The organism is Aeromonas sp. 3P, from assembly GCF_051919745.1.
Lineage (GTDB): Bacteria > Pseudomonadota > Gammaproteobacteria > Enterobacterales > Aeromonadaceae > Aeromonas > Aeromonas veronii.
The window spans coordinates 3,245,891-3,357,500 of sequence record NZ_JBQBED010000001.1; the positions used below are offsets into that span (position 1 = coordinate 3,245,891).

General features: G+C 57.7%; 91 protein-coding genes, 4 tRNA genes and 9 pseudogenes (2 of these 104 cut by a window edge). 43 read left to right on the forward strand and 61 right to left on the reverse strand.

Features of this window, described 5'->3' with window-relative positions; all coding sequences use genetic code 11:
• The 3 genes from ACTG19_RS15035 to ACTG19_RS15045 all read right to left on the reverse strand — a co-directional run.
• Nucleotides 1–149 carry the 5' portion of a pilin gene (locus ACTG19_RS15035; RefSeq protein WP_439989221.1) on the reverse strand. 274 nt of this gene lie to the left of the window's left edge, so 149 of the gene's 423 nt are visible here — the first part of the coding sequence; it begins with the start codon at nucleotides 147–149; its stop codon lies beyond the left edge, outside the window.
• Nucleotides 150–464: 315 nt separating this feature from the next.
• Nucleotides 465–1,328 (reverse strand): carboxylating nicotinate-nucleotide diphosphorylase, encoded by an 864-nt coding sequence (gene nadC / locus ACTG19_RS15040; protein WP_439989223.1) that lies wholly within the window; start codon nucleotides 1,326–1,328, stop codon nucleotides 465–467.
• Nucleotides 1,329–1,331: 3 nt separating this feature from the next.
• Entirely contained in the window at nucleotides 1,332–1,802 is a 471-nt protein-coding gene (locus ACTG19_RS15045) for a retropepsin-like aspartic protease family protein (protein ID WP_040068932.1), read from the reverse strand.
• 130 nt (nucleotides 1,803–1,932) lie between these two features.
• Here ACTG19_RS15045 and ampD point away from each other — a divergent pair, with 130 nt between their 5' ends.
• The 6 genes and pseudogenes from ampD to ACTG19_RS15075 all read left to right on the forward strand — a co-directional run bounded on the left by ampD (nucleotide 1,933) and on the right by ACTG19_RS15075 (nucleotide 10,962).
• On the forward strand, nucleotides 1,933–2,508 hold the full coding sequence (gene ampD, locus ACTG19_RS15050) for a 1,6-anhydro-N-acetylmuramyl-L-alanine amidase AmpD (protein ID WP_439989224.1): 576 nt from the start codon (nucleotides 1,933–1,935) through the stop codon (nucleotides 2,506–2,508).
• A 278-nt stretch (nucleotides 2,509–2,786) separates the two neighbouring features.
• The gene (pdhR, locus tag ACTG19_RS15055) at nucleotides 2,787–3,551 is read left to right on the forward strand and encodes a pyruvate dehydrogenase complex transcriptional repressor PdhR (protein WP_005336127.1); all 765 of its coding nucleotides are present in this window, start codon (nucleotides 2,787–2,789) and stop codon (nucleotides 3,549–3,551) included.
• 79 nt (nucleotides 3,552–3,630) lie between these two features.
• Nucleotides 3,631–6,290: pseudogene (gene aceE / locus ACTG19_RS15060) on the forward strand (pyruvate dehydrogenase (acetyl-transferring), homodimeric type).
• Nucleotides 6,291–6,409: 119 nt separating this feature from the next.
• Nucleotides 6,410–8,299, forward strand: coding sequence for a pyruvate dehydrogenase complex dihydrolipoyllysine-residue acetyltransferase (aceF, locus tag ACTG19_RS15065; RefSeq protein WP_005355085.1), 1,890 nt, complete (start codon nucleotides 6,410–6,412; stop codon nucleotides 8,297–8,299).
• A gap of 148 nt (nucleotides 8,300–8,447) precedes the next feature.
• Nucleotides 8,448–9,875: a dihydrolipoyl dehydrogenase gene (gene lpdA / locus ACTG19_RS15070; protein WP_005341659.1), complete on the forward strand. Its 1,428-nt coding sequence runs from the start codon at nucleotides 8,448–8,450 to the stop codon at nucleotides 9,873–9,875.
• 124 nt (nucleotides 9,876–9,999) lie between these two features.
• Entirely contained in the window at nucleotides 10,000–10,962 is a 963-nt protein-coding gene (locus ACTG19_RS15075) for a sensor domain-containing diguanylate cyclase (RefSeq protein ID WP_252656284.1), read from the forward strand.
• An 84-nt stretch (nucleotides 10,963–11,046) separates the two neighbouring features.
• Here the strand turns inward: ACTG19_RS15075 and ACTG19_RS15080 are convergent, their stop codons facing one another.
• Entirely contained in the window at nucleotides 11,047–12,957 is a 1,911-nt protein-coding gene (locus tag ACTG19_RS15080) for a methyl-accepting chemotaxis protein (protein WP_252656283.1), read from the reverse strand.
• Between the two features lie 234 nt (nucleotides 12,958–13,191).
• On the opposite strand from ACTG19_RS15080, the gene ACTG19_RS15085 reads away from it, so the two are divergent.
• From ACTG19_RS15085 to ACTG19_RS15105, 5 genes and pseudogenes are all read left to right on the forward strand, one after another.
• Nucleotides 13,192–15,453 carry a patatin-like phospholipase family protein gene (locus ACTG19_RS15085; protein WP_252656282.1) on the forward strand — a complete coding sequence of 754 codons (2,262 nt, stop codon included), beginning with the start codon at nucleotides 13,192–13,194 and terminating at the stop codon, nucleotides 15,451–15,453.
• Between the two features lie 229 nt (nucleotides 15,454–15,682).
• A complete protein-coding gene (gene acnB, locus ACTG19_RS15090) occupies nucleotides 15,683–18,280 on the forward strand; it encodes a bifunctional aconitate hydratase 2/2-methylisocitrate dehydratase (protein WP_439989225.1) in 2,598 nt (865 codons plus the stop codon).
• Between the two features lie 293 nt (nucleotides 18,281–18,573).
• Nucleotides 18,574–20,160 (forward strand): EAL domain-containing protein, encoded by a 1,587-nt coding sequence (locus ACTG19_RS15095; protein WP_439989226.1) that lies wholly within the window; start codon nucleotides 18,574–18,576, stop codon nucleotides 20,158–20,160.
• Between the two features lie 162 nt (nucleotides 20,161–20,322).
• Nucleotides 20,323–21,716 (forward strand): annotated as a pseudogene (locus ACTG19_RS15100) (D-arabinono-1,4-lactone oxidase).
• A 9-nt stretch (nucleotides 21,717–21,725) separates the two neighbouring features.
• Nucleotides 21,726–22,851 (forward strand): annotated as a pseudogene (locus ACTG19_RS15105) (CobW family GTP-binding protein).
• Here the strand turns inward: ACTG19_RS15105 and ACTG19_RS15110 are convergent.
• Complete coding sequence (locus ACTG19_RS15110; protein WP_439989227.1) at nucleotides 22,836–25,943, reverse strand: efflux RND transporter permease subunit; 3,108 nt, start codon at nucleotides 25,941–25,943, stop codon at nucleotides 22,836–22,838. The pseudogene ACTG19_RS15105 and the gene ACTG19_RS15110 overlap by 16 nt on opposite strands.
• Entirely contained in the window at nucleotides 25,940–27,040 is a 1,101-nt protein-coding gene (locus ACTG19_RS15115; RefSeq protein WP_113740284.1) for an efflux RND transporter periplasmic adaptor subunit, read from the reverse strand. Before ACTG19_RS15115 ends, ACTG19_RS15110 begins: the two co-directional genes overlap by 4 nt.
• Before the next feature lie 90 nt (nucleotides 27,041–27,130).
• Here ACTG19_RS15115 and ACTG19_RS15120 point away from each other — a divergent pair, with 90 nt between their 5' ends.
• Both ACTG19_RS15120 and mdtD read left to right on the forward strand, forming a co-directional pair.
• Entirely contained in the window at nucleotides 27,131–27,739 is a 609-nt protein-coding gene (locus ACTG19_RS15120) for a TetR/AcrR family transcriptional regulator (protein WP_005355070.1), read from the forward strand.
• An 11-nt stretch (nucleotides 27,740–27,750) separates the two neighbouring features.
• A complete protein-coding gene (gene mdtD / locus ACTG19_RS15125; protein ID WP_113740285.1) occupies nucleotides 27,751–29,154 on the forward strand; it encodes a multidrug transporter subunit MdtD in 1,404 nt (467 codons plus the stop codon).
• Here the strand turns inward: mdtD and ACTG19_RS15130 are convergent.
• The 3 genes from ACTG19_RS15130 to folB form a co-directional block, all read right to left on the reverse strand.
• Nucleotides 29,126–29,614, reverse strand: coding sequence for a YbaK/EbsC family protein (locus ACTG19_RS15130; RefSeq protein WP_113740286.1), 489 nt, complete (start codon nucleotides 29,612–29,614; stop codon nucleotides 29,126–29,128). The genes mdtD and ACTG19_RS15130 overlap by 29 nt on opposite strands.
• 126 nt (nucleotides 29,615–29,740) lie before the next feature.
• Entirely contained in the window at nucleotides 29,741–30,250 is a 510-nt protein-coding gene (gene folK / locus ACTG19_RS15135; RefSeq protein ID WP_107684303.1) for a 2-amino-4-hydroxy-6-hydroxymethyldihydropteridine diphosphokinase, read from the reverse strand.
• Nucleotides 30,250–30,621, reverse strand: coding sequence for a dihydroneopterin aldolase (gene folB, locus ACTG19_RS15140; protein WP_005355064.1), 372 nt, complete (start codon nucleotides 30,619–30,621; stop codon nucleotides 30,250–30,252). The genes folK and folB overlap by 1 nt, the downstream gene beginning before the upstream one ends.
• Before the next feature lie 157 nt (nucleotides 30,622–30,778).
• Between folB and plsY the strand changes: the two genes are divergently transcribed.
• From plsY to ACTG19_RS15170, 6 genes are all read left to right on the forward strand, one after another.
• On the forward strand, nucleotides 30,779–31,441 hold the full coding sequence (gene plsY, locus ACTG19_RS15145; protein WP_031227839.1) for a glycerol-3-phosphate 1-O-acyltransferase PlsY: 663 nt from the start codon (nucleotides 30,779–30,781) through the stop codon (nucleotides 31,439–31,441).
• A 47-nt stretch (nucleotides 31,442–31,488) separates the two neighbouring features.
• Nucleotides 31,489–31,564 (forward strand) — tRNA-Phe (locus ACTG19_RS15150).
• 52 nt (nucleotides 31,565–31,616) lie between these two features.
• Nucleotides 31,617–31,692 (forward strand) — tRNA-Thr (locus ACTG19_RS15155).
• 3 nt (nucleotides 31,693–31,695) lie between these two features.
• Nucleotides 31,696–31,771, forward strand: a tRNA-Phe gene (locus ACTG19_RS15160).
• Between the two features lie 8 nt (nucleotides 31,772–31,779).
• Nucleotides 31,780–31,855, forward strand: a tRNA-Asn gene (locus ACTG19_RS15165).
• A 105-nt stretch (nucleotides 31,856–31,960) separates the two neighbouring features.
• On the forward strand, nucleotides 31,961–33,133 hold the full coding sequence (locus tag ACTG19_RS15170; protein ID WP_113740569.1) for a CD0519/CD1768 family membrane protein: 1,173 nt from the start codon (nucleotides 31,961–31,963) through the stop codon (nucleotides 33,131–33,133).
• 76 nt (nucleotides 33,134–33,209) lie between these two features.
• Here the strand turns inward: ACTG19_RS15170 and ACTG19_RS15175 are convergent, their stop codons facing one another.
• Nucleotides 33,210–33,902, reverse strand: coding sequence for a B3/B4 domain-containing protein (locus ACTG19_RS15175; protein ID WP_107684302.1), 693 nt, complete (start codon nucleotides 33,900–33,902; stop codon nucleotides 33,210–33,212).
• Between the two features lie 445 nt (nucleotides 33,903–34,347).
• Between ACTG19_RS15175 and ACTG19_RS15180 the strand changes: the two genes are divergently transcribed.
• Complete coding sequence (locus ACTG19_RS15180) at nucleotides 34,348–34,803, forward strand: hypothetical protein (protein WP_113740570.1); 456 nt, start codon at nucleotides 34,348–34,350, stop codon at nucleotides 34,801–34,803.
• 74 nt (nucleotides 34,804–34,877) lie between these two features.
• On the opposite strand, the gene argH is transcribed toward ACTG19_RS15180, so the two are convergent.
• The 5 genes from argH to argC form a co-directional block, all read right to left on the reverse strand.
• Nucleotides 34,878–36,263 carry an argininosuccinate lyase gene (gene argH / locus ACTG19_RS15185; protein WP_113740571.1) on the reverse strand — a complete coding sequence of 462 codons (1,386 nt, stop codon included), beginning with the start codon at nucleotides 36,261–36,263 and terminating at the stop codon, nucleotides 34,878–34,880.
• Between the two features lie 210 nt (nucleotides 36,264–36,473).
• Nucleotides 36,474–37,709 (reverse strand): argininosuccinate synthase, encoded by a 1,236-nt coding sequence (locus ACTG19_RS15190; protein WP_033115910.1) that lies wholly within the window; start codon nucleotides 37,707–37,709, stop codon nucleotides 36,474–36,476.
• Nucleotides 37,710–37,777: 68 nt separating this feature from the next.
• The gene (locus ACTG19_RS15195; RefSeq protein WP_162628465.1) at nucleotides 37,778–38,689 is read right to left on the reverse strand and encodes an ornithine carbamoyltransferase; all 912 of its coding nucleotides are present in this window, start codon (nucleotides 38,687–38,689) and stop codon (nucleotides 37,778–37,780) included.
• A gap of 25 nt (nucleotides 38,690–38,714) precedes the next feature.
• Nucleotides 38,715–39,494 carry an acetylglutamate kinase gene (gene argB / locus ACTG19_RS15200; protein ID WP_101348150.1) on the reverse strand — a complete coding sequence of 260 codons (780 nt, stop codon included), beginning with the start codon at nucleotides 39,492–39,494 and terminating at the stop codon, nucleotides 38,715–38,717.
• A 22-nt stretch (nucleotides 39,495–39,516) separates the two neighbouring features.
• Entirely contained in the window at nucleotides 39,517–40,524 is a 1,008-nt protein-coding gene (argC, locus tag ACTG19_RS15205) for an N-acetyl-gamma-glutamyl-phosphate reductase (protein WP_113740573.1), read from the reverse strand.
• Between the two features lie 271 nt (nucleotides 40,525–40,795).
• Here argC and argE point away from each other — a divergent pair, with 271 nt between their 5' ends.
• Together argE and ppc are read left to right on the forward strand one after the other, a co-directional pair.
• Nucleotides 40,796–41,941 carry an acetylornithine deacetylase gene (argE, locus tag ACTG19_RS15210; protein ID WP_113740574.1) on the forward strand — a complete coding sequence of 382 codons (1,146 nt, stop codon included), beginning with the start codon at nucleotides 40,796–40,798 and terminating at the stop codon, nucleotides 41,939–41,941.
• Between the two features lie 230 nt (nucleotides 41,942–42,171).
• Nucleotides 42,172–44,805 carry a phosphoenolpyruvate carboxylase gene (ppc, locus tag ACTG19_RS15215; protein WP_439989228.1) on the forward strand — a complete coding sequence of 878 codons (2,634 nt, stop codon included), beginning with the start codon at nucleotides 42,172–42,174 and terminating at the stop codon, nucleotides 44,803–44,805.
• A 105-nt stretch (nucleotides 44,806–44,910) separates the two neighbouring features.
• Here ppc and ACTG19_RS15220 read toward each other — a convergent pair whose 3' ends face one another.
• Entirely contained in the window at nucleotides 44,911–45,546 is a 636-nt protein-coding gene (locus ACTG19_RS15220; RefSeq protein ID WP_439974703.1) for a Vat family streptogramin A O-acetyltransferase, read from the reverse strand.
• Nucleotides 45,547–45,569: 23 nt separating this feature from the next.
• Entirely contained in the window at nucleotides 45,570–45,887 is a 318-nt protein-coding gene (locus ACTG19_RS15225; protein WP_005355042.1) for a DUF6968 family protein, read from the reverse strand.
• Between the two features lie 348 nt (nucleotides 45,888–46,235).
• On the opposite strand from ACTG19_RS15225, the pseudogene ACTG19_RS15230 reads away from it, so the two are divergent.
• Nucleotides 46,236–47,125, forward strand: a pseudogene (locus tag ACTG19_RS15230) (diguanylate cyclase).
• A gap of 469 nt (nucleotides 47,126–47,594) precedes the next feature.
• Nucleotides 47,595–48,869 (forward strand): amino acid permease, encoded by a 1,275-nt coding sequence (locus ACTG19_RS15235; RefSeq protein WP_439989229.1) that lies wholly within the window; start codon nucleotides 47,595–47,597, stop codon nucleotides 48,867–48,869.
• A 66-nt stretch (nucleotides 48,870–48,935) separates the two neighbouring features.
• On the opposite strand, the gene ACTG19_RS15240 is transcribed toward ACTG19_RS15235, so the two are convergent.
• Nucleotides 48,936–49,574, reverse strand: coding sequence for an exopolysaccharide biosynthesis protein (locus ACTG19_RS15240; RefSeq protein ID WP_439974704.1), 639 nt, complete (start codon nucleotides 49,572–49,574; stop codon nucleotides 48,936–48,938).
• 251 nt (nucleotides 49,575–49,825) lie between these two features.
• Here ACTG19_RS15240 and ACTG19_RS15245 point away from each other — a divergent pair, with 251 nt between their 5' ends.
• Complete coding sequence (locus tag ACTG19_RS15245) at nucleotides 49,826–50,446, forward strand: outer membrane beta-barrel protein (RefSeq protein ID WP_157162428.1); 621 nt, start codon at nucleotides 49,826–49,828, stop codon at nucleotides 50,444–50,446.
• Between the two features lie 90 nt (nucleotides 50,447–50,536).
• Here the strand turns inward: ACTG19_RS15245 and ACTG19_RS15250 are convergent, their stop codons facing one another.
• Nucleotides 50,537–51,460, reverse strand: a complete 924-nt coding sequence (locus ACTG19_RS15250) for a GGDEF domain-containing protein (RefSeq protein ID WP_113740580.1) — start codon at nucleotides 51,458–51,460, stop codon at nucleotides 50,537–50,539.
• A 505-nt stretch (nucleotides 51,461–51,965) separates the two neighbouring features.
• Between ACTG19_RS15250 and amt the strand changes: the two genes are divergently transcribed.
• A complete protein-coding gene (amt, locus tag ACTG19_RS15255) occupies nucleotides 51,966–53,393 on the forward strand; it encodes an ammonium transporter (protein WP_113740581.1) in 1,428 nt (475 codons plus the stop codon).
• An 82-nt stretch (nucleotides 53,394–53,475) separates the two neighbouring features.
• Here amt and ACTG19_RS15260 read toward each other — a convergent pair whose 3' ends face one another.
• The 9 genes from ACTG19_RS15260 to ACTG19_RS15300 form a co-directional block, all read right to left on the reverse strand.
• Nucleotides 53,476–53,943 carry a glycine zipper 2TM domain-containing protein gene (locus ACTG19_RS15260; protein ID WP_005340126.1) on the reverse strand — a complete coding sequence of 156 codons (468 nt, stop codon included), beginning with the start codon at nucleotides 53,941–53,943 and terminating at the stop codon, nucleotides 53,476–53,478.
• Nucleotides 53,944–54,040: 97 nt separating this feature from the next.
• Nucleotides 54,041–54,538 carry a GNAT family N-acetyltransferase gene (locus ACTG19_RS15265; protein WP_005340127.1) on the reverse strand — a complete coding sequence of 166 codons (498 nt, stop codon included), beginning with the start codon at nucleotides 54,536–54,538 and terminating at the stop codon, nucleotides 54,041–54,043.
• A gap of 112 nt (nucleotides 54,539–54,650) precedes the next feature.
• Nucleotides 54,651–55,055 carry a nitrous oxide-stimulated promoter family protein gene (locus tag ACTG19_RS15270; RefSeq protein ID WP_005356534.1) on the reverse strand — a complete coding sequence of 135 codons (405 nt, stop codon included), beginning with the start codon at nucleotides 55,053–55,055 and terminating at the stop codon, nucleotides 54,651–54,653.
• A gap of 86 nt (nucleotides 55,056–55,141) precedes the next feature.
• Nucleotides 55,142–56,944, reverse strand: a complete 1,803-nt coding sequence (locus tag ACTG19_RS15275; protein ID WP_100652597.1) for an aminopeptidase P family protein — start codon at nucleotides 56,942–56,944, stop codon at nucleotides 55,142–55,144.
• Nucleotides 56,945–56,977: 33 nt separating this feature from the next.
• Nucleotides 56,978–57,643: a GntR family transcriptional regulator gene (locus ACTG19_RS15280; protein WP_005340138.1), complete on the reverse strand. Its 666-nt coding sequence runs from the start codon at nucleotides 57,641–57,643 to the stop codon at nucleotides 56,978–56,980.
• Nucleotides 57,644–57,836: 193 nt separating this feature from the next.
• Nucleotides 57,837–59,462: a phosphoenolpyruvate carboxykinase (ATP) gene (gene pckA / locus ACTG19_RS15285; protein ID WP_005340139.1), complete on the reverse strand. Its 1,626-nt coding sequence runs from the start codon at nucleotides 59,460–59,462 to the stop codon at nucleotides 57,837–57,839.
• A 149-nt stretch (nucleotides 59,463–59,611) separates the two neighbouring features.
• Nucleotides 59,612–60,496 carry an Hsp33 family molecular chaperone HslO gene (gene hslO / locus ACTG19_RS15290; protein ID WP_005340140.1) on the reverse strand — a complete coding sequence of 295 codons (885 nt, stop codon included), beginning with the start codon at nucleotides 60,494–60,496 and terminating at the stop codon, nucleotides 59,612–59,614.
• 77 nt (nucleotides 60,497–60,573) lie between these two features.
• Nucleotides 60,574–60,972 (reverse strand): ribosome-associated heat shock protein Hsp15, encoded by a 399-nt coding sequence (gene hslR / locus ACTG19_RS15295; RefSeq protein WP_005340141.1) that lies wholly within the window; start codon nucleotides 60,970–60,972, stop codon nucleotides 60,574–60,576.
• 256 nt (nucleotides 60,973–61,228) lie between these two features.
• Complete coding sequence (locus ACTG19_RS15300) at nucleotides 61,229–61,609, reverse strand: hypothetical protein (protein WP_005340143.1); 381 nt, start codon at nucleotides 61,607–61,609, stop codon at nucleotides 61,229–61,231.
• 185 nt (nucleotides 61,610–61,794) lie between these two features.
• Between ACTG19_RS15300 and ACTG19_RS15305 the strand changes: the two genes are divergently transcribed.
• Together ACTG19_RS15305 and ydiK are read left to right on the forward strand one after the other, a co-directional pair.
• Complete coding sequence (locus ACTG19_RS15305) at nucleotides 61,795–63,183, forward strand: phosphatase PAP2 family protein (RefSeq protein ID WP_439989230.1); 1,389 nt, start codon at nucleotides 61,795–61,797, stop codon at nucleotides 63,181–63,183.
• Nucleotides 63,180–64,263: pseudogene (ydiK, locus tag ACTG19_RS15310) on the forward strand (AI-2E family transporter YdiK). Before ACTG19_RS15305 ends, ydiK begins: the two are co-directional and overlap by 4 nt.
• Nucleotides 64,264–64,727: 464 nt before the next feature.
• Here the strand turns inward: ydiK and ACTG19_RS15315 are convergent.
• The 4 genes from ACTG19_RS15315 to ACTG19_RS15330 all read right to left on the reverse strand — a co-directional run bounded on the left by ACTG19_RS15315 (nucleotide 64,728) and on the right by ACTG19_RS15330 (nucleotide 67,611).
• Nucleotides 64,728–65,825, reverse strand: coding sequence for an ISAs1 family transposase (locus ACTG19_RS15315; RefSeq protein WP_439988606.1), 1,098 nt, complete (start codon nucleotides 65,823–65,825; stop codon nucleotides 64,728–64,730).
• Between the two features lie 54 nt (nucleotides 65,826–65,879).
• Nucleotides 65,880–66,368, reverse strand: a complete 489-nt coding sequence (locus ACTG19_RS15320; RefSeq protein ID WP_439989231.1) for a hypothetical protein — start codon at nucleotides 66,366–66,368, stop codon at nucleotides 65,880–65,882.
• Entirely contained in the window at nucleotides 66,369–66,776 is a 408-nt protein-coding gene (locus tag ACTG19_RS15325; RefSeq protein ID WP_064339296.1) for a nucleotidyltransferase domain-containing protein, read from the reverse strand.
• 151 nt (nucleotides 66,777–66,927) lie between these two features.
• Nucleotides 66,928–67,611 (reverse strand): hypothetical protein, encoded by a 684-nt coding sequence (locus ACTG19_RS15330; protein WP_064339297.1) that lies wholly within the window; start codon nucleotides 67,609–67,611, stop codon nucleotides 66,928–66,930.
• A gap of 472 nt (nucleotides 67,612–68,083) precedes the next feature.
• Here ACTG19_RS15330 and dhaR point away from each other — a divergent pair, with 472 nt between their 5' ends.
• Nucleotides 68,084–69,985, forward strand: coding sequence for a dihydroxyacetone kinase operon transcriptional regulator DhaR (gene dhaR / locus ACTG19_RS15335; protein ID WP_113740597.1), 1,902 nt, complete (start codon nucleotides 68,084–68,086; stop codon nucleotides 69,983–69,985).
• Nucleotides 69,986–70,075: 90 nt separating this feature from the next.
• Here dhaR and ACTG19_RS15340 read toward each other — a convergent pair whose 3' ends face one another.
• From ACTG19_RS15340 to ACTG19_RS15375, 8 genes are all read right to left on the reverse strand, one after another.
• On the reverse strand, nucleotides 70,076–71,158 hold the full coding sequence (locus tag ACTG19_RS15340; RefSeq protein ID WP_439989232.1) for a glycerol dehydrogenase: 1,083 nt from the start codon (nucleotides 71,156–71,158) through the stop codon (nucleotides 70,076–70,078).
• Nucleotides 71,159–71,314: 156 nt separating this feature from the next.
• Nucleotides 71,315–72,031: a dihydroxyacetone kinase phosphoryl donor subunit DhaM gene (gene dhaM, locus ACTG19_RS15345; RefSeq protein ID WP_439989233.1), complete on the reverse strand. Its 717-nt coding sequence runs from the start codon at nucleotides 72,029–72,031 to the stop codon at nucleotides 71,315–71,317.
• A gap of 1 nt (nucleotide 72,032) precedes the next feature.
• Nucleotides 72,033–72,662, reverse strand: coding sequence for a dihydroxyacetone kinase subunit DhaL (gene dhaL, locus ACTG19_RS15350; protein WP_021231630.1), 630 nt, complete (start codon nucleotides 72,660–72,662; stop codon nucleotides 72,033–72,035).
• A gap of 9 nt (nucleotides 72,663–72,671) precedes the next feature.
• The gene (gene dhaK, locus ACTG19_RS15355) at nucleotides 72,672–73,742 is read right to left on the reverse strand and encodes a dihydroxyacetone kinase subunit DhaK (RefSeq protein ID WP_274161744.1); all 1,071 of its coding nucleotides are present in this window, start codon (nucleotides 73,740–73,742) and stop codon (nucleotides 72,672–72,674) included.
• A 238-nt stretch (nucleotides 73,743–73,980) separates the two neighbouring features.
• Nucleotides 73,981–75,339: an NCS2 family permease gene (locus ACTG19_RS15360; RefSeq protein ID WP_005355011.1), complete on the reverse strand. Its 1,359-nt coding sequence runs from the start codon at nucleotides 75,337–75,339 to the stop codon at nucleotides 73,981–73,983.
• Nucleotides 75,340–75,643: 304 nt separating this feature from the next.
• Nucleotides 75,644–75,856 (reverse strand): transcription antiterminator/RNA stability regulator CspE, encoded by a 213-nt coding sequence (cspE, locus tag ACTG19_RS15365; RefSeq protein WP_005316548.1) that lies wholly within the window; start codon nucleotides 75,854–75,856, stop codon nucleotides 75,644–75,646.
• A 595-nt stretch (nucleotides 75,857–76,451) separates the two neighbouring features.
• Nucleotides 76,452–76,736 carry a DUF3811 domain-containing protein gene (yjbD, locus tag ACTG19_RS15370; RefSeq protein WP_005340165.1) on the reverse strand — a complete coding sequence of 95 codons (285 nt, stop codon included), beginning with the start codon at nucleotides 76,734–76,736 and terminating at the stop codon, nucleotides 76,452–76,454.
• A gap of 146 nt (nucleotides 76,737–76,882) precedes the next feature.
• Entirely contained in the window at nucleotides 76,883–77,785 is a 903-nt protein-coding gene (locus ACTG19_RS15375; protein WP_043822581.1) for a cation diffusion facilitator family transporter, read from the reverse strand.
• Nucleotides 77,786–78,249: 464 nt separating this feature from the next.
• Between ACTG19_RS15375 and ACTG19_RS15380 the strand changes: the two genes are divergently transcribed.
• Nucleotides 78,250–78,372: a hypothetical protein gene (locus ACTG19_RS15380; RefSeq protein ID WP_005306071.1), complete on the forward strand. Its 123-nt coding sequence runs from the start codon at nucleotides 78,250–78,252 to the stop codon at nucleotides 78,370–78,372.
• Nucleotides 78,373–78,444: 72 nt separating this feature from the next.
• Here ACTG19_RS15380 and ACTG19_RS15385 read toward each other — a convergent pair whose 3' ends face one another.
• The gene (locus ACTG19_RS15385; protein WP_274161757.1) at nucleotides 78,445–79,188 is read right to left on the reverse strand and encodes a substrate-binding periplasmic protein; all 744 of its coding nucleotides are present in this window, start codon (nucleotides 79,186–79,188) and stop codon (nucleotides 78,445–78,447) included.
• A gap of 474 nt (nucleotides 79,189–79,662) precedes the next feature.
• On the opposite strand from ACTG19_RS15385, the pseudogene ACTG19_RS15390 reads away from it, so the two are divergent.
• Together ACTG19_RS15390 and ACTG19_RS15395 are read left to right on the forward strand one after the other, a co-directional pair.
• A pseudogene (locus tag ACTG19_RS15390) lies at nucleotides 79,663–79,785 on the forward strand (Y-family DNA polymerase); the annotation flags it as partial.
• An 84-nt stretch (nucleotides 79,786–79,869) separates the two neighbouring features.
• Nucleotides 79,870–80,616: a DinB/UmuC family translesion DNA polymerase gene (locus tag ACTG19_RS15395; protein WP_439989606.1), complete on the forward strand. Its 747-nt coding sequence runs from the start codon at nucleotides 79,870–79,872 to the stop codon at nucleotides 80,614–80,616.
• Nucleotides 80,617–80,724: 108 nt separating this feature from the next.
• On the opposite strand, the gene ACTG19_RS15400 is transcribed toward ACTG19_RS15395, so the two are convergent.
• On the reverse strand, nucleotides 80,725–81,033 hold the full coding sequence (locus ACTG19_RS15400; protein WP_047440196.1) for a helix-turn-helix domain-containing protein: 309 nt from the start codon (nucleotides 81,031–81,033) through the stop codon (nucleotides 80,725–80,727).
• Between the two features lie 98 nt (nucleotides 81,034–81,131).
• Between ACTG19_RS15400 and ACTG19_RS15405 the strand changes: the two genes are divergently transcribed.
• Both ACTG19_RS15405 and ACTG19_RS15410 read left to right on the forward strand, forming a co-directional pair.
• Nucleotides 81,132–81,602 carry a hypothetical protein gene (locus tag ACTG19_RS15405; protein WP_017780886.1) on the forward strand — a complete coding sequence of 157 codons (471 nt, stop codon included), beginning with the start codon at nucleotides 81,132–81,134 and terminating at the stop codon, nucleotides 81,600–81,602.
• A 209-nt stretch (nucleotides 81,603–81,811) separates the two neighbouring features.
• Entirely contained in the window at nucleotides 81,812–82,003 is a 192-nt protein-coding gene (locus ACTG19_RS15410) for a hypothetical protein (RefSeq protein ID WP_017780887.1), read from the forward strand.
• Nucleotides 82,004–82,334: 331 nt separating this feature from the next.
• Here ACTG19_RS15410 and tetR read toward each other — a convergent pair whose 3' ends face one another.
• The gene (gene tetR, locus ACTG19_RS15415; RefSeq protein WP_017780888.1) at nucleotides 82,335–82,970 is read right to left on the reverse strand and encodes a tetracycline resistance transcriptional repressor TetR; all 636 of its coding nucleotides are present in this window, start codon (nucleotides 82,968–82,970) and stop codon (nucleotides 82,335–82,337) included.
• Between the two features lie 80 nt (nucleotides 82,971–83,050).
• Between tetR and tet(E) the strand changes: the two genes are divergently transcribed.
• Nucleotides 83,051–84,268 (forward strand): tetracycline efflux MFS transporter Tet(E), encoded by a 1,218-nt coding sequence (gene tet(E) / locus ACTG19_RS15420; RefSeq protein ID WP_017780889.1) that lies wholly within the window; start codon nucleotides 83,051–83,053, stop codon nucleotides 84,266–84,268.
• Between the two features lie 87 nt (nucleotides 84,269–84,355).
• Here tet(E) and ACTG19_RS15425 read toward each other — a convergent pair whose 3' ends face one another.
• From ACTG19_RS15425 to ACTG19_RS15470, 10 genes and pseudogenes are all read right to left on the reverse strand, one after another.
• Nucleotides 84,356–85,024 (reverse strand): hypothetical protein, encoded by a 669-nt coding sequence (locus ACTG19_RS15425; RefSeq protein WP_017780890.1) that lies wholly within the window; start codon nucleotides 85,022–85,024, stop codon nucleotides 84,356–84,358.
• 158 nt (nucleotides 85,025–85,182) lie between these two features.
• Nucleotides 85,183–85,344: pseudogene (locus ACTG19_RS15430) on the reverse strand (IS5/IS1182 family transposase); the annotation flags it as partial.
• A gap of 217 nt (nucleotides 85,345–85,561) precedes the next feature.
• Nucleotides 85,562–86,986: an ATP-dependent DNA helicase gene (locus ACTG19_RS15435; RefSeq protein ID WP_439989234.1), complete on the reverse strand. Its 1,425-nt coding sequence runs from the start codon at nucleotides 86,984–86,986 to the stop codon at nucleotides 85,562–85,564.
• Nucleotides 86,987–87,018: 32 nt separating this feature from the next.
• Nucleotides 87,019–87,723 (reverse strand): hypothetical protein, encoded by a 705-nt coding sequence (locus ACTG19_RS15440; RefSeq protein WP_439989235.1) that lies wholly within the window; start codon nucleotides 87,721–87,723, stop codon nucleotides 87,019–87,021.
• A complete protein-coding gene (locus ACTG19_RS15445) occupies nucleotides 87,720–88,157 on the reverse strand; it encodes a VPA1267 family protein (RefSeq protein ID WP_025202555.1) in 438 nt (145 codons plus the stop codon). Before ACTG19_RS15445 ends, ACTG19_RS15440 begins: the two co-directional genes overlap by 4 nt.
• A complete protein-coding gene (locus ACTG19_RS15450) occupies nucleotides 88,157–88,636 on the reverse strand; it encodes a hypothetical protein (RefSeq protein ID WP_049866848.1) in 480 nt (159 codons plus the stop codon). The genes ACTG19_RS15445 and ACTG19_RS15450 overlap by 1 nt, the downstream gene beginning before the upstream one ends.
• Complete coding sequence (locus ACTG19_RS15455; protein ID WP_439989236.1) at nucleotides 88,624–89,556, reverse strand: hypothetical protein; 933 nt, start codon at nucleotides 89,554–89,556, stop codon at nucleotides 88,624–88,626. The genes ACTG19_RS15450 and ACTG19_RS15455 overlap by 13 nt, the downstream gene beginning before the upstream one ends.
• Before the next feature lie 46 nt (nucleotides 89,557–89,602).
• Nucleotides 89,603–90,807, reverse strand: a protein-coding gene (locus ACTG19_RS15460; protein ID WP_100654772.1) for an IS3 family transposase whose coding sequence is annotated in 2 segments (ribosomal slippage) — nucleotides 89,603–90,489 and nucleotides 90,489–90,807 — 1,206 coding nt in all. Because the reading frame shifts where the segments join, the coding sequence is not laid out codon by codon here.
• Between the two features lie 75 nt (nucleotides 90,808–90,882).
• The gene (locus ACTG19_RS15465) at nucleotides 90,883–91,839 is read right to left on the reverse strand and encodes a hypothetical protein (RefSeq protein WP_439989237.1); all 957 of its coding nucleotides are present in this window, start codon (nucleotides 91,837–91,839) and stop codon (nucleotides 90,883–90,885) included.
• Between the two features lie 9 nt (nucleotides 91,840–91,848).
• Nucleotides 91,849–92,289, reverse strand: a complete 441-nt coding sequence (locus ACTG19_RS15470; RefSeq protein WP_439989238.1) for a hypothetical protein — start codon at nucleotides 92,287–92,289, stop codon at nucleotides 91,849–91,851.
• A gap of 170 nt (nucleotides 92,290–92,459) precedes the next feature.
• On the opposite strand from ACTG19_RS15470, the gene ACTG19_RS15475 reads away from it, so the two are divergent.
• Entirely contained in the window at nucleotides 92,460–93,878 is a 1,419-nt protein-coding gene (locus ACTG19_RS15475) for an IS66-like element ISAs21 family transposase (RefSeq protein WP_004576012.1), read from the forward strand.
• Here the strand turns inward: ACTG19_RS15475 and ACTG19_RS15480 are convergent.
• From ACTG19_RS15480 to ssb (ACTG19_RS15495), 4 genes and pseudogenes are all read right to left on the reverse strand, one after another.
• Nucleotides 93,861–94,955 (reverse strand): hypothetical protein, encoded by a 1,095-nt coding sequence (locus tag ACTG19_RS15480; RefSeq protein ID WP_439989239.1) that lies wholly within the window; start codon nucleotides 94,953–94,955, stop codon nucleotides 93,861–93,863. The genes ACTG19_RS15475 and ACTG19_RS15480 overlap by 18 nt on opposite strands.
• Nucleotides 94,952–96,274 carry a site-specific integrase gene (locus ACTG19_RS15485; protein ID WP_041207317.1) on the reverse strand — a complete coding sequence of 441 codons (1,323 nt, stop codon included), beginning with the start codon at nucleotides 96,272–96,274 and terminating at the stop codon, nucleotides 94,952–94,954. Before ACTG19_RS15485 ends, ACTG19_RS15480 begins: the two co-directional genes overlap by 4 nt.
• 164 nt (nucleotides 96,275–96,438) lie before the next feature.
• Nucleotides 96,439–96,934: pseudogene (ssb, locus tag ACTG19_RS15490) on the reverse strand (single-stranded DNA-binding protein); the annotation flags it as partial.
• Nucleotides 96,914–97,213, reverse strand: a pseudogene (ssb, locus tag ACTG19_RS15495) (single-stranded DNA-binding protein); the annotation flags it as partial. The pseudogenes ssb (ACTG19_RS15490) and ssb (ACTG19_RS15495), both read right to left, overlap by 21 nt.
• 370 nt (nucleotides 97,214–97,583) lie before the next feature.
• Here ssb (ACTG19_RS15495) and uvrA point away from each other — a divergent pair.
• Together uvrA and ACTG19_RS15505 are read left to right on the forward strand one after the other, a co-directional pair.
• Entirely contained in the window at nucleotides 97,584–100,412 is a 2,829-nt protein-coding gene (uvrA, locus tag ACTG19_RS15500; protein ID WP_439989240.1) for an excinuclease ABC subunit UvrA, read from the forward strand.
• A gap of 124 nt (nucleotides 100,413–100,536) precedes the next feature.
• A complete protein-coding gene (locus ACTG19_RS15505; protein ID WP_439989241.1) occupies nucleotides 100,537–102,210 on the forward strand; it encodes a sensor domain-containing diguanylate cyclase in 1,674 nt (557 codons plus the stop codon).
• On the opposite strand, the gene ACTG19_RS15510 is transcribed toward ACTG19_RS15505, so the two are convergent.
• On the reverse strand, nucleotides 102,207–102,338 hold the full coding sequence (locus tag ACTG19_RS15510; RefSeq protein WP_019445201.1) for a hypothetical protein: 132 nt from the start codon (nucleotides 102,336–102,338) through the stop codon (nucleotides 102,207–102,209). The two genes, ACTG19_RS15505 and ACTG19_RS15510, sit on opposite strands and share 4 nt — an antisense overlap.
• Nucleotides 102,339–102,668: 330 nt before the next feature.
• On the opposite strand from ACTG19_RS15510, the gene ompW reads away from it, so the two are divergent.
• The 3 genes from ompW to ACTG19_RS15525 all read left to right on the forward strand — a co-directional run bounded on the left by ompW (nucleotide 102,669) and on the right by ACTG19_RS15525 (nucleotide 106,963).
• Nucleotides 102,669–103,283 (forward strand): outer membrane protein OmpW, encoded by a 615-nt coding sequence (gene ompW, locus ACTG19_RS15515; RefSeq protein WP_005354990.1) that lies wholly within the window; start codon nucleotides 102,669–102,671, stop codon nucleotides 103,281–103,283.
• 222 nt (nucleotides 103,284–103,505) lie between these two features.
• Nucleotides 103,506–105,485: a HAMP domain-containing methyl-accepting chemotaxis protein gene (locus tag ACTG19_RS15520; protein ID WP_439989242.1), complete on the forward strand. Its 1,980-nt coding sequence runs from the start codon at nucleotides 103,506–103,508 to the stop codon at nucleotides 105,483–105,485.
• Between the two features lie 8 nt (nucleotides 105,486–105,493).
• The gene (locus ACTG19_RS15525) at nucleotides 105,494–106,963 is read left to right on the forward strand and encodes an ABC transporter substrate-binding protein (protein ID WP_374996783.1); all 1,470 of its coding nucleotides are present in this window, start codon (nucleotides 105,494–105,496) and stop codon (nucleotides 106,961–106,963) included.
• Nucleotides 106,964–107,034: 71 nt separating this feature from the next.
• Here the strand turns inward: ACTG19_RS15525 and ACTG19_RS15530 are convergent, their stop codons facing one another.
• Nucleotides 107,035–107,835, reverse strand: coding sequence for a GNAT family N-acetyltransferase (locus ACTG19_RS15530; protein WP_439989243.1), 801 nt, complete (start codon nucleotides 107,833–107,835; stop codon nucleotides 107,035–107,037).
• A 329-nt stretch (nucleotides 107,836–108,164) separates the two neighbouring features.
• Between ACTG19_RS15530 and metF the strand changes: the two genes are divergently transcribed.
• Nucleotides 108,165–109,055, forward strand: coding sequence for a methylenetetrahydrofolate reductase (metF, locus tag ACTG19_RS15535; protein WP_005340191.1), 891 nt, complete (start codon nucleotides 108,165–108,167; stop codon nucleotides 109,053–109,055).
• Nucleotides 109,056–109,124: 69 nt separating this feature from the next.
• Here the strand turns inward: metF and ACTG19_RS15540 are convergent, their stop codons facing one another.
• Both ACTG19_RS15540 and ACTG19_RS15545 read right to left on the reverse strand, forming a co-directional pair.
• A complete protein-coding gene (locus ACTG19_RS15540) occupies nucleotides 109,125–110,189 on the reverse strand; it encodes a DUF3103 family protein (RefSeq protein WP_113740594.1) in 1,065 nt (354 codons plus the stop codon).
• A 122-nt stretch (nucleotides 110,190–110,311) separates the two neighbouring features.
• Nucleotides 110,312–111,487: a benzoate/H(+) symporter BenE family transporter gene (locus tag ACTG19_RS15545; RefSeq protein ID WP_113740595.1), complete on the reverse strand. Its 1,176-nt coding sequence runs from the start codon at nucleotides 111,485–111,487 to the stop codon at nucleotides 110,312–110,314.
• Between the two features lie 119 nt (nucleotides 111,488–111,606).
• Here ACTG19_RS15545 and ACTG19_RS15550 point away from each other — a divergent pair, with 119 nt between their 5' ends.
• Nucleotides 111,607–111,610: the 5' end (the start) of a helix-turn-helix domain-containing protein gene (locus tag ACTG19_RS15550; protein ID WP_019445207.1), read on the forward strand. The gene runs 566 nt beyond the window's last position; 4 of the gene's 570 nt are visible here — the first part of the coding sequence; it begins with the start codon at nucleotides 111,607–111,609; its stop codon lies beyond the right edge, outside the window.

Sequence of the window (111,610 nt, forward strand, 5' to 3'; positions counted from 1 at the left end):
TTGATTGCGCCTGTAGCGGCAACTAGTTCTGTCATTTTGGCTTTTTTGGTGTAGTTCTGATATGCAGGCAATGCAATCGCCGCCAGAATGGCCACGATCGCGACCACGATCATCAGTTCAATAAGGGTAAAACCCGATTGTTTCTTCATGTCAAATGTCCTTTTATCCTTGGTTCCTGGGAAGTGTCGGTAGAAAACCATCCGAACGTCAGTATCTTATCCGAGCTGTCAGGGGTGGCAACAGAGATTGCTGCCTTTGTTAACCACTTTCATGTCATTTACCAAAAACTTGATGCGAGTCATAAAATAAGTGGCTTCTTATGACTCTTTGTTACGGGTGAAAGCGGGTCCGTCATTACACTCCTTTGCTGAGGGATCCTGCATAAAGAAAAGGCGCCCATGGCGCCTTTTGCAAGTTGTTTATCCGGTTAGCTCGAGTATTTGCTCAGGCTTGCGGGGTGAATCTCACTGCTGGATAAAGCGCATGGAGAGATCGAGCGCCCGCACATGCTTGGTGAGCGCCCCGACCGAGATAAAATCGACGCCGGTGGCGGCAAACTCGGCCAGAGTGTCGAGGGTGACATTGCCGGAGACTTCCAGCTTGGCGCGACCCTGATTGATGGCAACCGCTTCCCGCATCATGGCAACATCGAAGTTGTCCAGCATCACGATATCGGCGTTGGCCGCCAGCGCCTGCTCCAGTTCTGCCTGTGATTCCACTTCCACCTCCACCGGTTTACCCGGATTGAGATGACGAGCCTCATTAATCGCCTCGGCAATGCCGCCACAGGCGAGGATGTGGTTCTCCTTGATGAGGTAGGCGTCGTAGAGACCGATGCGATGATTCTTGCCACCACCGCAGGTGACTGCGTACTTCTGGGCGGTGCGCAGCCCGGGGATGGTCTTGCGGGTGTCGAGCAGGCGGCAGTCAGTGCCCTCCAGCTCTGCCACATAGCGAGCGGTGAGGGTGGCGACGCCGGAGAGGGTCTGGACAAAGTTCAGGGCATTGCGCTCGCCAGTCAGCAGCTGGCGGGCAGGACCATGGAGGCGAAACAGCTCCTGATTGGGGGAGAGCACTTCCCCATCCTGCACCTTCCACTCCACCTTTACGTCGCCGCCAAGCTGGACAAACACCTCATCTACCCAGGGCTGGCCGCAGAACACTCCGGCCTCACGGGTAATGACCCGGGCGCTGGCCATCCGAGCGGCCGGGATCAGCTGGGCGGTGATATCGGCGCTGGCGTCCGGTTGGTCCAGCGTGGTGAGGGCATCGCCCAGATCTTCGAGTAGTGCGGCGCGCACGGCGCGGCTGACATCCTGTTGAAACATGCCTTATTCCTGCAAGGGTCTGAGCAGCAGTTGCCGCTCCTTTTGAACCAGCTCCAGCCGACCGAGGGCGTTCATGCCAACCAGCACTTCGTCACCGTCTGCCGCCGGATTGATAAAGATGGCCAGATCGTACAAGGTCAATGGCCCCATCGCCAGCGTTTCGATGGTGCCGTTGCCGACCCGGATCTGCCCCGCGGCAGTATTGACCTGGCTGCTGCCGTGAGCGGTCAGGCCGAGCCGCTCGGCAACCTGCTGCGGGATGGTGATCCGGGTGGCGCCGGTATCGAGCAGCAGTTGCACCGGCTGGCCGTTGATGGCACCCTCCAGACGATAGTGGCCGCTCTGGTCGGCTCGCAGCAACAGCTCGCCGCTGGCGGTGACGCTGGGTTGGTTGCGGGAGTGAAAATAGAGGGTCAGCAGACCCATCAAAGAGAGCCAGGCCAGTAACCACATCCAGCGTGCCGTGTGCTGCATACCCCATCCATATCGAGCGGAAGATGACTCAGCCTAACATACCATTTCCCGTTGATTCAGTGAGTTGGTGCCGGGTTGCCTATCGCGTATCTTCGTTTTTTCGCCATTTATCAGCCAACTCGAGTAGCCGATGACTCAACTTGCTTCGCAACCTTGTTTCTCTATCGATGCCACTGGCTGGTGCCAGCAGGCGCGCCGGGTGCCTTCTCACCATCACAACGAACGGGCCGCGCCGGATGATATCTCCCTGCTGGTGGTTCATGGCATCAGCCTGCCGCCGGGGGAGTTCGGTGGCCCCTTTATCGACGATCTCTTTATGGGGCGACTCGACCCCGATGCTCACCCCTATTTTGCCGGTATCCATCAGCTGAGGGTCTCGGCCCACTGCCTGATCCGCCGTGATGGCGAGCTGGTGCAGTATGTGCCATTCGGCGCGCGCGCCTGGCACGCTGGTGTCTCGAGCTGGCAGGGGAGGGAGGCATGCAATGACTTCTCCATCGGCATCGAGCTGGAAGGGACTGACGAAACCCCCTATACCGAGGCTCAATACCGGGCGCTGGCGGGGCTCACCCGAGCCATCTCGGAGCGCTATCCGGCCATCACCCACGAAAAAATTGTCGGCCATTGCGATATCGCGCCAGGGCGCAAGACGGATCCCGGAGCCAGTTTCCAGTGGGATTACTACCGTCAGTTACTAAACAGCTAAAGTAAATATTCAAATTTAGTTTGGATTTTAAAATCAATGGCTTGCCTATCTGGCAGGCCATTTTTGTCTCTGGTTGCGCAAATGTTATTTGTGAGCGAGGTCAAGAATATTGGTCAGACCATTTTCTATGAGCTAAATCATGTTTCCCCTGCTTTACCTCTTAAGTGGTGGGGCTGATTCTTGACTCAGATCATCTTTTGAGTGGACTTTTCAAAAGGCCTCTGCTAATTTTCGCCCCATCCATAAAATTGGTAATACCAATTTAACAAAGTAGCCTCATGCCCTATCGCAAGATTACGCAACCCAAGTTGGCCGACTCCATTGTCGCCGAGCTGGAACAGATGATTCTGGAAGGCAGCCTGCAACCGGGGCAGAAATTGCCTCCCGAGCGGGAACTCGCCATCCAGTTTCAGGTATCGCGCCCCTCCTTGCGCGAAGCCATCCAGCGACTGGAAGCGCGCGGATTGCTTTATCGCCGTCAGGGCGGCGGCACTTATGTGCAGAATGCCCTGAGCAAGGGGATCGCCGATCCTCTGTTCGAACTGCTCAGTACCCACCCGGAAGCCCAGTATGATCTGCTGGAGTTTCGCCACGCGCTGGAAGGCATCTGTGCCTACTACGCGGCCTTGCGGGGAACCGGGTCTGATTTCGAGCGCATTCGTCAGGTGCAAACCACCATCGAAGAGGCGGGCCAACTCGGTTCGCTGGTGGCCGAGTCGGCAGCCGTGACCCAGTTCTATCTGGCGGTGGCCGAGGCCTCCCACAACGTGGTGCTGCTGCACCTGCTGCGGGCCATGAGCCCGATGCTCGAACAGAACATTCTGCAGAATAACGAGATTTTGAATCGCCGCCCGGGAGTGGTAGCCAAGATACGTCGCCATCGCGCGAATCTGATCGAGGCTATTCTTTCGGGGGCTCCGGAGCGGGCCAGAACAGCTTGTCATGAGCATCTGGCCTTTATCGAGGACACCTTGTTGGATATGCAGAGGGAAGACAGCCGGATCCAGCGATCCATGCGTCGGATCCGTCAGCAGGAAAACTAATCCCACAAGGCTTTATTGTCGAATGCTTGCGCCCTTCGCCGTGCAATGCCGTGCAATCACAACAACATAGGAACCAGCCATGTCTGATATCCTGAAGAACGATGTGGACCCGATAGAAACGCTGGAGTGGCTTGCCTCTCTGGAATCCCTGCTGCGTGAAGAGGGTCCGCAACGCGCTCAGTTCATCCTTGAACAGTTGGCCGAGAAAGCCCGCGTAAGCGGTGTGGACGTGGCTGCCAAGGCAAATCGCGATTACATCAACACCATCCCGTCCAGCGACGAGCCGGACTACCCGGGTGACCTGGAGATGGAGCGCCGCATTCGCGCCATCATCCGCTGGAACGCCATGATGATCGTGCTGCGCGCGTCCAAGAAAGACCTGGACCTGGGTGGTCACATGTCTTCCTTCGCTTCTTCTGCGACCATCTATGATGTCTGCTTCAACCACTTCTTCCGTGCTCGCAACGAGAAGGATGGTGGTGACCTGGTTTACTTCCAGGGTCACATCTCCCCGGGCATCTATGCTCGCGCCTTCGCTGAAGGTCGTCTGACCGAAGAGCAGCTGGACAACTTCCGTCAGGAAGTGGACGGCAAGGGTATCCCTTCCTATCCGCACCCGAAACTGATGCCGGACTTCTGGCAGTTCCCGACCGTTTCTATGGGTCTGGGCCCTATCGCCGCCATCTATCAGGCGCGTTTCCTGAAGTACCTGACCGACCGTGGCATCAAGGATTGCTCCGAGCAGACCGTTTACGCCTTCCTGGGTGACGGCGAGATGGACGAGCCGGAAGCCAAGGGTGCCCTGACTGTTGCCGTGCGTGAAAAGCTCGACAACCTGGTGTTTGTGGTTAACTGCAACCTGCAGCGTCTGGATGGTCCGGTTGTCGGTAACGGCAAGGTCATCAACGAGCTGGAAGGCCTGTTTGCTGGCGCCGGTTGGGATGTCACCAAGGTTATCTGGGGTCGCAAGTGGGATGAGCTGCTGAAGAAAGACACTTCCGGCAAGCTGATCCAGCTGATGAACGAGACTGTGGACGGTGACTACCAGACCATGAAGTCCCGCGACGGTGGCTACATCCGCGAGCACTTCTTCAACCGTTATCCGGAAACTGCCGCGCTGGTCAAAGACATGACCGACGAGGAGATCTTCGCTCTGAACCGCGGTGGTCACGATCCTCGCAAACTGTTCGCTGCGTTCAACAAGGCGACCCAGACCAAGGGCAAGCCGACCGTTATTCTGGCCAAGACCATCAAGGGTTACGGCATGGGTGAAGCGGCTGAAGGCAAGAACATCGCTCACCAGGTCAAGAAGATGGAGCTGGACTCCGTGCGTCACCTGCGTGACCGCTTCAACCTGCCGGTGGCTGACGAGCAGCTGGCCGATCTGCCGTACCTGAAGATCGAAGCCGGTTCTGCCGAGCACAAATACCTGCACGACCGTCGCACTGCCCTGAAAGGCTATGTGCCGACCCGTCTGCGCGAAAGCACCACCAAGCTGGAAATCCCGGCACTGGATGCCTTCGGTCCGCTGCTGGGCGAGCAGGCGCGCGAAATCTCCACCACCATGGCGTTCGTGCGTTCCCTGAACGTGATGCTGAAAGACAAGTCCATCGGCAAGCGCATCGTGCCGATCCTCGCTGACGAAGCCCGTACCTTCGGTATGGAAGGTCTGTTCGCCAGATCGGTATCTACAGCCCGCACGGTCAGCAGTACACCCCGCAAGACCGCGACATCGTCTCCTACTACAAGGAAGACAAGCAGGGTCAGGTTCTGCAAGACGGTATCAACGAGCTGGGCGCCATGTCCTCCTGGCTGGCTGCTGCGACCTCTTACAGCACCAACGATTGCCCGATGATCCCGTTCTACATCTACTACTCCATGTTCGGCTTCCAGCGGATCGGCGACATGGCGTGGGCAGCCGGTGACCAGCAAGCCCGTGGCTTCCTGCTGGGTGCGACCTCCGGTCGTACTACCCTGAACGGCGAAGGTTTGCAGCACGAAGATGGTCACAGCCACATCCTGGCGAACACCATCCCGAACTGCATCTCCTACGACCCGTCCTACGCCTATGAAGTGGCGGTGATCGTACAGGACGGCCTGCGCCGCATGTACGGTGAGAACCCGGAGAACGTGTTCTACTACATCACCACCCTGAACGAGAACTACGCCATGCCGGCCATGCCGGAAGGCGCCGAGGAAGGCATCCGCAAGGGTATCTACAAGCTGGAATCCGTCGCCGGTGCCAAGGCGAAAGTTCAGCTGCTGGGTTGTGGCTCCATCCTGGGTCACGTGCGCAAGGCTGCCCAGATCCTGGCCAGCGAGTATGGCATCGGTTCCGATGTATTCAGCGTCACCTCCTTCAACGAGCTGGCTCGTGACGGTCAGGACGCGGATCGCTGGAACATGCTGCACCCGACTGCCGAAGCTCGCGTACCGTACATCGCTCAGGTACTGGGTTCTGAAGCCACCATCGCTGCGACCGACTATATGAAGTCCTTCGCCGATCAGGTTCGCGCCTTTGTTCCGACCGAGAACTACCGCGTGCTGGGTACCGACGGTTACGGCCGTTCCGACAGCCGTGCCAACCTGCGTCGTCACTTCGAAGTGAACGAGTTCTACGTGGTGGTTGCTGCCCTGACCGAACTGGCCAAGCGCGGCGAGGTAGACAAGCAGGTTGTGGCCGACGCCATCGCCAAGTACGGCATCGATGCCGACAAGGTCAACCCGCTGTACGCGTAAGTGGATCAAGGGTCGCGCCGTCATGCGGCGCGACCCTGCCAGGATTTAAAACGGTTAACGCGAGATGTGCGTGGCGGCATCAGCCAGTCACGCGGATCGACGCAAGAGGATAAAGCACAATGTCCAAACAGATTATGGTGCCGGATATCGGCGCCGATGAGGTTGAAGTCACCGAGATCATGGTGGCCGTGGGTGACAAGGTCGAGCTGGACCAGTCCATCATCGCGGTAGAAGGCGACAAGGCCTCCATGGAAGTACCGGCCCCGTCCGCCGGTATCGTTAAAGAGATCCTGATCAAGGTAGGCGACAAGGTTGCCACCGGTTCCCAGATCATGATCTTCGAAGCCGAAGGCGCTGCCGCCCCTGCTGAAGTGGCTGCACCGGTTGCTGCTGCTCCGGCCGCCGCACCTGCCGCTGCCGTGCGCAAAGATGTGCACGTACCGGACATCGGTGACGACGAAGTGGACGTGACTGAAATCATGGTTGCCGTGGGCGACATGGTTGAAGCTGACCAGTCCATCATTGCCGTGGAAGGTGACAAGGCCTCCATGGAAGTACCTGCACCGTTCGCAGGCCGCGTGGTCGAGATCAAGGTTGCCGCTGGCGCCAAGGTCTCTACCGGCTCTCTGGTGATGGTCTTTGAAGTAGCTGGCGCTGCGCCTGCTGCCGTTGCTGCTCCGGCTCAAGCTGCCGCGCCCGTGGCTGCTGCCCCGGTTGCCGCTGCTGCCAAAGAGGTCAACGTACCGGATATCGGTGGCGACGAAGTGGAAGTCACCGAGATCATGGTTGCTGTGGGTGACAAGGTTGAAGCCGACCAGTCCCTGATCGCCGTGGAAGGTGACAAGGCCTCCATGGAAGTGCCTGCGCCGTTCGCCGGTGTGGTCAAAGAGATCAAGGTGAAGGCGGGTGACAAGGTCTCCACCGGTTCCCTGATCATGGTCTTCGAAGTAGCTGGCGCAGCTCCTGCCGCCGCGCCGGTTGCTCAAGCTGCAGCTCCGGTCGCTGCAGCCCCTGTTGCTGCTGCTCCGGCTCCGGTTGCACAGGCTACTGCCGCTGCGACCGATTTCGTTGCCAACGACGCTTACGTGCACGCCTCTCCGGCGGTACGCCGTCTGGCGCGCGAGTTCGGCGTCAACCTGGCCAAGGTGAAAGCCTCCGGTCGCAAGGGCCGCATCGTCAAAGAAGACGTGCAAGCCTACGTGAAGGATGCCATCAAGCGTGCCGAGTCCGCTCCGGCCTCTGCTGGCGTAGCCGGTGGCAACGGTCTGGGCGTACTGCCGTGGCCGAAAGTAGACTTCAGCAAGTTCGGTGATGTGGAAGAGGTCGAGCTGACCCGCATCCAGAAGATCTCCGGTCCGAACCTGCACCGCAACTGGGTCATGATCCCTCATGTCACCCAGTTCGACGAAGCCGATACCACCGAGCTGGAAGCGTTCCGCAAAGAGCAGAATGCGATGCTCGAGAAGCAGAAGGCCGACGTGAAGATCACCCCGCTGGTGTTCATCCTGAAAGCCGCCGCCAAGGCGCTGGAAGCTCACCCGCGCTTCTGCAGCTCCCTGTCCGAAGATGGCAGCAAGCTGATCATGAAGAAGTACATCCACATCGGTGTGGCGGTAGATACCCCCAACGGTCTGGTTGTGCCCGTGGTTCGTGATGTTAACAAGAAGGGCATCATGGAACTGTCTCGCGATCTGGCCGAGATCTCCAAGAAGGCCCGTGCCGGCAAGCTGACCGCTGCCGACATGCAGGGCGGTTGCTTCACCATCTCCAGCTTGGGTGGCATCGGCGGTACCAGCTTTACCCCGATCGTCAACGCGCCGGAAGTGGCCATCCTCGGTGTTTCCAAGTCCGAGATGAAGCCGAAGTGGAATGGCAAAGAGTTCGCGCCGCGCCTGATGCTGCCGCTGGCTCTGAGCTACGACCACCGCGTGATCGATGGTGCCGATGGGGCTCGCTTCATCACCACCATGAACGGCGTGCTGTCCGACATTCGTCGACTGGTCCTGTAAGTGAGAGGGCGGGCCCAGAGCCTGCCCTTTTTACTTCTCATTTCATTAACATGATCGTAAACTTGCCCCGTTTTTTTCACGGCTGCAGCCACCCGTTTCGGTATAAGACTGCGCTGTCCGGGGATATAAGAACGACAAAGAGGTCATGATGAGTAAAGAAATCAAAACCCAGGTCGTAGTACTGGGTGCTGGCCCTGCCGGTTATTCCGCTGCTTTCCGTGCAGCCGATCTGGGTCTGGATACTATTATCGTCGAGCGTTACTCCACCCTGGGTGGCGTCTGCCTGAACGTGGGCTGCATCCCCTCCAAGGCGCTGCTGCACGTTGCCAAAGTGATTGAAGAAGCCAAGGCGCTGGCCGAGCACGGCATCGTCTTCGGTGCACCGCAGACCGACATCGACAAGATCCGTCTGTGGAAAGAGAAGGTTATCAACCAGCTGACCGGCGGTCTGGCTGGCATGGCCAAGATGCGTAAAGTTCAGGTTGTTAACGGCTTGGGTAAATTTACCGGCCCGAACACGCTCGAAGTGACCGGGGAAGACGGCAAGACTACCGTGACCTTCGACAACGCCATCATCGCGGCCGGTTCCCGTCCGGTGAAGCTGCCGTTCATCCCCCACGATGACCCCCGCGTATGGGACTCTACCGATGCGTTGGAGCTGAAAACCGTTCCCGGCAAACTGCTGGTTATCGGTGGCGGCATCATCGGTCTGGAGATGGGTACCGTTTACTCCTCTCTGGGTTCCGAGATCGACGTGGTGGAATTTGCCGACCAGCTGGTTCCGGCTGCCGACAAAGACATCGTCAAGATCTACACCAAGCGCGTTGCCAAGAAATTCAACATCATGCTGGAGACCAAGGTCACCGCAGTTGAAGCGCGCGAAGACGGCCTGTACGTCTCCTACGAAGGCAAGCACGCTCCGGCCGAGCCGGTTCGTTACGACAACGTGCTGGTTGCCGTAGGTCGTGTGCCGAACGGCAAGATGCTGGATGCCGAGAAGGCAGGCGTTGCCGTGACCGAGCGTGGTTTCATCGAGGTGGACAAGCAGCTGCGTACCAACGTGGCGCACATCCACGCCATTGGTGACATCGTGGGTCAGCCGATGCTGGCGCACAAAGGTGTTCACGAAGGTCACGTTGCCGCTGAAGTGATCGCTGGCAAGAAGCACTACTTCGACCCGAAAGTGATCCCGTCCATCGCCTATACCGAGCCAGAGATGGCATGGGTTGGTCTGACCGAGAAGGAAGCCAAGCAACAGGGCCTGAACTTCGAAGTCGCCACCTTCCCGTGGGCTGCTTCCGGTCGCGCCATCGCGTCCGACTGCTCCGACGGTATGACCAAGCTGATCTTCGACAAGGAGAGCGGCCGCGTCATCGGTGGTGCCATCGTGGGTACCAACGGTGGTGAACTGCTGGGTGAAATCGGTCTGGCCATCGAAATGGGTGCGGACGCCGAAGATATCGCGCTGACCATCCACGCTCACCCGACTCTGCACGAGTCCGTGGGTCTGGCTGCCGAAGTGTTCGAAGGCTCCATCACCGACCTGCCGAACGCCAAGGCCAAGAAGAAAAAGTAATTTTCTTCCCCGCTTGTCTAAAAAGCCGCTCGAATGAGCGGCTTTTTGTTTTCTCCTTGCTGCCCCGACTTCGACAAAGCCCAATATGCTAAAGATAGGTTTTGGCACTGATGAGAGAGGCACGATGCTAGAAGCACCCATTCCACCCGATGAGGCATTGCGGTTGGAGACCCTGCGGCGGCTCTCTTTGCTGGATTCCGAGGCCGAGGAGCGGTTTGACCGGCTGACCCGCATGGCCCGACGGGTGTTCAATGTCCCCATCGCGCTGGTGAGTCTGGTGGATGAAGATCGCCAGTGGTTCAAATCCTGTATCGGTCTGGAGGTCCGTGAGACCGCGCGGGACATCTCGTTCTGTGGCCACGCCATCATGGGCAATGAGACCTTTATCGTGCCGGATGCTTCGCAGGATCCCCGCTTTGCCGACAATCCGCTGGTGGTGGGCGGGCCCGGCATCCGCTTCTATGCCGGACAGCCACTGCGGATCGCCAACGGCTGCAAACTTGGGACACTCTGCATCATCGATACGGTGCCGCGGGAATTGAGTGAGGAGGATGTGGGGCTGCTCAAGGATCTGGCGGCGATGGTGGTGCGGGAGCTCGAAGCAGTGCAGCTGGCCACCATTGATGAGTTGACCCTGATCTCCAATCGGCGTGGGTTCGTGATGCTGGCGGAGAAGAGCCTCTCGCTTGCCAGTCGCTTGCAGATGCCGCTGGCGCTGCTCTATCTGGATCTCAATGGCTTCAAGGGGATCAATGATCGGTGGGGGCATGCAGAAGGGGATCGGGCTCTGATCGCCTTTGCCACTCTGCTAAAGCAGGCTTTTCGTGGTGCCGACGTGTTTGCCCGCATGGGCGGCGATGAGTTTGCCGTCCTGTTGCCCAATGTGATGGAGGTGCAGGCGCAACTGGCCTATGAGCGTTTCAATGCCATCTTGGCCGAGCACAATCAGCACAGTGGTTGCGGCTATGCGCTGACCTGCAGCACCGGGATTGTCTGCTATGACGGGCACGGCTGTGTCTCCCTGGCCGAGCTGCTCACCCGCGCGGATGAGCTGATGTATCAGCGCAAACGGGATGGCAAGGGCTGACAGCTATGCCGGATTAGCCGCCACCAAAACAACAGAGAGCGCCACGGCGCTCTCTGTTGTTGATGGCTTAGGTCAAGGCCTGGGTCAGAGTCGGAAGTTGCCAACCAGCTTGTCCAGCTGACCGGAGAGCTGCTGCAGGCTGCGGCTCGATTCGGTCAGCTGGTGGGCGATATCGGCGGTCTCCATGGTGAGCTGGTTGATATCTTCCACGTTGCGGTTGATCTCACCGACCACACTGGACTGCTCCTCGGTGGCGGTGGCGACCTGGATATTCATGTCGTTGATCTGGGTGATGTGGGCGGTGATCTGGCCGAGGGCTGCGTTGGCCTCATCGGCCTGGCTCACCACCTCCAGACTCTGGTTGCGCCCCTGTGCCATGGCGCTGACGGCGCGGGCACTCTGCTCCTGCAAGCGGTTGATCATCCCCTGGATCTCGGCGGTCGAGGCGGCGGAGCGGTTGGCCAGATTGCGCACTTCATCTGCCACCACGGCGAAACCGCGACCCTGTTCACCGGCGCGAGCGGCCTCGATAGCAGCGTTCAATGCCAGCAGGTTGGTCTGCTCCGAGATGCTGCGGATGGTTTCAAGGATACTGCCGATGGAGTCGGTCTGGCTCGCCAGCGACTCGATGACCCCGGCCACCTGCTCAATTTCGCCGGAGAGGTCGACGATGCCGTGGCGCGCCTGCGCCACCACTACCGCACCCGCATCGGCCTGATCGTTGGCCTGTCTGGCGACTTCGGCTGCCAGAGAGGCGTTACCGGCGATCTCGCTCACCGTGGCACCCATCTCGTGAATGGCGGTAGCCACCTGTACGGTACGGTCACGCTGGGCAGTACAGTTGTGCTGGGTCAGCTGCGCCTTGTTGGCCACCTCGTTGGCGGTGGCCGCGAGCTGGCGGGAGTTCTCTGCCACCTGCTCTATGGAGCCGTGGATCTTGGCGACGAAGTTGTTGAAGCCGGTGGCGACCTGACTCAGCTCGTCACGCCCTTCCACCTTGAGGCGCTGGGTGAGATCCCCATCGCCGCTGCCCAGCTCTTTGAACAGGCGGGCCAGCTCGTTGAGCGGGCGGCTGACCGAGCCTGCCAGCAGCATCCCCATCAGCCCCATGGCCAGCGCAATCACCAGCGAGATCATCAGGATCTCGTTGCGGGTCTGATCCAGCTCGGCATAGATCTCGGCTTCTGGCACCTGGGCCACCAGATACCAGTCGAGCAGCGGGATATAGCTGCTGGCCAGTACCATGGGCTCGCCATTGACTTCGGCGTTGATGACGGCAAAGGGACGTTTGGCCAGCAGGCTGCCGGTATCTCCGCTGGCAATGTTGCCAAGAGTGTCACGCTCGATGCGGTTGGCCTCGGGGTGCAGCTTCACCTTGCCGCTGCCATCGACCATAAAGACGATGCCGCTCTCTTCCAGCCGGAAGTTGGAGACCATGGTCACCATGGTGTCGAGGGATTTGGCAAAGCCGGCCAGCCCGCGCCCGTTGAGCTGCTGGAAGTTGACGAACAGCTTCACCTCGCCGTTGCTCTCGCGGAAGATGCTGAGGGTCATCTCCTTCTGGCTCTTGGTGTAGTCATAGAACCAGGCGTCCTGCGCTGGGGTCAGGTTGCGCAGAAAGCCATCCTGGTTGTAGTAGGCGGCACTCTGGCGATCGGCGAAGGAGGCGGTCACCAGACCATACTGGTTGGCCACATCCTTGAGCTGGTTGATGAGGATTGGCTCCTGCTCTTTGGGCATGCCCCGATCCACCCAGTCGAGGATGAAGCGGTCGGTGGCCAGTTGGCGGGCGGCCTGGGCGATGCCGTGGAGATCCTGTTCAATCTCCTTGCTGATCCGCTGAGTCAGGTTGGGGAGCTCCTGCTCGAACATCCGGTTTTCGATCAGTTGCTGGGCCGAGCGTTGGCTGAAGTAGCCTACCAGCAGGCAGGAGACGACCACGGCCAGGGTGACCGTGGCCAGTATTTTCTGTTTAAGAGTGAGGGTTGCCAGCATAAAGGTGCTCAAAAGGTTGAGATTGACGACGCTCATATTAGCGGCAGCGCAGCGCTACCCATGAGGCTTGCAGCCCTTTATTTGCGGATTACGTTTGCGCTCACAGGGGCGGCGACTCGCCCCTTCGGCATGCTGCACAGGCGGGATGCGGATTGACGGTTGCGCTAACTGCCGGGCCCCTTATAGTAGAGGCCATCCTTGGTGACTGACCCTCTGAATAATATGGAAAATATGATGCGCAGCTTAGGTGCGGGATGGACCCGTCTGCTTTTGGTGATGCTGGCGGCGATGCCGCTGCTGGCTGTGGCGGCACAGGGGGATCGCCCGAAAATTGCGGTGGTGCTCAGCGGCGGTGGCGCCAAGGGGTCGGCCCATATCGGCATCCTCAAGGTGCTGGAGCAGAAACGGATTCCGGTCGACATCATAGTCGGCACCAGCATGGGCTCTTATGTGGCGGGGATGTATGCCATGGGGCTCAGTGCCGAGGAGGTGGAACGCACCACTTTGGCCATCGACTGGAACAAGGGGTATCAGGACAAGGTTGGCCGCGACGAGCTGTCGTTGCGTAAAAAGCAGCAGAACGAACAGTATCAGCTGCGCACCGACATAGGGGTGAATGGTGACACCACCCAGTTGCCGGACGGTTTCTTCCAGGGCCAATCCATGGCCAGCCTGCTGCGGGGGGCCACCTCCAACCTGCCGGTGCAGGAGAGCTTCGATGATCTCCCCATTCCCTACCGCGCCATGGCGACCGACATGGAGACGGTCACCCCCTTTGTGCTGGATCACGGCAGCCTGGCCAAGGCGATGCAGGCCTCAATGTCCATTCCCGGCGCCCTCAAGCCGGTGGAGTGGGAGGGGCACATCCTGGCGGACGGCGGCAGCGTCAACAACATGCCGGTGGATGTCGCCAAGGCGATGGGGGCCGATGTGGTGATCGCGGTGGATATCGGTGCCAAGCTTCGTACCCGGGAGTCCCTCAAGTCAGGGTTGGCCATGATTGACCAGCTCACCACCTACATGACCCAGGTGGGCACCGACAAGCAGAAGGCGCTGATGGGGCCCAGGGATATACTGATCGCCCCCGAGTTTGGCGATATGGGGATCGCAGACTTTGCCCGGATGCCGGAGGGGATCAAGATCGGTGAGACGGCGGCTGACAAGGTGTCGCTGCAACTCGATAAACTGTCGCTCACCAAGGCGCAGTACAACGCCTATCGCAACCAGAAGCTGAGCCGCCGTGCCGAGCGTAGCGGTCAGCCCGCCTACTTCATCGACAAGGTGGAGATTATCAACAAGTCGCGCCTCTCCGACGAGACGGTGCGCGCCATGCTGAAAGTACGGCCGGACAAGGTACAGACCAACGAGAGTCTGGAAGCGGGCATTCGCCGCCTCTATGCCCTTGAGTCGTTCGATCGCATCACCTACGAGGTGGAGGAGCGTGACGGGGAGAATGTGCTGCTGGTGGACGCCAGCGAGAAGAACTGGGGGCCGGGCTACCTCAACTTCCAGTTCGGTTTCACCGATGACTTCGAGAACACCTCCAACTACAACGTCGGCATGTCCTATACCCTCACCAACGTCAACGAGTGGGGGGCGGAGTGGCTGACCGAGGCGTCGCTGGGTACGGCCAAACATATCAAGACCGACTTCTATACCCCGCTCGAACCCTCCCAGACCTTCTATGGTGAGGCGAGTCTGGCCTATGACCAGACTCTGCGCCGCCTGTTTTTCCCCAATCCGGATCCCGAGATGGTTTCGATAAGCTATCTCGATTCCGAATACTCCTTCTTCAGCGGTGATCTGGCGGTGGGCTGGAACCGCCAGCCCTGGAGCCGGTTGTCGATGGGACTGGAGGGACAACTGGGCACGATTGATGTGAAGAACTTCAAGGGGTTGGAGATGGATGCCACGGCGTGGGGCCCCTATGTCCGCTTTGAACACGACAATCTGGATAGCCGCTATTTCCCCTATCAGGGGATGAAATGGGACATGAAACTGGGCCACTCACACGTCAGTGTGGATGGACTCGAGTCAGCAGATGGCCGCAGTGAAGGCTGGAATTATCAGCTCTCGATGATCAAGCCCTGGTCATGGGACAGGCACAGCCTCAACCTGATCCTCGAAGGGGGTGGCTCGGGCAGTGAAGAGGTGGTGCCGCTGCATATTCAGGATCTGGGCGGGTTGTTCCGCCTCTCCGGTTTCCTGCGCTACCAGCTGAGCGGTCGCTACAGCCTGTTTGGTGGCCTGCGCTACATCTATCGGGTGGCAGACAATGACTTCGGTGCCCTCAAGATGCCGCTCTATCTGGGTGGATCTCTGGAGCAGGGCGGGGTCTGGAACAAGGGGGAGGATATCAGTCTGGAGAGCTCGTTTACCGCCGGTTCGGTTTATGTCGGGGTGGAGAGCTTCCTCGGCCCTGTGTTCCTCGGCTACGGCATGGCGGAGGGGGGCAATGACGTCTTCTATCTGCAATTGGGCAGTACGTTCGAATAATGCTGAAATGATGCCAATTTGTTAACTATGGTTGAGGGCGTTCAATTAATTTTCAAAAAATACCAGTCTGTTTAATTGGTTACGATTTTGTGGTGAATAAGTAAACAGGGTTTGGATTTTAATTAGTCGTTAAAACTTATATAGTGGGGAGCACCCTACGGGGTGTCCCGCAAGGACGATCGCCGCGAGCGTGGGCGAACCCCAAAAAAAGACCAAAGAGGAATTAGTCGTGCTTGAAACATACCGTAAACACGTCGCAGAACGTGCCGCCGAGGGCGTGGTTGCCAAACCTCTGGATGCAGAGCAGGTCGTCGCCCTGGTTGAGCTGCTCAAGAACCCGCCCGCTGGCGAAGAAGACTTTCTGAAAGAGCTGTTGTCCTCCCGTATTCCCCCCGGTGTTGATGAAGCGGCCTATGTCAAAGCCGGTTTCCTCACCGCCGTCGCCAAGGGCGAAGCCCACTCTCCCATCCTGACTGCCGCCGAAGCTGTCGAGCTGCTGGGCACCATGCAGGGTGGTTACAACATTCAGCCGCTGATCGACCTGCTGGATCACGCCACTCTGGCGCCGCTTGCCGCCAAGGGGCTCTCTCACACCCTGCTGATGTTCGACTCCTTCCATGACGTGGAAGAGAAGGCCAAGGCGGGCAATGTCCACGCCAAACAGGTGATGCAGTCCTGGGCTGATGCCGAGTGGTTCCTCTCCCGCCCGGAGCTGGCCGAGAAGATCACCGTCACCGTGTTCAAGGTGACCGGCGAAACCAACACCGACGACCTTTCTCCGGCGCCGGACGCCTGGTCCCGCCCGGACATTCCGCTGCACGCCCTGGCGATGCTGAAAAACGTCCGTCCCGGCATTACCCCGGACAAGGATGGCGCCGTCGGCCCCATCAAGACCATCGATGCCCTGAAAGAGAAGGGCTTCCCGCTGGCCTACGTGGGTGACGTGGTCGGTACCGGTTCTTCCCGTAAATCCGCCACCAACTCGGTGCTCTGGTTTATGGGCGACGACATTCCGTTCGTGCCGAACAAGCGCGCTGGCGGTGTCTGTCTGGGTGGCAAGATTGCCCCGATCTTCTTCAACACCATGGAAGATGCCGGTGCTCTGCCTATCGAAGTGGACGTCTCCAAGCTGGAAATGGGCGATGTGATCGACATCTACCCCTATGCCGGCAAGATCTGCAAACACGGCACCGAACAGGTGCTAGCGCAGTTTGAACTGAAAACCGACGTGCTGATCGACGAAGTACGCGCCGGTGGCCGTATCCCGCTGATTATCGGCCGCGGCCTGACTGACAAGGCCCGTGAAGCGCTGGGTCTGCCGTTCTCCACCGTGTTCCGTCGCCCGCAGCCGGTGGCCGATACCGGCAAAGGCTTCACCCTGGCCCAGAAGATGGTAGGCAAGGCGTGCGGCGTGAAGGGCATTCGCCCGGGGACTTACTGCGAACCCAAGATGACCACGGTCGGCTCCCAGGACACCACGGGCCCGATGACCCGCGATGAGCTCAAAGATCTGGCCTGCCTCGGCTTCTCCGCCGATCTGACCATGCAGTCCTTCTGCCACACTGCCGCCTATCCGAAGCCCATCGATGTACAGACCCACCACACCCTGCCGGACTTCATCATGAACCGCGGCGGTGTGAGCTTGCGTCCGGGTGACGGCGTCATCCACTCCTGGCTGAACCGCATGCTGCTGCCGGATACCGTCGGTACCGGTGGTGACTCCCACACCCGTTTCCCCATCGGCATCTCCTTCCCGGCGGGCTCCGGTCTGGTGGCTTTCGCCGCCGCTACCGGCGTGATGCCACTGGACATGCCGGAATCCGTGCTGGTGCGCTTCAAGGGCGAGCTGCAACCGGGCATCACCCTGCGTGATCTGGTTCATGCAATTCCCTACGCCGCCATCCAGAAAGGGCTGCTGACCGTCGAGAAAGCGGGCAAGAAGAACATCTTCTCCGGCCGCATCCTCGAGATCGAAGGTCTGCCGACCCTGAAGGTGGAGCAGGCGTTCGAACTGGCTGATGCCAGCGCCGAGCGTTCCGCTGCCGGTTGCACCATCAAGCTGGATAAAGAGCCGATCATCGAGTATCTGAAGTCCAACATCGTGATGCTGAAATGGATGCTCTCCGAAGGCTACGGTGACGTACGCACCATCACCCGTCGTATCAAGGGGATGGAAGAGTGGCTGGCCAACCCGACCCTGATGGAAGCGGACAAGGATGCCGAGTACGCCGAAATCATCGAGATCGATCTGGCCACCATCAAGGAGCCGATCCTCTGTGCGCCGAACGATCCGGACGACGCCCGTCTGCTGAGCGACGTGGCTGGCGACAAGATCGACGAGGTGTTCATCGGTTCCTGCATGACCAACATCGGTCACTTCCGTGCCGCCGGCAAACTGCTCGAGAAGTATCAGGGCGAGCTGCCGACCCGCATGTGGATTGCGCCGCCCACCAAGATGGACAAGGATCAGCTGACCGAAGAAGGCTACTACGGCATCTTTGGTCGCGTAGGTGCCCGCATCGAGATCCCGGGTTGTTCCCTGTGCATGGGCAACCAGGCGCGGGTAGCGGAAGGGGCCTCGGTGGTTTCCACCTCCACCCGTAACTTCCCGAACCGTCTGGGTAAAGGTGCCAACGTCTATCTGGCCTCAGCAGAGCTGGCCGCCGTTGCCGCCATCCTCGGCAAGATCCCGACCGTGGCGGAGTACCTGCAGTACGCCAAGGCGCTGGATGCCACTGCGGCAGATACTTACCGCTACCTCAACTTCAACGAGATCGCCTCCTACACCAAGAAGGCCGATGCGGTGATCCTGCAGCAAGCCGTTTAACGGAGTTCTTGCGCGATTTGCGCGATAAGAAGCCAATAATGCCGCGTATTTACGCGGCATTATTTATTTGTGTGTTATTCACCGTCTTTTTTGAGGATTGTTTGCACGATCCTTGCTAGAGAGATCCAACCACCTGTTTCGTGGTTCGTTTTATAAACGCTTTGGGTTATGTTGTTCGGTTATGTTGTTCGGTTATGTGCGGTAATGATGAGGCATCGTTATCGAGGGAAAGTGGATATCTGTTCACTGGGTGCTTGCATTGGCAGGTCTGACGAATTGCGGCGTGGTTCTTTATGTTTCTGTTCAGGATCGATCTCTCCCGAACCGGGTTACGCTTCGGCGGTGCCTTGCTGGTCTTTACCCTGCCGCTGCTGGTGGGAGCTTGGCTCATCCACAGCAATTATGTGCAGGAGCTGAAAGCGGAATCCAGCGCCTCGGCACACAAGGCCAGAACCCTGATGGAGTCGATGCTGGATCATGCGGAGCAGGCCAATCGCTCCGTGCTGCCCTTGGTGAAGGCTCCCTGTCGCGACAACCTGCTGGTGCTGCGCAAGAAGGTCGCCATCGAGCCCTTCCTGCGTTCGGTCAATCTGGTGCGAAACGGCATCATCAATTGCACTTCGCTGTTTGGTGAAGCCGATGATGCCGATGACGGCTCCATCTACACCGGCCGCAAGCTGCTGCTGATGAGTGGCAACCGGGTGCGGCAAAATCACCCGCTGCTGGTGGTGCGCACCGAGCAGGGCAAGGATGCCGCCTTGAGCGCCATCGACAGTACCCAGCTCAGCTTCATGCTCTCCATGAGCGGAAAATCCAGTGCGCTCTATCTGCAGGTGGGGTCGGCCTGGCTCAATGAGTCTGGCCGCTATCTGAGCGAGGCGCCCACCCTCCATCGCGGGATCAGCCAGGCCCTCACCTCATCCCATTATCCTTTCACCATCCATGCCGGTTATGCCATGCCGGTCTACTGGAAGTCGCTGTGGGCCGCGCGGCATGTGGCGCTGTCGTGGCTGGCGGTTTCCTCGCTTTTGCTGGCCTGGCTGGTGTGGTGGGTGCTGGGGCGTCCCGGCTCGCCAACAGATGAGTTGCGACGTGCCCTGCGGGCCAGGGAGTTTGTTCCCTATCTGCAGCCGCTGATTGCCAGCCACGACGGCAAGATGATGGGCGCCGAGGTGCTGATGCGCTGGGAGCATGTCAATGAAGGGGTGATCCGGCCCGATCTCTTTATCCCGCAAGCGGAGGAGTCGGGACTGATCGTCCCCATGACCACCCATATCATGAAGCAGGTGGCGATACGGTTGAACCGCTCTCAGGAGCAGTTGCCCGACGGGTTTCATATCAGCTTCAACATCAGCGCCGCCCATTGCCACGATTTTGCCCTGCTGGCCGAGTGTCGTGCCTTTCTCGGTCACTTCGTCCCCGGCAAGGTGGTACTGGTGCTGGAGCTGACCGAGCGGGAGTTGTTGATGTCAGATCCCCAGACCCTCTCCCTGTTCCGCCAACTGGACGAGATGGGGGTCAAACTCGCCATCGACGATTTTGGCACCGGCCACTCCAGCCTGGCTTACCTGCAGCAGTTCCATGTGGATTACCTCAAGATCGACAAATCCTTTATCGCCCGCATCGGTACCGAGTCCCTCTCGGAGCATATCGTGGATAACGTGATCGATCTGGCGACCCGGCTCGGTCTGGCGCTGGTGGCAGAAGGGGTGGAGAGCGAGCGTCAGGCTGACTACCTCAGGGCCAAAGGGGTCGACTATCTGCAGGGATACCTGTTTGCCCGCCCCATGCCGCTGCGCCAGTTCTGCGAGGAGCTGCTGCCAGAAGAGGCTCAGACCCGCCATCCAGATGGGGTGCGAGGCATCCCGAACGCCACTTGATCTATCGGTGACAGACGGGCGGCCACGTTCCCCTCTGGCAGGGTAGGGAAGTGCTCTCTCCCTATCCCCCCTCGAGTGCAGGGGCTTGTTTTCCATGCCTTGTGGCTCGCTTTTCGGTAGAATCGGCGCTCATTTTGACGTCAGTAAAAGATGAGGCGCGGTATGACGGTTCAGTTCCAGGCATTTCACAGCATCAAGGCGATCGGTAATCGGGAGGTGCTGTTCAACTGGTCGAGAACCAATCCCCTCGGGGCGCTGGATCAGGTGTGGCGCCCGAAAACCCGCGACGAGTTGCAAATGCTGCTGCGGGAACACCCCGAGCGCAAGCTGCGCCTTATCGGCTCCGGCCTCTCTTTCGAACCCATCCACAGCGTCTATGCCGAGGGCAGTCAGGCGCTGCTGGTGGACTTGCACCACCTGCGCGGCCAGTTGGCTAAAACTGCCGATACCGTGACCTATCAGGCGGGGACGCTGCTCGATACCGTTTATGCCGAGCTGATCGCCATGGAACGGATGCTGCCCGCATCCCCCGGGGTTATCGGCATCCAGACCCTGGGCGGCGCCCCAGCACCGGTACCCACGGTCAGGGGCTGCACCAGTCCGCCCTCTGCGATGCGGTGGAGGCGATGACGGTGATGCTGGCCAGTGGCGACATTATCCGGGTGGATCGCACCGACCCGCGCTTCGGCGCCTTCGTGATGGGGATGGGGATGCTCGGCATCCTGCTCGACGTCACACTGCGCACCGTGCCAAATCGCATTATGCGCTGCACCAAGTTCACCACCGATTACCCCTTCCTCTTGGAGCACAACGAACGGCTCAACCGCGAGCACGGCTTTGTGAAGAGCTGGTGGTTTGCCTGGACCGGTGAGAGCCACATCTGGCTGGTGGATCCCGCTTCTGATGAGGAGGTGGCCCGCTATCGTGCCGGTGGCAGCGAGCCGCTGCTGCTGGATGGCGATATCGACGCCCGCATGAATGCCACCATTGATGCCACTTTGCAGAAGATGGCGAAGGACACCAAGGATGAGGCGCTGGCTGGCGAGCACTTCGAGACGGTGCGTCGTTTCAAGGATGCCTCCGATCTGGTGGGCAACGTCTACCAGATCCTCTGCAAGGGGATCCCGGCACCCCAGATCAACTGCGAGGTGGCGGTGCCGCTGCATCGGATGAACGAGGCGCTGGAGACCCTGCAAGCGTGGCAGCAGGCCAACCCGGGCGTGCTGCACTACCCCTTTATCCTGCGCTGCACCGGCCCCTCCGAGGCCTGGCTCAGCGCCGCCTATGGCCAGTCGGTCTGCTGGATCGGTTTTCTGGTCTATCTGGCGGCGGACGGCACCTTCGTCAACGGTTCCATGGAGCAGATGCGCGAGCTGCAGCAACTGCTGGTGCCGCTCGGCGGCATTCCCCATTTCGGCAAACATCTGGCGATGGATCTCTACGACTTCCCGGCCCTGCTGCCGCGCTGGAACGACTTCGTAGCGTTGAAAGCCGAGCTCGACCCCCACGGCCGCTTTGAAAACCGCTGGCTCAGCGACCTGTTTGCCAACCGGTAAGGATCTGACATGACCGATATGCAAGATACCCGTATCCCTGTGACCCTGCTGACCGGCTTTCTCGGCAGCGGCAAGACCACCTTGCTCAACCACTGGGTCAAGCAGCCGGAGCTTGGCGAGTGCGCCGTGCTGATCAACGAGTTCGGCTCGGTGGGGCTGGATCACCATCTGGTGCAACAGGTGGATGAGCAGGTGATGCTGCTCGACTCCGGCTGCATCTGCTGCTCGGTGCAGGGCTCCTTGGTGGAGGCGCTGCAGGGGCTCTTTATGAAGGCCATCCAGCGCAAAATCAAACCGTTCAAGCGACTGATTATCGAGACCACTGGCCTCGCCGATCCGGCCCCCGTGCTATTTACCCTGCGCGAAGAGGGCTTTATCGCCCAGCGCTACCGCTTCGATGGCACTGTCACCGTGGTGGATGCCGGTCATATCGAGCAGCAGTTGGCGGCCCAGTATGAGGCGGTGAAACAGGTGGCGCTGGCGGATCTGCTGGTGGTGAGCAAAGGCGATGGTGGATGGCGAGCAGTTGGCACGGGTCGAAGCCCAGTTGGCGGCACTCAACCCGGCGGCCCCCATCCAGCAGGTGACCAATGGCGAACTGTCGCCAGCGGTGCTGGAGAAGCTCGGTGCCTACAACGAAGCGGCGGGGCGCGATGTGCGTCAGCTGCTGGCCTGGCTGCGCACCGAATCCCCCAAGCAGGGGCTGGCATCACCCATGCAGCCGAAGATGCAACCGTTCGCCGCCAAGGTAGGCACAGCTGCGCCTACCCACTTCGAGCACGGCAACATCGAGAGTTTCTCTTTGCGTATTGGCGAGCCGCTCAAGCCCTCTCGTCTGCTGGCCGCCATCGATGCGGTGCAGGCGCAGTATGGCGATGCCCTGCTGCGGCTCAAGGGGATCTTGCAGCTGGAAGGGGAGAGCCAGCCGGTGGTGATCCACGGCGTCCACGGCCAGCTCTATCCGCTGCAGGCGCTGGGCGACTGGCCGGAGGGCAAGGCCCAGTCCCGACTGGTGTTTATCGTGAAAAGTCAGGACAAGGCCGGTATCGAGCAGCTCTTTATGGCGACCCTCAAGGCCCCCGAGCCCACTCTGGAAGAGCGGCTCAAAGCCATGCTGGGTCAGCCCGACAACTGATCTTGCGCGTTGCGGCTCTCCTGCATCGGGTCAGGACGGCGACGGTTGAACAGCACAAACGCCACCGGCACAAAGTAGAACGAGAGCAGGGTCGCCAGCGCTGTGCCACCGGCGATGGCGATGGCAAAGGGGGGCCAGAAGCCGCCGCCCCCCAGCAATAGCGGGATGAAGCCGCCCACCGTGGTGATGGTGGTCGAGACGATGTGGCGGCTGCAACCGGCCACCAGGTCACGGATCTGCGGCAGATTGCCCTGTTGTGCCAGCGGGTCTGCCTTCAGCTCGGCCAGAATGACGATGGCGGCGTTGATGGCCAGCCCCATCAGTCCCAGCAGGGCGATGATCACCGTAAAACCGAAAGGGTACCCCAGCAGCCAGACCCACAGCAGGCCGAGCCCCGCCGACTGGATCGCCACCAGGGTGACGATGCCTGCCAGCCGGAACGAGTTGAAGCTGAGCACCAGCACGGCCACCAGCAGCACGGCGACCAGGCTGACGTGAGCCATCAGATTGCCCACCGATTCATCCCGCTTGGCGGCTTCTCCGCCAAACTCCAGTCGATAGCCCGGCGGCAACGCCAGCGCCTTGGCGGCCAGCCTCTCTTTGACCTGCTCCAGCACGGTTTGCGGCAGTACACCGACCGCCAGATAGGCCTCCAGCACATTGACCCGCTCACCATCCCGACGGCTGATCTCCCCCCAGCTTGGCAGCAACTCGGGAGTGGCCAGTGCCCGCAAGGTGAGATTGGCTGCCCCTTGCTGGCCGGTGCCGGTGAGCGATAGCGGCACATTGAGCAGCGCATCCGGATCCTGACGCAAGGGCTCGGCCAGTCGCACCCGAACCGGGATTGACTCGGTGCCTTCCAGCACAGTGCCGCCCAACCTGCCATCCAGTGCGCCCGCCAGCCGGGAGGCCACATCGGTCAGGCTCATGCCTGCCAGTCGGGCGGCCTCCTCATCGACTTGCAACCAGAGTTTGGGGGCCCCTGCCTGCAAGGTGGCGCGGGTCTGCACCACTGCCGGGGTATTGGCGAGCAGACTGCGCAGCTCCTCTCCCAGACGGTGTAGTTGTTCAAGGTCGGGGCCAAACAGCCGCAGCTCGACCGGGGCATTGAAAGGTGGCCCCTGTTCCAGCTTGCGCACCAGGATCTGCGCTTCGGGAAATTTTGCATCGAGCCGCTGCTGCAGTTGTGGAATGAGCCGCTCGGCAGCATCGGCATCCTGCAGAGTGATCATCCCCTGGGCGTAATCGGCCCGCCCCTGTTTTCTGGGCACCAGGTTGTAGTAGAAGCTGGGGGCGTTGTCGCCCACCACCCAATCCTGACGAACCCGCTCGGGGAGACTGGCCAGCTCGGCGGAGATCCCCAGAGCCAGCTCGCGGGTGCGCGCCAGGCTCGCCTGTGGGGAGAGGCTGGCCTCGATGTGGATCATGTCCCGGTCGGCAGGGGGAAAGAACTGTTCGGTGAGGCGGCCCGCCACCCAGAAACCGAGCAGGGGCAGCAGACTGACCAACAGCAGGGTTCGCCAGGGGTGAGCCAGCGCCATGGCGATGCTCTGCTGGAAACGGGCGCTCACCCGGGGCAGGTGCAAGCCATCCTGATACCAGCGTCCCCCCTGGTCACTGCCAATCCAGCGGGCTGCGAGGCCAGCCACCAGGGTGTGGGCGATGAGGTAGGATCCCAGCAGCGAGCAGATCACCGCCCAGGCGATGCCGCCGACAAACTCGCCCGCCGGGCCCGGCATCAGAATGATCGGCATAAAGGCGAGCATGGTGGTGAGGGTGGAGCCCAGCAGTGGCAGCCAGAGGTGGCCGATGGCTTCCAGTGCGGCGGCACTCATGGCCATGCCGTGGCGGCGCTGATACTGCACCCGATCCGCCATGACGATGGCGTTGTCCACCATGATCCCGAGCGCCACCACCAGACCGGTGACCGACATCTGGTGAATGGGCAAATTGATCAGGTTCATGCAGGCGAAAGAGAACGCCACGGTAAGCGGCAGCGACAGGGCCACGATAATGGCGGCCTTGACTCCCAAGGTCACCAGCAGCACCGCCACTATGATGAGGAAGCCCTGCACAATGTTGATGAGCAGGGTGTCGAGCCGCTGATCGGTATAACGCTGCTGATCGAAGCTGGTGACGAGGCCGATATTATCCGGCAAGTCCTGTTGCAGCTGGGCCAGCATGGTATCGACCCGTGCCGACCAGAGGTCGATGCGGTGATCCTGTGCCATGCGCAGGCCGACCACCACGGCCCGTTCACCATTGGCAAAGGCCAGCTGGCTCTCCGGCTGGTGCAGGGTACGTCTTACCTCAGCCAGATCGCCAAGGCGCAGGGTCTGGCCCTGCTCGCCGGTGCGCAGCGGGATCTGGCGGATCCGCTCCAGGGTATCGAGGGCGCCGCGGATCTCCACCTGAAAGCGATTGTGGCTGCCCTGCAACTCCCCGGCGGCTACTTTTGCATCGGCACCACTCAGCGCCTGGGCAAGCTGTTCGCCACTCATGCCGCTGGCACTGAGGGCGAGGGGATCGAACCGCACCTCGATCTCCTCCTGTGGGGCCCCGACCCGCTCGACGTATTCGGTGCCCGGCAGCTGGCGAGCCCGGCGTTCCAGCTCGGCGCTGTAGCGGGCGAGGCGATCCAGCTGCGGCTGGCCCGGCCCGCGCCAGACCACATTGACCAGCCGGGTGAAGGGGTAGCCCTTCTCGTCATCCAGCTTGGGGGCACTGGCGCCGGCTGGCAGTCCGGCGGCAAGATCTGCCAGCCGGTCACGGACTCTGGACCAGACGGGCTCGACATCGCTGACCTCATCCTTGAGCTCCAGATTGATGATGGAGAGACCGGGGCGAGAGCTCGACTCGATCAGCTTGATCTCGCTCTGGGCCCGCAGCCGGTTCTCGATGGGCTCGCTCACCAGCGCCTCCACCCGCTCGGCGCTGGCCCCGGGTAAGTGGGTAACCACGCTGGCAAAACGGCTGGTGAGCTGGGGATCTTCGGTTCTGGGCAGGGTCTGCAATGCCGCAAGGGCGGCCGTCAGCAGCAGCGCGACCGTCAATAGCAGCAGGCGGCCATTCTCGATAAACGGGCGGATCATGACTGTGGCTCCGGATGCGCCGCCTGATGATCCACGCTGGTTGTCAGGGTGACCTGCTGGCCCGGCACCAGTTTATGCAGGCCATCGGTCACCAGCTGTTCTTGTCCGTTCAGGGCACCACTGATCCAGGCCCGCTCGCCATCTTGCTGCAGCAGAGTGACGTCCCGACTGACCACCCGGGGTGGCGTTTCGTCGTTGAGCAGATAGAGGGTCCAGCTGCCGCGCAATCCCTGGGTCAGCGCGGTGAGCGGTACCTCGTAGGCACGGGTAGGCTCGCGGGTCTGATGCAACAGGGTGATCAGTTGCCCCTCTGCCAGTTGTTCGCCGCCCCGGGTCAGCTGGAAGCGGGCGGTGCGGGTGTGGGTCTGCCCGTCCACTTGTACCCCCAGATTAAGCAGGCGCCCCTCCAGTGATTGCTCCCCGCTTTGCAGGGGGTAGTGTTGGCCGACGATCAGGGACTCGGCCTGTTTCACCGGCACGCCGATATCGGCCTCCCACTGGCCGCTGCGGGTCAGGGAGAAGAGAGGCTGGCCTGCGGCCACCACGGCCCCCAATGCCTGCTCGCGGCTGACTACGATCCCGTTGAAAGGGGCGCGCAGCTGTGATTTCTCCTGTTTGACCCGGTTGGCTTCGAGGGCGGCGGCCAGCTGGTTGGCGCTTGCCTCCAGCATGCGGACTTTGCCTTGCTGTTCATCCAGCGCCTGACGGGAGCTGAACTGCTGCTGGCGCAGGGCGGTGAGTCGTTCGAGCGTCTGCCGGGCAAGGGTCAGCTCGGCCTCGTTCTGGGCAGCCCGGGCGGCCAGCTCTTTGGCTTCCACTTCCAGCAGCCGGGTATCCAGTGTGGCGAGCAGCTCGCCGGCCGCGACCGGCTCTCCGCGTCCCTTGTGCAGAGTGGCGATCCGCCCTGCCAGCTCGAAACCTATCTGGCTGTGCTCGGGGGCGATCACCCGGCCATTGAAGCGGTGCAGCACCGGGTAGTGATCGCTGGCTTGCAGCGGCTGGGCGATCACCCGGGTCAGGGTGGGTGTTTCTTCTGACTCTGTGACCGGGCTGCAGCCACTCAGTAACAGCGCCAGCAGGATTAAGCAAAGTGTCATGACATCATCCTCTGGTTGACATAACATCAAATCACACCGGTGAGTCTAGTTTTTCGAAACTAGACTGTCCAGTTTGATTGTGGAGGAAAAATGAACATTTCACCCCGTAGTCAGCAGAAGCGGGCTGCGATCCTCGATGCTGCTGGGCGGCTCTTCTGTCAGCACGGTCTGCATCTGGTCAGCATGGACATGGTGGCCAGTGAAGCGGGCGTCTCCAAGCAGACGGTCTACAGCCATTTTGCCAACAAGGAGTCGCTGTTTGCCGAAGCGGTGGGCAGCAAGTGCGTCAGCAGTGAGCTGATGCCGGAGGTATTGTTGCGTGGCAACAATGTGCGGGAGAGTCTGATTGCCTTTGGTCGCAGCTTTCGCAAGTTGATCCTGAGCGATGATGCCATCAATATCTTTCGCACCTGCATCAGCTGCAACGATGCCCAGCTGGCCACCCTTTTTTTCGAGGCGGGCCCGCTCTATGTGACCGAGATGCTGTCCAACTGGCTGGAGCAGCAAAAGCAGCAAGGCCTGCTGTGCCATCAAGACAGCGAACAGGCCGCCTTGCAGCTGTTGCTGATGTGGCAGGGCAAGGAGCGAATGCTCCGTGAGCTGGGTCTGCCGTTGACCCAGAGCGCTGCCGAGCAGGATGCCTGGACCCTGAGTTGTGTCGATCTCTTCCTGACCGCCGCCGCTCCCCCGCAAAAATAATGGAGGTGGCAATGAGCCACACAGTGACAGATGCCCAGCGCAAGTGGCTGCCCCTGCTGGCGGCGGTCGGTTTCTTTATGCAGGCGCTGGATGGCACCATTCTCAACACTGCCCTGCCCAGCATGGCCGAGACCTTGGGAGAGAGCCCGCTGCAGATGCAGTCGGTGATCATCGCCTACATGCTGACGGTGGCGTTACTGATCCCGGCCTCCGGCTGGTTGGCTGACAGATTCGGCACCCGCCGCATCTATCTGGCTGCCATCTCGCTCTTTACCCTCGGCTCGCTCGCCTGCGCCGCCTCCAATTCGCTCTCCATGCTGGTGGCCGCCCGGGTACTTCAGGGGATTGGCGGTGCGCTGCTGATGCCGGTGGGACGGTTGGCGGTGCTGCGGGTCTATGACAAGCACGAGCTGCTGCGGGTGATGTCGTTTGTCACCATCCCGGGGCTGCTCGGCCCGCTGATGGGGCCGGCGCTCGGTGGCTGGCTGGTGGAAGTGGCGAGCTGGCACTGGGTGTTTCTCATCAATCTGCCGGTGGGGTTGCTCGGCTTTATCGCCAGCTGGCACTTTATGCCGGAGCTGCGGCAGCAGACCGCCCGGTTCGACTGGCAGGGCTTTGTGATGTTCAGCGTCGGCATGGTGCTGGTGTCGGTCGGCTTGCAGGGTCTGGGGGAGCACAGCATCTCCACCGGTTGGGCGCTGTTTGCACTGATCTTCGGCTTGGCTGCGATGGCGAGCTACTGGCTCTATGCCGCCAATGCACAACAGCCGCTCTTTAGCCTGAGCCTGTTCAAGACCGCCACCTTTGCCATCGGCATCTGGGGCAACCTGTTTGCCCGCCTCGGCAGCGGCGCCATGCCCTTCCTCACCCCGCTGTTTCTGCAGCTGGGGCTCGGTTTCTCGCCAAGCAAGGCGGGGATGACCATGATCCCCACAGTGATTGGCGCCATGCTGACCAAGACGCTGGTGAACAAGCTTATTCCGAAGGTGGGCTATCGCCGCATCCTGATCGGCAACACCCTGCTACTAGGGGCGATGATCGCCAGCTTCTATTTCATCGACAACCAGCTCCCCTACGGGGTCTTGCTGGGCTGGCTGGCGATCTTCGGCGCCATCAACTCGCTGCAGTTCTCCGCCATGAACACTCTCACGCTGCAAGATCTCAGCCCGACCCTGGCCAGCAGTGGCAACGGTCTGCTCTCGGTGGTGATGCAGCTCTCCATGAGCTTGGGGGTGGCGATTGCCGCCAGCCTGCTCGGGCTCTTCTCGGCGGGTACCTCAGCGGCCAACGGCCAGTGGCTGGCCGGGTTCCATCTTACCTACCTCTGTGTCGGGCTGCTGTCCATGCTGGCGGCGCTGATCTTCGCCCAGCTGGCGCGCGATGGTGCTACGCCGTCGGCGCGGGCAGATAGCTGACCTCGCAGGGGAGCTGCGCCAGCACCTCGGCCAGATGGGTGGTCGCCAGCAGAAAGGTCTGCTCCGGGTGGCCCGGAGTCCAGGTGAAGGCGGTGTGGTTGAGCAGTTGCTGATCCACCAGTAGCGGAATATCGGCGCGGGGCAGGAAGGGGCAGACCGCCCCCGGCAGGCAGCCGATCTCCGCCTGCATCTCTTCGGCGGTGCAGATGGAGGGCTTGGCACCGAGTGCGGCCTTGACCGCCTTGTTGTCGAGCCTGCCGTCCCTGTGGGTCAGCAGCAGGGCGAAGCGGCCATCCTTGAACTTGAGAAACAGGGTCTTGCTGAACTCCGCCTGCCAGCCGAGGCGGGCTTTGACCTTTTCGTCGGTGGCGTAGTCGAGGATGGGTTCATGCTCATAGCGCTGGTGGGGCAGTTCGGCCAGCAGCTGGCAGTTGAAGTGGTGAATGGTATTGAGTGGCATGGGGTTCTCCTGTAGTGGGCGCTATCCTGCCAGCCTCGCAGGGTCAGGCCCAATGACACTTTCTTATCCGTGATAAGCAACCCTGTCCGTGAAAACAACAAGGGCGCCGTGAGGCGCCCTTGCGGATCAGTGATGCTGCAATTCGCACGCTTCCCAGTGAAAGGGAATGGGGCACAGTTGCTGGGAGGCCTTGTCATAGGCTTGCCACAGCTCGCCCATGGTGCGGCCATCGACGGGGTGGCGCAGTTTGGGTGCCAGCTCGGCCAGTGGCCACAGCACGAAGGCGTTGGTGAGCACTTCACCGCGCGGCAGCACCAGCGGGGTGTCGCAGACCAGATCGCCATAGAGCAGCAGGTCGAGATCCAGGGTACGCGGGGCGAACTTCTTGGCATCCGGCTCGCGGCCGTGGGCGAACTCCATGGCCCGCAGTCGCTGGCAGACGGTGGTCAGCGGCAGGTCGGTCTCGGCAGCCGCTACCAGGTTGTAGAAGGGGCGGCCGTTGAAGCCGACCGCCTCGCTCTCGAATACCCGGGAGACCCGCAGCTCGCCAAATTCGGCGTGCAGGGCATCGAGCCCGGCGCGAATATGGCGCTCCCGCTCGATGTTGGAGCCGAGGCTAATATAGATGGTGGTCATCAGTTGCTGCTCGCGGCCGGGGTGCGATGGCGCAGGATCTCGACGCCGACCCCGGCGGCATTGGGCACGGCGCCCGGCTTGGTGAGGGTCACCTTGACCCACTGTACCCGCTCGTCGGCGAGCACCAGCATGGCAACCTGCTCGGCCATGGTTTCGACCAGCTCGACCACCTTGCCGCTGACATGCTCGCAAATCTTGTTGGAGAGGTCGGCATAATCCAGTGCCAGATTGATGTCGTCGGTTGCTGCCGCGGGGCGGTTGTCGAACCCCATCTCGAGGTCAAAACGGAGCTTTTGGCGAATGCCCTTCTCCCACTCATATACACCTATGGTGGTCAAAACTTCGAGTCCGCGAATAAACACCTTGTCCATGACTGTACTTCTTCTTTACTCTTGATGGGCTGTGATGACAGCGCAGGGATGCTGGCCGGGCAACAGGCTTGCCGAGGCGCTCTGGGTGGGCATGGGCCCATGCCAGCGTATGTGGCCCGCATCATACCCCATTCATATCGTGGTAAAAACGACCAAGATGACGGCCCTGACGATTTTGATGATTATTCTGGCCTACCTGGGTGGTTCACTATCCAGTGCTGTGCTGGTCTCCCGCTGTACCGGTCTGCCCGACCCGCGGGATCATGGCTCCCACAATCCGGGGGCAACCAATGTTCTGCGCCTCGGTGGCCGGATGGCGGCGCTGGTGGTGCTGTTGCTCGATGTGCTCAAGGGCACTGTGCCCGTCTATCTCGCCTGGTATCTGCAGATCAAACCCGTCTACCTCGGCTTTATCGGGGTCGCCGCCTGCCTCGGCCATATGTACCCCATCTTCTTTCATTTTCGTGGTGGCAAAGGGGTGGCGACGGCGCTGGGGACCATGATGCCCATCGGCTTTACCATGGGGGGCGCCGTGATTGGCACCTGGCTGCTGGTGCTGCTGGTGAGCGGCTACTCCTCGCTGGCCTCCATCATTACCGTGCTGCTGACGCCGCTCTTCACCTATCTGCTCAAACCCGAATATACCCTGCCAGTCTCCCTGCTCTCCTGCCTCATTCTGATCCGCCATCACGAGAACATCTCCCGCCTGCTCAAGGGGGAGGAACCCAGAGTCTGGGGGCGAAAACGCGCGGCCTGTGCCGAAGAAGTGGCAGAAATGGACGATGTTGCGCAAAAAAGAGACGAACGAGACAAAAAGTGAAATTTCCCGTTGACCATCCGCCTTAAAATCCGTTTAATAGCGCCCACGCCCAGATAGCTCAGTCGGTAGAGCAGGGGATTGAAAATCCCCGTGTCGGCGGTTCGATTCCGTCTCTGGGCACCAATTTTGGTGCCATGAAATAAAAAATTTGTTCATGCACAATGGTTTAAAGTGTGCCGGCTTAGCTCAGTAGGTAGAGCAACTGACTTGTAATCAGTAGGTCACCAGTTCGATTCCGGTAGCCGGCACCATTTGCCCAGATAGCTCAGTCGGTAGAGCAGGGGATTGAAAATCCCCGTGTCGGCGGTTCGATTCCGTCTCTGGGCACCAATTACAATTCCTCCTTAGTTCAGTCGGTAGAACGGCGGACTGTTAATCCGTATGTCACTGGTTCAAGTCCAGTAGGAGGAGCCAATTCAAAAAGCCCTTGTCGCAAGACAAGGGCTTTTTTCTATTTGGCGCAGCCATTTTTTAACCATAAAAACAACCACACACGCACAGATGAACCGCAGGATAGATATGGAAAATCATGTAGTTATAGAGTCAAAGGGGCGACTTGCCGCCATTAGGAACTGGATGGAACCCGTGCTGGTACTGCTTATTCTTGGCAGCCTGTTCGGTTACCTCGGCAGCCAGATGGGCCTCTCGGCCATGGTCAACACCCTGTTCAATACCGCCCACCAGCTGCTGCTCAATACCGTGCTCTTTATCATGGGGATCACGGTGCTCTCCGGTGCCCTGAGCCAGCTCTTGAGCGAGTTCGGGGTGATCCGCCTGCTGGAAGTACTGCTGGCCCCGCTGATGAAGCCGGTGTTTCGTCTGCCCGGTCGCACCGCGCTGGCGGCGCTGATGACCTTCTTCTCCGACAACCCGGCGGTGATCAGCCTCGCCAAGGACAGCCGCTTTCGCAAAGGCTTCACTCCCTGGCAGCTGGTGTCGCTCACCAACTTCGGTACCGCCTTTGGCATGGGGCTGATCGTGGTGACCTTTATGGCCACCTTGCAGCTGCCGAGCGGTGAATCCACTGCCAGCGCGGCGCTGATCGGGCTGCTCGGCGCTCTGGTGGGCTCGGTGGTCTCTACCCGACTGATGCAGCGGATGATCCGCCCCTTGGTGGGGGAAGTGCTGAACGATGACGCTGTACCGTCCGACGGCCGCAAGGTAGGGGTGACCAAAGAGGCGGCTCCCGGCTGGCTGCGTATCCTCAACTCTCTGCTCGATGGTGGCAAATCTGGCGTGGAGCTGGGGATGGCGGTGATCCCCGGGGTGCTGATCATCAGTACCTTCGTGATGCTGCTCACCTTCGGCCCGGGCGACAAGGGCTATACCGGCGAAGCGTTTCAGGGGGTAGCCCTGCTGCCGGTGCTGGCCGCCAAGGTGAGCTGGCTGTTTGACCTGCTGTTCGGCTTCCAGCAGCCGGAGCTGGTTGCCTTCCCGGCTACCTCGCTTGGTGCGGTCGGTGCCGCCATGTCACTGGTGCCCCCCTTTATCGCCAAGGGGTGGATCACCGGTAACGAGGTCGCGGTGTTTACCGCCATGGGGATGTGCTGGAGTGGCTTTCTGAGCACCCACACCGCCATGCTCGATGCCCTCGGCTATCGCCACCTCACCTCCCGCGCCATTGTCGCCCACACGGTCGGCGGCTTGTGCGCCGGGGTGGCGGCTCACCAGCTCTATCTACTGCTGGGCTGAGCAGGGTGAAAAGAGAGAGGGGCGCTGTGGCGCCCCTCTCTGTATCTATCGGTGACGAGTTGGCTCGTCCTTCTATTTACTCAACATCGCCGAACAGGCTCTGTGTGATCACCGCTTCCGGCATCATCTCCCGCAGTCCGGCGACCAGTTTTTCCCCCGCCTCATGCAGCGCAGCCAGCGGCATCTCGGGCAGGCTCTCCAGAATAAACCACATCTGGCCCGAATCGACACTGAGTCGGGTACGCACACCCTGCCGCCAGTTCCAGCGCCGACAGGTGACCCCCTTGTCATCCCGCCAGACCACCTCGCCGGGTTCCGGAGATTCGTGTGCGGGCTCGCCCCCCTTCATGGTATCGAACTGCTCGCTGCCATCGGCTACCACCAGTCGCGGTAGTCCCTCATAAGCAAGCAGGTTTTCGCCCCCCACCGGAATGGCGTAGCGGATACTGATGGCGTTGTAGAGATCGACCACGGGATCGATGGCGGGCAGGTTGCCGTCGCGGGCGACCCGCTTTCTCAGAGCCTCGGCGGAACAGGGAGTCCGCTGCGGCTTGGCGCCAAATTTTCTGAACAGCTCGCCCCAGGCGGCGAGATGCGCCTCTGCCCACGGCACATCGGCGGTCAGCATGGCGGTGCAGGCTTCATCAAGGGCGCGCGCCCCCACGTTCGGGTCGACCACGGCGGCGGCCTGCACCGTGATGCTCAAAGCGCGAAAGCCGGGAGCCAGCTGGCTGACTTCGGGGGAGATATAGGGGGTGATCAGGGACATAGCGACTCCATAAACGAAAGAGGCAGGGAGAAGGCGGCTGCCGGCCAGCATTGCGGTGACGGCAAATCCGGTTTGAGAGCCATCTTGCGCGAACATATTAGATAAGAAAATTCACATGATCTTAATAGCCATAAGTTTCATGAATGAAAAATGACGTAATCGAGGGGATGGCGGGCATGTACCGGCATATAGCGAAGAGGAGCCCTGCCGCCTCCGGTTTGCTGCGGCAATGCCCCTTTGCCGCTTCGATCTGCAGCGGCAGCCGCTGGCCGCTCGGCTCTCTTGTGATGACCTCAGCCGCAATGCCCACTAACACAAGGCGGCGATTCAAATCACTCGGTGGCTCAATGGGTTGGTTTCGCCCTGTGCTGTTCACTAAATTTTGGCCCCGCTTATGCACTCCTCTTGGCAACACAATCAAGGGTCGTTGTCGCGGAGAGATATCATGATCAGCAGCCTGTTTCCCCTTGCCTCGATCGCCCTCAAGCTGGGTAGCCAGCTGCTTGGCAGCAGTAGCAAACCCCAGCCCGTGCAGCCTGCCGTACAGGAGGAGCACCTCGCCCCGACCGTCCAGAGCCTGTTCCAGCGGCTCGGTATCAAGGAGGCCGATAGCGAACAGAACCGCTCGGCCATCAACCACTTTATGGGGGAGCTGATGCAGACCTTGGGGCAGGAGAATGGTGGCCAATCCCTCCCGGCTGCCATCGACAGCGCCCTCAACCAGCTGGCGAGCGGCACCCAGAGCACCCGCCTCGATGCCCTGCAAAGTGAGCTCGATACCCTCAAGGATTCCCTCGGTGCCAGCCATCTCAACCTCGATCAGCTGCTCGCAGCCTTTAAACAGACCCTGCCCAATGGCAAGGGCGATGGGGTTGGCAAACTGCTTAATGCCAGCGCCTGAACCGCGGTGAGCAATAAAAAACGGCAACCGAGGTTGCCGTTTTGCTTTCAACTTTGGATGACAAGCCGGTTGGCTTAACCCACCCGCTTGGCCAGCCACTGTTCGGCGGCGGTAAGGGCTGTCTCTACCTGCTCGCGGGCGACGCCGCCTTTGGCGACCCGCTTGGCCAGGGTCGCTTCCAGTTCCAAATTGGGGTATACGTCGAACTCGATCACCGGGCTGAAGCGCTGGAACTCGCCGATGGAGAGCTCCTCCAGCGGGCGGCCCACACTGATGGCAAAGACCACGGTTTCGCCGACGATATGGTGCGCTTCACGGAATGGAATCCCCTTGGCCACCAGATAGTCCGCCAGCTCGGTGGCGTTGGCGTAACCCCCCTGCGCCGCCGCCATGGTGCGCTCGCCATTCACCTTCAGATCGATCAGCACCAGCGCCGCCATGTCGAGGCAGTCGTGCCAGGTGTCGAGGGCATCGAACAGTCCCTCCTTGTCTTCCTGCATGTCCTTGTTGTAGGCCAGCGGCAGCGCCTTGAGGCTCATCAGCATGCCCATCTGGGCGCCGACCACCCGGCCGGTCTTGCCGCGGATCAGCTCCAGCGCATCCGGGTTCTTCTTCTGCGGCATCAGCGACGAGCCGGAAGTGACCGCATCGGAGAGCTCGACAAAGCCCGCCTCGCCGGTGTTGTAGAAGATAAGGTCTTCGGCAAAGCGCGACAGGTGGGTCATGGAGAGGGACGCTACGTGCATCAGCTCCACCACGTGATCCCGGTCTGAGACCGAATCCAAGCTGTTGCGGGTGGCAGCGGCAAAGCCCATGTCGAGCGCCAAGGCTTCGCGGTCGATGGCATAGGCAGTGCCCGCCAGCGCGCCGCAGCCGAGCGGGCTGGTGTCGAGACGTTTGAGGGCATCCTGCAGCCGTGAGTAATCCCGCTCCAGCATCTCCACATAGGCCAGCGCCCAGTGGGCGTAGGTGACCGGCTGGGCCCGCTGCAGGTGGGTGTAACCGGGCAGCACCGCAGCCTGATTGACGCGGGCGGAGGCGACCAGCCCCTGCTGCAGGGCGGTGATGGAGCCGAGCAGCAGCTCGCCCTGCGCCTTGCACCAGAGTTTCAGGTCGGTGGCGACCTGATCGTTGCGCGAGCGGCCGGTGTGCAGCTTCTTGCCAAGATCGCCGACGGCGGCGATTAGCTGGCTCTCGACCCAGGAGTGGATATCTTCGGCGTCCGAACTCAGGATCTGTTGGGGATCCTGCTGCACCGAGGCGAGCAGCACCTCCATCGCCTGTTGCAGTTTGCCCTGCTCATCGGCGGTCAATACGCCCACCTTCACCAGCGCTTTGGCCCAGGCCATGGAGCCCTGAATATCCTGCTCCGCCAGCCGGTAATCGAACCGCAGCGAATCGTTGAACTGCTTGAACCGGCTATCGGCTCCCTGACTGAAGCGTCCACCCCAAAGTGCCATACTGCTCTCCTTGAATGCGTTGTCGGCGGCGCCCTGGCCACCGAGCTTGAAATCGTGCCCTGTTTTTCTGCGAGCCTGTTATCTCACAGAAGCGGCCGGGGCGCTGCCGCTTTTGTCACACCCGCCGATGATGGGTCAGGGGCTATGCCCTCTGCCTGTAGAAGAGGGGGCCATGCCCCCTCAACGGAATCAACGGGTTATCGCGCTTGCTTAGCCGTGGGTATGGTCGCCACCGATGGCTTGATGTTGCTCCTTCATGGCGCGGATCCGGCTGGCCAGGGTGTAGAGACGGATAAAGCCTTCGGCATGGCTCTGGTCATACACTTCGTCGGCGCCGAAGGTAGCGAAATCTTCGGAGTAGAGGCTGTTCGGCGACTTCTTCTGCACCGCAGTGACCTGCCCCTTGTACATCTTCAGCACCACTTCACCGTCGAGATCTTCGGCGATGGCGTTGGCAGAGGCGAGGATCGCCTTGCACAGCGGAGTGAACCAGCGACCGTCATAGACCAGGTGGGAGAACTCGGCACCCAGCTTCTCCCGCCAGGCGCGGGTTGGGCGATCCAAGACCAGCTCTTCCACGGCGCGCAGCGCGGCGACCATCACGGTACCGCCCGGGGTTTCATAGCAGCCGCGGGACTTCATCCCCACCATCCGGTTTTCGGTGATGTCGATGCGGCCCACGCCGTGCTTGCCGGCCCGCTCGTTCAGGGTCATCAGGATCTGGTGCGGGCTCAGCGGCTGGTCATCCACGGCCACCACTTCACCCTGCGCCACGGTCAGCTTGACGTACTCCGGCTGATCCGGTGCCTGTTCGGCCGGTACGGTCCACTGCCAGACCGCTTCGGACGGCTCGTTCCAGGTGCTCTCCAGCTCGCCACCCTCGGTGGAGATGTGCCAGGCGTTGGCATCGCGGCTGTAGATCTTCTTCAGGGTCGCCTTGCAGGGAATGTTGCGGGTCTCCAGATAGGAGAGCAGATCTTCCCGGGAGCGCATGTCCCAGATCCGCCACGGGGCAATCACTTTCAGCTGGGGCGCCAGCGCGGCGACCGCGCCTTCGAAACGCACCTGATCGTTACCCTTGCCGGTGCAACCGTGGGAGATGGCATCGGCCCCTTCCGCCAGCGCGGCCTCGACCATCGCCTTGGCGATCACCGGACGGGCCATGGAGGTGCCCAGCAGATAGGTGCCTTCATAGACGGCGCCGGTCTTCAGGGTCGGATAGACGTACTCTTTGACGAACTCTTCCCGCAGATCCTTGATGATGCACTTGGTGGCGCCGGAGGCGATGGCCTTCTGCTCGATCCCTTCCAGATCGTCGCGCTCCTGACCGACGTCGGCCACGAAGGCAATGATTTCGGCATCATAGTGCTCTTTCAGCCAGGGAATGATGGCCGAGGTATCCAGTCCACCCGAGTAAGCCAGTACGATCTTGTTGATTCCGCTCATGTTACTTCTCTCCGTGATGATTCGATGATGATTCAATAAAAGGGTCGTGATTCAGGTTGATTGCCGCGTTACTTGTTGCCGAGAAGGGTCAGCAACACGGCGTTCTGGATATGCATCCGGTTTTCGGCCTCGTCCATGATGAGGGAGGCGGGGCCATCCATCACCTGCGAGGTGATCTCCAGCTCCCGGTGGGCCGGCTGGCAGTGCAGCACATGTGCAATGCCGGTGCGGTCGAGCAGAGCCTGGTTGATCTGGTAAGGCATAAAGAGGTCTTTGACCTGCTCCATCGGGGTGTTGTCACCCATGGAGACCCAGGTGTCGGTGTAGGCCACGTCGAACCCTTCGATATCCGCCACGTCATCGCTGATGTGGATGGTCGCTCCCGACTTGGCCGCCAGTGCCTGCGCCTGCAGGAAGATCTGGGTATCCGGGCCGTGGCCTTTCGGGCAGATCAGGGTGACGTCGGTGCCCAGGGTCGCCCCCAGCAGCAGCAGAGAGTGGCTGACGTTGTTGCCATCACCGAGGTAGGCAAGCTTCACCTTCGACAGGTCGTCGTAGTGCTCGGCAATGGTCATAAAGTCGGCCAGCCCCTGACAGGGGTGGTAGAGGTTGCACAGGCTGTTCACCACCGGCACTGTGCCGTGCGCTGCCAGCTCGACCAGGGTCTGGTGATCGAACACCCGGGCGACGATGGCATCACACCAGCGCGACAGGTTGGCGGCGAAATCTTTCACCGACTCCCGCTTGCCCAGCGCGCCGTTCTGCTGATCCAGATAGACGCTGTGGCCGCCCAGTTTGGCGATGCCGATGTCGAAGGTGACCCGGGTACGCAGGGAGGGTTTCTCGAACAGGGTGACCACGCTCTTGCCGGCCAGCGCCTGACTGTACTTCTTCGGGTCGGCCTTGACCGCTTTACCCAGCGCAATCAGCGCTTCAATCTGGGCTTTGTTCAGATCACTGTCTTTCAGAAGATGTTGCATCGGATGTTCCTTGTTCCGGTGGAGATCAAATGGCCACTTGGGTGCCGACCGCGCCGCCAGCCAGCAGCTTGAGCAGCTGATCCGGGTAGCGCCAGCTGGCGACACAGACCGGTTTGCCGAGAGTCTCGGCGGCGTGCAGGGCCGCTTCTACCTTGACCGCCATGCCGTCGCGGATCACCCCTTTCTCCATCAGATCCAGTGCGGTCAGCTTGTCGAGCTGGGGCACCAGCTTGCCCTTGCCATCCAGGATGCCGCTCACGTCGGAGAGCATCACCAGATCGGCACCGAGCGCCTCGGCAATGGCAGTGGCAGCCTGATCCGCGTTGACGTTCATCAGTTGCCCGTCGGCTGTGATGCCGATGGAGCTCACCACCGGCAGGAAGCCCTGACCGAGGATGCCCGCCACCAGTGCCGGGTTGCCCGGCTTGCACTCGCCGACTGCGCCGAGATCCGGGTCGAGCTGGGTCACCTGACACAGGCCGCCATCTGCCAGACAGAGCCCCACCGCCGGAATGCCGGTGGCGATTGCCTTGGCCATCATCTGCTTGTTGGCGGTCCCTGCCAGCGCACCGGCAATAAAGGGGATCTGCTCGAACGGGGTCACCCGCAGGCCGTTCTTCTTGGTAGAGGTGAGACCCAGCCCCTTGAGCAGGTCATCCACCAGACAGCCACCGCCGTGCACCAGCACCAGCGGACGGTGCTGATCGTCGAGAAAGGTTTTGAGGGTAGCGAACAGGGCGGTCAGCGCCTCGTCGTTCTCGATAAGGGCGCCGCCCAGCTTGATTACCAACGTCTGTTTGTCCATGTTCGAGATCCTTCCTAAGTCCTTAAATCAGGCCGGTGGCCGGTTCAAATCCGAATTTGATATTTATGCACTGAATGGCTTGCGAGGCTGCGCCCTTGAGCAGGTTGTCGATGGCAGAGACCACCACCAGCATGTTGCCCTGCTGTTGCCAGGCGATATCGCAGTAAGGGGTGTTTGCCACACCGCGAATAGAGGGCATCTGGCCGGTGAGGCGCACCAGCGGCTTGCCTTCATAAGCCTTGAGGAAGGCCTGATCCACCTGGGTGGGGGTGACGCCGTCCGCCAGCTGCACATAGATGGTGGCCAGAATGCCGCGCACATAGTTGCCAAGGTGGGGCTGGAACAGCACCTCCTTGCCGAGGTGATGGCTGATCTCCGGCTGGTGTCTGTGATTGAAGGTGCCGTAGGGATTGAGGCTCACTTCGCAGAAGCTGGTGTTGATGGCTGCCTTGCGCCCGGCGCCGGAAACCCCGGAGACGGCGTTGATGATGGGCTGCCAACCCTTGGCAATCAGGCCATCCTGCTGCAGCGGCTTGAGCGCGCAGAGGGAGGCGGTCGGGTAGCAACCCGGCACCGCAATCAGCTGGGCAGTGGCGATGGCATCGGCATTCCACTCGGCCAGACCGTAGGCGGCCTGATCCAGCCACTGTTCGCTGTCGTGGGTGAAGCCGTAGAAGCTGTCGTAAAAGCCCTGATCCTTGACCCGGAAGGCGCCGGAGAGATCGAACACCGGCAGCCCCTTGGCGAGAAACTTGGGTGCCAGCTCGGCGCTCACCTCGTGGGCGGTAGCTAGCAGCACCAGATCGGCCTGGGTCAGGATCCGGGTCATGCCATCCTCGTCCAGCGGCAACAGCGGCTGATCGAGGGCACCGACCCACTGGGGATGCAGGGAAGAGAAGCGCTTGTGGGCATCCTGACTGCCGGCGGAGACATAGAGGCCGAACAGCTTGAGTTGTGGATGGTTCTGTACCAGTGCGGCCAGTTCGGCTCCCGCGTAGCCACTGGCACCGACGATAACGGTGTTAAGCATGTTGAATATTCCAAGTCAGAGTTCGAGATTCACAGCATGACGCTGCAGTGCGCAAGGGTGTTCGATCGCCCCTTTGCACAAGTGCGGAGGGGCAATTCAGGCGGGTGTGTGTCGTCGGTTATAGATCAGGTGACAGAACATTAACTTTCCCTTACAACTAGAAGCCTTTGTTGATGAGCCAGATATTCAGGTAAAATTGCAGAATATTCATGCACTCACTTTGCATTTGTATTTTCTAACAGAAACATTCCGGGGACGCAAGGAGGAGCTGATGGCCAATCTGGATTTTTTTTCACTTTATAAGAATATTATTGCGATTCCCTCTATCAGCAGCACGGATCCCAAATGGGATCAGAGCAACGAGGCGGTGATCCGGCTGCTGGCCGACTGGTTCGGTCAGCTCGGTTTTCAGTGCGAGGTAACGGCGCTCCCCGACCTGCCGGGCAAGTTCAATCTGGTGGCGACGATTGGTCAGGGGGAGGGCGGTCTGCTGCTGGCGGGCCACACCGATACGGTGCCGTTTGATGAAGGAGGGTGGAGCAAGGATCCCTTCAAGGTGACCGAAGAGGGCAGCCGTCTCTATGGCCTCGGCACCATCGACATGAAGGGCTTCTTCGCCTTTATCGTCGAGGCGCTCAAAGATATTGACCTCACCAAGCTGACCAAGCCGCTGCGCATTCTCGCCACTGCCGACGAAGAGACCACCATGGCGGGGGCCCGTGCCATCGCCGCCGCAGCCGATCTCAAACCCGACTACGCCGTGATTGGCGAGCCGACCGGACTGGTGCCGGTGGTGGCCCACAAGGGACACATGTCGGAGGCGATCCGCATTACCGGCAAGAGTGGTCACAGCTCGGATCCCGCCAACGGCGTCAACGCCATGGAGATCATGCACAAGGCGATGGGGCAGGTGCTGCGCTTGCAGCAGGATCTGAAAGATCGCTACGCCGACCACCGCTTTGCCGTGCCGCAGCCGACCCTGAACCTGGGTTACATTCAGGGCGGTGACAGCCCGAACCGCATCTGCGGCTGCTGCGAGCTGCATATCGACCTGCGGCCCACTCCGCAGGTGGGGCCTGACGAGCTGATGGGAATGCTCAAAGAGGCGCTGTCACCCATCGAGATCCACCAGCCGGGCTGCTTGCATCTGCAACATCTGCACGAGCCCATTCCCGCCTACGCCTGCGCCGACGACTCTGTGCTGGTGCGCGAAGCTGAGAAGGCGAGCGGTCGCGCCGCCGAGTCGGTCAACTACTGCACCGAGGCGCCGTTTATCCAGCAGCTTGGCTGCGAGACCATCGTCATGGGCCCCGGCCATATCACCCAGGCGCACCAGCCGGATGAGTATCTCGACCTCTCCTTCGTCAAGCCCACCACTTCAGTGTTGCAGCACCTGATCAGACGTTTTTGCCTGTAGCGGCGGCAGTGAAAGGAGCGTAAAACTGTAAGAAAGTTACATAACAAGCCGGTTGTGGAGTGGTGACGGAAATACATGTTCTGAATCGGCCTGTTATTTGACCTTGCGCAGACAATCTGGGTAGATTGTCACCCTAAGATGACGGAGCATATGTTGTAATCGCACAACAATAAGTGAGGCTGTCATGCACCCCGGATGGGTGTCAGGCACCAACAAGATAAGGATGTGGAATGAACGAAAAGTACGCCGCACTACGCGCCAACGTAGGCATGCTGGGTCAGCTGCTGGGTAAATCCATCAAGGATCATCAGGGTCAGGCCTTTCTCGACAAGATCGAAACCATTCGCCAATTGGCCAAGTCCTCCCGCAAGGGCAATGAATCAGACCGGGAGCGTCTGCTCGATACCCTGCGCACCCTGAGCGATGATGAACTGCTGCCGGTGGCTCGCGCCTTCAGCCAGTTCCTCAATCTCGCCAACGTGGCGGAACAGTTCCACACCATCTCCCGTCGCTGCGAAGAGCAGGTCTGCACCCCGGATCCGCTGGAGCAGATGTTCGACAAACTGAAAGCCTCCAACCTGTCCCAAGAGGCGATCATTCAAGCCGTGCGCGAGCTGGATATCGATCTGGTGCTGACCGCTCACCCGACCGAGGTGACCCGCCGCACCCTGATCCACAAGCACGTACAGCTCAACGACTGCCTCGAGGCGCTGGAACTTTCCGACCTGCTGCCCCGCGAGCGGGACAAGATCCTCAATCGCATCGAACAGCTCATCAATCAGGCGTGGCACACCAACGAGATCCGCGAACAGCGCCCGACTCCGGTCGACGAGGCCAAGTGGGGCTTCGCCGTGGTGGAGAACAGCCTGTGGCCTGCCATTCCCGAATTCATGCGCAATCTGGACGAGCGTCTGCAACACCATCTGGGTGTGCGGCTGCCGCTGGATGCCGCGCCGGTCAAGTTCACCTCCTGGATGGGCGGTGACCGCGACGGCAACCCCTTCGTCACCGCCAAGGTGACTGCCGAAGTGCTGGAGCTGGGCCGCTGGATGGCGGTGAGCCTGTTCTACAAAGACATCAAGGAGCTCACTTCCGAGCTCTCCATGTCCGACTGTACCGACGCCGTGCGTGCTCGCGTTGGCGATCACCCCGAGCCCTACCGCGCGCTGGTGCGCGAGCTGCGTGAAGCGCTGCGCGAAACCAAGGAGCACCTGACCGCCAAGGTGCAGGGTCAGGCGAGCGAGAGCCAGGATCTGGTCAAGACCACCGCCCAGTTGCGCGAGCCGCTGGAGCTCTGCTACCACTCATTGCACGCCTGCGGCATGGGCAACATCGCCGATGGCATGCTGCTGGATGTGCTGCGCAAGGTCGCCTGTTTCGGCATCCATCTGGTCAAGCTCGATATCCGTCAGGATGGCGAGCGTCACGGGCTGGTCTTCTCCGAGCTGACCCGCTATCTGGGTCTGGGTGACTACGCCGAGTGGAGCGAAGATGACAAGCAGGCCTTCCTGCTCAACGAACTGAACTCCCGCCGCCCGCTCATTCCCCACGACTGGGAGCCGAGCGCCGAGGTGCGCGAGACGCTGGATACCTGTCAGGTCATCGCCCAGCACGACCCCGATGCGTTCGGCATCTACATCATCTCCATGGCCGGTGCGCCGTCCGATGTGCTGTCGGTGCAACTGCTGCTCAAAGAGGTGGGCTGCAAGTTCCGCATGCCGGTCGCACCGCTGTTTGAAACCCAGGATGACCTGATGGCAGGCACCGCCGTGATGGAGCGTCTGCTCTCGGTGGACTGGTATCGCGGCTACATTCAGGGCCGTCAGTACGTGATGATCGGTTACTCCGACTCTGCCAAGGATGCGGGCATGATGGCCGCTGGCTGGGCCCAGTACGCCGCCATGGAATCCCTGGTGGGACTGGCTGAGGCCAACAATATCCGCCTCACCCTGTTCCATGGCCGTGGCGGTACCGTCGGTCGTGGTGGTGCGCCAGCCCATCAGGCCATCCTCTCCCAGCCGCCGGGATCCCTGCGCGGCGGTCTGCGTACCACCGAACAGGGGGAGATGATCCGCTTCAAGTTCGGTCTGCCGAAAGTGGCGATCAAGAGTCTGGAGCTCTACACCAGCGCCGTGCTGGAAGGGAACCTGCTGCCACCGCCCAAGCCGAAAGAGTGCTGGCGCGAGGTGATGGAACAGCTGGCCGCCGACTCCTGCGATCACTACCGTAGTATCGTGCGCGGTCATCCGGACTTCGTCCCTTACTTCCGTGCCGCTACCCCGGAGATGGAGCTCGGCAAGCTGCCGCTCGGCTCCCGTCCCTCCAAGCGCAAGCCCAACGGCGGCGTCGAGAGTCTGCGCGCCATTCCGTGGATCTTCGCCTGGACCCAGAACCGCCTGATGCTGCCGGCTTGGCTCGGTGCCCACAAGGCGCTGCAGCAGGCGATCGACGGCGGCAAGCTGGCGGTGCTGGAAGAGATGAGCGCCCAGTGGCCCTTCTTCCGCACTCGCCTCGAGATGCTGGAGATGGTGTTCCTCAAAGCTGATGTCTGGCTGGCCGAATACTACGACACCCGTCTGGTGCCGCAGGAGCTGTGGGGCCTTGGCAAACAGCTGCGTCAGGAGCTCGCCGAATCCATCGAGGTGGTGCTGAAACTGAGCCCGCGCGGGGATCTGCTGGAGGATCAGCCCTGGATCAAGGAGTCCATCAAGCTGCGCAACCCCTACACTGACCCGCTCAACGTGCTGCAAGCCGAGCTGCTCAACCGCTCCCGCAACCACCCGGAGACCCTGCACCCCGAGCTGGACAAGGCGCTGATGGTCACCATCGCCGGTATTGCCGCAGGTATGCGCAACACCGGTTGATAGCCAGCTCAATCCAGCAGGCTTCAGTTATATCCATCAAGCCAAAGGGTGCCGACAAGGCGCCCTTTGTTGTTTCTACGATCTCGCTTGGTTTACAGGTTGTCTCTATGGGGTTGCCGCTGCCAGCGCGGCTATCTCGCCGCCGCTGATAAGCGGCAGGTTGCGGCTGATCTGCTCCACCGGCCAGTCCCACCAGGCGATGGCATTGAGACGGGCGATGGTGTCGTCGTCGAAGCGGTAGCGGATCACCTTGGCGGGATTGCCGCCGACCACGGCATAGGCGGGCACGTCACCGGTGACCACGGAGCGGGCGGCGATAATGGCGCCGTTGCCGACCTTTACTCCCGGCATGATCAGGGCGTCATAGCCGATCCAGACATCGTTGCCGATCACGGTATCCCCCTTGTAGGGGAGGCTGCCCGGGGCGGGTGCGGCATGTTCCCAGCCGTTGCCGAAGATAAAGAAGGGGTAGGTGGAGAAGCCGGAGGTCTGGTGGTTGGCGCCATTCATGATGAACTTCACCCCGCGGGCGATGGCGCAGAACTTGCCGATGATGAGCTTGTCGCCGATGAAGGGGAAGTGGTAGAGGACGTTGCGCTCGAAGCCCGCCGAATCCTCCGGGTCGTCGTAATAGGTGTAGTCACCCACCTCGATATTGGGCCCCTTGATGGTGTTTTTGATAAAGCACACCTGGGGAAAGCCGTTCATGGGGTGGGGATTGGCGGGATCGGGTCCGTGCATCTGGTCTCCTTGGATTGGCCGGGCTAGAGCGCCGGGAAGTAGCAGGCGCTCATGTCGATGGGGTGATCTGGGCAATTGGGTAGATAGAATTGCCAGCCCGCATCGGAGAAAGCGCGCAGCTCGGTTTCGACAAACTTGATGGCGAGGCTCAGGGCCTGCAGGCTGTCGATGCCGTAGATAAAGGTCTTGTCGCTCAGCCCCGCCAGCTTCACCTTGCAGCGCCAGTCACCGCTGGCGGACTTGGGATCCGGCTCGGGGGCCTTGATGGCGATCTTGAGGGTGAGCTGTTCCCCTTCGGTGCTGATAGCGTCGAAGCGGGCGGTAACGATGGCGTTTTTCATCTGGCGATTCCTTTTCCGTGGTACAGCCCCTGCGGTTGCGGGTGGCTGGCTCCCTGATGGCTGATGAGGTGAAAACTGGACTCAGGACGGCCAGCGTAAATGAACTTGTGAGTTGAAACAATGGGATATGCGCGACCGGGGGAGGGGGCTTTCGCCGCTGTGAGCGAGCGCAGTGGCGGGAGTAGCAACGCGCTGGCCACCCGTGGTGGCCGAGAGGCTGGCAGGCTGCTAGATGTAAAGGATTGTTGGCTGTGGCCGCAGATTTTTCTGCGCTGACGATGAGGGCGTGTGATTCCTCTTGAGGCAGAATATCTCCCCCCTGTTTGACGTTGAAGTACAGGAGTCTCCGTGGCGCTTTCGGTAACCCAGCTTTATGAAGTGATGGCCCAGCTGCCAGATCCCGTCTTTATTCTCAGTGAAGATGGCTATTACGTGGAATATATCGGCGGCATGGAGCAGCAATCCTATCACGACGGCAATCCGCTGGCGGGCAAGCAGCTGGCCGATGTGCTGCCACCCGAGATGGCCATGTGGGTCAAGGCGCAGGTAGCCGAGTCGCTGGCGAGCGGTCAGGTGCGAGTGGTGGAGTATGAGCTCTCAGCAGCCGAGGTGGGGGGATCAATGCTGCCGCCGGGCCGCAAGGGATACAGCGTTTCGAGGGCAAGATTGCGCCGCTGCCCTCCCTCTATGATGGCAAGCGGGCGGTGGCCTGGGTGACCCGCAATATCACCCGCCAGTACGAGTTGCAGCAGCGACTGCTGCGCCAGAGTGAAACCGACCAGCTGACTGGCCTCCATAACCGCCGTTTCTTCTTCGAGCACTGCCAGCCGTTGCGTGCAGGAGATGCGCCCTGCGGTCTTATCATGCTCGACATCGATCACTTCAAGCAGATCAACGATCGTTACGGCCACCAGCAGGGAGATCGGGCCTTGCAGCGCTTCAGTAGTTGTATCGATGCCCTGTTGCGGGCGGACGATCTCTTTGTGCGCAGCGGTGGCGAGGAGTTTCTGATCCTGCTGCCGCGGATCGATGAAGCCGGTTTGCTGCAGATGGCGGAGCAGATCCGTGCCGCGGTCGAAGCGCTGCCTGCCGATCCGGTCGCTATCACGGTCAGCTTGGGCACAACCCTGGTGCAGCCGGAGGAGGAGATCAATCAGGCGCTGGCCCGGGCCGACGAGTGGCTCTATCGGGCCAAGCGGGCAGGGCGCAACCGGGTGGCGCACTGCCCGGCAGGTTGAAAGTGCCGCTCCGGTCGCTGTGGGAAATAGCCTGCGCTTTTACCCTGAATAAATTGGCTGACATCACTGTCAATTAGTAGAAAAGTTGGCCGTATTATTTTCATATTCCACAGCTTAAGGTGTTAATATTATCGGCCTGTTCGCTGGTCTTATTTATGTTGTTGGACAACAGCATGAGGTATTATCGGTATGTTATCAAACAGGCGTGAATCGGGTTTTGGGTGACGAATGTGATACATCCTGTTGTCTTTTGAAACATTCCGATTCAAACAGTCATGAATTATTAACCTTGACCCGGATAGCGATTTCAACGATGGTAGCGTGGCAGCTCCGTTTCTCTCCGGTGGCCCAGTTGGTCGCTGGCGGCGTTGTTTTTTTCATGTGCAGGGCGATATGCAACGACATATCTCCAGCCTGTTATTCGGGCCAATAAAAATAATGATGACAGATTAATAAGGTATATATTGCAATGAGTGTTTCTATTGCTGAAAAGAGTAACCCTGTTTCAAAATTGAAATGGGAGAAAAGCGATTCGGTATGGACCATGGGCCTATATGCCACTGCTGTCGGTGCCGGTACGTTATTTCTCCCTATTACTGTTGGCAGTAATTCCCCGGTTATTTTGCTGTTTATTTTATTGCTGACTTTTCCGCTTTCTTATTATTCCCACCGTGCATTGAGCCGCTTTGTGCTCTCCAGCTCCCATCGGGAAGGGGATATCACCCATGTGGTGGAGGAGCACTTCGGTGCCAAGGCGGGCAAGCTGCTGATGCTGGTCTATCTGATGGCCTTCTACCCCATCATTCTGGTCTACAGCATCTCCATCACCAATGCGATCCAGAGCTTCGTGGTCCACCAGCTGGGGGATGCCGAGCTTCCGCGCGGCTTGCTGGTGCTGGGGGTGATGCTGGGCCTGCATCTGGTGCTGCTGGCTGGCAAACAGATCGTGGTGTCGGCCATCAGCGTGCTGGCACTGCCGATGGTTGCCTTTCTGATTGGCCTCTCCATCTATCTGCTGCCCCAGTGGAGCCTCTCCTATTTCAGCGAGAGTCAGGCGGTGGATTGGCGTGACCCGGCGTTCTGGAAATCCCTCTGGCTGATCGTGCCGGTGATGGTCTTCTCCTTCAGCCATGCACCTATTATTTCCTCCTTCAGCGCGGCGCAGAAGAAGCGTTGCCAAGAGAGTGCCGATCTGCGCGCCAAGCGGATCATCAAGTACAGCAGTATGCTGATTTGCGGCAGCGTGCTCTTTTTCGTGGTGAGCTGCGTGATGAGTCTGAGTCAGGCCGAGATGGCGCTGGCCCGCACCGACAATATCTCCGTGCTGTCGGCGCTGGCGAACAAGTTCTCCAACCCGCTGATCGCCTATGTGGGGCCGCTCATCGCCATTCTGGCCATGTCCAAATCTTTCCTAGGCACCTCCATGGGGGTGAGCGAGGGGACGGTGAGCATGGTGAGCGGTGCCTGTCAGGGGCTGGGGCTCTCTCTCAAGGAGTCGACCATCGCCCGGGTGTCGTCGGTGATCCTGTTTATGGTGACCGCCGTCATCACCTATCTGAACCCCAACGTGCTCGACATTATCGAGCGCGTCAGTGGCCCGCTGATCGCGGTGATCCTGTTTCTGCTGCCGGCCTGCTCCATCTATCGCTTGCCCGCACTCAAGCGTTATCGCGGGCCGAGTACCCTTTTTGTGTTGGTGATGGGGCTGCTTGCCATCTCGGCCCTTATCTACGATCTGCTTTGACCGGGCGGTATCCCGCACAAATCAAAAAGGGCGACCATCTGGTCGCCCTTTTTCTGTGCATCGGGGTTAGCCGAGCAGGTCGCTGGCGCTCTGGCCCGCCATCAGCAAGCCGATGGCCAGCACGCTGAACCAGACCAGGGTCGCACTTACCAGCAGATAGCCGCTGGCGATGAACAGACCGTCCCGCTGCAACATGCCGGTGGCCAGCAGCAGGATGGCCCAGGCAGGCATGGCGTTGGTGAACGGGATGGCGCCCAGGGGCAGCATCAGCAGCAGGGCGGCCAGCATGATCAGCAGGCCGTTGCAGCGGTTGACCGTGTTGCTGCCGGTCAGCACCAGCAGGCGCGGGCGGATAACGCGATCGACCCGGGCCAGCAGATCCGCCCCCTTGTGCAGGGTCGGCTTGAGCTGGTCGGCGGCGAAGCGGCGCTCCATCAGCATGGCGGGCAGCCAGGGCACTCGATTGAGGGTGATGCCGATCCCGATAAAAAGGATCAACAGGCCAAACGGGGTGCTGACCCCGGGAATGGAGACCGGCAGCAGGAAGGGGACGGTGAGCAGCACGCAAAACAGCAGCATGCCCTGTTCACCCACCAGCGCGAGCATCTGGCGCAGGCTAATGTGGCTCTCGTCGATGGCATGCGCTGTGGCCCGCAGGGTATCCGCGAGGGTAGTTGTGGGGTCGTTGAGTTGCGCGGCAACCATTCCCTGATGTCCTTTTGAGTGGTGATAACGGGCCCCGATGACCCGATTTGGCGCCAGCATACGTGGCAGAGGTTAACCGTCGATGAATGGTGGCAGGGGGGCATAGCGGCGCCAGTGGGGCGGCTCGGCAGAGGTTCCGGCGAGAGGGAAATCCCGCGATGAAAGTGATCCGGTACAGCCGCCGTTTAGGATGGGCCTAGGACGCCTCTGGTATGCTTTCTGCACAATCACACAGGGAGCAGGGGATGATGATGAAGAGAGCCGGGATAGTGATGATGGGGCTGTTGCTGCCACTGGGGCAGGCCTGGAGTAGCGAGGCCGCGACCACATCCGGTTGGCAGGTGACGCCATTTTCCGGCTACAGCTCAGCCATCGATTTTGAGAAGAGTGATGAGGTGCAGCCGGTCTCTCGCTCGGCCTCGCTCGATTCACTGCAAGGACAGAGCTCCGGCAGCTGGGGCTTCTTTATCAGCAAGGAGGTGGATGATCCCGGCATGATTGAACTGCTTTACAGCCACCAGTCCACCACCCTCTCTCCCGACCAGCCGGATCGCCTGACGGTGGACACCCTGCACTTTGCCGGTGCACTGACTCTCTCTGACAACCTGATGGCGCCCTATATCGGCGCCGGGATCGGGGTGACCCGCTTTGCCGCCTACGACAGCGAGGTGACTCCTTCCATGTCGCTGGCGCTTGGGGTGCAACCGCGCCTCGCCGAGCATCTGGCCCTGCGGGCCGAGGTGCGCGGCTATGGTTCGCTGGTTAACGACAACAACCAGTTTCTCTGCAACCCGGAGCAGTGCGTGTTCAAGGTGCGCGGGGAGCTGGTAACCCAGTGGCAGGCCAATATCGGTCTTACCTTCCGCTTTTAGGCGGGGGGATTTTCCCTATGAAACAGGGACCCTTTGGCCCCTGTTTCAGCAGCAATGTTTCGCTGTGATCGGCAATCAATCGGTAGCTCTTCACGTCTCTTTGTTAGTCGGCGTCGCCCATACCGCGCAGTTTCTGCCCGCCTCCTTGGCGCCATAAAGCGCCTGATCCACCCGTTTGAACAGCGAGACGGCCGGTTCCCCGGGCTCGCGGATCCCCACTCCCAGGCTGACCGTCATGGTATGGGCCGGGTCGGGGGCTATGGTGCGGGTCGCAGTGAGCAGGGTGTTGGCCAGTTGCTGCAGCTCGGCTTCGTGGGCGACGGGCAGCAGCATGGCAAACTCTTCACCCCCGACACGGGCCGCCAGCGCACCGGGCGGGCAGTGCTGTTGCAACAGCTCGCCAAACTGCTGCAACACCCGATCCCCGATATCGTGGCCGTAGTTGTCATTGATCACCTTGAAGTGATCCAGATCCAGCAGGATGAGGGCGTGGCAAATCCCCTGCTCCAGAAACAGCTGCTGATGAAAGTAGCGCCGGTTTGGCAGCCGGGTCAGATCGTCGAACAGTGCCTGTTGTCTGAGCTGGGTATTGATGTGGAAGAGGTGGTGCATGGTGCTCAGGATGCCGATGCTGCTGAGCAGGATGCCGCTGGAGCGCAGCAGATCCTCGGCATAGATGGCGAGCCAGAGTGGCTGCGCCACCAGTTCATCCATGATGTCGGCGGTGGCCCCCATGATCCACAACATCAGACCGCAGGAGAGCATGCGGTAGGTATGGGTGGGCAGGTGGGCGCACTGCACCACCCAGAACAGGAACAGCATGGTGAGCCAGTTGATCACCTCGAAGCCAAAGCTGACGGCGTAAAAGCGTTCGTAGGGGAAGTGGGGCAGCAGCAACAGATGAAGGGCCATGATGGCCAGCATCACTATCCCCAGCAGCGCGATGTGGGCGCGATGCTCCCGGTCGAGATGACGGTAGTGGGAGAGGCTGATGTCGAGACGATCGAACTGCATGGTGTTCCTCGGATTGGGCCTGCCATCAGGTTGCAAACAAGAGGCTGCGTAATGGCATGCCGTGGTCGGATAACAGGAAACGGCTGGTCTGTCAGTGTAAACGAGCGGGCCCGCAGCGCGCGATATCGATGACGTCAGCTTGTGGACTGGCTCAGGGTTTGCGCACTTCTGGTGCGTGACGTATCGCCTGCCCTGCGACAGGGCGACCCTGGGCAGGTTAGCGCAGCTCATGCGCCAAATTGGTGCATTGATGATGCGCGCCCCTATTAATGCATTGATTTTAAAGGATTTAAATTTGTGGCCCGCTTTATGCTTTTTACATGTCAGACGGTCTCTTGCGGTCATCGACGGCAGATGCAGTGATGAGGAAGTGGCAAGAGGCATCCCCGTGCCGGGCGCGGGTGTGATTCTGGCGGGTTGCAGCAACACCTTGCGGTTCGCCACAGATTCAATCAGGGAAACGGAGCCGGTCTTGTACCGGTACGACAGGGAAGGAGAGTGCTCTATGGTCAAAAAATGGATGATGGCGGGTCTGACGATGTTGCCTGCCTTGCTGGTTACCCCAAGTTGGGCCGAAGAGGTCGCTCAGGTACAGGCGGCGGTGGCACCGGTTGCCGCCATGACAATCAACAAGGGTGACAACACCTGGATGCTGCTCTCGGCGGCGCTGGTGATCCTGATGTCGATCCCCGGTCTGGCCCTCTTCTACGGTGGTCTGGTACGGGCCAAAAACATGCTGAGCGTGCTGATGCAGGTCTTTACCCTGTTCTGCCTCATCTGCGTGCTCTGGGTGATCTACGGCTATTCGCTGGCCTTTACCGAGGGGGGCAATTTCTATGGCTCCTTCAGCAAGGTGCTGCTCAAGGGGGTGACCCCTGACTCCATCGCTGCCACCTTCAGCAAGGGGGTCGGGATCAGCGAGCTAATCTATGTGGTGTTCCAGGGAGCCTTTGCCGCCATTACCTGTGGCCTTATCGTGGGGGCGTTTGCCGAGCGCATCAAGTTCGCCGCCGTGCTGCTCTTCTCGGTGATCTGGTTCACCTTCGCCTATATCCCGCTGGCTCATATGGTGTGGTACTGGGCGGGTCCGGATGCCTATATCAGCGCCGAGGCTGCGGCCACGGCGACTGCAACTGCCGGTTATCTGTTCCAGCACGGTGCGCTGGACTTTGCTGGCGGCACAGTGGTGCACATCAACGCCGCCGTGGCGGGTCTGGTGGGTGCCTATCTGGTGGGCAAGCGTCTGGGCTACGGTCGTGATCCCATGACCCCCCACAGTCTGACCATGACCATGATCGGCGCCTCCCTGCTCTGGTTCGGCTGGTTCGGTTTCAACGCGGGCTCCGCGCTGGAAGCCAACGGTATCGCCGCACTCGCCTTTATCAACACCTGGGTGGCGCCGGCTGCGGCAGCTCTCTCATGGACGCTGGCCGAGTGGGTGATGAAGGGACGTCCCTCCCTGCTGGGGGCCGCCTCTGGTGCTGTGTCCGGTCTGGTGGTGATCACCCCGGCAGCCGGTTTCGTCGGTGTGGGCGGTGGTCTGGTGATGGGCCTTATCAGTGGCGTGGCGGGTCTGTGGGGTGTCCACGGTCTCAAGCGCCTGCTGGGTGCCGATGACAGTCTGGACGTGTTTGGCGTACACGGGGTGTGCGGTATTCTCGGCGCCCTGCTGACCGGCGTTTTTGCCAGCCCGGATCTGGGCGGTACCGGGGTATGGGACTATGTCACCAATCAGGTTGCCGAGGGCTACTCCATCCTGACTCAGGTGAAGATCCAGGCTATCGGGGTCGGTGTCACTCTGCTCTGGTCCGGTGCCGTGGCGGCGATTGCCTTCAAGGCGGTCGACATGCTGGTGGGTCTGCGGGTGAACGGCGATGCCGAGCGGGAAGGACTGGATGTGACCACGCACGGCGAGAAGGCCTACAGCATGTAATCCCGAATGCCAGACAACAAAAAACCGCCGGTTCCGGCGGTTTTTTTATGACTCTAAAGCTGCAAAGCCTGAGTTCACACGCTTAGTTCACGACGGCCACGTTGATGCTGCCATTGCCCTGGGTCATGCGCACACGGGCGCCCGGGGTGAAGGTGGGGCTGGCTTTCTGCACGACCACGATGGCTTCGCCGTTCTCTTTCTTGATCTCCAGCTCGACGCCGTCGACCTGATTCATCTTGTTGCCGATGGCGTTACCTGCCGCTGCACCGGCGATGGCGCCGCCTGCGGCTGCGATGTCGCGTCCGGTACCGCCACCGACTGTGCTGCCCAGCAGGCCACCGACTACTGCGCCGCCAATGGTGCCAATCAGGGAGTTCTCATCGGCCTGGATCTTCACCGGGCGGGTGGAGATGATGGTGCCGTAGCTGACGGTCTGCACCTGTTTGGCGCGGTCCTTGGTGTAGACATCGCCAGAGTAAACGTCACTGTTGGCGCATCCGGTGATGGTGGTTGCTGCCAGCAGGGCAATAAGGGTCATACGCTTCAACATGGTGGGCCTCCTGGGCTGCACGTAATTTGAACAATCCGGTTGATGAGTGAACTTTACTCCAACCCCGTCACACATGAAATCGGCAAAATGTAACCAATTATGCGTTCTGTAACCGGTTTTGTCCTTGAATCGCAGCTGTACCGGAGAGGGTTTTAACCAGCAGCAGACGGTCTTCTCCGGGGCCGAAATAGTCGGCTACTTCCGCCTGCAATGTGTAACCGAGCCGGTAGTAGAGGCGCTGGGCCGGATTGGCCGGATCGACCGTGAGCCGCAGTTCGCTGATCTGCAGCGCCTGCTGGTTGGCCTCCATCTGGCGCATCATTCGCTCGGCCAGACCAAAACCGCGTGCCTCGGGCAGTACCGCCAGCGAGAGCACCCAGCCTTGCGACCGCTCCTGACCAAATCCCCCCAGCACATAACCCACCAGCTGCCCCTCGTATTCGGCCACCAGCAACAACTCGGGCCACAAATCCATCGCCTGACGGAAGAAGAAGGCGGGATAGACATCTTCGCCAAACACCTTGGCATCGATCTGCCAGATGGCGTGCATGTCATTGTGGGTAGCGGTGCGTAGCAGGGGCGGGTTGTGGTGCATCAGGACTCCATTGGCAGCAAACGGATCGGCAACGCCGCTGACCTTGGGGTCAACGGCAGAAAAGGAGTCATAGGGTAGTGGTCATCCCCTGCCGGATGCAAGGGATTGGCGGTTATGGCGGCAGGGGGCGGCTCTGGGGCAGTTTGGGGGCCTTGCGCAAGCCGTCGAGCAGGTGGCGGAGGGTGAGCCAGGGGTGGCGCAGCAACATGCGCGGGCCGCTCCACTTCATCACCTGCTGGATCTGTTTGCGCATCGCCGGTGCGTAGCAGTGGATATTGCAGTTGGCACAGGTGGGTTTGTGGCCGTGGCCATAACGGCAGCGACGAAGGCGCTGATGGGCGAAATCCCGCAACTGGCGACAGTGGCGGCAATGGGGATCCTGATGATGGTGCTGGCAGTAGAGGCGGATCATGGCGCTGACCGTCTGCTGCTCGCGCATGAGTCTGGGATGGTCACTCGCCTTTTTGCTGGCTGCGGCGTGTGAGCCCCGGGCTGGGCTGGCATGATGACTTTTCATGGCCGCCATTCTCCTGACCTGCTCGCTTGGGGTGTTGATACAGGTCAAAAGGGGGGATAAAAACAGGGCCCGCAGGCCCTGTGTCATCAGATGAGGCTGGTTGCCTGCTCCAGCCAGGCGAGATCCTCGCCTTCTAGCAGCGGGCTCAGGCGGCGGAACACCTCGACATGGTATTCGTTGATCCAGCGGAATTCGGCCGGACTCAGCAGGCTGCGGTCGATCAGGCGGGTATCGAACGGCACGTAGGTCAGACGCTCGAAGCCCAGCATCGGCAGCTCGCCAACCTGTTCCAGCTCGGTCACGACTACCAGGTTCTCGCAGCGGATGCCGAAGCCATCTTCACGGTAGTAGCCCGGCTCGTTGGAGAGCACCATGCCCGGTTGCAGGGCAACCATGCTCCCTTTCGGCGCGATGCGCTGGGGCCCTTCGTGGACACTCAGGAAGTGGCCGACGCCGTGGCCGGTGCCGTGGTCATAATTGTAACCGGCCTGCCACAGCGGCATGCGGGCCAGCACGTCGAGCTGGATACCGGCGGTGCCGCGGGGGAAGCGGGCCTGATCCAGCGCGATATGGCCCTGCAGTACCCGGGTAAACATCGCCTTCTGCTCGTCGCTCACCTCACCCACCTTGATGGTGCGGGTGATGTCGGTGGTGCCATCCATATACTGGGCGCCGGAGTCCAGCAGATAAAGGTTGTCCTGACCGAACGCGCGCGGGGTGCCATTGGTGTGGTGGTAGTGGCACATGGCGGCGTTGGGGCCGAGCGCGGAGATGGTATCGAAGCTCGGCTCGACGTAGTGCTCCTGCTCGCGGCGGAACGCTTCCACCTGATCGGCCAGGGTGCCTTCATCCACCCCCTCGAACTCGCCGGAGGCGACCAGCCGATCCAGCCAGGCGAGGAAGCGGGTCATGGCCACACCATCACGCAGGTGAGCGGCACGCATACCGGTCAGCTCGATTTCGTTCTTGCACGCTTTCGGCAGCATGGTGGGGTCTTGGCCAGCCACCAGAATGGCACCCGCCTCTTCCATGACGAGCTGGGTCCAGGCGTTGGCGCTGTCCGGATCGGCCAGCACCTTCTGCTGATCTTCACCGATGCGCTGCAGCACGTCGCCCAGCTTGTCGATGGGGTAGACGGAGACATCCTGCCCAACGTGTTGGGTAAAGGCGAAGCAGTCAATTTTGTCGGTATCGACGAAGAAATCCATGCTGGTGTTGGCGTAGAGCACCGCAAAGCCCAGCACCACCGGCAGCCGGTCGATGTCGCGGCCACGCAGGTTGAGCAGCCAGTTGATGGGCTCGGCCTGGGTCAGCAGCACCGCATCCAGCCCGCGCTTGCGCAGGTCGGCCGCCAGCTGTTCACGTTTGGACTGGCTGGACTGGCCTGCCAGCTCCTCGCTGTAGAGGATGACCGGGCTCTTGGTCGGCTCCGGGCGATCGCTCCAGTTCAGGTCGATGGGGTTCTGCTCGACGCGGATCAGCTCGATACCGCGGTCGGCCAGCACGGCCTTGGCATTCTTGTACCAGGTCAGGCTGTGCAGGCGGGCATCAAAGCCAACCCGGGAGCCTGATGGCAGCTGTTCGGCCAGCCACTGCACATGAGGATTTTCAATAAGGTGGAGGAATTCGAACAGTTCGGCGGGGGTTTGCATCCGCGCCTGCACCGTATAGCGACCATCGACAAAGAGGGCTGCTCGCTGGGCCATGATGATGGCGACGCCGGCAGAGCCGTTGAAACCGGTGATCCAGTCAAGCCGCTCGGCATAGGCGGGGATGTACTCGCCGAGGTGCTCATCATCGTGGGGGACGATAAAGGCGTCCAACTCCTGCATGGCCAGCTCGGCCCTGACTTGGGCGACGCGGGTTTCAATTATCTCGAAATTATTCATGTCGTTAGTGCCAGATGGTTGCTATATGAGTGTTCAGTTTTTATGGCCGCTGGCCAGGATCCGCTTGATCGACTGACCTGCCGCTTCGATATGCTGCCTGAGCAGCACCACCGCCTCGTGCTTGCGCCGGGCGCGGCACAGTTCCAGCAATTGGGCGTGTTCACGCTCCGCCTTGTCCACCCCGTCGCTGGCAAAGAGCAGCTCGAAGCGGACATAGCGGTCACAGCTCAGATTGATCTGGGCGATCAGTTCAAGTGCCTGGGGGCGACCGGCTGCCTGATAGAGGGTGGCGTGAAAGCTGTGGTTCAACTCGGCCCAATGTTCGATCTGGGTGCCTGACTCCAGGGCGTGATCAAACTGGGCGAGGATCGCCTCCGCTTGTGCGAAGGTGGCTTCCGTCATCTTGTCGACGGCGTGAAACAGGGTATCGGCTTCCAGCAGCGCTCGCAAATAAAAGAGCTCTTCAATGGCCGAGGCGTCCAGCATGGTGACCACGGCGCCGCGATGGGCTTCGAACTTGACCAGCCCCTGCGCTTCCAATTGCATCAGGGCTTCGCGCACCGGAATGCGGCTCACGGCCAGTTCTTTGGCAATGGCATCCTGACGCAAGGGGGCGCCAGCGGGGAACTCCCCACGGAGGATCCGGCCACGGAGGTTTTCCATCACCATCTGGGTTCGGGTCTTGTAGGGTGGGGTCATGGTCGGGTCACGATTGCGCGTTACAGAATTGTATATTGTATAAAGTTTGGCTGAATCTAACCTGTCACAATGGGCAAAGGCAAGGTTTTGGCCCCTTTAACGGGAGCGATGGCAGCGTTCGGGGCTCCACAAAAACAAAAATGCCGGTCAGCGTGGCTGACCGGCATGATGTCACTGATACGCAGCGAGCCTGTTACAGCTGCGGGCCTGCCGCAACCAGACGTTTGCCTTCATCGTTATCGGTGAAGCGCTCGAAGTTCTTGATGAAGCGCCCTGCCAGATCGACGGCCTTGGCATCCCACTCGGCCTTGTCGGCGTAAGTGTCGCGCGGGTCGAGGATCGCCGGGTTCACATCGTGCAGCGCGGTCGGGATCTCCAGATTGAAGATCGGCAGCACCTTGGTCTCGGCCTTCTCGATGGAGCCATCCAGGATGGCGTCGATGATAGCGCGGGTATCCTTGATGGAGATGCGCTTGCCGGTGCCGTTCCAGCCGGTGTTGACCAGATAGGCCTCTGCCCCTGCCGCTTCCATCCGTTTTACCAGCTCCTGACCGTACTTGGTCGGGTGCAGGGAGAGGAAGGCTGCGCCGAAGCAGGAGGAGAAGGTCGGAGTCGGCTCTGTGATGCCGCGCTCGGTACCGGCCAGTTTGGCGGTGAAGCCAGACAGGAAGTGGTACTTGGTCTGCTCCTTGGTCAGCTTGGAGACCGGGGGCAGCACGCCGAAGGCGTCGGCAGTCAGGAAGATCACCTTGGTGGCGTGACCTGCCTTGGAGACCGGCTTGACGATGTTGTCGATGTGATAGATAGGGTAGGAGACGCGGGTGTTCTCGGTCTTGGAGCCATCATCGAAGTCGATGGTGCCATCGGCAGCAACGGTCACGTTCTCCAGCAGCGCATCGCGACGGATGGCGTGGTAGATGTCCGGCTCGGCCTCTTCGGAGAGCTTGATGGTCTTGGCGTAGCAGCCCCCTTCGAAGTTGAACACGCCGTGGTCATCCCAGCCGTGCTCGTCATCGCCGATCAGCTGACGCTTGGGATCGGTGGATAGGGTGGTCTTGCCGGTGCCGGAGAGGCCGAAGAAGATGGCGACGTCGCCGTCCTGACCCACGTTGGCGGAGCAGTGCATGGAGGCAATGCCGCGCAGGGGCAGGAAGTAGTTCATCATGGAGAACATGCCCTTCTTCATCTCGCCACCGTACCAGGTGCCACCGATGAGCTGCATCTTCTCGGTCATGTTGAAGGCAACGAAGTTCTCGGAGTTGAGACCCTGCTCTTTCCAGTTCGGGTTGGTGCACTTGGCACCGTTCATCACCACGAAGTCAGGCTTGAAGGTTTTCAGCTCTTCATCGCTCGGGCGGATGAACATGTTTTTCACGAAGTGTGCCTGCCAGGCCACCTCGGTGATGATGCGCACGGCCAGGCGGGTATCCGGGTTGGCACCGCAGAAACCGTCGACCACAAACAGGCGCTTGCCGGAGAGCTGTTTGGTGACCAGCCCTTTCAGATGTGACCACACTTCCGGGGTAATCGCTTTGTTATCGTTTTTACCCTGGTCAGACCACCACACAGTATCCTGGGTAGTGGCATCTTTGACGATATATTTATCTTTTGGGGAGCGACCGGTGAAGATACCGGTGTTTACGTTGACGGCGCCCAGCTCGGTCACCACACCGCGCTCGAACCCTTCCAGGTCAGGGCGTGTCTCTTCCGCGAAAAGCTGCTCGTAAGAGGGGTTGCGAACGATTTCTTGGCTGTTTTTGATGCCGTACTGGTCCAGTCCTAATTGTTGGGCCAGGGTGGGTTCTGCCACGATTGTCATTGTATTCTCCTGGGTTCAGAGGTTGGTAGGGTTCTATCTGACGGTCATCCTATCACTTAGGTGGTAGAGTTTAGCGATCGCCATCAAACTTTATAAAATAGGGTATTTTTTTGTTATTAAAGTTAAAGGCGGGTTTTGCCCGCCTTTAATTAGTGTAACTGGTTTGCATCATTGCCGGGAGCCCTGCTGAACAGGGTTTCGACATCGATCCCATTAAATTGGTACTGGGCGCCGCAATAATCACAGTGCATGTCGATCTTGCCGAGCTCCTGCACCATCTCCATGACCTCTTCCTTTTCTATCTGCAACAGGGCCCCTTCGCAGCGCTCGCGGGAGCAGGTGCAGCGGAACTCGACCGCCTGCGGATCGAACACCCGCACCTTGTCCTGATGGTAGAGACGGTAGAGGATCTCTTCTGCCTGCAGGCCGAACAGCTCTTCATCCTTGATGGTGCTGGTGAGCTGGGTCAGGTGATCGAAGTCGTTGCTGTGATCCTCGCTCTGGGCGGGCAGCTCCTGCAGCATGATGCCGGCAGCGCGCGGCGCACCTTCGTGGTAGCCGGTGCGGATCCACAGCTTGGTGGCCAGCTGTTCGGAGCGGGCGAAGTAGTGCTCCAGGCAGCCCGCCAGGGTGTCGGCGTCCAGCGCGATGATGCCCTGATAGCGCTCTCCCTGCTCCGGGGTGATGGTGATGATCAGCTGGCCGTTGCCAATCAGGCTCTGCAGCTTGCCATCGCTCGGCAGCTCGCCTTCATAGCGGGCCACGCCGCGCAGCTGCTGGTTGTTGTCACCGTTGATCACGGCCAGACGCACCGGGCCATCGCCCTGCAGTTGCACTGTGATGGAGCCTTCAAACTTGAGGGTGGCGGTCAGCAGGCTGGTGGCGACCAGCAGCTCGCCCAGCAGTTTTTGCACCTGCACCGGGTAGTTCTGGGCTTCCACTACGTGGCGGTAGGTGTGATCCAGCTGGACCAGCTCGCCACGCACTTCGTACTCTTCAAACAGATAGCGATACAGCAGATCTTGGTTGCTCATCATGTATTCCTGGCTTTTCGGTGAGGTAAATCGGGCGGGCTGGGGTTGCTGCCAGCCCGGTATCAAATCGGTGTCGGTCAGTACTGTTTGACCTTGAGCAACTGGCGTCGCTCCTGCTTGTCGGGGCGGCGCTCGGGGCTGGGGGCAAACTGGCTGTTGAAGCGGCGCGCCTCGCTGTTCTCGGCCCGTTTTTTCAGGCTCTCGGCGGTCTCTTCATAGAGCTGCTGGGCCAGCGGGGCCGATTTGCGCTGCTCGCTCAAGGCCAGCACCCGCACTTCGCGTTCGTCCTGCCCCTGCCAGAAGCGGATCAGTGCACCCACTTCCACCTGTTTGCCCGGTTTGCTGCGCTGACCATTGTAGTGCACCTTGCCCCCGTCGATCTGATCCCGCGCAATGGAGCGGGTCTTGTAGAAACGGGCCGCCCACAACCACTTGTCGAGACGAACCTCGAGGGCACTTTCTGCATGATTGGGCATGAACAGGCTCCATAACGGGGAAAAGAGGTGGTCGATTATACCAGAGCACGGGGTCGGGATAGAAACCGGGCCGCCGCCGCGCGGGGCGCAAACCATGTCAAGGTGATGCAACATATGGGCAGTTTGCTGATTCACAAGGGAAAGCCGCTGCTTTATAGGGTATCCATGGGGGCTGGGAAGGGCCTTCATACCGCGCATATAAAGCTGCCGCCCCGGTTGGGGGCGGCAGCGTTCACATCCGTTGACCATGTCAGAGTCAGAAGTGATCGTGCTGATCCGGCTTCTTCTGGTCGTGGGGACCTTCGCTGTGGGCGATGGCGGTGCGGATCAGATCAACCCCGGCGCGGATAATCAGCACCCCCATGTTGACCAGCTTGACGCAGACCCACATGAAGGTGATGAGCAGGATCAGCTTGAGCACGGTCTGGAACGCTTCCAGGAAGTTCTGCTCCAGCTGGGCGGTCAGGCCGTTGGCGCTGGTCATCAGCCAGGTGTAGACCTCGCGCACGAACGGGATGCGGCTTGGCATCTCCAGTACATCCAGTGCGGCAGGGAGCGCCTGGAAGATGACGATGCTGCCGAACAGGATCAAAATGACACCGATGGCGATGCCGAGGAAAAAGCCGAACTGTCTCATGGAGGGCTCCAGCGTTTACTGCATGAAATTGAAGATAGCCGCCAATAGTAGGGAGTGCCCTCGTTCATCGCAATCTTCCCGGTGCGGCCATCATGGCCGGATCAGCGCTGAACAGGCTGCCAGCATTGCCCAACTATCTGATTTCTGGGAGGCTTGTCGCCATTGTGCATAGGGAAAGCAAATTGATGTCGAGAACCCTCTTTTTACTGTTGCTGGCGCTGTTTACCGCTCTGCCAGCTCTGAGCGCCGAACCGGTAGCACCGACGGCGGCAGTCTGCGCCATCCGCCATCAGGATCAACTGCTGCTGGTGCAGGATCGCATCTCCTCCCGCTACAGCCTGAGCGGCGGCTACATAGATGGCGACGAGCGCCCCGAGCAGGCGGCGCTGCGCGAGCTGTATGAAGAGACCGGCCTGCGCGGCGAAGTCGTCGCGGATCTTGGCCGCTGGCAGAAAGCGCAGGTCTTTGCCTGCCGCACTCTGGAGCCTGTCGTCGCCCAGCAAGATTCCGATTTTGTCTCGCTGCTGCAGGTTCCCAATCTGGGCGGGGAGATCCTCAACGCCCGTTTGATCGCGGTGGACAAGCTGCCCCGTGCGCAACGCCGCTTCCCGGAGCAGCTCGACTGGCTGCAAGCCCGGCTTGGCGAGCTGCCCGAGAGCGAGGTGCGCTGGCAGGCCGATTTCGTGGCGCAGGGCAATGCGCTGCATCGGGCCGAGATCCCGCTGATGATGCGTCTGCAACAGTGGCTGGGGGCCGATGTCTGGTGGCTGTCGGTCAGCAATCTGTTTGGTTCAGGCGGCTTTCAGCTTGCCCTGATACCTTTGCTGCTCCCGCTGTTGGGGTGGTCGCGGTTGCGTCAGCTGCTGTTCGCCATGCTCTGGCTCGGGCTGCTGGTGCAGGCGAGCAAGGAGGGGATCGGCTGGCCGCGCCCCTTCCATCTGCAACCTGAACTGGCGACTCACAGCGCCCAAGGCTTTGGCATGCCGAGCGGTCACACTGCCTCGGCCCTGCTGTTCTGGGGCGCGCTGCTTGGCTGGCTCTGGCCTGCCCGGCGCGGACTGGCCTATTCGCTGGCGCTGCTGCTGGCGCTGACCACAGGTCTGGCGCGGGTCTGGCTCGGGGTGCACTTTATCTCCGACGTGGCGGTGGGCCTGCTGATTGGCGCCTTGCTGCTGGCGGTTCGTCCCTGCTGGCGTGCCGACAGGCAGTCGGCGGCTTGGCTGCTGCTGATTGCATCTGCGCTGGCGCTCGGGGGGCTGACCCAGTCGGCCCATCTGACCGGGATAGGCATGGCGGCCTTCGGGCTCTGGGTTGGCGGTTTGCTTACCCTGACCCGCGGCGGTTATCCCCCCATTGTGACCGGCGCGGTCACCCTGGCGGGGGGCGCGGTGATAGGGGCGGGGCTCTGGGCGCTGCCGCTGCTGACCAGCAGTTCGCTGGCTATCCTGCTTGGTCAGTTTGTGCTCTTTTTCGGGCTGGGGCTCTGGTTGAGCGCTGGCCTCTGGTGGATACTCTCTTTCTTGAAATGCGACACACGACCCAAGGGCAACGGCTCTGACAAGGGAACTCTATGAATGTGAAAAAAGTGGATTTGGCCAAGATAACCCTGGGGGCTGTTTCTCAGCATCCTGATTATCTCTTGTTTCTTGGTGTTGCAGCCCTTCCTGCCTGCGCTGGTGTGGGCCACCATGATCACCATCGCCACCTGGCCGCTGATGTTGATGGTGCAGCGCCTGTTGTGGGGCAAGCGCACCCTGGCGGCCCTCTTTATGACGCTGGTGCTGCTGCTGATGTTTGTCATCCCGCTCTTTATGACGCTGGCCAATGTGGCGGAGAAGGCACCCATGCTGATCGAGCTGGGTACCCATATCAGCCAGTCACCGCCGCCCGAGCTGCTCTGGCTGCAACAGATCCCGCTGGTGGGCGACAAGCTCTATGACTTCTGGCAGCAAATTCTGGCGAGTGGTGGTCAGGTGCTGTTTGCCAAGCTGGCTCCCTATTTCGGCCAGACCGCCCGCTGGCTCGCCTCTCAGGCCGGTAATCTTGGCTTGCTGTTCGTTCACTTCCTGCTGACGGTTGGTATCTGCGGTGTGCTCTATCACTCGGGTGAAGTGGTGGCGACCGGCATTCGCCGCTTTGCCCACCGGCTGGCGGGTCAGCGTGGCGACAATGCCACCGTGCTCGCTTCACAGGCGATCCGTGCCGTGGCGATGGGGGTGGTGGTGACTGCGCTGGTGCAATCCTCGGTAGCCGGTGTCGGCCTGCTGATTGCCGGTATCCCTTACGCCATGGTGCTGGTGGTGGTGATGTTCCTGTTGATCGTCGCCCAGATCGGCCCCTTCCCGGTGCTGCTGGCCTGTATCGGCTACCTCTACTGGAGCGGCGACACCACCTGGGGCACCTTCCTGCTGGTGTGGTCACTGATTGCGGGCACCATGGACAACTTCCTGCGCCCCTTCCTGATCAAGCGGGGCGCCGACCTGCCGCTGATCCTCATTCTGGTGGGGGTAATCGGTGGCTTGCTGACCATGGGGATTATCGGTCTCTTTATCGGCCCGGTCGTGTTGGCGGTGGGCTACACCCTGCTGGATGCCTGGATCAAGGAAGATGACCAACCGGCGACCGCCGCGGTGGAAGCGCCCAAGGCCGAGTGACGACAAGACGATTCAGCCATCCATCGCTGATGCCAGGAGCCGCCCATAAGGGCGGCTCTTTGCTTTATTACCGTGCCATGTAGGTTCGATTAGCGAAGCGTAATCGGACGATCGAGATGCCGTTGTTCCGGTATTTCCATGAATCAGCGGCATCTGGCAGAGGAGAAATATGGATGGCCGTTATAGCGGGGGGAATTGCTTTACGCGAACGTCCGATTACGCCTTGCGGCTAATCGAACCTACGGGCTCTTAAACAGTTTGTTATGCGCCTTGAGCCCCTAGTATTTCTTTCCCTTTACCACAGTTTACAGCAGCGATTTTCAGCGCCGCAGGCGCGAAGTTGATTGACTTGTTAAATGCTATTCACACCATACATCACAAGTTTCATCGCGTTCTAGGTTCAGCAATTCTGCGCTTGTGCAAATCCCATTGGGGCCAGGGCGGGAGCGCACTTTGCTTGATTTTCAACCAAAGAATAACTGTGCCCGATAATCATCGTCCCAGCCCGCTCTTTTCAACTTGTTTCGCTGGCTTGGCGCGCCACATTGACTCTGAGTGAGAATGTTCATCACGAATCGTCGAAACAGGGCCATATTCTCCACGGCATCCTCCATGGCTATCCGGGACGCATCCTCACCAAACACCACGTCCAGAATGTAGTGCTGACTGTTTTCTATCCGCCAATGCTGCCGGATATAGTGACCCAGCAGCTTATGTTTGTGAGACAGTGAACTGACATAGTAGGACGTATCCACCGTGCCTTTCCCGTTGATAGTCCGGTGCCGTTCAACGGCGATAATGCTGCGAATCGTCGGCCATTTTGCGGCCAGCTCAGGCGGTAACTTGGCCTTCAACTGAAACACATAGCGCGCTTCTTCCCGGCCATGGCCGCACTCTTTGTGCTCGACCACGACCTTCTCTTTTCCCGCATCGAACAGCGCCTGAAATTGGGACTGCACCGCCTGACGCAGCAAGGGCTGATTGTGTTTCACCTGCACCACCACATGGGCATTTTTCTCACTGATTTTCTCCAGTGTCTCGCGCTGGCAATGCAGTGCATCCAGGGTGACTACCGCCCCTTTCAAGTTGAGGACATCCAGCATCGCCTTGACGGTGCCGAGTTCGCCACGCTTGGAGGGGGTGACTTTTTGGCTAAGCACCAGCCCATTTTCGGTGTCATAAGCGGTGACGAGTTGCAGCGCCTGCTTGGCATCATTGCGATAGGCCCCGCGCAACACTTTGCCATCGAATGCGATGAGGGGCTTGCCGCTGTGGGTGCGGCGCTCATTGACCCAACCGAGTAAGGCTTCGAGCAAGGACTCGACGACGATGGTCCGTAGGATGCGAGCGATGGTATGACGACGCGGAATGCCATGAGTAAAGGGGCGATATAAGCGCAACCAATCGACTTTCGACTCGCCGAAGGTCTGGATATCACGCCAGCCCTCAGCTCCGGCCATGATGGCGCTGATGACGAGGAACATCACGTCCACCAAATCATGCTTGCGGTTGATATCTGAACGGGTTTCTTCAACGAGAGTGAGATGTTCAATGAGTGTCATGGCTTGAGCTCCTCTGGACTAGGGGAGCGATTAGATCACAGACGATCTGCCAGTTCAAAGTTTGTTAACAAAGTGCGATCCCGCCCTGCCATTGGGGCTACCATCAAGGAATTTAACTCTATCACCTTCATCCCAGCCTAGGCAGTATGTTTTGGCTTCGAATTTCTCCCCATTAATGATGAATAGTTCATCGTTATGTGCTACTTCTATTTCGTAGTATTCGCCAGAAGAGCTTCCACTGCTTCCAGCTTCAACTTGCATGATAATGTCGCAGCCATAATCTTTCCATGTTTTGGAGTTCATTAATTTCGTTGAACGTTGACTCATAAGATCGGCATCATTTTGCAAGCACTGCATATTTAAATCGCAATTCATATTCATTTTTGAGGTGACTTCTTTAGAATATAAGTTCAAGCAATGCGTCTTATTGCTTTGGTAATGCTTCCAATCAGTAAACCCGAGTTGCTTGGCAGCTAAATCTAATTGGGGGTCAGCATGTGCAGTGCCCATAAAACATACAAAGAGGAGAAATGTTTTTTTCATTTAGTATACCCTTACGGCTTTTATTTTTTGCTCAAAAAATTGCCCCATATTTGGCATGCTGTCCATTTCAGCTTCGAGATCTGGGATCCACTTTACGCCTTTGTAGGTTGCTTCACTTTCAGAATTGACATTCCATTCCCATTTTTTCAGCGACCCAGTTTTTGGATTTCCGTAAGGCTTTGAAAATTCATCGTCGATGACAATCAATAAATCAACTTCGTCTAAGTGAAGGGAGTCATCATTTTCTACATTTTTATAGGTGTCAGCGTTGCCGAAAACGAGCAAATCCCAATCAGAATCATGTTTGGCATTCCCATTTGCTCTTGAGCCAATTAGCCATATAGCTGTGATTTCAGGTGACTTTTCTGTTAGCCGATTGATATAGGTTTGAATTTTTGGAGCAAGCATGAAGTTCCTTGATGGCATTTAACGCCCGCCTAAGGGGCTGGCAACGCATTAACACTAAACTCAAACACAACAACCGAAACCACCGCGGCTCAATGGGACTGGAAACGCTACGCGTTGAAAGTCCCTCTTGAGGCGTTTGTTAGTTTTGTGTTTATTCAGCAAAGAATTTTTTCAGTGTATTAGTCAAAGTAGCAATTTCACTTGCCCCGCCAGTAACAAAAGCAGCCCCAAGATCGACAACTTTCTCACCAGACTTGGTCGCTATACCAGAGAGGAAGTCTTTAAGTAAAGCTTTAAATTCAATAGCATTTTTATCAGGAACAGATTTGTTCACCTCTGCGATTAACTCTTTACGCTCTTCATTAGTAAAAAATGCTTCGAGTAAATCAATGAATGATGTTTGAGAAATTTTAACTATTTCACTGTTAAATGAATTATCAGCAAAGTGCCCCAAAGCTTTGAGCTTACCTTGAACCCCCTGTTTAACAAATGAATCCTCAATAACCATGATTATTTTCCCGGGTTCGCCTTGCTTGTTTTCACCTTGAAGTTTTGAGCGATGTAACAAAGCAAAAAATTCGCCCTTTATATAATCGTCCGCATCTTCCTCTAGGAATTGTAGATTTGCTTTATGCTTTATTGACTTAATACGAGCTTCTGTAATTTGTAAATCTAAACTTAGTTCATAGTTAGTTTTATTTTTTAAATCACTATGTTGCATTAATAAATGCATAACCAAAATATCAATTTCACTTTTACTAAGGCTTCCAAAGCCTCGCTCCATGTAATGTTCAAGAAATGTATCCACAAATTTATCTTTATTTTCAATATTCATAAAAACAACCTTCTTATTGTTAATGGATAAAAACTAACAGTGATTAGATGGAAGGCGGTACTAATCCGTTAATAGAGTCTTTCATATAACTCCGGTTCGCCATGATTGATTCCACGAGAAAATCATTTTAAAGCAAAATGTTACCGTCACACCTATAGTGCTGAACGTACTCGGGCGACATCCTCTTTTGGCTCTACTTTTGCCGCTTGGCAAAAAATACACTTTTGGGGCGGCAATGGAAAGCGCCATCTGGCCTCATTTTAATAAACCAGTCAGTAGTGTGATCGGGGGCTATATATCAAAAAATCGAAGGAGTGCCGCGCCTTCTTCCACTGGCTCGGCCAGCAATTTGCCGACGGTGAACCCGACCAGGATGGGGGCGGGCTTGCCACCCTCTGAGGCAGGTCACTGAATCGGGGGCGCTGGCGTGGTTAAATGGTCGGCTCACATCTTGCCGGATATTGCTGTGACCATGCCATCTGACCTTCAGCCGCTGCTCGCTTGGCCTGACTATCTGCAGGCATCCTGGCTGCGCTGCGCCCACCAGACCAGTGCCACCCTCTGGCATCCGCCCCACTGCGCCAAGGGGCAGACCTTGCAGAGCCTGCGCCAGCGCAAGCGGGACCTGCTCACCACCGGCGAGATGGCCCTCGAGGATCTCTACGAATTTATGGAGGGGCGCCCTTGCGCCCTGCTACTCACCGACGAGAGCGGCTGCCTGCTGGCCCAGACCGGTCATCCCGACACCCTGCGCGAGCTGGCGGTGTTGGGGTTTGGCCCCGGCGCCTTTTTCAGCGAGGGGCGCATCGGCACCAATGCCATCAATCTGGCGGCGCTGGAGGGAGTGCCGCTCTGCGTCAGCGGCCCCCAGCACTTCAACCAGACCCTCCACCCGTGGCACAGCTGCGCCAGCCCGGTCTACAACAGCAATGGCCGTCAGGTCGCCATCATCGCTCTGATCTGCAAGGTGGAGGAGGCGAGCGCCGGCGATCTGGCGCTCACAGTCAGCGCCGGGCGCGAATTGGCCCACCTGCTGCAGATGGAGACCCTGATGCAGGAGTCCCAGCACCACCTGAGCGAACTTTACGCCCTGCTCGATGGCATGGATGACGGTGTGCTGGCCTGGGATCCGCAAGGGCGGCTGCGCTATCTCAACGCGCTGGCGGCCCACCGGCTGCGGCTCGATCCGGCGCTCTGTCTCGGCCAGCCGCTGGAGCAGCACCTGTTGTTGCCCCAGCGGTTGCAGTTGGCCATCAAGGGGCAGACGCCACTCAGCCATGTGGAGGTGACGCTGGAGCTGCTTGGCGCTCAGGAGGGGGAGTTTATCAATGCGCTGGTAAGCCTCAAGCCGCTGCCGGGGCCGGAGGGGGTCAGCTTTATCGCCCTGCTGCACCCGGTCGATCGGCTGCGGGCCATTCACCAGCTGCGCCAGACGGTGCCCGAGTTGTCGGCGCTGGTGGGGGAGTCGAGCGCCATGCGCAAGCTGCTGCGCTATGCCCGGCAGGCGGCCCAGAGTCAGGGGCCGATCCTGCTGCGCGGCGAGGAGGAGGTGGGCAAGGCCCAGCTTGCGGAGGCGATCCACTTTGGCAGCGAACGGGCCGCCGGGCCGCTTATTACCCTCAACTGCAAGGCGCTGCCGAGCGAGCGGATGGCGCTGGAGCTGATGGGTTCCGACGAGGCGGGGCAGGAGCGAGCGGGCAAGTTCGAGCTGGCCCACGGTGGCACGCTAGTGCTGGAGCAGGTGGAGTGTCTCTCTGCCCCCATGCAGGCGGCACTGCTGCAACTGCTCAAGACCGGCCGCATCCAGCGCTTCGATTCGGCCCGCATTCTGCCACTCAAGGTGCGGATCATCGCCACCAGCAGTGCCCCGCTGGAGCAGCTGGTGCAGGAGGGGCTGTTTGGCCGCCAGCTGCTCTATGCCTTGCAGGCGTGCGAGCTGTGGCTGCCGGGGCTGCGGGATCGCGCGGCGGATCTGCCGGGCCTTATCAGCCAGCAGCTAGGGGCGCAGGGGCGCGAGCCGGTACGCCAGTTCAGTCCGGCGGCCCTCGACTGTCTGCTCGCCTATCCCTGGCCTGGCAATCTGGGGGAGCTGCGCAGCGCCGTCGAGCATGCGCTGCTCCACGCCGGTCAGGGGTTGATCCCGCCCGAGGCGCTGCCCGCCGCCATTCGGCACGGCTATCAGCAGGTGGCAGACGAGGTGGTGGGGCAACCGCTGCTCACGCTGGCGGAGCTTGAGCGGCAAGCCATCCTGCGCTGCGCTCACGCCTGCAAGGGGCAGGTGAGCCAGATGGCCCAGCATCTGGGCATCAGCCGCACCACCCTCTGGCGGCGACTCAAGCTGCTCGAGATCGATCCCGCTGACTATCACGGCTGACGGTGAGCCGTCGCCAACTGGCCCGCAGAAAACGAAACGGCCCCGCAGTTGCGGGGCCGTTTTTATATGGCAAGGTCAGCGGTGGCGTGGTTACAGCCCCAGCTGGTGGGCGGTGACGATGGCCGCCAGCACATCCTCGGCGGTGACCTTGAACGGCATATTGTGGATGGTCTCGCCCTCGGCGGTGGAGGCTTTGGCCACCTCCATCAGGCGTGCCATATCCAGCTCCTTGACCCCCATCATATGCAGGTTGGTCGGCAGGCCCACCGAGCGGCAGAAACCCAGCACAGTCTCGATCTCCGCCATCGGTGCGTTCTCCAGCACCAGCTGCACCAGGGTACCGAATGCCACTTTTTCACCGTGATAGAGGTGGTGACACTCGGCGAGCTGGGTCAGGCCGTTGTGGATGGCGTGGGCGGCGGCCAGCCCGCTGCTCTCGAAGCCGATACCGCTCAGGTAGGTGTTGGCCTCGATGATGTACTCCACCGCCTTGGTGCAGAGTCCCTGTTCCACCGCCAGCTTGGCCTTGTAGCCATCGGCCAGCAGGGTCTTGTAGCAGAGCTCGGCAATGGCCTGCGCCGCCAGCGTAGAGGCACCACCGGCCATGGTCTGGCAACCGGAAACCTTGTTGGCGCGCGCCTCGAAGTAGGTGGAGAGCGCATCCCCCATGCCGGAGACCAGCAGCCGTACCGGGGCGCGGGAGACCACGCCGGTATCCATGATGACCATGTTGGGGTTGGTCGGGATCATCAGGTATTCGCTGAACTGCCCTTCCGGGGTGTAGATGACCGCCAGCGCACTGGTGGGGGCATCGGTAGAGGCGATGGTGGGCACTATGACCACCGGCACCTTCTGGTAGAAGGCGACCGACTTGGCGGTATCCAGCGTTTTGCCGCCGCCGATGCCGATGATGACGTCAAACGGGGTCTGCTTGCAGCGGGCCAGCAGGCGGTCGATCTCGGGGCGGGAGCACTCGCCGTTGAAGCAGTCGAACTCTGGCTTGATCCCTGCCCCGTGGAAGCTGGTGGCCACGGTATCGCCAACCAGCTTGGTGACGAAGGCGTCGGCCAGAACAAGTGGCTTGCTGCCGAGCGCTTTGACGTAGTTGCCGATATTGGCGAGGGCCCCGTTGCCTTGCACGTATTTGCTGGGGCTGATGATAATGCGGTCCATATTTTATCCCTCTCTCTAGTTCATAAGACTTCTTTTGAAACTAACAGGGGCGAAGGGGCGGCAGTGCCGGGGACGCCTTCGTCTTTTGCTTGCACAACAGGGACGCTGCACAGGCTCAGCGAGCGAGAGCAGCCCTTGAAACAGTGGTGTGCGGCGTCAGTCGCCAAAGCGCTCGTCGGCCAGCTGCTGGAAGCAGGCCAAGGCGGCGCTGGCATCCTCGCCGCGCGCCAGCAGGATGAGCTGGTCGCCCTGCCGCACGTTGAGCATGGCGAGCCGGGTCAGGCTGCGGGGGTTGGCCTCTTTATCCCCCTTTTGCAGCTTGAGTTCAGCGGCAAAGGGCTTGAGGGCAGCCACCAGTCGGGCGGCGGGGCGCACATGCAGGCCGTGGGGGTTATCCACCAGCACCTCGCAGCGCAGCCAGCCGTCGTCGGCAACGGGGGCTGTCTCGGTGGCAGTCTGCGCCGCGCTGGCTGGCAGCATCGCCTGTTTCGGGCCCAGCGCGCCGAGTGCTTCGGCGGCCACCTCATCCAGCGTCAGGCCGGAACCGGCCGCCACCACGGCGGCCAGGGTACCCTCGACCAGCGGGGCGGGGCAGAGCCGCACCCTTGCGCTTAACTCGGGTGGCAGCAGTTCTAGGGCGGTCTCGGCGCTCAGCAGAGCGCTGCCCAAGTCCATCAGCACCAGCACGCCGCTGCCGTCATCCGCTTCTTCAATCGCACTCATCACCGCGATGGCATCGGTGCCGATGGGGTGGTCGGGGTCATCGACCCCGGCCGCCAGCAGCAATCTGGCCGGGCTGCCGAGCTGGTCGGCCAGCGCTTTCAAACCGGCCGCCAGCTGGGCGCTGTGAGAGACAACTACGATTCCGATCATGTCACAACCTCGCTCTGTCACGCAGGGCGGTCAGCAGCAGCAGGGTCGAGGTGGCCCCGGCATCCTGATGGCCGATGCTGCGCTCGCCAAGATAGCTGGCGCGCCCCTTGCGGGCCTGCATCTGGATGGTCGCCTCGGTGCCGGCGGCAGCGGCTGCCACCGCCTTGTCCAGCGCCTCGTTGAGGGGCAGCTCTTGCTGCTGCGCCTGTTGCAGGGCGGCCAGTGCCGGCCACCAAGCATCGCACATGGTCTTGTCGCCCGGCTCGGCACGGCCGCGAGAAACAATGCCCTCCACCCCGTCGCTCAGCATTTTGCACAGCTGGCTGAGGCTCAGGCTCTGGCAGGCGTCACTGCTGGCCGCTGCCCGGATAAAGAAGGTGCCATAGAGCGGGCCGCTGGCGCCGCCGACCGAGGAGAGCAAGGTCATGCCGGTGGTTTTCAGCACCTGACCGATATCCTTGTCCGCCACTGCGGGCAGCTTCTCGGCCACCTTGGCGAAGCCGCGCTGCATGTTGAGGCCGTGGTCGCCGTCGCCGATGTCGGTATCCAGCGCGGTGAGGTAGTCGCGCTGCTCGGTGAAGATATGCTCGCAGTCGAGCAACCAGTTGACGATGTGATGCTTGCTTAACATGGGTTCTCCTTAGCAGCCGCGACGCAGGGCGGGGGTGTGAACGGGGGCATCCCACAGGGTCATCAGCTCATCATCCACCTTGAGCAATGTGATGGAGATGCCGGTCATGTCGAGGGAGGTGCAGTAAGGGCCGATCAGGTTGCGCACCAGATGGATGCCCGCCTCCTCACACAGGGTCGCGAGGCGACCATAGACACCGTAGAGCTCTGAAATCGGGGTGCCGCCGAGGCTGTTGACCAGCGCGATGACCCGATCACCCTTGTTGAGCGGTTCGATAAAGGTGTGCTCTTCCTGCCAACTGCCGCTGGTGCGATCCCAGTGGCGCAGGGGGCGACCATAGGGGGTGTTGTCAGCAAGCTCGCTGAACATGTCGTCCACCAGGGTATTGAGGTCGGTGAAGGGGCGGCGCTCGATGCCCGGCTCGCCGTGGATACCGACGCCGAACTCCATCTCGTTGTCCGCCAGAGTGAAGGAGGGCTTGCCAGCGGCAGGCACGGTGCAGGCATGCATGGCCACGCCTATGGTGCGGCTCTGGTTGTTGATGCGGCGGGCCAGCGCCTCGCAACGCGCCAGATCGTAGCCCGCCTCGGCGGCGGCACCGACCAGCTTCTCGCACAGCACTGTCGTGGCAACCCCACGGCGGCCGGCGGTGTAGAGGCTGTCTTTGACCGCCACGTCGTCATCGATCAGGGCGAAGCCCACTTTTACACCATCGCCGTGCAGCAGCTCGACCGCGGTCTCGAAGTTGAGTACGTCGCCGGTGTAGTTCTTCACCAGAAACAGCACGCCCGCGCCGCCATCAACGGCCTGACCGCATTCGTACATCTGATCCGGGGTCGGAGAGGTAAAGATCTCGCCGGGGCAGGCGCCATCCAGCATCCCTTTGCCCACCAGACCGCCGTGCATCGGCTCGTGGCCGCTGCCACCGCCGGAGACCAGCGCCACCTTGCCCATCACGGGGGAGTCGGCGCGGGTGATGTAGTGGGGTTCGATACGTACCTTGAGCTCGGGGTGGGCGGCTGCCATCCCCATCAGTTGTTCACGGACCACAGCATCGACGGCATTGATCAGTTTCTTCATGGCTCACTCCTTGGCTTGCCACCGCACGGGTGGGCAAATGGTTGATGGAGCCAGTCTAACGACAGAAAAAGGGATAAAAATGACGGGCGTTTTGGTTCGGATTTGAAACAGCAGAAGAGGGATAGGTGTTTCAATCTGAAACGGTGCGGGGCAAACGGGCGGGAAACTGTTAGCTGACTCACAGCCATGAAAAAGGGCCCCGCAGGGCCCTTCGCTATAACCGGAATATGCGGACGGGTTAGATGGCCCAGCCACCGGCGTAGAAGACCACCAGCGCCAGGGCGATGATGACGGTGCCGACGTTCAGCTTCTTCCACTCGGCAGCGAAGATGCGGCCAACGACCAGCGCCACGAAGCCCAGCATGATGCCGGTCACGATGTTGCAGGTCAGTACGATGAAGACGGCGCACAGCATGCCGGAGAGGGCATCGACCGAGTCGCTGAAGTCCAGCTTGGTGACGTTGCCCAGCATCAGCAGACCGACGTACATCAGGGCCGGTGCGGTGGCGTAAGCCGGTACCAGATAGCTGAGCGGGGAGAGGAAGATCATCAGCAGGAACAGCACGCCGACCAGCGCGGCGGTCAGACCGGTTTTGCCACCGGCCGCGGTGCCTGCGGCAGATTCGATGTAGACGGCAGCCGGAGCACCACCAACGGCACCTGCCACCATGCTGCTGACGGAGTCGGCAGTCAGGGCCTTGCCACCGCTGATGATGTGGCCACGCTCGTTGATGAGGCCAGCCTGACCGGCCACGGCACGGATGGTACCGGTAGCGTCAAACACGGCGGTCATCACCAGCGCCAGTACGGTCGGAATGACTACCGGATTGAGGGCGCCCAGCAGATCCATGCTGCCTACCAGCGAGCCTTTCTCGCCTGTCAGGCTCGGCATGGCGAAGAAGCCCTGCCAGGTCACTTTCGGGTCGAAGATAAGACCGAGGATGGAGATGGCGATAATCACCATCAGGATGCCGCCCGGCACCTTGCGACGCTCCAGACCGAAGATGGCGGCCAGACCCAGCACCGTCATGATGACCGGGAAAGCGGTCACTTCACCCAGTTGCACCGGCAGACCGGCCCCTTCGTTCTTGATCACCATGCCGACGCCGTTGGTGGCGATCAGTAGCAGGAACAGACCGATACCGATGCCGGTGCCGTGAGCGATGCCGGAGGGGAGGTTGTCCAGGATCCACTGGCGCACGCCAGTGACGCTGATCAGGGTAAACAGCACACCCATCAGGAAGATGGCGCCCAGCGCGACCGGAATGCTCAGCCCCTGACCCAGCACCAAGCTGAATGCGGTAAAGGCGGTGAGGGAGATGGCGCAACCGATAGCCATCGGCAGCTTGGCCCACAGCCCCATCAGCAGGGAGCCGAAGGCGGCGATCAAACAGGTGGCAACAAACACCGGGCCCTGCTCAAAGCCGGCGGCACCCAGCATGTTCGGCACCACTATGATGCTGTAGACCATCGCCAGGAAGGTGGTCAGCCCCGCGACCAGCTCCTGACGCACGCTGCTGCCGCGCGCAGAAATGGAAAAATAAGAGTCCAGAAAGCCGCCAGTCCCTGTTTGGGCGGCCATATCTTGCTTTGCCATAACTAATCCTGAAAGTGTGAAGGAAATCGTTTGCGTTGGTGGCGCGCAAAATAGCAAGAATTCGTGGCAAATACAGCGGATAACCGGACTTTTTCGTCACTATTTTACATTTTGAGTCCATTCGGAACTCATTCTAAGACTCAAGCGGTGAGAGCGTGTAAGGGAGGGATCAAGCGGTCGGGGGAGGGGAGATCTGTGAGGAAAAAGCGGGGAACAACAAAAAACCCGCCGAAGCGGGTTTTTTAAATTCTTGCAGAGCTGTCAGCAGTTGGCATGAGCCATCAGCAGCATGCTCCGGCTTGAATTACAGACCAACTACGTTGGCAGCAGCCGGGCCTTTCTGGCCTTGCTCGATGGTGAACTCAACGCGCTGACCTTCGTCCAGGGTTTTGAAGCTGGTGGACTGGATAGCAGAGAAGTGTACGAACACGTCTTTGCTGCCGTCAGCCGGGGAGATGAAACCAAAACCTTTCTCAGCGTTGAAGAACTTAACGGTACCAGTCATTTTGTTAGACATAATAATTTCCTTAAATAGTGTTGAATGCCACCTAAATGGCAATTTTTGATTTTTCGTCAGCAATACGTATGGGGAGCACTAAAGAAGGAGAATTATTTGATAAGAATTATCCAAGGATAACGCTTATGCTAATCACTGCTTTACTAAAATGACTGCCTAACATAATCAGGTCTGAACTGCCGAACCATCGAGAAAGATTAAAACACGCTCTCATTTTTAAAGCAAACTTTATCTCTATATTAATGTTTTGTAACAGCCAAAAATATCATTTTTTATAGTAAACATGATGCATTTCAACGGCATAGAAAAATCAGTGCGGACTCATATCACCCTGTGACAAGTCAGATTCGGCTTTTTTGTCCTGACTATGTAGCCAGTTCTGGCAAAAAATATGAGAAAAAATGAAAAGGTGGCGAGAGACGTGGATTGTCAGTTGGCGTTTTCTCTAACTCACAATGTAAATCACTTCTTTGCTGCTGCGATTAGCTTCTGGGCTGCAAATCAATGGCGGCGCCAAATTTGGCTCATCGAGCATTGCCCAGACATGCAAACGCCCGCTGGCACCAAGTGCCAGCGGGCGTTTTGCAAGAAGGGATCAGCGCTTGCTGCGAAACTTGTTGCTGACCGAATCAATCCAGCTGAAGGTTTCCGGCAGTACCTGGTTCTTGGCGCGCTCTTTGGCTTTCTCGCGAGCCAGCTTGGAGGCTGCCTTGGCCGCTTCGGCGCGGTCGGCCACAATTTTCAGGCGACCCTCTTCACGGATCTTGTTCCGCTCTCCGTTGGTCAGCTGGTGGTCTGCATTGGCTTGTGCCTTTTGCAATAACAAGGCTATCTCGGCTTTTTCGGCCTCGGTCAGATCTTTCATTTCCAGCTTTTTCACGGCGCGCTCCTGCGGCAGGGTGGTTAGACACCCTAACACAGTTGTGCCGATCACTTCTTATGCAATCGGCTTTCCGGCAGTAAAAATGCGGGTTTGTGCCAACTTTCCGTTATTTCGCTGCCACTTTCCCGCCTGTTTGCCACATTTCAATTTATGGCGAGCGGCGAGGGCAGCTCTTGCTCCTCCGGCTCGACGTGGATCAGTACGATGGCGTGGGGCAGTTGCGCCATGATGGCGTGTTCGATGCGATCACAGATATCGTGGGCTTCGCCGATGCTCATCTCCGGGGGCAGTGTGAGATGGAAGTCGATATGGCGGCGACGACCGGCACGACGGCTGCGCAGATCGTGGAAACCGCTGGCGGCAGGGCAGCATTCGGTGATGATGCGGCTGGTCATCGCCAGCTCTTCCGGGCTCATGCTCTGGTCGATCAGTGGCTGGAAGGCCTCGTTGAGCATGCTGATCGCCTCTCTGACAATAAAGATGGCGACCGCAATGGCGACCAGCGGGTCGAGGATGGCGAGTGAATGGCCGAACAGACCGGCCAGCCAGATCCCGCCAAGACCGACGGCGACGCCGGCTGAAGTGAGCACATCCGCCTTGAGATGGAGCGCATCGGCAGCCAATGCGACCGACTCCTCCTCTCGGGCCACCTTGTAGAGGTAGGCCGAGACACCGCTGTTGACCAGCGCCGAGATCACCATCACCAGCACGCCCCAGCCAATGCTTTCAATCGGGCTGGGGGTGATCAGCTTGTCGACGGCTTCGAAGATGATCCAGCCCGCGGCCAGCAAGATAAGCAGTGCTTCGATGACGCCGGAGACATTTTCAATCTTGTCGTGACCATAGGGGTGGCGTTCATCGGGCGGGAGATCGGACTTTTTCACCGCGAACAGGGCGATCAGGGCCGCCACCAGATCCATGGCGGAGTGGATCGCCTCCGAGATGATACTGACCGAGCCGCTGGCGAAACCGGCCACCATTTTCATGATGATCAGACTGATATTGGAGCAGACCGACACCATGGCGGCTCTGGTTTTTCTGTTCATGTCACAGCTTCCTGAATAAAAACGGATATTTCGGTGCGGCGCGCATTATATCCGGCTGACCGGAAATAACCTATTCGGTGTTGTAACCTGATGTTTCCGATGATATTGCGAATGCTTATTAAAATGGTGACCTCTTGTGCGGCAATAAATAATGAGAGGGATTTATATTTATCCGTGAAAGTATCTAGGTAACGATGGCTTAATATAAGCGTGACAACATTTAATAATGCGAATTACTCTTTTTTGGTCTTTCCTGTCGAGGTTGTTTGGCCTCCCCTCTCAAGGGGCTGCGCGCGACATCTTTTGGACGAGAATGAGGCTGGATCCGGATGCCGCTGGAGGGTATGCTGGGTCTGGTGATGGTCTTGCACCATCCCACCAAGCGTACTGAAGTTGATGATTCGGATGGCATGCTGGCTCCCATGAGGAACCAACTGTCTGGGTAACATTTTTGGAGTTTGATGATGAGTAACAAAGAACATCACAACGGCAAAGATGCCAAGAAAAAACCGCAGATGTCACTGAAAGAGAAACGCGAAGCCAAACGTCAGAAAGCAGAACTGAAAAACGGCAGCGCAATGAAGTAACGCTCCCCTACTGCTGTTCCTTCGGAGCCAGTACAAAGCCAGCCCTTACCGGCTGGCTTTTATGTTTGTGGCTCACGGTGTGGCGCCGTAAGCCGCGAAAATCTGGTGATAACGACCATCCTGACGCATCGCCTCAAGGCGCTTATCAAACAGATTGCGTGCATCGGCCGTTCGGAAGGCAAAGTGATAGACGGTGGGCGGGAAGAGGTCTGCTTGTCTGACCTGATTGCGCTCGTAGTGCTCGCCTGCCTGGGCGGTGGCAATCAGCTGGTCGAGGTAGTAGTAGAACACCCGCTCCTCCAGTACGACTGCATCGACCCTGCCGCGCATCAGCTGATGTACCTGCACCTGCTGCTTGGCTACCTCCTCATAGTGGGGATTCTGGTTGGCCATGGTGGCGAACGCGCCCCCCAGAATGATCCTTGCCCGTTGAAAGGCGGTGACCCGTTTTGAATGCAGGTCGTCCAGAGTATTGATGTGGGTGCTGCGCAGGGTGAAGATCCGGTTATGGAAGGTGATAACGGGCTGGGTCAGAACGTGAGGATCAACCATACCGGGTCTGACGTTGATGATGGCATCCAGCTTTCCTGACTCGAACAGGCGGAAGGTACGCTCCAGCGGCAGAAATTCAAAGCTGGGCTCATAGCCGCTGCCAGCGAACGCCTCTTTCAGCAGATCCAGCTCGATGCCACTCTGATTACTTTCGATCACATATGGAGGGATGGCAAAGCTGACCCCGACCTTGAGTGGCGTTGCCTGCAACTGGCCGGAGAGCATGCTGGTCAGCAGTAGCAATAAAGGGGTGAGCAGTTTCATTGCACTTTTCACAAAGCGCTCCTGTGGAGAATATCCATCACTGTAGGGGAGGCAACCAAAAAGCGTTATATCCCTTTCGGGCTGAGAGGTTCAGCCTGAGTGCATAAAAAAAGACCCTGAGTTATCAGGGCCTTTTCAATATTCTGTTCTTAGAACGGTAATACATGTAAAAAATCGCTGCTGAGTGAGTGACTGAGTGAGTGGCAATGAATTTTTTACTATATATTTCAATGCATAACACCTTTTCTTACACTTCTGGTTGCTCACCTTAAAATGACACTTTTTAAAGATATGTAAGAAAAGGTATGAAAATGCGTGTTCATACCTGTTTATTCTTACACTTTTTGGTTGTCCTCACCAGAACCCTCACCACATGAGCCTTACCAGCTCAAAAGAGAGAACCACGCACCGAGTTGCTGAGTGACCTTCTCGCAAAGCTGTTCGCACCCGTCCCGGTAAACAGACGAAGCTTTTGCTGAGCTGAGTGAGAGTTGGGCGGGTGACCTAGTGGCATATGGACGCCAGATCCGGGAGCGGGTACGGCAGTGGACAGGGCTGACGGTCGGTGTTGGTATCGGCCCCACTAAAACCCTAGCCAAACTCGCCAACTATGCCGCAAAAAAATGGCCCGCCACCGGAGGGGTGGTCGATCTGCGCGATGAAACACGCCGCGCCAAACTGATGGCGATCACCCCGGTAGACGAGGTCTGGGGAATTGGTCGCAAACTCACCACCAAGCTGTCAGCTCAGGGCATCAACACCGTGGCTGATCTGGTAGCGGCTGATGCTAAGAGTCTTCGGCACCGTTACGGGGTCGTTGTCGAGCGCACGGTGCAGGAGCTGTGCGGGATCCCCTGCGCCGAGCTGGAGCAACTGGCACAGGCCAAGCAACAGATAATTTGCAGCCGATCCTTTGGGGAGCGCATCACCGCCTTCGGCCCCATGCGGGAGGCTCTCGCTGGCTACATGGAGCGGGCAGCTGAGAAACTCAGGACAGAGGGCATGTGCTGCCGCCATGTCACAGTATTCATTGGTTCGAGCCCGTTTGCGGAGCGGGAAACACATTATGCCAACCAGATCTCCATGCTGTTGCCGATACCCACAGCCGACACCCGTGAGTTGCTAGCCCAGATCGAGCCGCTGCTGAGCAGGATCTGGTTGGATGATGTTCGCTATATGAAGGGCGGCGTCATGCTGGCGGACTTCTCCCCGAAAGGCATGCAGCAAGGGGGTCTATTCGGCAGCGAACAGCAGGATCCCCGTAGCGATGCACTCATGCAGGTGATCGATAGGATTAACCAGGGGCGGTTGGGAAAGGTCTACTTTGCATCCCGAGGCCGAGATACCAGCGAATGGATGATGAAACGCGAACAACTCAGCCCCCGCTATACCACCAGTATCAAAGGGATCCCGGTGGTGAAGGCATGAGCACAACCATGAAAGTTAACCTCCTCTCCTAGCTACAAACCACTATCAATGCGTTGCAAACTTCTGGTGGTCAATCCGCAACATGAGCAGGTATCTTACTTAGCGGTATCACCGTTTATTTTCACGTAGCTTAAAGAGAAGATCTAACTTTTCATCCTCATCAAGTTGCTCAAATAGACAAACCAATTCCGCACTAAGATCATCTTCGCAAAAAAAATAACTCAGCGGCTTTCCCAGTACATTGGCAAGTTTTCGCATTGTATCAATGTCTGGAACGTGGCGACCTCTCTCATAGTGATTCATGCGACCACTAGCAGAACTATCATCCATACCGGCCCTTACCCCAAGCTCCTTTTGGGATATACCTGCTTTTTTACGCGCCTGCTTGAGTCTCTCTGGGAATGGGTTTTTGTACAATGTTTGTTCATCACAAAGTTCTCATATGTATAGATTGTCTAAGTTTCACCTGTCTCTGTATACTTAGCAATCCTAAGTGTTGTGGTTGTGGAAATTTTATGCAGAATAAAAATGTTTACAAAATCAGTAACAAGTTTTATCAAGTTTTACTCAAAATGACTGGTCTAAAAATAAGCAGGAAAGAGCTGATACGATTGGCTATGGAGGTCAATGACTTGGCTGTGTATCAGGCATCAGGCTTGGTTGACCGCCATGTATATAGCTTGAAAAAACAGGATGCAGTGAAAGCTAATGGGCCAAAAAATAATCGGCATTATATTTTTTCAGATGATCTTCTGGGCAGTTTACAAGCATCAATCAAAGGCGATAATTATGATCTAGCAAGTGAGTTGAGGTCTCTGGAAGAAGAGCTTCTGTTGACTCGTTATGAGTTACAAGCCTACCGCGAGATACTTGAAAAACTACCTCAAGAGAAGCAAAAAATTACTTGTTTGCATAAAAATGCATCAGAAAAAATCTACCGGTTGAATGGGAAAATTAGAGCGGTAAGTCAATTGGTGATGATGTAATTAAAAGGTATAAATGAAAGAGGCGTTTTATCGAAAAGAAGCATACCTGAGTCGGCCATAGCGCAAGAAGCGATGCCGCCAACGGAAGGCGGTGGCCAATAGATACTGTGTTCCTAGGCGGCTTATTGATTTGAACAAATTATGTGCATTTTGTGCTGAGCTACTAATGAAAATACCTGCTGTTACGGCTCAACGATAAGGATGACCCGATGCAGAATCTTGTATTGAGGAAAGCAACGCATGAAGATATGGACGACATACTGCGTTTGCAAATTCCCGTGTTCAAGGGAGAGCAGGGGATCCCTGACGAATTGATCCCTATTCCAGCTGAAAAATCGCCACAATGGTGGTGTGCAATTATGAACTCCACAATTGTTGGTGCCGTTGCAGCCTGGAAATAATGCGATGAAACTCATTGGGGGCGATTTGCAACAATGCAAAATTTCAGAGGGTATCAAATAGGTTCTAGCTTGGCTCGGTTTTCACTGCACGAACTTTTCGCACAATCTGTAGATGAAATCCATATGGATGCAAGAGATATCATCGTTAAGACCTTAAACCGAATGGGTGGCTTAGTTGTGGGAGACTCAATGCCATTTTATCGAGGGACGGTGACACCCATGATATTAACCAGAAGTGGTTTAATATTTAATAGATAAAATACTGACGATACATGTATATATTTGAAAACACTATCCATAACTATAAATTAGAGTTGACACATAGATAGCATCATTTATTACCATCCTCAATGGGTGTATGCTTTTTTTCATCTAACTGTGCAGAAAATCCAAATATTAATGATTTCAGCCCGAAATGGAAGGCCATTTCAGCAGAGGTTCTCGCCTGAATATTAAATGCCTCTTGTAATAATGGTGGTGCAGCGTCTATCACATGATTATTTTCTATCTGGTTTGTTGCTTGCTCCTCTAATACTGCACCCAACGTAAAATGGCTGATAGATTGCAGAATGAAAAGAGCCTCCTCGACCGAAAACCCTGCATCGCATAGACAGCGTAGTTGCGCCTCTGCTTGTTCAAACTGGGGGGGCGTAGGAGAGGTCCCTATATGCAATCGGGCTCCATCACGATGGACCAGTAATGCTTTACGGAAACTCAGAGCATTTTCCTGGAGAAACTGCTGCCAACTCTCAGTCGGTAACGGTGCTGAACGGGTGTGATGCTTCGCCAGTATTGCCTCTGAAAGCATGTTCATAAGAGTCTGCTTGTTGCGCACGTGCCAATACAGAGTCGGTTGCTCAATTTTTAGGGACTGCGCCAGCTTACGCGTAGTCAAGCCCTCTAGCCCTTCGCTGTCCAGCAGGGTGAGCGCCATTGAAATTACGTCGTCCAAGCTTAGTCGTGCCATCACTATCTCCTTTTGCTGTTGACAATCTATCACTGATAGAGTTATTTTTCAAACCCTATCATCGATAGAGAACGTTAACTATGAACCGCACTGTGATGATGGCACTGGTCATCATTTTTTTAGATGCTATGGGGATTGGCATAATTATGCCTGTCTTGCCGGCGTTATTACGGGAGTTTGTTGGAAAGGCTAATGTTGCAGAGAACTACGGTGTTTTATTGGCGCTGTATGCAATGATGCAAGTGATTTTTGCCCCTCTTCTCGGCCGCTGGTCAGATCGCATAGGTCGTCGCCCTGTATTGTTACTTTCACTTTTAGGTGCAACACTGGACTACGCATTAATGGCAACAGCCAGCGTAGTGTGGGTGTTGTATTTGGGACGCTTAATTGCTGGTATTACCGGTGCGACTGGAGCTGTTGCAGCCTCAACAATTGCCGATGTCACACCTGAGGAATCCAGGACACATTGGTTTGGTATGATGGGTGCCTGTTTTGGTGGCGGTATGATTGCTGGACCAGTCATTGGTGGTTTTGCCGGTCAACTTTCGGTACAGGCACCGTTTATGTTCGCTGCTGCTATTAACGGGCTGGCATTTCTGGTCTCCCTATTCATTTTACATGAGACCCATAATGCTAATCAGGTTAGTGACGAGTTAAAGAATGAAACAATCAATGAAACCACATCCTCCATACGCGAGATGATCTCCCCATTATCGGGATTGTTAGTTGTCTTTTTCATCATTCAATTGATTGGCCAAATCCCCGCAACATTATGGGTTTTATTCGGAGAAGAGCGCTTCGCATGGGATGGCGTAATGGTCGGTGTTTCATTGGCTGTGTTCGGGCTGACACACGCACTGTTTCAAGGACTTGCTGCTGGTTTTATCGCTAAACATTTGGGAGAACGGAAAGCTATAGCGGTTGGCATTTTGGCTGACGGTTGTGGCCTATTTTTATTGGCGGTCATTACACAAAGCTGGATGGTTTGGCCGGTTTTGCTGTTACTAGCTTGTGGTGGCATCACACTTCCCGCCTTGCAGGGAATTATATCTGTTCGTGTCGGTCAGGTAGCACAGGGACAATTACAAGGGGTGCTGACCAGTTTGACCCACCTGACAGGTGTAATCGGTCCACTTGTTTTTGCATTTTTGTATAGTGCAACCCGCGAAACGTGGAATGGATGGGTATGGATAATTGGCTGCGGATTATATGTAGTTGCATTGATTATACTGAGGTTTTTCCATCCAGGTAGGGTAATCCACCCGATAAATAAGAGCGATGTACAGCAGAGAATTTGAGCAACAATGCTGTACAGCACCGTAAATTCTGGCGCCCTACTCGGTGGATAGAGGTGAGCTGGTAGGTGGGTCTGGGATTGCGATCCATTAATCATCCTTTGGCAGCAACCGAGATAGGCCCACTTGAGCCGGTAGTTCCCCGATGACCTCAATCTTCCAACCCGTCATATTGGCCCGACACATGTGATAATGGTGCGCGATGTTGGCCTGCGCTTGCAAGGCGTGACGGGCTTTATCTAGTGCCTCAGTTGCATTGATGCCAATGCGGTTTAGCAGGAGTTCAACGCGGGTCTCCAGTTGCCTGCGTTCATGGGGGGAGAGTACCCCGGCCATTACCTTTGGCGCTACGTAAAGGCGGGCGTCGTCTTGCGAAATAGTCTTCAAGACACCGCGAGCGTACTCATTGGCGAGAGTGACCTCCTGGGCCATGTATTTGTGCATGAGGTGACCCTCTTCGAGGCGCATGATCACCTCGTTGACGTTGTAGTGACTGTGTTCCTCCAGATAGTCACGGACAAGGAGCTTATGGGCCAGCGCGATGACATCAGCCCGCTCGATATCGTTAGTGAGCCGAAGGCGTAATTCGGTTGCGCTGGCTAATTTGCCCATCGCGGCAGAAAGCAGACGACCACGTTGCGCCTGACCGGGGGACTCATCGCGACCGATAACTCCGGTTGGCAGGAATTTATCGGCTATCTCGCGGCTGACGGTGACGCGAATGCGGCTATTTTCCACGGTGAGGGTTTGATGCTTCATGTTACTGCTCCTGAGTCTGTCCGATGCCCGCGCCCACGGGGCCATGCCTATCATAATTGCGAGAGGCCTTTCGTGGGTAATTACACTGACTTGACCACTTACTTTGCACCCAGCCTTTTTAGAGAAGGTTCTTATGGCTGGATTTGCATCAGTGGTTAGGGGTGACGGCCATTGCCGACCTTGGGATAGATGGGCGTAATGATGACCAGCATCCAGGGCCAGGGAAGCAGTTACTCTATTCAAGAGAGGAAAACTTCTTTACGGGTCTGGCGGCGTTTGCTGTTGAACTCGTAATCAGCGAAGGTCAATTGATGACTCACGTTGGAGTTCGTTCTTGGTACAAAAGAGACTCTGGTGGTACTATGTCAAGGCCTTGTAAGGTATTGATTTTTAAGGTTCTAGCCCTTCCGATCGCTCAGCTACGGGCACATCTTGCTACGCAAGAGCACGGAATAAGCCGTGGACAACGCTGCGCGTTGACGCACCGCTTATCTCCGCTTGTACCCGTAGTCGCTCCCCAAGGGAATCAATCTCCTCTCATTTCTTCAACAGATCACGCAGATAGCTGTTCCGGTTATGGGCATTGCTGGGCGCTTTGGTGATGGCTGCAAACTCAGCTGTGCTGCCCACGATATGGACCTCATGCTCGGCCCTGGTTATTGCGGTATAGAGCCAGGCCCTGTCAACGATCCTCCCCTTTTGCAGCGCGATGATGATGCGTGGGAACTGCGAACCCTGAGCTTTATGGAGTGTGATGCAGTAGCCCAGCCTCATACAGTCCAGCAGGGATTGGGTGACATACACGCTCTCGCCTGTGTCCAGTTCAACCACTCCGTAGTCATCTCCAGCCCCGACAGCGCGAGTTAGCGTTCCGAGCGAGCCATTTTGAATGCCTTTCTCGTAATTGTTCTGAGTGAAGAGGATCACATCCCCTTGGCGCAGATCGTTGCGGCAGTAGGTTTCGCCATACATCTCAAATGCCATCCGAGCACCATCAGGGTTGACGGCCTCCTGAATAAGATTATTGATGTCCGCCACCATGGCTGTGGTCGCTCCTACCACTCGGCTGTTCTCGGGTGATTGCTGGTACAACTCGGCACAGACCTGGGCGATCTTGTCCTTGGATGTTTCATGGAAATGGATGTTACCCATGCTCAAGTTCTCGGGTATGAGGCCTTGATTTATCTGCATCGAGTATTCGGGAATGCCTGTGGTTCCCTTCTGGCGTTTAACGATGTCCAGGGTCACATTCGAGATAGCTTGTGATGCAACGATATCGGCCAGCACTTTGCCACAACCGATAGGGGGCAGCTGGTTTGGGTCACCTGTCAGTATGATCCGTACGGAGGGATGAAGATGGTTAGTGAGCCGGTACATGGTGGGTAGGTCGATCATGGATGCCTCATCGATCACCAACAGATGATTGGGAGACCCATCAGATGGCTCTATGGGCTCGTGCCGCAACAAGGCGGCAATGGTCATTGTCTTGAAACCTATCGACTCATGTAGGCGCATTGCAGCGCGTCCAGACAGCGCGACAGCATGAACCTCAAAGCCTATTTTACGATAGGCTTGCAGTGCGGTTCTTAGCACTGTGGTTTTCCCAGTTCCTGCACCCCCCGTGATGCAACTCACCGCATTGTCTAACGCGGTGAGCACCGCCTCATTTTGCATCGCGGTCAATTCATATGGCAGCTCGTTAACCGCCGCGATAAATGCAGTATTGGTGGACTCCTCGTAACAATTTTGCTGCTTGGCAAGCTTCAACAAGCGTTTGGCAACAACAGTCTCCATCAACATCTGCGCGGTAGGGTGATAGGTGCCTGCTTCATGGTTCAGCACATACTGGGCTTGGTGGTAACCAGCCTTGAATGCTTGTGCTGCCAACTCGCCGTCACCAAGCAATTTGGTCAGCAGGGGGCGAAGCCTGGCCAGCGTGGTGTAGGTGTGGCCTTTTTCCACTTCCGCGTGGATGGTGAACTCCAGGGCGGCACTCAGCCTCGTCGGATCTTTAGTTCTACCTCAAACTTCGTTTGAGAAAGCGCATCCACTTCTTCAAATGCCATCCCGAAGCCGACCAGCAGGTAGGGATTAGCTTTGATTGCTTCAACGGAGCTTTCGCCATGGAATTTCAAGAGCCGCTGCTGAATGGGCGAGGGGATCCGGCACTCTGCCATCCAATTGCAGTGGCTCAGGTTTTTGTATTTTGCGTAGCCGTTGAACAGGGCATCAATAGATACATCACTCAGAATACTCTTGAGGCGCTCTCTGGACTCTGGTGTGTCGGTGCGCAGGGTGGCATGAAATTGCTCACCGAGTAGTTGCCATAACGCCCTAGCTTTACCGAGGCCAATTCCCTTGAAATCAGGTTCCTTGGCAATGAACTGGATCAGCTGCTCACCTGTCTCCGGCAGGGTGCATATCACGTGCTCAGGTGATTCATAGGTATGTTGCTGCATCACAACATCACCAATCTCGACCCTCTCAATGAGAGGTTTGCCATGGACTGTCCATTGCTGGCCCTGTGACGGTTGTGCCGGAAGAGTGTCAGGCCGCGCTTTAATGGTCACATAGTATTTGCCATCCTTGATCTGGCTGGTCTCGTCATTAAGTGGTATTCCAGAGAAAATCACGTAGCTGGATGAGCTATATGGGATACTGGTAACACGAAATAGTTCGGAATGGAGAGATTGGTTCATCGTGGCAAGATCCCCATTTCGGCCAATGTCTCAGATAGCTCACCGAAGCGCTCCAGTCTGGCTTTTAGTTCCCTTAGCTGCGCTTTCAGTTCAATATTCTCCTGCTCCAATATTGATACACGTTTGGTATCAAGTAGGCGTCGATGAGTCGTAGGGTCGTATACCTTTGGATGAGCTACACTCGCTATGGCCTGAGCGGTGAGTGGCGGAAGCACCCCGTGTTCCCTAAGCTGGTCTTCCAATTTCTGCAATTGCCTACGAAGCTCAGGGTTCTGCACTAAGGCAGAGCGGCCACAGCCAATAGCTTTCGTGATTTCACTGCGGCTGAGGCTGCCCCTGTAACTTAATTGTCGATACGTCTCATCAGTCTGGGTTGCCATCCATAGTTCAAACGCCTGGACGGTTGCTTTGGCTTTTTCTGTACCACTCGCCATTATTGACCTCCTGTGCGGCGTTTAACTTCTATAAGCGGCTTTCCAAGCATATCCTGTAATTTTTTTAGCTCGGCACTATCTGTTGGAAAATTATCAATTGATGTCATTCTGACACCATGCATGTAAGCATTATATTGCCATACTATGAAACGCTGTTTGTATGCATCATTCAAACTATTTAATCTGGCTAATTCATTCTCTAAAAGAGCAACCTTTTTTATAAGATACTCAAGCGTTACATCACGCTCTTTGGTAGGCTCAGGTTGAGAAAAACGTTCTTTTAAAAATGTCTTTCTTCGCGAGTATGCATCTTGAATATCTTTGTAAGAGGATAATGATTGACGTTGGACGCCACCTTTAACATCAATCATTATGGCAACTTTTTGACAGAGCAAGTCCCAAGTTAACTTTCCTTCCCAAGTATTAATTAGACCTAGTATATTAGGCAGGTTTTTTTCTGTGATAACTATTTTAGGCATAACAAATCACCCATAATATTAAACGCTTTAGAATCGATAGAGTCAGGCGATTGAACTTCAATATTAAGCCCCTTCTCTAAAAGAACAACCTTGGCTGGCGAGGGATCATATACATCAGGAATACGAATGGGGGTGCCATCAAGAACATTTTCATCCTCTAATAGCCGGATCTTTGTTCTAATATGAGCAAGTCGCCAACCGTGTGAGCTAACCCAGCGGTCAGCACCAAAGGCCCCCATTTTATGGCTTTGCTGTGCTTTTTCGAGTTGAGCTGCCACTTGAACTTCTCGTACTTTCAACAGCTCCAATGAGCTACTGAAGCCTTTGATACAGACCAATTCTTTGCAGGTTTCACAGTCACCGTTTCGCTGACATGGAATCATGGCAAAATCATGTTCACACACGCCTAGCTCTGTTACTATCGCTGCACCAGTAAGGTTCTTTCCGATTTCCTCGAAACTAATTGGAAGGTTACATTTTATTTTTTCCAACGTGTTTGCATTTTCAGGGATAGTAATAACTGCAATTGCATTGGACTTTTCTTCTTCTGTGCGATGATCATAGCTGGCATTATCAGCAACTCTTGCTCTCCCTGCCCAGTTTGCAAGCGTCAACTCATCCATCCCACCCCGTTCAGCTTTGGTACTGAGCCAATGCCTAGCTTGATGGGATGTTATATCGGGTTGTGAGCCATCCTCTCGTAATATGTTATGTTTCTTCCAAAGGTGGACTCCTTTTCTGGCCTCAGACCTAGAAATCCTTGCATTAATTATGTTCACCGTAGGTAAAACAAACGAGTGTTGAATAACATCATGTTCCGCATGTAACTCACGGTCTCTATATAGTAACAAAGCCTCTGAGGCCTTAACTTTTTTTGCGTTATCAACAAAAGGCCAGTTAACCAATTTACTGATATACACCATACTCCCTGGATTTGACCCCATAGGTCCAGACACTTTTTCCCGCTTAGGGTTGTGATACCCGACTGCGCAGAAATTCCCGTGGTGAACGGTATCCCAAGGCGCTGTGCGGGTGGTGCTCGTTATAATGCTCAAACGCGATAGCCAAATTGCCTACCGCTGTTCGGCTATCCGGTTTTGGCATCATCTCGATATAGTCTCGCTTCATCGTCTTCACGAAGCTCTCCGCTATACCGTTACTCTGTGGGCTTCTCACTGCTGTCGTTCTGGGCTCCAACCCGATTTCTCGTGCAAACGCGCGGGTCTCATGGGCTCGATACGCCGAGCCATTATCAGTCAGCCACTCCACCGGTGATGCCGGCAACGAATCCCCAAAGCGACGTTCGACAGACCTCAGCATGACATCTTGCACAGTGTCACTATCGTAACCCCCAGTACTGGCCGCCCAGTCCAACGCTTCCCTATCGCAGCAATCCATGGCGAACGTGACACGTAGTTTTTCACCGTTATCGCAGCGAAACTCGAAGCCATCTGAGCACCACCGTCGATTGCTCTCCTTGACGGCAACACGCCCCTTATGTGCCTGCTGGGCCAATGGTGCAGCTGGTTTTCTTTCCAGCAGCAAGCCATGTTCGCGCATGACGCGATATACCCGCTTAGCGTTTACCACAGGTTGTTCTGTTGCCTCAGACTGACGCCGTAACAGCGCCCAGACCCGGCGATAGCCATAGGAGGGAAGCTCTGCCATCGCCTCCATGATACGGCCAAGTAAGGCTGCATCATCACGCTGGCGATGATGACGACCATCTTGCCAACCCGGTTTTCGATGAACACGAACGGATAGCTGCGCACGCGATACATTAAGAGCCTGGCTCACAGCACTTAATCGTCGTCCCCCGGCAACAAGGGCGCATGCGCAATCCATTTTTTTGCTCGACCATACTCCACGGCTTCTTTGAGGATCTCGTTCTCCATGGTCTTCTTCCCGAGCAGACGCTGAAGCTCTCGGATCTGCTTGATGGCAGCAGCCAACTCGGAAGCAGGAACAACATCCTCACCGGCGGTGATCGCCGTGAGAGACCCTTCTTGGAATTGCTTACGCCATTTGAAAAGCTGGTTTGCGTTGACGTCGTGCAAGCGAGCAACATGAGAGACGGTCATCCCGGGCTCAAAGGTCTGCTGCACGATGGCGATCTTTTCTTGTGGAGTCCGGCGTCGACGGCGCTCGGCCCCTGTTAACACTTCGACCATCTTCTCGTTGTGACTAGTACTGAACATAGCTCCAAGACTACCTCTTAAGTTAAGAGGGGCGAAGTGTCTGGATCTTCAAGGGGCCAATCTACTCCCATTGTTATCTGGATGCGTTTCTGCATACATCGCAGCCTCCCGTGCAGGCATGCTAATTTTTTTCAATCGTTCGATAGCTTCCAAAGCTACATCTTGCATGACAGTAGGAACCCATTTAATCCCTTCGTTGCCATTTTTGGCAGGCACCCAACGTATTCCAAGTTTAAGTTCTCCGCTGCGATTCTCCTCCCATACAGTACAATCTATAGGCAATGAGAATAACTCAGAGCATCGGGATGGTGCTTGCATGAGCAATGCTATTGCAGAAGTAAAATATTCTGCTTCAATACCTAATGAAGGTGCGTCATGAAATAACTTAGCAAATAACATCATATCCTCTTCTGAGGGCAATTTATTTTTACGATGTTCTTTTCCATTCTCGTCAAGTTGAATAGTTAAATCTTTTACTTTTTGATATGGATTTGACCACCCAGGAAGACTCGGTGTTATAAAGTTGTCACGGCAGAAATTAAGAAGAAGCTCCATTTGATAGCCCGCTTTATTTCGACCTGCCAGATTTGATATGCGTCTATTAAAAATATCGCCTAGCCTTTCTAAAACTAGGCCATCGAGCATCAGAATATCTGCTTTATGTTTTGATAGAATCAATGCTTCTTCAAGTATTCGAATAGCTTCGAAATGTCTGTGAAGAGTTGTTATGGGTTTTAATGCGTAAATGTAGCGAATGTATGCTTTTGCAAAATCAATAAATGGTGCACCTAGGGGAGAGAAACTATAGGAAGTTGATGGCTCTAAATTTGTGGAGAAACGGGCAACAACACGGCGAGTATTGTGAAAAGTGTGCCATAAATTATGATCCCAGCAATCTTCACCGAAAACAGTTAATTTGTTTTTGCTACTTTGAATGAATTTTTCTAGATTTGCTTCTGAATTCAGTTCTATCGCAGGCTTAAAATGGAAAATGTTACTGTCCACTGACTATCCTCATGCTCGTTGTTGTTTCAGTTCAAAGCATTTCTGCACAACCCATTCAACTGCTAAAATTAGCCTATCTTTTGTTGCCGCGTACTCTTCACTTTTTGTCGTTTTCAACCTTACCTCTTTCTCTGCATATAGATGGGATAAGAATTTCTCGTGAGGAGCATCTAATAATGGTCTAAATTTTTCACAAGTGTAACAACTTTCATACCCCTTAACGCAAAAGTCATTGGTGCCGCATGCTCCTACGATATCGTTATCCTTGTTTGGTATGCGAGCAGCAAGGTCATGTCCTCGCTCACCCTGCTCTAAGTCAACGATAATGCGACCTAGGAATGCATTAGCAAAGGGGGCCAGTTGTTTGCCAATGGCCTTGTCAATATAGGTCACGGTATCTGCGGTATTTTCCGTATAGACCTTAACGTTTTGTGTATCGTTGTGATCCAATGCCTCCGCTATGATCAACGGCCCCAAACCTTTTCGACCAAGGTTTGTTCCTCTTGTATGACGAAACGTAACTGTTCACCCAGATGGCATTGACAGGAAAAAGTGAGACGATCATCCCTTGATCCACTGTTGCCCCTTGCCTGATCCCGCCAGCTTGGCACCATCACGTCATGAGCAAACCCATTACGCCACCACCCGGCCTGCCGCTGACCCTCGAGCAAGCCAACGAGCTGATTTACAAGCTGATGGCGCGCATCGCCGAGCTTGAAGACCGCCTCAACCAAAACAGCAATAACTCCTCCAAGCCCCCCTCCACTGATGGCTCGGGGACCCCGCCTGCGCGCAAGCGCCCCGCTTCCGGCAAGGCTCGTGGTGCCCAGCCTGGCCACAAGGGGCAGCGGCGTGAACGTCATCCTGAGGACGACCGACTGACGGCAATACCACACTATCCTGCCCGGCAGTGCGCCTGCTGTGGTGAGCAGGTGGTGTCCCATGACAAGCCCTACCGGGTTCATCAGGTGTTTGACCTGCCCGAGGTCAGCTATGTGGTGACAGAGCATCAGCTGTATCGGGGCACCTGCCGTGGGTGCGTCACCACCAGTGAAGCAGCCCTGCCCGATACGGTGAGCCACAGCCAGATGGGGGCTAATCTGCTGAGCTATATCGCTTTGCAGAGTGGTCAGTTCCACCAGAGCATCAGCAAGATACAGCAGCAGCTCAAGCAGCACTTCGGTTTGAGCTTTAGCCGAGGCGCCATCAGTGAAGCGCAAGGCCGGGTCAGCGCCATGCTCACCCCGACCCACCAAGCCATCAAACAGCAAGTGCAGTCTGCCGCCATCATCCATGCCGATGAAACCCGGCACCAGCGGGGCGGTGAGCGACGCTGGATGTGGCTGGCCCTGAGCAAGGTCGCGGTCTGCTTCATGACGGCGTTTGGCCGCGGTCAGGAGGCAGCGAAGCGGTTGCTGGGCAGTGAGCTTGATGGGGTGCTGGTGACCGACCAGTATGCGGGATACCGCTTCATCGACAGCGCCCAGCGCCAACTGTGCTGGGCGCATGTGCTGCGCAACGTGGCGGCGATTGCCGAGAGTAGCGACGCCGTCAACCAGCCTATCGGAGCCCGGCTGGTACTGCTGGCTGACACGGTGTTCAGAACCCGGCATGGCTATGAACAAGGCTGCTTAAGCCGGGAGCAGTACCAGCGAAGGTTGCAGCGATGTCGGCAAAGCTGGCGAAGGCAGCTGGAGCGGGGCAGTGTACTGTGTTCCAAGCGCTACCGTGGGCGCTGCCAGTTACTGCTCAAGGACGATGAGATGCTATGGCGTTTTATGGAAAACGACGAGATAGCGCTGACCAACAATGAAGCGGAGCGGGCGCTGCGTGGCTATGTGCTGTGGCGCAAGGGAAGCTATGGCGTCTGGTCGCATCGAGGCGAGCAGTTCAGGCAGCGTATCCTATCGTTGGTGGAGACGGCCAAGCGATTGGGCCGCTGCCCGCAGGAGTGGCTGAGGGCAGTTGTCAGGTCCTGCATCGAGAAAACCGACTACCCGTTCCCGGAGGAGTTGGTGCTGTCAACACCGTCCCGGTGAACGGTTACGACGAAACCGCCTAGCCGTTATATGAATATAGTCCCCAGTTCTTTCAGAAATAGCTTTTTGTTTTCTTTGGAAATTTTTTAGCAGGTGTTCTCTTAGATCTGTTGATGACATATTTAAAATGTCAGTATCTAATAAATCATCAGTCAAAGATGTTTTTTTAACCGCTAACTCAAAAACCATTGCCCAATCAATAAATAATGGGATTTTTGTTGCTTGAGAAGCAGTCAGTTTTATTGAGAGTTTTGATTCAAACTTCTCTGTTTCATCTCTAATTAAATTACGCAACGTTAGATAGAGCTCTTCCGTAATGGGGAATTTTTTAAAAGAGAAACGAAACCCACCACCACGCTGCTTTGCTCTAGGTATATTGAGGTAAAAATTTGTCACATTCTTACTATGATCATGTTCTTTAAATAAATCAGCAGCCTTTATTTGTCGTAACTGTGTGGGGCGTCTAGCAGTAGCCTGCAATAAACTCACATATGCATAGCATTGAAATGAGATATAGTTATTCCTGAATAAGCGAATAAGTTCATGATTTAATGCAAGTACCTCATTGCTAGTAAAGGCACCTGTTTCAGGGCAACGATTAGCGACAGACACTCCTTTCTTGTTTCCTGATAGAGTTAGTATTTCGAGTGTTTTCACCATCTCTGTTGTTACACCATAATATCCATATTCATTCCAGCTAATAAGAAAACCACGGAGTGCACCTAAGTACCATTCATTGTTTTTATCAAGCATCGCTCGCCAATTGAGCAATACATCCTCATCTAGATTTTTGAATTTAGTGTCTCGCAATAGTCGTTGAAAGCGTAGATACATATTTGATGTATGGTGTGCTGATTGTTCTTCAGCATAGGTTGCTAGTGTTTTTTTAAATCCATCCAGCAGTTTTGGTTCCATAGATAAAACATCCGGCATGAATGCAATGCTGACATCTTTATTCAACATCCAGTATTCTGAGTGAAAGTCAAAGCTGTATCCATCTTTTGATACTAATTTTTTTGAGCTGAATGTTGATGGGAGATCGTCATTTTCTTCCTCAATGTAATCATATTTATTCATTCATATCCTCTATTTTTTTGAGATTCAATAATTAGTCTCTGTAATTCTTCTTGCTCTTCAAGCACTAGCTTGTTTGTCTTATTGCGAATATGGCGTTCAACATATGGTTTGGCAGAGCTCTCTGATGTGTGCCCCATTTGATACATTCGGCTTTTTGCTTCTTCACTAGATGAAATAAAATTACGGTTACTGTTTGGGTCTTTAGATAGATCATTGTTTTTGTCAATTATTTCGGAGAACCACTGGTTCCAGTTATGCCTAAAATAATGTGGGTGGATCGATTTGAACCGCTCATCCACAGATTTCATTGTTGGCACGATGATACTGTCAAATGTGCTGGTCGATATTGGCTGTCCTTGAGTTTTCCCCTTCCTATGTGTAACAAACAAGTATGGATGCTTGTTCGCGTTCGGAGTCTTTGCCCGTATGTTTATGATGTAGTCATCAATGAGTGCCGCAGTTTCATCTCTAATTCGCAACATTCTTTCTTTCGTCTTTGCTACAGGCTGATTTTTGCGAGGATCATATATGTCATCATGGTGGCGTTTTACCCATATGAATTTTTGGGGGCCGTGAAGCATTAGAAAGTTCGATTCAATAGATAGTGAGAGTAACTCACCTCTTCGTATGCCTAGTTCTTTTAAAAGTAAAAACATAAGATGATTTCGCTTTTTTGTCGAAGCGTGTTTGAACGGATTTTTTGGGTGGTCAAATTGTGCCACAGCCATAAATTCCTCAATTAATCCATCTGGCAAGTCTTTACCATCTAGTTTATCTAAAACATTCTTACCTTTGCCTTTAGGGCGAACAGCAAGTATGCGCTTATTCATACTGTTAATTTCTGTGAGCAGTTTAGTGCTATTACAGTTCTGTACAGCTACTCTAGCAATGAAATCTAAATAACTTGCAATAGCTGTCACACGATTGTAAATGTTATTACGTCCCACTGTGGGGGTGACACTGATTAGTCTTGGGGTGTTAAATAAATCAATGACCTTATCTCTGGTTTTTTTGCTTTTAGCTAAGCCTTTGAAATGAGAAATATCATGACTGAGATGTTCTCTGATGTTGTCAATGTCAGTGTCGCTAAGAAACTTACCTTTCTGAAACTCAGAGAACAGGTCTCTGTGTTTATTTTCTTCCCATTGAAGAAACCACTTTAATGCACCTAGGCGATTTGAAATGGTATTCACCGACAAGCTGCTACGAAGTTTTGTTGTCACCCAGAGGGTTGCAAGAAAATGAGGCATACCATCATTGCCCATTAAGACTGGATAACGTTCACCATTTGCAAAAATCAATCTATCTAGCTTGTACACTGTGCATCCTAATCTTACATTTTCCTCATACATAAAGTTATAGTGCTGAAAATCGCGATGGCAAGTGAAATGCAAAAATAAAAAAACCCAGCATTTCTGCTGGGTTGCTTTGCACTCAAGATGGTGAAAGTGATTTATTCTTACACTTTCATCTTTTACAAGATCTAGAACGGGATATCGTCGTCGAAATCCATCGGCGGCTCGTTATATACCGGCGGCGCAGATTGCGGCTGCTGGGCAGGACGGCCATAACCGCCTTGCTGCTGCATGTTCTGCTGCGGAGCTGGCGCCAGGCGCTGCTGATTCATCGGCTGCTGGGCAGGCATGCTCTGCTGCGGCTGACCCCAGTTACCCTGGGATTGGCCACCCATGTTCTGGCCCATGCCCTGACCGCCTTGCGGACGGCCACCCAGCATCTGCATCACGCCAGTGAAGCTGTCGACCAGCACTTCAGTGGTGTAGCGCTCCTGGCCGCTCTGATCCTGCCATTTGCGGGTCTGCAGTTTGCCTTCCACATAGCTGGGAGCCCTTCTTCAGGTACTCGCCAGCCACTTCGGCCAGCTTGCCCATGAAGACAACGCGGTGCCATTCTACGCTCCTGCTCACCGGTCTGCTTTCGCGCCAGGTTTCGGAGGTAGCCAGAGTAATGTTGGTCACAGCACACTCGGCATGTAGCGTATCCTGCCATTTGCGGGTCTGCAGTTTGCCTTCCACATAGACCTGGGAGCCCTTCTTCAGGTACTCGCCAGCCACTTCGGCCAGCTTGCCCATGAAGACAACGCGGTGCCATTCGGGCTCACCGGTCTGCTTGTCGCGCCAGGTTTCGGAGGTAGCCAGAGTAATGTTGGTCACAGCACCGCCACTCGGCATGTAGCGTACTTCCGGGTCTTGCCCGAGGTTACCGATCAGAATGACTTTATTGATGCCTCGACTGGCCATAATCTCTCTTCCACCTTTATATTCCGGTCAGGCAAGGCCTGGACCCACTAAATAAGTTACCGCGCTTTTTTCATGACCATGTTGTTATCATATTGAACAGCATGGTTTTTCTATAACCGTTGCAGCAATCAGAGTGTTCGTTTCGCATGTTCTGATTCAGGTTTAGCCCCCAATAGTAACAGTTGATCACTCTGCGGGCGAGCGCTTGCTGGTGTGGATTGAGGGCAAACTTGCCGCCTTGGTCAGGGTGTGACGAAGGGGCTATCCATCGTAAAAAAGGATAACGGCGATAGATAATGCCTGTCTATTCATCCAGTAGTCTCTATGCGATACTGACTCGCTCAGGTTTCTGTATCGAGCGTGCAACAAGATGGAAAAGATCGTGGTCCGGGGTGCTCGCACCCACAACCTCAAGAACATCAATCTGACCCTGCCCCGCGACAAGCTGATCGTGGTCACTGGCCTCTCCGGTTCGGGCAAATCCTCTCTGGCGTTCGATACCCTCTATGCCGAGGGGCAGCGCCGCTATGTGGAGTCCCTCTCCGCCTATGCCCGCCAGTTCCTCTCCCTGATGGAGAAGCCGGACGTCGACCATATCGAGGGGCTCTCGCCCGCCATCTCCATCGAGCAGAAGTCCACCTCCCACAACCCGCGCTCGACCGTCGGTACCATCACCGAAATCTACGACTACCTGCGTCTGCTGTTTGCCCGGGTCGGTGAGCCGCGCTGTCCGACCCACGCCATTCCGCTCGCCGCCCAGACCATCAGCCAGATGGTGGATCAGGTGCTGGCCCAACCGGAGGGGAGCAAGCTGATGCTGCTGGCTCCGGTGGTGCGGGATCGCAAGGGGGAGCACACCAAGCTGCTGGAGAACCTGGCGGCCCAGGGCTACATCCGTGCCCGTATCGACGGCGAGGTGTGCGATCTCTCCGATCCTCCGACTCTGGAACTGCACAAGAAGCACACCATCGAGGTGGTGGTGGATCGCTTCAAGGTGCGCGAGGATCTGGCGCTGCGTTTGGCCGAGTCGTTCGAGACGGCGCTGACCCTCTCCGGTGGCATAGTGCTGGTAGTGCCGATGGACGGCGAGAAGGCGGTTGCCTCTATGACCTTCTCTGCCAACTTCGCCTGCCCGGAGTGCGGCTACTCCATGTCGGAGCTGGAACCGCGCATCTTCTCCTTCAACAACCCGGCCGGAGCCTGCCCGACCTGCGATGGCCTCGGGGTGCAGCAATATTTCGATCCGGCCAAGGTGATCGGCGATCCGGCCATCAGTCTGGCCAACGGCGCGATTCGCGGCTGGGACAAACGCAGCTTCTACTACTTCCAGATGCTGAAATCCCTCTCCGAGCACTACAAGTTCGATCTGGAGACGCCGTGGGAGGATCTGCCGGTCAAGACTCAGGAGGTGATCCTGCGCGGCTCCGGTCGCACCGAGATCGAGTTCCGTTACATGAACGATCGCGGCGACGTGGTGGTGCGCAAGCACCCGTTCGAGGGGATCCTGCACAACATGGAGCGGCGCTACCGGGAGACCGAGTCCAACTCGGTGCGTGAAGAGCTCTCCAAATACATCGCCAACAAATCCTGTACCAGCTGCGGTGGTAGCCGACTGCGGGAGGAGGCACGCCACGTCTTCGTCGACAACCGCAACCTGCCGGCCATCGCCGAGCAGTCCATCGGCGATGCGCTCGCCTTCTTCGAAGGGTTGAATCTGACCGGCCAGCGCGCCCAGATTGCCGAGAAGATATTGAAAGAGATCGTCGAGCGGCTCGGCTTCCTGGTGAACGTCGGTCTCAACTATCTGAGCCTGTCCCGCAGTGCCGAGACCCTCTCAGGCGGCGAAGCGCAGCGCATCCGACTGGCCAGCCAGATCGGGGCCGGGCTGGTGGGCGTCATGTACGTACTGGACGAGCCCTCCATCGGTCTGCATCAGCGCGACAACGAGCGGTTGCTCAAGACCCTCACCCATCTGCGCGATCTCGGCAACACGGTGATCGTGGTGGAGCACGACGAGGATGCCATTCGCCTCGCCGACCATGTGCTGGATATCGGCCCGGGGGCGGGTGTACACGGTGGCGAGATTGTTGCGCAGGGCACCCCCCAGCAGATTATCGACAATCCGGAGTCGCTGACCGGTGACTACCTCTCCGGTCGCAAGCAGATCGCCATTCCGGCCGAGCGCACGCCGCTCACCGGCAAGTGGTTGAAACTCAAGGGGGCAAGCGGCAACAACTTGCGCAACGTCAATCTTGATCTGCCCATCGGGGTGATGACCTGCGTCACTGGCGTCTCCGGCTCCGGCAAGTCGACCCTGATCAACGACACCCTGTTCCGCATCGCTCATCGCGAGCTCAACAAGGCCACCGAGTCCACCCCGGCACCCTATCGCAGCGTCGAGGGGCTGGAGCATCTGGACAAGGTAGTGGACATCGACCAGAGCCCCATCGGCCGCACCCCGCGCTCCAACCCGGCGACTTACACCGGCCTGTTCACCCCGATCCGCGAGCTGCTCTCCGGCACTCAGGAGGCGCGCTCGCGCGGCTACCAGCCGGGCCGCTTCTCCTTCAACGTGAAGGGAGGGCGCTGCGAGGCGTGCCAGGGGGATGGGGTCATCAAGGTGGAGATGCACTTCCTGCCGGATGTCTACGTGCCGTGTGACGTCTGCAAGGGCAAGCGCTACAACCGCGAGACCCTGGAGGTGAAATACAAGGGCAAGAACATCCACGAGATCCTCGAGATGACGGTGGAGGACGCCCGCGAGTTCTTCGATCCGGTGCCGGCGGTGGCGCGCAAGCTGCAAACTCTGATGGATGTGGGCCTCTCCTATATCCGGCTTGGCCAGTCGGCCACTACCCTCTCGGGCGGCGAGGCGCAGCGGGTCAAGCTGGCGCGCGAGCTCTCCAAGCGGGATACCGGTCAGACCCTCTACATACTGGACGAGCCGACCACCGGGTTGCACTTCCACGATATCCAGCAATTGCTCAAGGTGCTGCACCAGCTGCGGGATCGCGGCAACACCATCGTCATCATCGAGCACAATCTGGATGTGGTAAAAACTGCCGACTGGATCGTCGATCTGGGGCCGGAGGGGGGGGCCGGTGGTGGCCGTATTCTGGTGACGGGGACGCCGGAGGAGATTTGCAATAATGGCGAGTCTCACACGGCGCGTTTTTTGCGCCCGCTATTGACGCGATAAGTCGTTATAATCGAAGGGGCCTTTGGCCCCTTTTTTACTATGAATATCGGACATATGAAGGGGCAGCTCGTGTGAGGTGGGTTGGCTGGGTATCACGACATCATGGTAATGGATATATCAGGTTATGGCTCAGGCTCCGCGTACGATTGATCATCAGTTGGCTTACTCCATGCTCCCTATCTGGTTGGGCGCTATTTTGCTGTTATTGATCCTGTTAGCGTGGGCCCAGATCCCTGCTGCCACCCGGATTGAAGAGCAGCGCATGAAGGAGCACTTGCTGCGAATGAGCAGTGCGGTGCAGTCCGATGTGGCAGCACTGGATGCTTTCAGTCGGGATTGGGGCATTTGGGATGACAGCCATCGTTTTATGATCGGCAGAAGCCGGGAATATATTGATTCCAACCTGCTCAATGATATGCCGATGCGGGACTTTCGCCTCAATCTGATGAGTTTCATGGATCTCACCGGCTACGAGATCTGGACCCGGACCCTGCTACCCGATGCGCCCGGCATCAATCATGATCAGTTTCCCTATTTCCTTGATGATCTGAAAAAGCAGTTGAGAGCGCAATCTGTGGCGCAAGGAGGTATCAACTTGCACGGCATTAGCGCCTCCCAATGGGGACCGCTGATGTACTCGTGGCAGCCGATCAGAGACAGTGACAACTCCGCCCCCTTCAACGGCTTCTTGCTGGTGGTGCGCTGGCTTGATGAAGAGTATCTCCAGCAGCTCTCTGAGCGTACCGCGTTGCCACTGGCGATCTCAGACACCAATCTGAATATCGCAGCCACATTCAAACCGCTGAAACCGCAAGTGACCTACCGCCTGATTGACCTGGGGCTGGATCGGCTGAGGGGGGAGGTACGTCTGCTTAACAGTGATAACCAGCCGGTGCTGACTCTGGTGATTGAGGAGGAGAGAAAGATCTTGAGTGGCGTCATGGAGGGGGCGCTCTGGACCTTTATCGGCATGCTGTTTATCAGTTTTATCTGCGTCATGATCGCCATGTATCGGCTCAATAGCATTGTGCTTACCCCGTTGCAGCAGCTGGTGTCGGCGCTGCAACGCTTTGGCGATCGGCCAGATGCCACCTTGATCCCCTATATCGACAGCAGCGCCGAGATGGCGACCCTGAGCGGCAAGTTCAAGGAGATGGCCAGCAAGGTCAGTCAGCAACACGATGATTTGTTGGAAAAATCCAGCCAGATGGAGATGGCTGCATTCACCGACCCCTTGACCCGTTGTTTCAATCGTCGCTATCTCGATGGCTGGTTGCAGGCCAACCGGGCCAAACCTTGTCTGTTATTGCTGCTGGATCTGGATCATTTCAAGCGGATCAATGACCGCCTTGGCCATGACATCGGGGATCTGGTGCTGAAACAGTTGGCGGATCTGCTGCGCAAGGTGGTGACAGGAGAGCGCGAGCCTATCATCCGGCTGGGCGGGGAGGAGTTCTTGTTGCTGCTACAAGTGGATGACGAGCAAGAGTTGGCGCTGCGGGTCGAATATCTGCGCCAGCGTGTCGCTCAGCACCGCTTTGGCAAAGAGGATGCGCCACTCTGGTTGACGGTGTCGCTGGGGTTCTGCCGCTATCCGTTGCACCCGGAGTACCCAGATTCATTCTGGAGTCATAGCTTCAAACTGGCGGACATGGCGCTGTATCAGGCCAAAGTCGGTGGGCGAAATCGGTGGTTTGGCTACGCTGGTAGCCTCTCTGCGGAGGGAATGGGCCAGACTCCGGAACAGCTTGCCGAAGGGGGGCATATCACCCTGCTGCACTCTGTCAATCCGGATTAACCCTGCCGTACCAATACCAGATAGGCCAGGGCGACAATAAAACCGAGCAGGATAAAGAGAAAGGATCCGATTCCCCACACGGCCGCGAGAAAGGCCCCCACCTTTTGCCATTTCGACTCATTTTTCATAAATAAACCATTACTTCCCAGTAACTTGCATGGCGCAAAAAATACGCTGATTTGCCCATATTAACAACAATTAATAGCCGCGCTGCCGCGCAATAAGATGTGGTTTGCTTGATCCTTTTGGCGCTGGATGCGGGTAGTTACAACCTGTCGAAACAGGCATTTCAGCTTGTTGTCTGGGGGCTCAACGAGATTGGGATGGCGCGCAAAGATGTCACACCAATCGATTTATTTCTGTGCAACCTTTGCTCCAAGTCAATAACTTTGCATTTACAAGGGCATATAGTCAGCGGGCTTACAGCATCAAATGAAAACAAAAAAAGGGATTACGTGATGAAAAAATTACTTCCTCTGATGATTGCCGCTGCAGTGACCTCTCCTTTCGCCATGGCCCATCAGGCTGGCGATATTCTGGTTCGTGGCGGTTTGGCCATCGTTTCTCCTCAGGAGAGCAGTGACAACGTATTGGGTACCGGTGAATTTGAGATTAACAGTAATCAACAGCTTGGCCTGACCCTCGGTTATATGATCACCGACAACTGGGGTGTTGAGTTGCTGGCTGCAACCCCATTCTCCCATAGAGTGAGTACTCGCGATCTTGGTGAGATTGCCAAGGTTAAACATCTGCCTCCAACATTGATGGCCCAGTACTATTTTGGCGATGCCCAGAGCAAGGTTCGCCCGTATGTTGGTGTGGGTGTGAACTACACCACCTTCTTTGATGAGAAGGGGGTGGGAGCACTTGATGGTGCCAATATCAGCCTTGACGACTCTTGGGGTCTGGCAGGTCAGGTCGGTATCGATATGGCGGTTACAGATCGCTGGTTTGTAAACGGTTCAGCCTGGATCATGGATATCGATACAGATGTTAAAGTTGATGGTGTTGGCACCTTCAAAACGCATATCGACCCGATGGCCTTTATGGTGGGTGTTGGCTACCGCTTCTAATGATTCTGACTGCGGTTCTGAACGGACCGCGGAAGATAGCAAAGTACGTCTCTTTCAGCCCGGCTTGTGCCGGGCTTTTTTCGTATGGCTGATTTTGTCTGGACTGTGATCCAACCCGATACAAATCAATTAAATACCTGCCGCTTTATTTCAGTTATTCGCCACCCCTGCCGATAGTGACTATGTTCACTTTACCTTCCCCCAATGAGTGAGGATGTCTCCATGGGCTTATCTATCGTGCAGCGGATCATCGCCGGATTTGTGTTGATGCTGCTGTTGCTGATCCTGCTTGGCGTGATCAGTACCTTTAAAATCAAGGGTATAAATGACGGCCTCTCTGCCGTATCTGACCGGGCAACCCCGCTGGTGGTGGCTGTCGCAGGTCTCAAGGGGGCACTGCAGGATAGTAACCGCTGGGTGCTTGTCTACCGCACCAGTGAAGATGCCGCCCAGTTGCCGCAGCTGGCCAATCAGTTCAAGGAGCAGCAGAACCGCTTCGTCCAGCTGAGTCAGGAGATGGGTAAATTTACCGATGTAGCGGATGCTCGTGCCCGCTTCCAGCAGGTCGAGAGTGCTACCACTCAATTTTATGGCTTGGCGGATCAGGTGTTGGCCCAGCATCGGCAGTGGGTCAGTGCACTGGAGCAGCGCCACAAGCTGGAGATGGAATTTATCCGCCTTGAGGATACCTACCAGTGGGCGGCGGATCTGCTGCTGCAACAGACCGCCAGCAAGCGCTCCATGCGCAACAAGGCGGAACTTATTACCTCAGGTATCGCCCGCGATCTGAAGAATATCCGCCGTGCCGATGCCAAAACCGACCTGAACGAGCTGGAAAAGGTACTCAGCAAGGACATCGAGATGGCCCGCAAGCGTCTGGAGCGGGTGCTGGTGCCCGATGATGTGAAAGCGCGGTTTGTCTCCAATCTGGATCGGATGCAGGAGCTGGCACTTGGCGCTCAGGGCTTGCTGGCAACCATGCGTCAGGCTCAGCAACTGGCGCTGTCGCTGGCCACGCAAAATCAGCAGCTGGATGCCAGTCTGGTCAACAGCCTCAATTTGCTCGATGAGATGGGCAAGTCCGCCGGGGCCATTGCCAGCGACAGCCGGAGCAACGCCGATGCGGCGGTCAGCAGTGCCAGCTTCTGGATTCTGGTGGTTGCCGCGATGTCGGCCGCAGCCGCGCTGGTGATCGGCTATACCACTGCGCGCAGCATTCAGCGCCCGTTGCAGATGATCAACAAGGAGCTCGATTACATGGCGGCCGGTGACATGACCCGCCGCATCAACTACCGCAGCAGTTGCGAATTTGGCAGCCTCTCTCGCTCCATCGATACGCTGGCGGGCAAGACCGGTGAACTACTCTCTCAAATCAATGCGGGCTCTCGCCATCTGGTGGATGAGGCGAGCCGCGCCGCCGAGATCAGCGAACGGGCCATGTCCCGGGTACAGGAGCAGAAGAGCCAGACCGATCAGGTGGCCGCCGCCATTACCGAGCTGGAAGTGAGCGCCACCGAGGTGGCCCGCTCTACCGATGGCACCAAGCGCGAAGTGGATCTGGCCGATGAAGAGGCTCGTAGTGGTCGCCAGAAAGTGGCCACCACTCGCCTGATCACCGAGCAGCTGGCTAGCGCCATGGAGGAGGCGGTCGGCATCACCTACAAGCTGGGCGAATTCAGCAACAACATCGGCAGCATTCTCGATGTGATCCGCAGCATCGCCGAGCAGACCAACCTGCTGGCCTTGAACGCCGCCATCGAAGCGGCCCGTGCTGGCGATGCAGGTCGCGGTTTTGCGGTGGTGGCCGATGAGGTGCGGGCACTGGCCAATCGCACCCAGACTTCGACCGAAGAGATCCAGGGGATGATTGAGAACCTGCAAAGCTCCAGCAAGCATGTGGTTGAAGTGATGGGGCGTAGCCAGGAGCAGACCCAGAGCTGTGTCGAGCAGACTCGCGAGATGGATGTGGCGCTGCAATCCATTGCCGATCGGATGGGGGCCATCAAATCGATGGCTGATCAGGTGGCCCATGCCGCTCAGGAGCAGATCTCCGTCAGTCAGGGGGTCGCTCGTCATATCGCCGGTATTGCCGATGTGGCATACGAGACAGAGCGGGAGGCGCGGGAATCCGCCAGCAGCAGCGAAGTGCTGGCCGACCTGGTCGCCAAACAGCAGCAATTGATCGCACATTTCAAGGTCTAGGAGGGCTTATGTCTAAAAAGTGGATTGGAGCCCTGAGTCTCCTGTTGTGTGGCCAGCTGATGGCCAGCGAGCTGGTGATTGAAAGCTGGCGAACCGATGACAAGGCGTTGTGGGAGCAGAAAATCATCCCGGCGTTTGAAGCGGCGCATCCCGGCATCAAGGTGAGTTTTCATCCGGTGCAGAACGTCAACTACATGCCCACTCTGTGGGAGAGCCTGAAAGGCGGTAAGGCGGGGGATCTCATTACCTGTCGCCCGTTTGATGACTCGCTCGCCCTGTTCAAGGCGGGCCATCTGGCCGAGCTGACCGAAATGGCAGGGATGGAGAACTTCCCGAGTTTTGCCCAGTCACCTTGGCAGACGGACTCCGGTGCCCAGACTTTCTGCGTGCCCATGGCCTCGGTGATCCATGGCTTCTTCTATAACAAGAAGATTTTCAGTGAGTTGGGGCTCACCTTACCGCAAACCCGCGATCAGTTCTTTGCCGTGCTGGACAAGATCAAGGCCGACGGGCGCTATGTGCCGCTGGCCATGAGTGGTTCCGAGAGCTGGGTTGCCTCCGAGCTGGGGTTCCAGAACATTGGTCCCAATTACTGGAAAGGAGAAGATGGTCGTCTGGCACTGATTGGCGGGCAGGAGCGGTTGGACAACCCCCAATATGTGAAGGTGTTCGACGAGCTGGCCCGCTGGCGTTCCTACCTCGGTGAAGGTGGCGAGAGCCGCGATTATGCGACCAGCAACGAGCTGTTTACCTCGGGCAAGGCCGCCTTCTACGTGGCGGGCTCCTGGGAGATTGCTCCCTTCACCGGCAAGGTTGATTTTGGCGTCATGCGCCCGCCGGTGGCCAAACAGGGTGATGGCTGTTTCTTTACCGACCACACCGATATCGGTATGGGGATGAACCCGGCCAGCAAGAATAAAGAGGGGGCAATGGCCTTCCTGCAGTGGCTGACGACGCCGCAATTTGCCGAGCTCTATACCAACTCGCTGCCGGGATTCTTCTCCCTCTCCAACCACTTTTTCGATGTCACCAACCCGGCGGCCAAAGAGATGATGGAGTGGCGCGATCAGTGTGACTCGACCATTCGGGTGGCGACTCAGATCCTCTCCCGTGGTACGCCCAAGTTGGGGGATGAGCTGGCCGAGGTGAGTCAGGCAGTGCTGCTTGGCAAGATGGAGCCCAAGGCTGCCGCGGATCGACTGGAAAGTGGCTTGAAGGGCTGGTATGCCCCTCATCAGGGCAACAAGGCCAAGAGCGCGGATTGTCAGTGTGATGCGGTTGCCCCTGCTCCTGTTTCTGCGCCGACGACTGAGGTGTCCGCAGCTCCCGCGACCAGTGAAACATCGGCTGTGGTGTCACCTGCTGTGACTCCCGCAGAACCCGCATCAGCGGCCGCTGCACCATTACCGGCGCAGTCGGATGAGGTAGAGCAGGCGCTCTCCAACGAGCTGGAAGCGCCACAGCAACCACAGCAATAGGTCATCGGCATCAATAAAAACGGGAGGCATCGCCTCCCGTTTTTTATGGTTCGCGGCCAGCAGGTATCGCTTTATTGTGCTTCGTGGGGCCAGCGGCAGAGGCTGCCGATGCGGGCAACCGGGGCAAACCCCAGAGAGCGGTAAATGCGCTGGGCATGGTAGTGCTCGTCGGCCACTATGATGAGTTGTTTGGCGCGGGACAATCCTGCGCGAGCCACTTGACTCAGCAGCTGACGGCATAACCCCTGGTTGCGCCACGCATGGTGCGTGCGTACCAACTGGAAGCGCCCAAGTATGCCGCAAAAGAAGAGACCACAGCTGGCGACCAGTTGTCCCTCTTGCCAGATCCCCCACCAGTCCCCGAGCCCATCGGCAATCATGGCCTGATAGAGCGCCCGGCGGGATTGCAGATAGGGGAGATAGCTCTGTTCCGAGTGCCCCTCATCCCGTTCATTGAGTTCGAAGTCGAGCCACTCAGGCCAATCAGCAGTGGTGAAGGTGCGTGCCTCAACATTGTTCATATCGCTGTGAGGGGGCGGGCAACTCTGTTCATCCAGCGCCAGCACCACGCACTCCATATATTGGTAACCCGTTGCGACAAAACCGGCTATCCGGCTGTTTTGCCCGGCCGCCAGCGGCCATTGGAAGGTGCGGTGGCGCACTCGAGGATCTTGACCGATCAACTGATCGAATGCGGCTTCCAGCCAGCCTTTGTCGCGGTCGCTGGGCGGGGTGGGGAGCAGCAGGTAGTTGCCGAAGTAGTAGTCGGGAGCATCCGGCGTGCGAACCGCCCAGAACTGCTCATGCTGGATGACCTCGCCCTGGTAGCGATCAAACAGCAAGTCGGTGGCAAAGCCGGGGTGGCTATCCATGATGGTGCTCCTGCAAAGACTCATTCTGTTATCGGCAGGAGTGGGAAATAGATGAAAAGGGGCCGGAGAAACCTCCGGCCAAACAATCACACGCAGATTCAGAACGTCCAGGACGATCTGCCCTCATCATAACTCGACTGGGGCAATTTTGGGATGGGCACTTTTCGGTTACGTACCGTTAATTTTGTAAATATGAAGTTCGTCAGATCGGATGTGAGGTAAATCCCTGTTGACTTTGTGTCGTTTTGCTCATAAATATAAAGACGTTTAGACGTCCAAACATCCGTTTTGACGTAGGCAGATGGATTGCAGGACAGGGAGAAGAGCAGATGGGATTTCACAGTGCACGTCAGGTTGAGGCGCTCAACCAGAGCTTGGCAGATTTGAATGGCGATATATCGGTCAGTTTCGAGTTTTTTCCGCCCAACAGTGAAGGGATGGAAAACACTCTCTGGCAGTCCATCGAACGGCTGAAAGTGCTGGAACCCAAGTTCGTCTCTGTTACTTATGGCGCCAACTCCGGCACCCGTGATCGCACCCACAAGGTGATCAAGGACATCAAGGAGCGGACAGGCCTGATTGCCGCGCCGCACCTGACCTGTATCGATGCCAGTCGCGACGAGCTGCGCACCATCGCCCGCGATTACTGGAACAGCGGCATTCGCCATATTGTGGCTCTGCGCGGTGACTTGCCGCAGGGGTTGGAGAAGCCGGATATGTATGCCACCGATCTGGTTGCCCTGCTCAAGTCAGAGGCGGACTTCGATATCTCGGTTGCCGCCTATCCGGAAGGGCACCCGGAGGCCAAGAGTGCCCAATCCGACCTGCTCAACCTCAAACGCAAGATTGATGCCGGCGCCAACCGCGCCATCACCCAGTTCTTCTTCGATGTGGAAACGTATTTGCGCTTTCGGGATCGCTGCGCCGCTATCGGTATTGATGCCGAAATCGTGCCGGGGATCCTGCCGGTCTCCAACTATCAGACCCTGGCCAAGTTTGCCGGTTTTACCAACGTGAAGATCCCGCGCTGGATGCATCAGCGTTTCGAGGGATTGGATAACGATCAGATGACTCGCAATCTGGTGGGGGCGAGCATCGCCATCGATCAGGTGCGCGTGCTGAGTCAGGAAGGGGTGAAGGATTTCCACTTTTATACCCTGAACCGCTCCGAGCTGACTTATGCCATCTGCCATACTCTGGGGGTTCGTCCCAAGGGCTGATCAGTGCTCACAGCGATAAAAGCAAAAAGCCAATGAGTTGCTCATTGGCTTTTTCGTTATGGCCGATTATCAAGGTCTGGTCGGGGCGATCTCTTTTGGCTCAAGATCGATAACCGCATTACCGGCAGCCCCCGGATACTGGCGATAGACCTGATCCTGCTCCAGTGTGTAGAAGGTATCCAGATAGTCGTCGTTGTTGGTCATCCAGGAGTCGGGCAGCGCCTTGACGATGCGACCGCCGAGATCGAGGAAGGGCAGGGCTTCTGGCACGCCACCCGCAGTAAAGCCGAGTTTGAGAGCTTCAATCAGCAGGGCGCTCAGCTCCTTGTAGTTGACGTTGTCATCCTGCTCCATCATCACCACATCGACGGCACCCCAGCGATAGCGATCCCAGTAAACCAGGATCTGGTTGGGGGTGTAGTCTGTGTTGTCATAGTCGAGGTAGGGCATGTCGACAATATCGACCACAGGCTCATCCCGGCTGGGATTGACCCCTGCGACCACCGCATACACTTCGGCTGCGCCGAGCAGCCAGGGCTCCTGATCATCCTTCAGTCTGATCTTTTTCAGGATACTGGTCTTGAGCGGCGCCGTGCTGGCCACCGCTCGCGGCGCGCTTTGCAGATCGGCATCGGCCAGTGCTTTGCGCATCACTTTCAAGCCTGCGTTCTTGGCTTTGACGGGATCGGCTTCGACTACCAGAACCGGCCGGGCCGGTGCCTTGTCCACATCCAGATAGACAGGATTGCCAGCGCTGTCGAACGCTTCAATGGCGCTCCAGCTCTTCTCATCCCCGCTCGGAACATAGGCGACCAGCGGTTCGACGCCCTGCTGCAGTGCTGCGGCCTGATCGGTGTTGGCCAGTCGCAACTGCATCAGTTGCTTGACCTCGCCATCCAGTCCTTGCCGGCTGATGGCCGCCTGGTTGGCATCGCTCGCCTGCCGTTTAAGCCGTGGACTGGCCTTCTGCAGCAGGGTGGGAAGCGGGCTCTGGTATTGCTGATTGCTCAGCAGGGGCAGCAGGTTTTTCTGCTGAAGTGCGAGCTGGCGAGCCAACTCTCGATCCGTATCGGCAGCCTGGACGCTCGTAGCACCCAGTATGGCCAGTAGTAACAAGACAGCCTGATTTTTCATTTTTATACTCCGTTGCATGGAACCTGACAGGGCACCATGTCCGGGAAGATTAGTGCCCTGACGCCACTAGAAGGAAATTAGTTTCACTTGTGAATCATTTTATCTGGATAGTGTGCAGAGGTTCACGGTTTGAGGTTCAATTGATTCCTTTGTCGATATAATTGGAACTGATAGATAGCCAGACCAATCAGCAGACCCCAGCAGGCTGCCGCGATGCCGAGCAGGCTGATCCCGGACGCGGTAATGATAAAGGTGAGCAGCGCAGCTTCTCGCGCTTCATCCTCTTGCAAGGCCGAGTGCAGGCTGCTGCCGATGGTGCCTAACAGGGCCAAACCAGCGACGCAGGTGACAAGGGTTGCCGGAAAGGCGCTAAACAGGGCCGCGACGGTTGCGCCGAAGCAGCCGGTCACAAGATAAAAGCAACCCGCCCAAACCGCAGCAGGCCAGCGGCGCTTGGTATCCGGGTCGACCTCTTTGCCCATGCAAATGGCGGCAGTGATGGCGGCCAGATTGAAGGCATAACCGCCAACAGGGGCGAGCAGCAGGCCAGTCAGGCCAGTCCAGTTGATCAGCGAGGAGGTAGAAGGCTGATAGCCGTGGGCCCGCAAGATGGCAATTCCCGGCATGTTTTGCGATGTCATGGTGACAATGAACAGCGGCAGCGCGATACCAAACAGAGCATCAAGGGAGAAGGCTGGCCATGTCCAGACCGGGCTGGCGAGTTGCCAGTGAAGGGTGCCCATTTGCAAATCCCCCCGCACGCTGCAGATCAGCATCCCCACTCCCAGTACTAGCACCATGGTATAGCGGGGCCAGAGATGACGACCCAGCAGGAAGGCCAGTAGCAGGGTGCCAAGCAGCAATGGATCTTGCGGGGCGACCTTGAACAGATCCAGCCCGAATTTGAGCAGCACGCCAGCCAGCATGGCGGCGGCCAGCGGAGCCGGGATATGTTTCATCAAACGGTCGAACCAGCCGCTGATGCCACACAGAGTGATCAGCAGGGAGGAGATCACAAAGGCGCCGATCGCTTCCGCCAGAGTGAAGTTGCCCAGCGTGGTGATCAGCAGTGCCGCGCCCGGTGTGGACCAGGCGGTTAGTATGGGTATGCGGTAATAGAGAGAGAGGCCGATGCAGCTCACCCCCATGCCGATCCCCAGCGTCCAGAGCCAGGAGGCAACTTGAGCTGTATCTGCACCTGCCGCTGTGGCGGCCTGGATGATCAGGATGACGGAGCTGGTGTAGCCGACCATCACGGCGATAAAGCCTGCGACCAGATGGGGGATGGCGAAGGGCATGACTCTTCCTCTTGGCGTTGTGACGCGCTGTGCGTTATTACGTACAATACAGCTTTGACTATATCGCTGTGCGTTATAGCGCACAAGACGCATCGTGCAAGAGTAATAAAGAGGCAGTTATGC

Coding starts and splice junctions, on each gene's coding strand:
- nadC (WP_439989223.1), bottom strand. CDS start 1,328: ATGTTTCAACAGGATGTCAGCCGCGCCGTGCGCGCCGCACTACTCGAA.
- ACTG19_RS15045 (WP_040068932.1), bottom strand. CDS start 1,802: ATGCAGCACACGGCACGCTGGATGTGGTTACTGGCCTGGCTCTCTTTG.
- ampD (WP_439989224.1), top strand. CDS start 1,933: ATGACTCAACTTGCTTCGCAACCTTGTTTCTCTATCGATGCCACTGGC.
- pdhR (WP_005336127.1), top strand. CDS start 2,787: ATGCCCTATCGCAAGATTACGCAACCCAAGTTGGCCGACTCCATTGTC.
- aceF (WP_005355085.1), top strand. CDS start 6,410: ATGTCCAAACAGATTATGGTGCCGGATATCGGCGCCGATGAGGTTGAA.
- lpdA (WP_005341659.1), top strand. CDS start 8,448: ATGAGTAAAGAAATCAAAACCCAGGTCGTAGTACTGGGTGCTGGCCCT.
- ACTG19_RS15075 (WP_252656284.1), top strand. CDS start 10,000: ATGCTAGAAGCACCCATTCCACCCGATGAGGCATTGCGGTTGGAGACC.
- ACTG19_RS15080 (WP_252656283.1), bottom strand. CDS start 12,957: ATGCTGGCAACCCTCACTCTTAAACAGAAAATACTGGCCACGGTCACC.
- ACTG19_RS15085 (WP_252656282.1), top strand. CDS start 13,192: ATGCGCAGCTTAGGTGCGGGATGGACCCGTCTGCTTTTGGTGATGCTG.
- ACTG19_RS15095 (WP_439989226.1), top strand. CDS start 18,574: ATGTTTCTGTTCAGGATCGATCTCTCCCGAACCGGGTTACGCTTCGGC.
- ACTG19_RS15110 (WP_439989227.1), bottom strand. CDS start 25,943: ATGATCCGCCCGTTTATCGAGAATGGCCGCCTGCTGCTATTGACGGTC.
- ACTG19_RS15115 (WP_113740284.1), bottom strand. CDS start 27,040: ATGACACTTTGCTTAATCCTGCTGGCGCTGTTACTGAGTGGCTGCAGC.
- ACTG19_RS15120 (WP_005355070.1), top strand. CDS start 27,131: ATGAACATTTCACCCCGTAGTCAGCAGAAGCGGGCTGCGATCCTCGAT.
- mdtD (WP_113740285.1), top strand. CDS start 27,751: ATGAGCCACACAGTGACAGATGCCCAGCGCAAGTGGCTGCCCCTGCTG.
- ACTG19_RS15130 (WP_113740286.1), bottom strand. CDS start 29,614: ATGCCACTCAATACCATTCACCACTTCAACTGCCAGCTGCTGGCCGAA.
- folK (WP_107684303.1), bottom strand. CDS start 30,250: ATGACCACCATCTATATTAGCCTCGGCTCCAACATCGAGCGGGAGCGC.
- folB (WP_005355064.1), bottom strand. CDS start 30,621: ATGGACAAGGTGTTTATTCGCGGACTCGAAGTTTTGACCACCATAGGT.
- plsY (WP_031227839.1), top strand. CDS start 30,779: ATGACGGCCCTGACGATTTTGATGATTATTCTGGCCTACCTGGGTGGT.
- ACTG19_RS15170 (WP_113740569.1), top strand. CDS start 31,961: ATGGAAAATCATGTAGTTATAGAGTCAAAGGGGCGACTTGCCGCCATT.
- ACTG19_RS15175 (WP_107684302.1), bottom strand. CDS start 33,902: ATGTCCCTGATCACCCCCTATATCTCCCCCGAAGTCAGCCAGCTGGCT.
- ACTG19_RS15180 (WP_113740570.1), top strand. CDS start 34,348: ATGATCAGCAGCCTGTTTCCCCTTGCCTCGATCGCCCTCAAGCTGGGT.
- argH (WP_113740571.1), bottom strand. CDS start 36,263: ATGGCACTTTGGGGTGGACGCTTCAGTCAGGGAGCCGATAGCCGGTTC.
- ACTG19_RS15190 (WP_033115910.1), bottom strand. CDS start 37,709: ATGAGCGGAATCAACAAGATCGTACTGGCTTACTCGGGTGGACTGGAT.
- ACTG19_RS15195 (WP_162628465.1), bottom strand. CDS start 38,689: ATGCAACATCTTCTGAAAGACAGTGATCTGAACAAAGCCCAGATTGAA.
- argB (WP_101348150.1), bottom strand. CDS start 39,494: ATGGACAAACAGACGTTGGTAATCAAGCTGGGCGGCGCCCTTATCGAG.
- argC (WP_113740573.1), bottom strand. CDS start 40,524: ATGCTTAACACCGTTATCGTCGGTGCCAGTGGCTACGCGGGAGCCGAA.
- argE (WP_113740574.1), top strand. CDS start 40,796: ATGGCCAATCTGGATTTTTTTTCACTTTATAAGAATATTATTGCGATT.
- ppc (WP_439989228.1), top strand. CDS start 42,172: ATGAACGAAAAGTACGCCGCACTACGCGCCAACGTAGGCATGCTGGGT.
- ACTG19_RS15220 (WP_439974703.1), bottom strand. CDS start 45,546: ATGCACGGACCCGATCCCGCCAATCCCCACCCCATGAACGGCTTTCCC.
- ACTG19_RS15225 (WP_005355042.1), bottom strand. CDS start 45,887: ATGAAAAACGCCATCGTTACCGCCCGCTTCGACGCTATCAGCACCGAA.
- ACTG19_RS15235 (WP_439989229.1), top strand. CDS start 47,595: ATGAGTGTTTCTATTGCTGAAAAGAGTAACCCTGTTTCAAAATTGAAA.
- ACTG19_RS15240 (WP_439974704.1), bottom strand. CDS start 49,574: ATGGTTGCCGCGCAACTCAACGACCCCACAACTACCCTCGCGGATACC.
- ACTG19_RS15245 (WP_157162428.1), top strand. CDS start 49,826: ATGAAGAGAGCCGGGATAGTGATGATGGGGCTGTTGCTGCCACTGGGG.
- ACTG19_RS15250 (WP_113740580.1), bottom strand. CDS start 51,460: ATGCAGTTCGATCGTCTCGACATCAGCCTCTCCCACTACCGTCATCTC.
- amt (WP_113740581.1), top strand. CDS start 51,966: ATGGTCAAAAAATGGATGATGGCGGGTCTGACGATGTTGCCTGCCTTG.
- ACTG19_RS15260 (WP_005340126.1), bottom strand. CDS start 53,943: ATGTTGAAGCGTATGACCCTTATTGCCCTGCTGGCAGCAACCACCATC.
- ACTG19_RS15265 (WP_005340127.1), bottom strand. CDS start 54,538: ATGCACCACAACCCGCCCCTGCTACGCACCGCTACCCACAATGACATG.
- ACTG19_RS15270 (WP_005356534.1), bottom strand. CDS start 55,055: ATGAAAAGTCATCATGCCAGCCCAGCCCGGGGCTCACACGCCGCAGCC.
- ACTG19_RS15275 (WP_100652597.1), bottom strand. CDS start 56,944: ATGAATAATTTCGAGATAATTGAAACCCGCGTCGCCCAAGTCAGGGCC.
- ACTG19_RS15280 (WP_005340138.1), bottom strand. CDS start 57,643: ATGACCCCACCCTACAAGACCCGAACCCAGATGGTGATGGAAAACCTC.
- pckA (WP_005340139.1), bottom strand. CDS start 59,462: ATGACAATCGTGGCAGAACCCACCCTGGCCCAACAATTAGGACTGGAC.
- hslO (WP_005340140.1), bottom strand. CDS start 60,496: ATGAGCAACCAAGATCTGCTGTATCGCTATCTGTTTGAAGAGTACGAA.
- hslR (WP_005340141.1), bottom strand. CDS start 60,972: ATGCCCAATCATGCAGAAAGTGCCCTCGAGGTTCGTCTCGACAAGTGG.
- ACTG19_RS15300 (WP_005340143.1), bottom strand. CDS start 61,609: ATGAGACAGTTCGGCTTTTTCCTCGGCATCGCCATCGGTGTCATTTTG.
- ACTG19_RS15305 (WP_439989230.1), top strand. CDS start 61,795: ATGTCGAGAACCCTCTTTTTACTGTTGCTGGCGCTGTTTACCGCTCTG.
- ACTG19_RS15315 (WP_439988606.1), bottom strand. CDS start 65,825: ATGACACTCATTGAACATCTCACTCTCGTTGAAGAAACCCGTTCAGAT.
- ACTG19_RS15320 (WP_439989231.1), bottom strand. CDS start 66,368: ATGAAAAAAACATTTCTCCTCTTTGTATGTTTTATGGGCACTGCACAT.
- ACTG19_RS15325 (WP_064339296.1), bottom strand. CDS start 66,776: ATGCTTGCTCCAAAAATTCAAACCTATATCAATCGGCTAACAGAAAAG.
- ACTG19_RS15330 (WP_064339297.1), bottom strand. CDS start 67,611: ATGAATATTGAAAATAAAGATAAATTTGTGGATACATTTCTTGAACAT.
- dhaR (WP_113740597.1), top strand. CDS start 68,084: ATGCCATCTGACCTTCAGCCGCTGCTCGCTTGGCCTGACTATCTGCAG.
- ACTG19_RS15340 (WP_439989232.1), bottom strand. CDS start 71,158: ATGGACCGCATTATCATCAGCCCCAGCAAATACGTGCAAGGCAACGGG.
- dhaM (WP_439989233.1), bottom strand. CDS start 72,031: ATGATCGGAATCGTAGTTGTCTCTCACAGCGCCCAGCTGGCGGCCGGT.
- dhaL (WP_021231630.1), bottom strand. CDS start 72,662: ATGTTAAGCAAGCATCACATCGTCAACTGGTTGCTCGACTGCGAGCAT.
- dhaK (WP_274161744.1), bottom strand. CDS start 73,742: ATGAAGAAACTGATCAATGCCGTCGATGCTGTGGTCCGTGAACAACTG.
- ACTG19_RS15360 (WP_005355011.1), bottom strand. CDS start 75,339: ATGGCAAAGCAAGATATGGCCGCCCAAACAGGGACTGGCGGCTTTCTG.
- cspE (WP_005316548.1), bottom strand. CDS start 75,856: ATGTCTAACAAAATGACTGGTACCGTTAAGTTCTTCAACGCTGAGAAA.
- ACTG19_RS15375 (WP_043822581.1), bottom strand. CDS start 77,785: ATGAACAGAAAAACCAGAGCCGCCATGGTGTCGGTCTGCTCCAATATC.
- ACTG19_RS15380 (WP_005306071.1), top strand. CDS start 78,250: ATGAGTAACAAAGAACATCACAACGGCAAAGATGCCAAGAAAAAACCG.
- ACTG19_RS15385 (WP_274161757.1), bottom strand. CDS start 79,188: ATGAAACTGCTCACCCCTTTATTGCTACTGCTGACCAGCATGCTCTCC.
- ACTG19_RS15395 (WP_439989606.1), top strand. CDS start 79,870: ATGGCGATCACCCCGGTAGACGAGGTCTGGGGAATTGGTCGCAAACTC.
- ACTG19_RS15405 (WP_017780886.1), top strand. CDS start 81,132: ATGCAGAATAAAAATGTTTACAAAATCAGTAACAAGTTTTATCAAGTT.
- ACTG19_RS15410 (WP_017780887.1), top strand. CDS start 81,812: ATGCAGAATCTTGTATTGAGGAAAGCAACGCATGAAGATATGGACGAC.
- tetR (WP_017780888.1), bottom strand. CDS start 82,970: ATGGCACGACTAAGCTTGGACGACGTAATTTCAATGGCGCTCACCCTG.
- ACTG19_RS15425 (WP_017780890.1), bottom strand. CDS start 85,024: ATGAAGCATCAAACCCTCACCGTGGAAAATAGCCGCATTCGCGTCACC.
- ACTG19_RS15440 (WP_439989235.1), bottom strand. CDS start 87,723: ATGAACCAATCTCTCCATTCCGAACTATTTCGTGTTACCAGTATCCCA.
- ACTG19_RS15445 (WP_025202555.1), bottom strand. CDS start 88,157: ATGGCGAGTGGTACAGAAAAAGCCAAAGCAACCGTCCAGGCGTTTGAA.
- ACTG19_RS15450 (WP_049866848.1), bottom strand. CDS start 88,636: ATGCCTAAAATAGTTATCACAGAAAAAAACCTGCCTAATATACTAGGT.
- ACTG19_RS15475 (WP_004576012.1), top strand. CDS start 92,460: ATGAGCAAACCCATTACGCCACCACCCGGCCTGCCGCTGACCCTCGAG.
- ACTG19_RS15480 (WP_439989239.1), bottom strand. CDS start 94,955: ATGAATAAATATGATTACATTGAGGAAGAAAATGACGATCTCCCATCA.
- uvrA (WP_439989240.1), top strand. CDS start 97,584: ATGGAAAAGATCGTGGTCCGGGGTGCTCGCACCCACAACCTCAAGAAC.
- ACTG19_RS15505 (WP_439989241.1), top strand. CDS start 100,537: ATGGCTCAGGCTCCGCGTACGATTGATCATCAGTTGGCTTACTCCATG.
- ACTG19_RS15510 (WP_019445201.1), bottom strand. CDS start 102,338: ATGAAAAATGAGTCGAAATGGCAAAAGGTGGGGGCCTTTCTCGCGGCC.
- ompW (WP_005354990.1), top strand. CDS start 102,669: ATGAAAAAATTACTTCCTCTGATGATTGCCGCTGCAGTGACCTCTCCT.
- ACTG19_RS15520 (WP_439989242.1), top strand. CDS start 103,506: ATGGGCTTATCTATCGTGCAGCGGATCATCGCCGGATTTGTGTTGATG.
- ACTG19_RS15525 (WP_374996783.1), top strand. CDS start 105,494: ATGTCTAAAAAGTGGATTGGAGCCCTGAGTCTCCTGTTGTGTGGCCAG.
- ACTG19_RS15530 (WP_439989243.1), bottom strand. CDS start 107,835: ATGGATAGCCACCCCGGCTTTGCCACCGACTTGCTGTTTGATCGCTAC.
- metF (WP_005340191.1), top strand. CDS start 108,165: ATGGGATTTCACAGTGCACGTCAGGTTGAGGCGCTCAACCAGAGCTTG.
- ACTG19_RS15540 (WP_113740594.1), bottom strand. CDS start 110,189: ATGAAAAATCAGGCTGTCTTGTTACTACTGGCCATACTGGGTGCTACG.
- ACTG19_RS15545 (WP_113740595.1), bottom strand. CDS start 111,487: ATGCCCTTCGCCATCCCCCATCTGGTCGCAGGCTTTATCGCCGTGATG.